This window comes from Streptomyces sp. NPDC017676 (assembly GCF_044329325.1).
Classification (GTDB): Bacteria; Actinomycetota; Actinomycetes; order Streptomycetales; family Streptomycetaceae; genus Streptomyces.
Genome location: NZ_JBIRJA010000001.1, coordinates 115344 through 224796 on the forward strand (window position 1 = coordinate 115344; position 109453 = coordinate 224796).

Sequence of the window (109453 nt, forward strand, 5' to 3'; positions counted from 1 at the left end):
TGGAGAAGGGCAAGGGCCCGGTCCCGAGCTGTTGATCCCCGGGCCGCCTACGACCGTTCGGCGTCCGCCGCCGCCTGCTCCACCAGCGGGATGATCCGTAGCGGGACGGGGTTCTCCATGACGATCGCCGTGGAGGCCCGGACGATGCCGTCGAAGCCGACGACCAGGTCGATCACCCGCTGCAGATCGGCGTTCGAGCGGGCCACCAGCCGGCACAGCATGTCCCCGCTGCCGGTGGTGGTCAGCAGCTCCAGCACCTCCGGCACGGTCGCCAGGTGCGCCCGTACGTCGGCGCCCTGGCCCTGCCTGATCTGGAGGGTGGCGAACGCGGTGACCGGGTAGCCCAGGGCCGCCGGGTCCACCTGCGGGCCGAAGCCGCGGATGACCCCGTTCGACTGGAGCCGGTCCAGGCGCGCCTGCACGGTCCCGCGCGCCACACCCAGCCGCCGGGACATCTCCAGCACCCCGATGCGCGGTTCCCGGGCCAGCAGCACGATGATGCGCCCGTCCAGATGATCGATCGCCACGGGACCCCCTGAGATGGTCATCCTGTACAGAAACACCGCCGGGGCGGTCATACCACTGGGCAGATTGCCCAGCGATGGCGCGAACTATTGCGCACCTTGCAGAGCAGAGCCACCCTTCCGCTATGACGCAGACCACAGACCTCACTCCCGACACGACCGCCCGGCAGGACGACCCCTTCCCGGTCAAGGGAATGGACGCGGTCGTCTTCGCCGTGGGCAACGCCAAGCAGGCGGCGCACTACTACTCCACCGCCTTCGGCATGCGGCTGGTCGCCTACTCCGGACCGGAGAACGGCAGCCGCGAGACCGCCAGTTACGTGCTGGAGAGCGGCTCCGCCCGCTTCGTCTTCACCTCCGTGATCAAGCCGAGCAGCACCTGGGGCCACTTCCTCGCCCAGCACGTGGCCGCACACGGCGACGGCGTCATCGACCTGGCCATCGAGGTCCCGGACGCGCGCGCCGCGTACGCGTACGCCGTCGAGCAGGGCGCGAAGAGCGTCGCCGAGCCGTACGAGCTGAAGGACGAGCACGGCACGGTCGTCCTCGCCGCCGTCGCCACCTACGGCGAGACCCGGCACACCCTGGTCGAGCGCACCGGCTACGACGGCCCCTACCTGCCCGGCTACACCGCCGCCCAGCCGATCGTCGAGCCGCCCGCCCACCGCGTCTTCCAGGCCATCGACCACTGCGTCGGCAACGTCGAACTCGGCCGGATGAACGAGTGGGTGGCCTTCTACAACAAGGTCATGGGCTTCACGAACATGAAGGAGTTCGTGGGCGACGACATCGCCACCGAGTACAGCGCGCTGATGTCGAAGGTGGTCGCGGACGGCACCCTCAAGGTCAAGTTCCCGATCAACGAGCCCGCCATCGCCAAGAAGAAGTCCCAGATCGACGAGTACCTGGAGTTCTACGGCGGCGCCGGCGTCCAGCACATCGCGCTCAACACCAACGACATCGTGCAGACCGTCCGCACCATGCGCGCGGCCGGCGTCGAGTTCCTCGACACCCCCGACTCCTACTACGACACCCTCGGCGAGTGGGTCGGCGACACCCGCGTACCCATCGAGACCCTGCGCGAGCTGAAGATCCTCGCCGACCGCGACGAGGACGGCTACCTGCTCCAGATCTTCACCAAGCCCGTCCAGGACCGCCCGACCGTGTTCTTCGAGCTCATCGAGCGGCACGGCTCCATGGGCTTCGGCAAGGGCAACTTCAAGGCGCTGTTCGAGGCGATCGAACGCGAGCAGGAGAAGCGGGGCAACCTGTAACGGCGCACGCTACTCGCTGGGCGGCGGCTCGTCGGGTACGTCGCCCAGCTCCCGCAGCGCCTCCCGCGCCATCGGCGCCTGCAGCGGCGAGAAGTACGGGTTGATGCGCAGCGCCTCCTCAAGATGCCGCCGCGCGGGGCCGTACCGCTCCAGTTCCGCCTCGATCACGCCCCGGTGGAACGCGTACAGCGCGCTGCGCACCCCGCCCCCCTTCGCCTTGTCCGTCGCGGTGGTCGCGTAGGTCAGCGCCTCCTCGTCCTCACCGGCCCGGTGCAGCGCCCAGCCCAGCGCGTCGGCCACCTCGATCCCCGGCTGCCGCTCCCACTCGTCCCGCAGCCGCTCCACGCCGTCCCACGGGTCCCCGTGGTCCGCCTCGAACCGCCCGATCAGCACCTCCTCGTCCACCCCGCCGGACACGGCCCGCCGTACCGCCGCCTTCATCCGCGTGTACTGCTCCTCGGCGACCCCGGGCTGCCCCAGCGACTCGTACAGCTCGCCCAGTTCCAGCAGATCCGCGGGGTCCGGCTGCTTCGCGACGACGGCCCGGTACGCGGCCAGTGCCTGCGCCGTGCGCCCCAGCGCGGCCAGCGTCCGCGCCCGCCCGGCCGCCGCCGCGCGCTGGTCGGGATCGAGCCGCAGCGCCGCCTCGAAGTGCCGCAGCGCGTCCGCGAGGTCCCCGCGCTCCCACGCGAGCTGTCCCAGCCCGGTCAGCCACGCGGCCTGCTCCGCCGGGGTGCGGGCGGCGGCCGCCGCGTCGGTCAGCTGGGCCACCGCGTCCTCGCGCCAGCCCCGGTCCCGGTACACCGCGGAGGCCCGCGCCATCACGGCCGGCCGCGCCGCCGCGTCGGTACGCAGCGCCAGCAGCTTGTCCAGGGCGGAGCGGGCCTTCTCGTAGTCGCCGAGCCCGGTGTACGCGTCGATCAGCGGCGGATACGCCTGCCACCGCTTCGGGTCCGCCTTCAGCGCCTGCTCGCCGTAGCTCTTGGCCGCCGGGAAGTCCCGGCGCGCGAGCGCCAGCGCGGCCAGGCCGTCCAGCGCCTCGGTGTTCCGGCCGCCCCGCACCTTCAACGACTCCCGCAGTGCCTGCTCGGCCTTCGGGTAGTCCGCCGCGTCACCCGCCCGCCGCCCCCGCTCCACGTACGCCGACCCCAGCACCGCCCACGCCCGGGCGTCCCGCGGCCGGGCCCGCACCGACTGCTCCTGCCGCCCGATGAGCGCCGTCAGCCCGGGCAGCGCGGCCGGCACGCCGTAGGTCACCGTCGTCAGCGCCGGCACCTGTGCCCGAGGCCGCGCCTGCGGACCGGCGGCGGGCGGCACGGCCGGCCCGTGCCGCCGCTCGTGCGGCAGCAGCATCAGCACCGTGCCCGCCACGACACCGCCCGCCAGCGAGGCGACCAGCACCCGCCGCAGCGCCCGCCGGCGCGGCGCCGGCGGCTCCGGGACCAGGGACGTACCCACGCACTGTCGGTTGTCCATGGCGCTCACTGTGCGTCAATATGACGAGCACATCCATGTGGCCCCGGAGCGGCGCGGGCGGGGTTCACACCGATGGCCGCGAGTGACACGCTGTGATCATGAGCCGTATCGAAGCACCCCGCGACGAGCACACCGGTAACCTCGCCGACCGGCTCCTGGCCGGCCTGCCGCCCGAGGCCGTCCTGACCGACTCCGACGTCACGGCCTCCTACGCCCACGACATGGCGAGCTTCTGCCCGGCGGGCAGTCCCGCCGTCGTCGTCCTCCCACGCACCGTCGAGCAGGTCCAGCACGTCATGCGCACGGCCACCGAGCTGCGCGTCCCCGTCGTCCCGCAGGGCGCCCGCACCGGCCTGTCCGGCGGCGCCAACGCCACCGAGGGCTGCATCGTGCTGTCCCTCACCAAGATGGACCGCATCCTGGAGATCAGCCCCGTCGACCGGATCGCCGTGGTCGAACCGGGCGTGGTCAACGCGACCCTGTCCCGCGCGGTCGAGGAACACGGCCTGTACTACCCGCCGGACCCCTCCAGCTGGGAGATGTGCACCATCGGCGGCAACATCGGCACGGCCTCCGGCGGCCTGTGCTGCGTCAAGTACGGCGTGACCGCCGAATACGTCCTCGGCCTGGACGTCGTCCTCGCCGACGGTCGTCTGATGTCCACCGGCCGGCGTACGGCGAAGGGCGTCGCGGGCTACGACCTCACCCGGCTCTTCGTCGGCTCCGAGGGCTCCCTCGGCATCGTCGTCCGGGCGGTGCTCGGGCTGAGGCCCAAGCCGCCCCGGCAGCTCGTGCTGGCCGCCGAGTTCGCCTCCGCGGCGGCCGCCTGCGACGCCATCTGCCGGATCATGGAGGGCGGTCACGTGCCGTCCCTCCTCGAACTGATGGACCGTACGACGGTCAAGGCGGTCAACGACCTCGCCCACATGGGGCTGCCCGAGACCACCGAGGCACTGCTGCTGGCCGCGTTCGACACCCCGGACCCGGCGGCGGACCTGGCCGCGGTCGGCGCCCTGTGCGAGGCCGCCGGCGCCACCCAGGTCGTCCCGGCCGAGGACGCGGCCGAGTCCGAGCTGCTGTTGCAGGCCCGGCGGCTCTCGCTGACCGCGCTGGAGGCGGTGAAGGGCACGACGATGATCGACGACGTGTGCGTGCCCCGCTCGCGGCTCGGCGCCATGCTGGAGGGCGTGGAGCGGATCGCCGCCGAGTACGACCTCACGATCGGGGTCTGCGCGCACGCCGGCGACGGCAACACGCACCCCACGGTCTGCTTCGACGCCCGCGACCCCGAGGAGTCCCGCCGGGCCCGCGAGTCCTTCGACGAGATCATGGCCCTCGGGCTGGAGCTGGGCGGCACCATCACCGGCGAACACGGCGTCGGCGTCCTGAAGAAGGAGTGGCTGGCCCGGGAGATCGGCCCGGTCGGGGTGGAGATGCAGCGGGCGGTGAAACAGGTCTTCGACCCGCTGGGCATCCTCAACCCGGGCAAGCTCTTCTGACGCCGGGCTCACTGGGCGAGCAGGTGGTCGAGCGCGTCGTCGATGCCGAGCCGCCCGCCCTCCGTGCCCGGCGGCACCGCACGCAGCGTCCGCTCCAGCCAGGCCGACACCTGCCGGACCGGCGCCTGAAGCAGCGCGTCGCCGTCCGGCGAACTCAGCGCCATCAGCACGGCACCGCGCCCGTCCGTCTTCGTCGGCCACACCCGCACGTCCCCGTGACCGCACGGCCGGAACACCCCCTCCACCAGCAGGTCGCGGGCGAACGTCCAGTCGACGGGGTGCGCCGAGTCGATGTGGAAGGTGATGTGGACGGCGTAGGGGTCGTCGGAGCGGTATGCGAGCCGGGCCGGCACCGGGACGCTCCGCTCCGGTGACAGGATGAGCCTCAGTTCCAGTTCGCGCTCCACCACGGTGTGCTGCATGACCTGCGTCTCCTCTCGCGTCGGGGCCGCCGGGAAGGGCCCGCACCGGGAGAGAGGGGGCAGGGGCCGGACCATTACGCGGGTTCGCAGAAATTCCTTTCGGAAGCCCCGCGGGGAGTGGGTCACGGCGTTGCCCGGAAAGGGGTGGGTCCGGCGGGACTGGCGGTGGGGGATGCCCGGGTCTGATAGATGTGGAGGCCCCCATCACACCCCCGAGCAGATACGGGACGACGGACATGAGCGCCCCAACCCCGGCCCCAGGCGACGACCGGCCCCGCGAGGGCTACTACCCGGACCCGTCCATCCCCGGTTACGTCCGGTACTGGAACGGCGCCTCCTGGGTGCCCGGCACGAGCCGCCCGGCGCCGAAGAACGGCGAACCGCTCACCCCGCCCGCCGGCGCCCGCCCGGCGTCCCCGTCCGTGGAGGAAACGGGTCCGCACTTCTTCGACGAGGACCCGCCGGACGGGGAGCAGCAGGGCGGCGCGGGTCAGCGGGACCGGCAGGGCGGTCAGCCCGCGCAACCCGTGCAGGGCGCGCAGGGCGCGCAGTGGGGCCGTCCGGGTGCGCCGGGACAGTCGGGCGCGCCGGGGCAGCCCGCTCAGCCCGGCCGGCCGGGTCAGCCCGGCGAACCCTGGGGTACCGACCCCCGGGTGCCGGCCGAAGCCTCCCCCGACCCCGACGGCCGCGCCACCAGCCGGACCGACGGCACCGCGACGATCCCGCCGACGGAGGACGACCCCCACGATCCCGGCACCTTCATCTTCCGCCGTCCGATCCCCGGCCCGGCGGCGGCCGACCGCGCCGACGACGGCACGATGACCTTCCGCCCGGTCCCGTCCGCCCCTCCGGCCCCGCAAGCCCCGTCCGGCCCCGACAGCGGCCCGGCCGGCTTCGGCGCGCAAGGCCCGGTCGGCGCGCCCGCGAACTCCGGCTTCGGCGCCGGAAAGGCCGCCGCGGCCCGCGCCGCCGCCGCACAGACACCCCCGGCGGCCCAGGCACCGCAGTCACCGTCGGTCCCGCAGCCGTCGCCGGGGGCGCAGGCACCGCGGTCACCGTCGGTCCCACAGCCGGCCCCCGCGCCCCAGCCTTCCCCCGCCGCCCCCGTGGCCCCGTCGCTGCCGCACCAGGCGGGTCCCGGCCATGCCGGTGCCCCCGTCACCCCGCTGACCAGCGGGCCCGGTGGCGGGCAGGCCTCCTGGGCGCAGCAGGTGCACCAGCTCGCCGGGGGCGGGGACGAGCAGCCCGTGGCGCCGTGGAAGCCTCCGGTGGAGGACCTCTTCCAGGCCGCCGCGCGCCGGCAGGCCGCCGCCCGCCCCGCCGGACTCGGCAAGCGGCTCGCCGCGCGGCTGATCGACCTGCTGGTCATCGGCGCCGTGACGGCCGCGGCGGCGGTCCCGCTCGGCATCCGGGCCGTGGACCACGTCCAGCAGAAGATCGACGCGGCCCGGCTCTCGGGCCGCGAGGTCACGGTCTGGCTGCTCGACGGCACGACCGGCACCAGCCTCGGCATCGTCCTCGCCGTCCTGTTCCTGGCCGGTGTCCTGTACGAGGTGCTGCCCACGGCCAAGTGGGGCCGCACCCTCGGCAAGAAGCTGTGCGGTCTTGAGGTCCGGGACATCGAGGCACACGAGCCCCCGGCGTTCGGCGCGGCACTGCGCCGCTGGCTGGTCCTGAGCGTGCCGGGCCTGCTGGTCGTCGGGATCGTGGGTGTGCTGTGGTGCCTGTTCGACCGGCCCTGGCGCCAGTGCTGGCACGACAAGGCGGCCCACACCTTCGTGGCCGGCTGACGCGCGTCCTCCGTCCGGCCGTCTGCCGGATGCGGAGCCGGGATCTTCGGGTTCCACTCGGGCCATGAGCAGCGAACCGCCCCCCGGCTCCGGAGAGCAGCCCCCCGAGGACGACCCCTTCAGGAAGCGGCCCCCGTCGGACCAGGGGCCGGGCTCGCCGTACGACGCCCCGTACGGCGGCGCCCAGCCCCCTCCCCCCGGCGGTGGCGGTCCTTACGGCGGTGGCCCCTACGGCGGCGGTCCGGGCGGCGGCCCCTACGGCCCCGGCGGCTACCCGGCCGACCCGCTGGCCGGCATGCCCCCGCTGGCCGACAGCGGAAAGCGGACGCTCGCGCGCATCATCGACATGATCCTGGTCGGCATCGTCGTGCTGCTGCTCACCTGGGCGTTCGGGGTGAGCGCGTACACGCTCGACAGTGAGCGCGCGGAGGTCGGCAGATCCCTCGCGCAGTCCTTCATCGCGGCCGTGCTCTACATCGCGTACGACACCTTCATGATGACCAGGTCGGGGCAGACCCTCGGCAAGAAGCTGCTCGGCCTGCGGGTGGCCAACCTGGAGAACGGCGCCACGCCCTCCGTGCAGACCATGCTGATCCGCTCCCTGGTGCTGTGGGTGCCGTTCGCCTTCTGCTGCGCCTGCATCTGGACGGCCGTCTCGGGTGGTTGGAGCTTCTTCGACAAGCCGTACAAACAGGGCCTGCACGACAAGGCGGCCAAGACGGTGGTGGTCAGCACCGGTTGAGCCGTCCGCCAGGGGTGCTCGCACGACAGTGGCGGTTCCGGGACGTCCGGAGCCGCCACTGTCGCAGCTCCGCGGCCCTGTGTCCCCGTCCGCTCACAGGGTCGTGGGGATACGTTCCTCCTCCGCGACGGGCTCGGCGGGCGCCCGCTCCGCGCGCGCCCCGGGGACGGGGACCGTCAGGGCGACCAGCAGGCCCAGCGCGAGTGCCGCGAGGGCGATGACGGCGACCCCGAGGCCCGAACTCGTCTGGGACAGCAGCAGCATGGCGAGCGTCGAGAAGATCACGGTGCAGGAACCGTAGGCGAGCTGTGCGGCGGTCGGACGAGGCATGGCAATCGTGTCCTCGGCAGTCTTCGGAAGTCGGGGGGTGCCACTCTGTTGGCCTGCATGCCCGAGCGGGACGCCCGGTAAGCGTGACCTAACCCACGGTACCGGTGCACAGGGGGCGCATGGAGTCACCCTCCGGCCAAACGGGCGTTCCCCTGCGCCCGTCGGCGGGGTGACACGCGTCCGTAAAGCGAACGTCACCTCCGCATAGTGCACTTGTCCTGCTCAAGTCAAGGTCTGTCTTTTCAGCTAAACCTCTAGTCAAATGTCGTCACTTGACTACACGCGTTGATCGTGCGCGCACGGATTCCTCCAAGACCCGGAACCCTCTGTCCGTGCGCGCGGCGCGGGGGAGGAACTCAAGTGACCAGCAGATCCTGGACGTTCAGAGCGGCCGCCATCGGTGTGACGCTCGCGGCGGCCTCCGCCACGTTCGCCACCTTCGCCGTCGCGGAGGCGAGCACCCAGGCCCAGAACGCCGCGGCCAACCGGCACGACCCGGCGCCGGTGAAGCAGCGCGCGCACGACCTGGACGGCCCCCTGAGCAAGACCCAGGAGGCGCAGCGCAAGGAGGCCCTGAACCAGCTCATATCGGGCAAGGCCACCGCGAAGGAGCGCAACGGCTCGAAGGTCGTCGAGCTCAAGAGCCGCAAGGGCCGCAGCAAGTACGTCGAACTGAGCCGCGAGAAGACCGACAAGATCTTCACGATCCTGGTGGAGTTCGGCGACAAGACCGACCCCAAGTTCGGGGGCACCCCGGGCCCGCTGCACAACAAGATCGCCGCGCCGGACCGCAAGAAGGACAACTCCACGGCCTGGCAGAAGGACTACGACCAGAAGCACTACCAGGACCTCTACTTCGGCACCGGCAAGAAGACCGAGTCGCTGAAGAAGTACTACGAGAAGCAGTCCTCGGGCCGCTACTCGGTCTCCGGTGAGGTCACCGACTGGGTCAAGGTCCCGTACAACGAGGCCCGTTACGGCAACAACGCCTGCGGCGACACCAACTGCCCGAGCGTGTGGAACGTCGTCAGCGACGGCCTGAACGCCTGGGTCGCCCAGCAGAAGAAGGCCGGCCGCACCGACGCCGACATCAAGGCGGACCTCGCCAAGTACGACCAGTGGGACCGCTACGACTTCGACGGCGACGGCAACTTCAACGAGCCGGACGGCTACGTCGACCACTTCCAGATCGTGCACGCCGGTGAGGACGAGTCCGCCGGCGGCGGCGCCGAGGGCGAGAACGCGATCTGGGCCCACCGCTGGTACGCCTTCGGCACCGACGCCGGCGCCACCGGCCCCGAGAACAACAAGCTCGGCGGCACGCAGGTCGGCGACACCGGGATCTGGGTCGGCGACTACACCATCCAGCCGGAGAACGGCGGCCTCGGCGTCTTCGCCCACGAGTACGGCCACGACCTCGGCCTGCCGGACGAGTACGACACCGCCGGCGGCGACAACTCCACCGGTTTCTGGACCCTGATGTCCTCCGGCTCCTGGCTCGGCACCGGCAAGGAGTCCATCGGTGACCTGCCGGGCGACATGAACGCCTGGGACAAGCTCCAGCTGGGCTGGCTGAACTACGACACCGCCAAGGCCGGCAAGCAGTCCACGCACAAGCTGGGCGTCGCCGAGTACAACACCTGGGACAAGCAGGCCCTCGTGGTGACCCTGCCGGACAAGGCGGTCACCACCACCATCACCGAGCCGGCGCAGGGCGCCACCCAGTGGTGGAGCGGCAGCGGCAACAACCTGAAGAACACGCTGACCCGTTCCGTGGACCTCACCGGCAAGTCCTCGGCGAGCCTCACCCTGGACGGCTGGTGGGCCACCGAGGCCGGCTACGACTACGTCTACACCGAGGTCTCGACCGACGGCGGCGCCAACTGGACCCCCTTGGACGGCACGGCCGACGGCCAGGCCCTGCCGAAGGACGCCAGCGGCAAGCCGGCGCTGAGCGGCTTCTCGCAGACGTACAAGAAGCTGGTGTTCCCGCTCGACGCCTACGCGGGCAAGAAGATCGACCTGCGCTTCCGCTACGCCACCGACGGCGGTGTCGCGGAGAACGGCTTCACGGCCGACGAGATCGCCGTGACCGCCGACGGCACCCCGCTGTTCTCGGACAACGCCGAGACCGCGGACGCCGGTTGGACCGCGGACGGCTTCTCCCGCATCGGCGCGTCCTTCACCAAGGACTACAAGCAGTACTACATCGCCGAGAACCGGCAGTACGTGTCGTACGACAAGACGCTGAAGACCGGCCCGTACAACTTCGGCTTCGCGTCGCGCCCGGACTGGGTGGAGCACTACCCGTACCAGAACGGCCTGCTGATCTGGAAGTGGGACACCTCCCAGGCGGACAACAACACGAACGCCGCGAGCGGCCACCCGGGCACCGGTCTGATCCTGCCGGTCGACTCGCACCCGAAGGCCCTGAAGTGGACCGACGGCACGCTGCTGCGCAACCGCATCCAGGCGTACGACTCGCCGTTCAGCCTCTACGCCACGGACGGCATCACGCTGCACAAGGCCGACGTCGCGCTGAAGATCAAGGGTTCGAAGGGTGTCCGGGTCTTCAACGACCACACCAGCACCTACTACGACCCGTCGAACCCGACGGGCGGGGTGAAGGTCACTGACACCAACACCAAGATCACGATCGTCAAGGAGGCCAAGGACGGCTCCACGATCCAGCTCAAGGTCGGCCCCGCGGTGAAGTAGTCCGCATCACCGCAGGTCAGAGGCGTATCGGCGGCAACCCCTTGGCGGGTTGCCGCCGGTCGTGTTTAGGTGCGTCCTGTGGACCGCTTATTGACACCGACCGGAACGGGGATGTGACCGCATGGCCGCTGGAGGCTTCTGCAAGCTGCCGAACGGCACGGTGGTGGTGGCGCTGAACCTGCCGTACGGCTCCGCCGGGGTGCGGGTTCTCGTGCACGCCCAGAACCGGGCCCGGGCCCTGACCAGGCTCCGGAACCTGGGCCTGCGGGCGATCTACCTCCGGGGGAACGCCGAGCCTCCGACGCCGGACGAGATCACGGCGGTCCTGCATCACCCCGACGGCCTGATATGGCGCACGGCCCCGGCCGACAACGGTGTCATGGTGAACGAGCTGTGGCACCCGATCCGGGCGCTGCTGCGCGGGCCGGCGCTGGTGCGGTGAGGGGAGCGGCGGTACGTCACCGGGTGCGGGTGCGGGGGCGTGGTGGCCGGTCGCGCGGTTCCCCGCGCCGCTGAGGCCGGCAGCGCCTGCCCTCGTTTCCGCCGCAGCGGCCGATCAGCCACGACGGCGGTCACCGGCGGTGCCGAACCGGCCGCAAGCCCTCCGGGCCGACGTTCCTAGCCGCTCACCACGGGCTTGCCGGTGAGTTCCACGCCCGCTTCCCGGAGCTCCTCCAGGGCCCGCTCGGTGGTCTCGCCCGCCACCCCGGCGGTCAGGTCCAGGAGGACCTGCGTGCGGAAGCCCTCTCGCGCGGCATCCAGGGCTGTGGCCCGTACGCAGTGGTCCGTGGCGATGCCGACCACGTCCACCTCGGTGATCTCCCGGGCGCGCAGCCAGTCGGCCAGGGGGACGCCGTTCTCGTCCGTGCCCTCGAAGCCGCTGTACGCGGCCGTGTAGGCACCCTTGTCGAAGACGGCGTCCACCGCGCCGGAGGCGACGGCCGGGGCGAAGTTCGGGTGGAAGCCCACCCCCTCCGTGCCCGCGACGCAGTGCGCGGGCCAGGAGCGGACGTAGTCGGGGTTGTCCGCGAAGTGGCCGCCGGGCGCGATGTGGTGGTCACGGGTGGCCACGACGTGCCGGTACCCGGTGCCCGCCGCCTGGCCGATCAGCTCGGTGATGGCGGCGGCCACGTCGGCACCGCCGGCCACCGCGAGGCTGCCCCCCTCGCAGAAGTCGTTCTGCACGTCTACGACGATCAAGGCGCGGCGCATGGTGGGTGTCCTTCGACTGAGAGTGAAGTAACTGAGCCTAGAGAATTCCGGGCTCCTGCGGGAGGGGGCGTCCAGGGGCGGACGGGGTCCCGCTCTGGCTACCCGAGCGCCCGTGGACGTACTCCGTCGGAATGACGGGTTCCCCCCTGGACAGCTGGACAGCGGAGAGCGGCAGATTCGCGCGGGCCGCGATGTGGCGGTCCCTGGTCACGTCCAGCGGCTCCCGGGCGACCACCTCGCCGCCCTTGACCAGCTGCACCAGGAGCTGCCGGTCGGCCAGTTCCGCCGGGACCGGCCCGGTGCCGACGACCTCGGCCTCCGCGACCCCCTCCGCGTCCAGCCGCCGTGCCGCCCACTTGCGGCCCCCGATGGACGTCTTGCCGCCGCTGGACTTCTTCGCGACCGGCAGCAGCGGGGCCTTCGGGTCGGCGGAGTCGGCGCGGGCGACCAGCTTGTAGACCATGGAGGAGGTCGGGTGCCCGGAGCCGGTCACCAGCTGGGTGCCGACGCCGTACGCGTCCACCGGCGCGGCGGCCAGCGAGGCGATGGCGTACTCGTCCAGGTCGGAGGTCACGATGATCTTCGTGCCGGTCGCGCCCAGCTCGTCCAGTTGCTGCCGCACCCGGTGGGCCACCAGCAGCAGGTCGCCGGAGTCGATGCGGACCGCGCCCAGCTCGGGGCCGGCCACCTCCACCGCCGTACGGACGGCCTCGGCGACGTCGTAGGTGTCCACCAGGAGGGTCGTGCCCCGGCCGAGGGTGTCGACCTGCGCCTGGAAGGCGTCGCGCTCGCGGTCGTGCAGCAGGGTGAAGGCGTGGGCGGAGGTGCCGACGGTCGGGATGCCGTAGCGGAAGCCGGCGGCCAGGTCGGAGGTGGTCGCGAAGCCGCCGACGTAGGCGGCGCGGGCGGCGGCCACCGCGGCCAGCTCGTGGGTGCGGCGGGCGCCCATCTCGATCAGCGGGCGGCCACCGGCGGCGGAGGCCATCCGGGAGGCGGCGGCGGCGATGGCGGAGTCGTGGTTGAGGATGGACAGGATCACGGTCTCCAGCAGGACGCACTCGGCGAAGCTGCCCTCGACGCGCATGATCGGGGAGCCGGGGAAGTACACCTCGCCCTCGGGGTAGCCCCAGATGTCCCCGCTGAAGCGGTAGTCGGCGAGCCACCGCAGGGTCTCCTCGTCGACGATGTCCCGCTCGCGCAGGAAGCCGAGGACACCGGCGTCGAAGCGGAAGTTCTCCACCGCGTCCAGGACGCGGCCGGTGCCGGCCACCACGCCGTAGCGGCGCCCGTTCGGCAGCCGCCGGGTGAAGACCTCGAACACGCTCCGCCGTTCGGCCGTACCGGCCTTCAGGGCGGCACGCAGCATCGTCAGCTCGTACTGGTCCGTGAAGAGCGCTGTCGAGGGAACGTCCACCGGCAGCCCAAGGTCCGCTGTGTTCATGACGAGGAATCGTACTCCCTTTTCGTCGGTGTGACGATTTATGGAGGCCGTGGCAGCATGGGCTGTGTGACGTCACCCGCGCCCGTAGAGATCGAACGCACCGAGTCGGCGGAGGAGGTCTTCGCCGTACCCGAGCCCGACGTCCCCTGGGTCACGATCGTCCACAACGACCCGGTCAACCTCATGAGCTATGTGACGTACGTCTTCCAGACGTACTTCGGCTACACCAAGGACAAGGCCACCAAGCTCATGCTCGACGTCCACCACAAGGGCCGGGCGGTCGTCTCCAGCGGGACCCGCGAGGAGATGGAACGCGACGTGCAGGCGATGCACGGCTACGGTCTGTGGGCCACCCTCCAGCAGGACCGGAAGTAAACGCACCCAGATGCCCGGACACTTCGAATCGCTCCCCGGCGGCGGCGCGGCCGTCGCCCTCGACGACGTCGAGATCTCCATCATCCGGTCGCTGGCCGTCCAGCTCCTGGAGCTCATCGGTCCCGGACCCGGCGCCGACGCCCCGGACGACCCGCTCGCCGAGCTGTTCGCGGAGGGGCCGAGCGAGCCACCCGCCGACCCGGTGCTGCGACGGCTCTTCCCGGACGCCTACAGCGACCCGGAGGAGATCCCCGCCTCGTCGGCCGAGGCCGAGGAGCGGCGGGCGCGCTCCGCCGAGTTCCGCCGCTTCACGGAGAACGACCTGCGCGCCGGCAAGCGGGAGAGTGCCCTCGGGGTGATCCGCAGCCTGGACGCGCTGGCCCCGGTCGACGAGGGCGGGGCGGTGCTCAAGCTGTCCCCGGAGGAGTCCCGGCAGTGGCTCGGCGCCCTCAACGATCTGCGGCTGGCGATCGGTTCCCGGCTGGAGATCACCGACGAGGACGACACCGACCTGCTCTACCGGCTCCCGGACGAGGACCCGCGCAAGCCGATGGTCATGGCGTACCTGTGGCTCGGCGGGCTCCAGGAGACCCTGGTGACGACCCTGATGCCGTAGTTCGTACGGATGTGTCCCTCGGAAGTGTTCGCTCAGAGGACGCTCAAATCCGGATAACGATCCCGTCACCTTTGTGGCCGGTTTTGCCGCATTCGGGCGTTCTTTGTCCGCTTTTACCTGTGTGATGCGCCACATCGCACCCCTGTGATCAGTATTGCGGCCGTGATAAATCTTCACGACCGCCCGGCCGACACCACCCACGTCCGGCCGGGTGCGCCACCGAGCCGACGACCGTCGGCCAGGCAGACAACTCCATCATCCGGGGGGATCGAGACCCGATCCGAGGCCGACGAAAGGCCCGGGTCGGCATGGAGAAAGGCGCACCACACATGACCTCTGAGAAGGTCACCACCGCCCCTGAGGAGGGGTACGAGCGCGGGCTCGGCAGCCGTCAGGTCCAGATGATCGCCATCGGCGGCGCCATCGGCGTCGGTCTGTTCCTCAAGGCAGGCGCGAACATCGAGAAGGCCGGCCCGAGCCTCATCCTCATGTACGCCCTCGCGGGCGTGATCATCTTCTTCATCATGCGGGCCCTGGGCGAACTGCTGCTCTACCGTCCCGTCTCGGGCTCGTTCGCGGACTACTCCCGCGAGTTCCTCGGCCCGTTCTTCGGCTACTTCACCGGCTGGACGTACTGGCTGATGTGGGTCGTCACCGGCATGGCCGAGCTGACGGCCGCCGCGATCTACATCAACTACTGGTTCCCGGCCATTCCGCAGTGGGTGACGGCGCTCGTCTTCCTGGTGGTCCTCTTCGGGGTCAACCTGATCTCCGTGAAGCTCTTCGGTGAGCTGGAGTTCTGGTTCTCCATGGTCAAGGTCACCGCCCTGATCGGCATGATCGTGATCGGTCTCGGCGTGCTCACCTTCGGCTTCAGCGCCGCCGGTGACACCGCGCACGTGTCCAACCTGTGGCAGTTCGACGGCTTCTTCCCCAAGGGCATCGGCTCCTCGCTGATGACCCTGCAGGGCGTGATGTTCGCCTACCTCGCCGTCGAGCTGGTCGGCGTCACCGCGGGCGAGTCCGAGAACCCGGAGAAGACCCTCCCCAAGGCCATCAACACGCTGCCCTGGCGCATCGGCCTGTTCTACGTCGGCGCCCTCACCGTCATCCTCTGTGTGGTGAAGTGGACCGAGTTCACGGAGGGCGTCAGCCCGTTCGTGAAGGCGTTCGCGATGATCGGCATCCCGGCCGGCGCGGGCATCGTCAACTTCGTGGTGCTCACGGCCGCCCTGTCGTCCTGCAACTCGGGCATGTACTCCACCGGCCGCATGCTGCGCACACTGGCCGACAACGGCGAGGCCCCCCGCGTCTTCAGCAGGCTGTCGGCGTCCAAGACCCCGGCCCTCGGCATCACCGTCTCGGTGCTGTTCATGGGCATCGGCGTCGTCCTGAACTACATCGTCCCGGAGAAGGCCTTCGGCTACGTCACCTCCGTCGCCACCGCGGCCGGCATCTGGACCTGGCTGATGATCCTGATCAGCCACGTCCTCTACCGCCGCGCGGTCGACGCGGGCCGGCTGCCCGCCAGCTCCTTCCCGGCGCCCGGCGGCGCGGTGTGCTCGTACATCGCCATCGCCTTCCTGCTCTTCGTCACCGGCCTGATCGCCTACGACGCCGACTCCCGCGTCTGCCTGTACGTGATGGCGGTCTGGGCGGTCGCCCTGGGCATCGGCTGGCTGGTCCTGAAGTCCCGCACGCCGTCCATCGCGGACCGCCGCGAGCCGGAGTTCGAGAAGGTGGGCTGACCCCCAAAAGGATCCTCGGGGGCTCTCGGGAGACCCCGGAAGACGCCGGAAGACCCCGGAAGACCTCCGGAAAAGGACGTCCGGTCGTCGGGAGCTCTCGTGGCGCTCCCGGTGGCCGCCGCTCAGGACGTCCGCCATGTGGGCCGTCCCGTACCACCCCTCGGTACGGGACGGCCCCTCTGCTTATCCTGACCCCCATGCTGACCATCACCCAGGAGCTCCACGACCAGATCGTCGCCCACGCGCGCGCGGACCACCCCGACGAGGCGTGCGGCGTGGTCGCCGGCCCGGTGGGGTCCGGCCGCCCCGAGCGTTTCATCCCGATGCTCAACGCGGCCCGCTCGCCCACCTTCTACGAGTTCGACTCCCAGGACCTGCTCAAGCTCTACCGCGAGCTGGACGACCGCGACGAGGAGCCGGTGATCATCTACCACTCCCACACCGCGACCGAGGCGTACCCGTCCCGGACCGACATCAGCTACGCCAACGAGCCCGGCGCGCACTACGTCCTGGTGTCCACCGCCGACACCGACGGCGCCGGAGAGTTCCAGTTCCGCTCCTTCCGCATCCTCGAAGGGGAGGTCACCGAGGAGGAGGTCAAGGTCGTCGAGGCGTACTGATCCCAGCACTCGGTCGGATTCCGTCCGCGATGTGGAATCACACTCCGGGATCCGGACCGGGAATCGATACGATGAGCCCATGGTTCTGAACGACGTGAGCGAGAAGGCGCCGGGCACGCTGCTCGTGGCGCGGCTGCACGTCGATCTGTGCAGGCTGAACAGCGCCATCTGTTGACGTTCCCCGCCGCCGTACGGCCGTGAGCCGCGGCGTGCCCCGCCGCGTGCCCACACCTTCCGACACTTCCTGACAGGAGCCCGCAACCATGGCCATCGAGGTCCGCATCCCCACCATCCTCCGCCAGTACACCGACGGTCAGAAGGCGGTGGAGGGCAACGGGAGCACCCTCGCCGAGCTGTTCGCCGACCTGGAGTCGCGGCACGCGGGCATCCGGGCCCGCATCGTGGACGGCGACCAGCTGCGCCGCTTCGTCAACGTGTACCTCAACGACGAGGACGTCCGCTTCCTGGACGGCATCGACACCAAGCTGTCCGACGGCGACAACGTCACGATCCTGCCGGCCGTCGCCGGCGGCATGCGCTGATCGGTCGCTGAGCAGCGATGCGCTACGACTCCCCGCTGGCCGCGGTGGGCAACACCCCCCTGGTGTGCCTGCCGCGGCTGTCGCCGGCCCCGGACGTGCGGATCTGGGCCAAGCTGGAGGACCGCAACCCCACCGGCTCGGTCAAGGACCGGCCCGCCCTGCACATGATCGAGCAGGCGGAGAAGGACGGCCGGCTGACCCCGGGCTGCACGATCCTCGAACCCACCTCCGGCAACACCGGCATCTCCCTCGCCATGGCGGCCAAGCTCAAGGGCTACCGGATGGTGTGCGTGATGCCGGAGAACACCTCGCAGGAGCGCCGGGACCTGCTCGGCATGTGGGGCGCCGAGATCATCTCCTCGCCGGCCGCCGGCGGCTCCAACACCGCCGTGCGCGTGGCCAAGGAACTGGCCGCCGAGCACCCCGACTGGGTGATGCTCTACCAGTACGGCAACCCGGACAACGCGGGCGCCCACTACGCCACGACCGGCCCCGAGATCCTCGCCGACCTGCCCTCGGTCACCCACTTCGTGGCGGGCCTCGGCACCACCGGCACCCTCATGGGCGTCGGCCGCTACCTGCGCGAGCACAAGCCGGGCGTCCAGATCGTCGCCGCCGAACCGCGCTACGACGACCTGGTCTACGGCCTGCGCAACCTCGACGAGGGCTTCGTCCCCGAGCTGTACGACGCGTCCGTCCTGACCACCCGGTTCTCCGTCGGCTCGGCCGACGCGGTCACCCGCACCCGTGAACTCCTCCAGCAGGAGGGCATCTTCGCGGGCGTCTCCACCGGCGCCGCCCTGCACGCGGCGATCGGCGTCGGCCGCAAGGCCGTCAAGGCGGGCGAGAGCGCCGACATCGTCTTCATCGTGGCCGACGGCGGCTGGAAGTACCTCTCCACCGGCGTCTACACGGCGGCCACCACGGAAGAGGCCATCGCGGCACTCCAGGGCCAGCTCTGGGCCTAGGTGTGCTGTCCCGGGACGTTGGTGACACGGGTGCTGGGTGTTCGAAGGGGTGGATCCGCGCGCGCCGGTGGTACGTCACATCCGTACCAGGACTCCGGCAGAGAGGCGGACCCCATGCGCCGTACGACGCTCCTCGCCCCCGCGGCGGCAGCGCTGCTCCTCGCGGGCTGCGGCTCCCAGCAGGACACCGGGAGCAGCGACAAGGTGTCGGCGCCGGCCCGCACGGGCACGCCGGCGCCCACCCGGTCCGCCGGCGGCTGCACCGGTCACGTGGAGCTGACGGCCGCCGATCACGGCCGTACCGTCTGCGTGACCGAGGGCGGCGAGGTCCGGCTGACGCTGGACGGGACCAGGGCCCGCCCCTGGCAGCCGGTCGCCGCGAGCGGTACGGCACTGCAGGCCGTCAACGCGGGCTTCGTACTCCAGCCGGGTGACGCCACGGCCGCGTACCGGGCGGTGGCCGCCGGCACGGTGAAGCTCACGTCGTCCCGCCCGCTGTGCGCCGAGCCGACCGCACCGGGCCAGGTCTCCTGCAAGGGCATCGAGGACTGGACGGTCACCGTGCGCGTGAGCTGAGGTGCTCCCTAACCCGCCAGGTGCCGTACCTGGTCCCACAGGACCGGGTCGACCACGCCCACCCGGCGGCGGAAGCCGTCCACCGGGACCTCGCGCAGCTCGTCGGTCTCCAGGAAACTGGGCCGCCCCTGGGTGTCGCCGACCGCGCCGGGCGGCAGCGGGATCACCCCGCAGCGCTCGTCGTGGTACTTGCTGGTGATCTTCGCGACGGTGGCCCGGTTGCCGCGCACGGCCAGCACCAGACAGGGCCGGTCCTTGGTCCCGGCCCGGTCCTCGTAGGGGACCTCCGCCCACCAGATGTCCCCGGGGGAGGGCCGTACCGCGTGCGCCGTCCGCGGGCCCGGCCGGCCCGGGGGCCGCAGCCGCCGTCCGCCGGGCCGGTGACCGCGGCCCCAGCCGTCGACGAGCGTGGCGACGAGCGCGAGCAGTACCACCGCCGCGAGCGCCAGCCACCAGGACGTGTCCATACGACGACGTTACCGGCGCGCGCCGGACCTCGCGCGCCCTCTTCCGATCCTTGTGCGCCCTGCGTCCAGCCGAACCGGTGACAGCACAGGTGAGTTCGCCCACAACGGCCCCTGGCGGAGGAGCGACCCGCGCTTTCGCGCCTTACGCTCGACGGACCGCACGACCCCCGACAGCCCCCGCCCCGCAAGGGGTTTACGTCCTGCCCACCGGATACCCGCCAACGGAGGTTTCTGTTTCATGAAGCTCACCGTCGTCGGCTGCTCGGGGTCGTTCCCGTCCGCGGAATCGGCCTGTTCGAGCTACCTCGTCGAGGCCGACGGCTTCCGGCTGCTCCTCGACATGGGCAACGGCGCCCTCGGCGAGCTGCAGCGCCACTGCGGTCTCTACGACCTCGACGCGATCTTCCTCAGCCATCTGCACGCCGATCACTGCATCGACATGCTCGGGTACTTCGTGGCGCGCTACTACCGCCACGACGGCGGCCGCTGCGAACCCATCCCGGTCTACGGCCCCGAGGGCACCGAGCACCGCCTGACCACCGCCTACGCGGACACCCCCTCCGCCTCCTCGATGAGCGAGGTCTTCGACTTCCACACGGTCAAGCCGTCCTCGTTCGAGATCGGCCCGTTCACCGTGCACACCGAGCGGGTCCGCCACCCCGTGGAGGCGTACGGCATCCGGATCGAGCACGGCGGCAGGTCCCTGACGTACTCCGGCGACACCGGCGTCACCCCGGCGCTGGACGAGCTGGCCCGGGACACCGATCTGTTCCTGTGCGAGGCCGCGTTCACGCACGGCAAGGAGAGCATCCCCGACCTGCACCTCAACGGCCGCGAGGCGGGGGAGACGGCGGCCCGCGCGGGCGTACGGCGGCTCGTCCTCACCCACATCCCGCCGTGGACCGACCCCGAGGTGAACCTGCGGGACGCGCGCGAGGTGTTCACCGGTCCGGTGCACCTGGCGGCGCCGCGACAGACGTACGAGATCTGAGGCCGCCGCGCGCAGACGAAAGGCCCCGGAACCGAAGAGGTTCCGGGGCCTTCGCGCCGTCTGGTTACTTGGCCTCCGCCTTCTGCAGTTCCGCGAGTTCCTCGTCCGACTCGCGGCCCGGGGTCGGCAGGTCGAACTTGGTGATCGCGAAGCGGAAGATCACGTAGTAGACCACCGCGAAGCACAGGCCGACCAGGACCAGGCCCCACGGATTGCTCGCGATGCCCAGGTTGAGGCCGAAGTCGACCGCGCCCGCCGAGAAGCCGAAGCCGTCCTTCATGCCCAGCGCCCAGGTCAGTGCCATCGAAACACCGGTGAGGACCGCGTGGATCGCGTACAGGACCGGCGCGATGAACATGAAGGTGAACTCGATGGGCTCGGTGACGCCGGTGACGAAGGACGTCAGGGCCAGCGAGAACATCATGCCGCCGACGACCTTGCGGCGCTCGGGCCGGGCGCAGTGGACGATCGCCAGGCACGCGGCCGGCAGGGCGAACATCATGATCGGGAAGAAGCCGGTCATGAACTGGCCCGCGTGCGGGTCGCCGGCCAGGAAGCGCGCGATGTCACCGCTCTTGCCGTGGTACTCGCCCGCCTGGAACCACGGGAACGAGTTGAGCAGGTGGTGCATGCCGATCGGGATCAGCGCACGGTTGGCGACACCGAAGATGCCCGCGCCGACCGCCCCCGACTTCACCAGCCACTCGCCGAAGTTGTGCAGGCCCGTGCCGAGGACCGGCCAGATGTAGCCGAAGACGATGCCGATGACGAGGCCCGCGAAGGCCGACAGGATCGGAACGAGCCGGCGGCCGCCGAAGAAGCCCGCCCAGTCGGGCAGCTTGGTGCGGTAGAAGCGCTGGTACAGCAGGGCCACGACGATGCCCATCACCACACCGCCGAGGACCTTGGCGTCCACCGGGGCGTTCTGCATGACGACCTTGCCGTCGACGACGGCCGCCACCTTCGGCAGGTTCTTGTCGGTGAACGTGGCGAGCACGTTCTTGAAGACCAGGTAGCCGACGACGGCGGCGAGGGCCGTGGAGCCGTCCGACTTCTTCGCGAAGCCGATCGCGATGCCGACGGCGAACAGCAGCGCCATGTTGTCGAGGATGGCGTTGCCGCCGGCCGCCATGAACGACGCTATCTTGGTCAGGAAGGCCGGGAAGGACGAGCGGCCCAGCATGTCGGTGTTGCCGAGGCGCACCAGGAGGGCGGCGGCGGGCAGCACGGCGACCGGCAGCATCAGGCTGCGGCCGATGCGCTGGAGCACAGCCATCGCTCCGGCGCCCTTCTTCTTCTCGGCCGCGGGTGCGGCGCTGGCCGTGGTCACAAGCTCCTCCATCGGGCAAGGCGCCGCCCGGGAACCATGGAAGGGGACGGCAGCGTCTCTGGTCTACACCACCTGTGGTGTAGACCTGTTGTAGCACGATGAAGGCGGCATAAGGAACCCGCGAATCCGCCACCGCGGCGCTACGCACGGTGCGCTCAGACCTTGGTGACGTCCTCCACGTCCTCCGCCGGTTCCCGCCCCGGCGTCCTCAGGTCGAAACGCGTGATCGCGACGCGGAACACCAGGTAGTACACGGCCGCGAAGCACAGGCCGATCGGGATGATCGCCCACGGTCTCGTCGCCAGGTTCCAGTTGATCACGTAGTCGATCAGGCCCGCCGAGAAGCTGAAACCGTCGTGCACGCCCAGCGCCCAGGTCACCGCCATCGACGCACCGGTCAGCACCGCGTGGACGGCGTACAGGCCGGGCGCGATGAAGAGGAACGAGTACTCCAGCGGCTCGGTGATGCCGGTCACGAACGAGGTGAGCGCGACCGACAGCATCAGGCCGCCGACCTCCTTGCGGCGCTCCGGCCGCGCGCAGTGCGTGATGGCCAGCGCCGCGGCCGGCAGCGCGAACATCATGATCGGGAAGAAGCCCGAGGTGAACTGGCCGGCGTCCGGGTCCCCCTGGAGGAACATGTTGATGTCGCCGTGCACCACGGTGCCGTCGGGCTTGGTGTAGCTGCCGAACTGGAACCAGATGGGCACGTTCAGGAACTGGTGCAGACCCACCACCAGCAGCGCCCGGTTCGCGACCCCGAAGACGCCCGCGCCCCACGAGCCGGCGTCCCGCAGCCACCCGCTGAAGCTCTCCAGCGCGTCGCCGACCGGAGGCCAGACGAACAGGCACACCACGGCGAACAGGATCGCGACGAAGGCCATGATGATCGGCACCAGCCGGCGCCCGTTGAAGAAGCCCAGCCAGTCCACCAGCCTCGTGCGGTGGTAACGGGCCCAGAAGAAGGCGGCCAGCAGGCCCATGACGATGCCGCCGAAGACGCCCGGGTTCTGGTAGGTGTACGCGGACACCGTGCCGTTCGCCGCCTGGCAGCCCGTGGCGACCACCTTCGCGCCCGCCGGGCAGGTCTGCGGGAACTGCCGCAGGACGCCGTAGTAGACGAGGAAGCCCGCCACCGCGGCGAGCGCCGTCGAACCGTCGGCCTTCTTCGCCATGCCGATCGCGACGCCCACGCAGAACAGCAGCGGCAGCCCCAGCTGGCCGTCCAGCAGCGCGCCGCCCGCCCCGCTCATCACCTTCGAGACGTCGGTCCAGCCCAGGCTGTCCGCGCCGAACACGTCCGGCTGCCCCAGCCGGTTCAGGATGCCCGCCGCCGGCAGCACCGCGATGGGCAACTGGAGACTGCGGCCCATCTTCTGCATGCTCTGGAACAGACGGTTCCAGCGGGCCCCGGCGCTGCTCGCCGTGCTCTCTGCACTCATGGGTTTGGCGACCTTCCCCACGGTGGTGTAGACCAGTCGGCGGACGGTTCCGCTGTCGTGATCGCCATCATTCGGCACGGACGGCAAGACCGCTCGCGAAGATGGGCCAACTGTGGGTTACTGCGACAAAGCGGTTCGGAGCAGGGAGAAGGAACATGGCCAGCAAGGCTGAGAAGATCGTCGCCGGGCTCGGTGGCATCGACAACATCGAGGAGATCGAGGGCTGCATCACCCGGCTGCGCACCGAGGTGTCCGACCCCGCTCTGGTCGACGAGGCCGCCCTGAAGGCCGCCGGCGCCCACGGCGTCGTCAAGATGGGCACGGCCATCCAGGTCGTCATCGGCACCGACGCCGACCCGATCGCCGCGGAGATCGAAGACATGATGTGAGCCCTGCCGGCTCACCCCGAAGGGGCTCTTCCCAACGCCGGAGGAGCCCCTTCCCCCTGTGCGGCTAGGCTCATCGCCATGTCTCGCATCGACGGCCGTACCCCCGAACAGCTCCGCCCCGTCACCATCGAACGCGGATGGAGCAAGCATGCCGAGGGCTCCGTCCTCATCTCCTTCGGCGACACCAAGGTCTTCTGCACCGCCTCCGTCACCGAGGGCGTCCCGCGCTGGCGCAAGGGCAGCGGCGAGGGCTGGGTCACCGCGGAGTACGCCATGCTGCCCCGCGCCACCAACACCCGCGGCGACCGCGAGTCCGTCAAGGGCAAGATCGGCGGCCGCACCCACGAGATCTCCCGGCTCATCGGCCGCTCCCTGCGCGCCGTCATCGACTACAAGGCGCTCGGCGAGAACACCATCGTCCTCGACTGCGACGTCCTCCAGGCCGACGGCGGCACGCGTACGGCCGCCATCACCGGCGCGTACGTCGCGCTCGCCGACGCCGTCGCCTGGGCCCAGGGCAAGAAACTGATCAAGGCCGGCCGGCAGCCGCTCACCGGCACCGTGAGCGCCGTCTCCGTGGGCATCGTCGGCGGGGTCCCGCTGCTCGACCTCTGCTACGAGGAGGACGTGCGCGCCGACACCGACATGAACGTCGTCTGCACCGGCGACGGCCGCTTCGTCGAGGTCCAGGGCACCGCCGAGGCCGCCCCGTTCGCCCGCGAGGAACTCGACGCCCTGCTCGACCTCGCCGTCACCGGCTGCCGGGAACTGGCCGTGATCCAGCAGGCGGCACTCGCGGCCACGCGCGCGTAAAGAAGTCCCCAAGGCCACGGGGCAACCCGGCGGACCCCAGCGGCGTCCCAGTGGATACGGGCGCACGGCTCACCAGCGTGCGCCCGGCCAGCCGTACCAGGGGAGGGACACCACCATGGCCGCCAGCCGACGCCGACTCACCGTTGTCGCCGCCGTAGCGACCGCCGCGCTCGCCGCCGGCCTCACGACCGGCTGCGACGCCGTGGACAAGGCGCTGGACTGCGTGCAGACCGCCGACGCCATCGCCGACAACGTCACCGACCTCCAGCAGGCCGTGGAGAACGCGGCGAACGACCCCTCCCAGGCCGACGAGTCACTCGACTCCATCGAGAAGAGCCTGCGCAAGATCGGCGACAAGACGGACAACACCGATGTCAACAAGGCCGTGGACGACCTGGAGAAGGCCGTCGGCAACGTGCGCACGGCCATCAGGAACGGGGACGAGACACCGGACGTCAGCCCGGTGACGGACGCGGCGGGGGAGCTGACCAAGGTCTGCACGTCGTAGCGGGCGCCGACGGGCCGCGGGCCGTGGGCCGCCCCGGGCCCGTCGTGACCGGTCGCGCGGTTCCCCGCGCGCCTTGAGTGCGCGCTCAGCGCGGCTTCTTCAAGCGCTTCCGCGCCCCGCGCGGGAGTCTGCGCTCCACCCCCACCCCGCCCCAGAACGCGAGCCCCCCGATGACCACACGGGGGGCGCCCGGCACGGGCGGGCCGTCGTCCCTCGGGTGTTCGAAGGCGCCCATCACACCGACGCCGCGTACGACGACCTCGACGCCGGGCGGCACGATCACCTGCACCCCACCCATGACCACCACGCAGTGGATCTCCACCTCACCGGCGGCGAAGTCCGCCTCGCGCAGGTCGAGCTCCCCGCCGCCCATGAAGGTGAAGCAGGAGAACCGCCTCGGCACCGTCCAGCGGCCCCTGCGCTCGAACCCCGACAGGATCGCCACCGCGCCCGTCGAGGAGCCCTCGGTGCCGGTGATCCGGCCCGCCCGACCGCCGTCCACCGCCGGGGCCTTGACGAAGGAGACGGGAAGGGCCGGCGCGACGCCGGGCACCGGCAGGTCGCGGGTCAGCGGCGCCAGCTCGCCGTACGTCCGCGCCCGGTAGGCCGCCCCCAGCCGCTCGTCGAACTCCTCCATGTCCAGCCGGCCCTCGGCCAGGGCGTCCCGCAGGATCTCGGCGACCCGGTCACGGTCGGCGTCGGACGCACGGAGGTCCGGGACTGCGTCGTCGCTCATGCCGGCAGCCTACGAGACCGCCTTCTCGGCGTACATCCTGGCGATGACGGCCTCGATGTCCGGCTCCCGCACCGACAGGTCCACCAGCGGGTACCGTGCCGCCAGATGCGCCACGACCGGCGCCGCCGACTGCCCCGCCGGGAACGCCAGCCACTGCCGGGGGCCCTCCACCCGCACCACCCGGGCCGACGGCACCTCGACCGGCGGCAGTTCCCGCTCCAGGTCCACCACCAGCGTCCGCTCGCTCTCGCCGGCCTCGTGCAGCCCCGCGAGCGGGCCGTCGTACACCAGCCGCCCGTGGTCGATCACCATCACCCGGGAACACAACTGCTCGATGTCCTGCAGATCGTGCGTGGTGAGCAGCACCGTCGTACCGCGCTCGGCGTTCACCTCCCGCAGGAACTCCCGCACCCTGGCCTTCGACACGACGTCCAGACCGATCGTCGGCTCGTCCAGGTACAGCACGTCCGGATCGTGCAGCAGCGCCGCCGCGATGTCCCCGCGCATCCGCTGGCCCAGGGACAGCTGCCGCACCGGTACGTCCAACAGGGCGCCAAGGTCCAGCAGTTCCACCAGCCGGTCCAGGTTCTCCCGGTAACGGGCGTCCGGGATGCGGTACATGCGGTGCGCCAGCCGGTAGGAGTCGATCAGCGGCAGGTCCCACCAGAGCGTGGTCCGCTGACCGAACACCACCCCGATCCGGTGCGCGAGCCGCGACCGCTCCCGCGCCGGATCGATGCCCGCCACCCGCAGCCGCCCGGCACTCGGCGTCAGGATCCCGGTCAGCATCTTGATCGTCGTCGACTTCCCGGCACCGTTCGGCCCGATGTACCCGACCATCTCGCCGCGCGCCACCGTGAACGAGAGCGCGTCCACCGCCCGCACCTCACGCCGCTCCCGGCGCAGGAACCCGGTCTTCCGGCGCACCTCGAAGACCTTCTCCACCTTCTCCAGTGCGATGAAGTCACTCACGTCAGCTCCCTGTGCTGCGGTACGAACGAAGTCCCGCCCGCCAGGCCAGCCCCGCGAGCGCGCCACAGACGACCGCCACCAGCGGCGGCGTGAACGCGGTCCAACCCGGCAGGCCCAGCGGATACGGCCGCCCCAGCACATAGGTCGCGGGCAGCCAGTTGACGAAGGCCAGCGGCAGCACGAAGGTCACCCCGCGCACCAGTTCCCTCGCGAACACGGTCGGCGGGTACTGCAGCAGCGTCGTACCGCCGTAGGTGAAGGCGTTCTGCACCTCCGAGGCGTCCTGCGCCACGAACTGGAACGCCGCGCCCGCCACGAACACCGCGCAGAAGATGCCGCAGCCGCTCACCACCATCACCGGCATCAGCAGCAGCCTGTCCGCCGTCCAGTCGATGTCCACCCGGGTCAGCGACCAGCCCAGCACCAGCGCCCCCTGCGTCACCCGGCCCAGCCGCCTCAGCGCGAACCGGTCGGCCGCCACCTGCGCCAGCACCGGCGCCGGCCGCACCAGCAGGGTGTCCAGCGTGCCGTCCCTGACCCGTCGGCCCAGCCGGTCCATCGACCCGATCACCAGGTCCGCCAGCCCGAAGGAGGTCGCGGACAGGCCGTACAGGAACGCCACTTCGGGCAGCGGATAGCCGCCCAGGGCGTCCACCCGGGAGAACATCAGCATGATCGCGACGAAGTCGAGGAAGGTCGCCGCGAAGTTCCCGAACGTGGTCATGGCGAAGGACGCCCGGTAGGCCATCGTGGAGCGCACCCACATCCCCGCGATCAGCCGGTACGCCCGCACCCCCTCGGCCAGCCGGTGGCCCGGGCCGGGGACCTGGCTCTCAGCCACCCTGCACCACCACCCGGCGCGTCGCCGCCGACTGCACCAGCCGCCCCGCCCCCAGCAGCGCCGCCGCCCACGCGGCCTGGAAGAGATAGGTGGGCAGCGGATCCGCGTGCCCCAGCAGAATGTCCGCCGGAGCCTGCAGCAGGGACGACCAGGGCAGGACCCGTACGACGTCACCGAGCGCGCCCGGGAACACGTTCAGCGGCAGCAGCATGCCCGAGCAGAAGAAGCCCAGCAGCCACGCCATCTGCACCACACCGGCGCCGTCCAGCAGCCAGAACGCGCTCAGCGCCACCAGGTAGCGGATGCCGAAGCCGACCAGCATGGCGAGGACGACGGCGACGAGGAACGCCGCCCAGGTGCCGGCGTCGGCCGGCAGGTACACCGGGAAGCACAGCGCGCCGAACACGAACGGCACCAGTCCCCGGCCCAGCAGCTGGAAGAACGCCCGGCCCAGATCCGCCGCCAGCCACCACAGCTGGAGATCGGCGGGCCGGTACAGGTCGATCGCCACGTCCCCCGTACGGATGCGTTCCATCAACTCGTCCTCCACGCCGCCGCCCCCGATGGCGAGAGTCGACAGGAACGCCTGCCCCAGCCAGACGTACGTCACGGCCTGCGCCTGGTCGTACCCGCCCAGATGCGGCCTCTCGTCCCACAAGGCGCGGTACGTGTAGACGAGGATGAGTCCGAAGACGGTGTTCGTGAACACCCCTGCCGCAGTGGCGGCCCGGTAGGTCGCGTACCGTCTGAATCCCCCTGTCGCCACGGCCGCGTACAACCGTCCCGCGCCCACGTGAGTCGACCTCCTCGGACCGCTCGACACCGAAGCGCAGGAGCCTAGTCCGGAGGCCCGGCGGCCGGCCACGCGATTTCCGGTCGAAGCGTGCCGGAATCCGGGAACGGAACGCCAGGTGCGAGAGTCTTCAAACAGGGGGAGCGCAGAAGCGTACGAGGCGTACGGGAACGTACGACGCGAAACAGGAGTCCGTGCACGACATGAGCGACGAGCCGCAGCCGCAGCAGCGGAACGAAGGCGTGGCACCGAAAAAGCCGCTGCCGGCTGAAGGGCCCGGAAACCCGGGACGCCGCGAACCGAGCAGCACACCACCGGATCCCACAGGGGGCACCAGGAGCGACACCAGCGCACACGCCGCAGCCGCGGGCAACCGCGACGGCGGTGAGCGCGCCGGGGGGCCCGGTCGGGGCGAGGGTGGTCAGCGTGCCGAGGGTGCCCCCAGGGGCGATGGTGACCTGCGTGCCGGCGGCGCCGGGAGCCGCGAGGGTGGTGCCGGGGGGCCCGATCGGGGCATCGGCGGTCAGCGTGCCGAGGGTGCCGCGAGGGGCAGCGCTGGTGAGCGTGCCGGGCGGGCCGACGTGGGCGAGGGCGCCGAGGGGTACCCGCGCGCCGGCCGGGCCGGGAGCGCGGCGAAGCCGCAGCGCGGTGAGCGGGGGACCGACGGCAGCCGTGGCGCCGGCGGTGGCCCGGAGGCTGAGCGTGGAGCGGGCCGGACGGCCGGGACGACCGGCAACGGCCCGGCGGACTCCCCGTCCCGGGCCGGCTCCGGCACGCCCGGATCGGCGTCCGGGAACCGCTCCGGCATGACGGGTGCGTCCTCCGAGGACGGCTCCCGCCCCGCGGACTCAGCCGAGCAGGGCCGGGACCGTACGACCTCCATCGCCCGCGCCCGCCAGGCGGCTCGCGCCCGCACGGAACAGACGGGTGCCGCGGGGGCCGGCGCAAGCGCGGCCTCCGGCGACGCACAGCCGCCCGGCCGTGGCCCGGTGTCCGGGAGCGCCCCGGCAACCGGTCGTGCTCCGGAGCCCGGTCGTGCGCCGGGGGCCGGCAGTGGCCCGGTGTCCGGGAGCGGCCCGGCCGTCGGTCGTGGTTCGCAGTCCGAGCGTCAGGGTTCCGGCGGCGGTTCGCGGTCCGGCCGTGGCCCGGCGTCCGGTGGGGCATCGGTGTCCGGCGGCGGGCCGGTGTCCGGCGGGGCTGCGCCGGCCGGCGTGGACTCGGCTGCCGGTGCCGGTGCCGGTGCCGGTGCCTCCGGTGCTGGTCGTGGGTCGCGTTCCGGTGCGGCCGGTGGCGGCGGGAAGCCGGGGGTGTCCGAGGCCCCGCTCGGTTCCGGGCAGGAGCCGCCGGCCGAGAGCACCCAGGTGCTCCGCCGTGTCACCCCGCCCCGAGAGCCGCGGTCCGGTGCCCGGCAGGAGGCCGACGCCGCCCCCGCGCCCGAGACCACGCAGGTGCTCCGGCGGGTCAACGCGCCCCGCTCCGGTGAGCCCGGCGGCGCCGGTGCCGCCGGTGAGTCGGACCCCACCCGCCGTACCCCTCGTCCCACCGTTCCCCGCCCCGCCGGGGAGAACCGCGCTGCCCAGACAGCCTCCGGCGCCGACCCGGCCGGTGCCTCCGCTACCTCCTCCCCGGCCGCCGCACGGGCCGCCCGCGCCGCCCGCGCGGCCGGCGCCGCCGCGTCAGCAACCGGTGCCGCAGCAGGTGCCGCCTCGATCGCCGCCGGCCCCTCCACCCCCGGCACCGGAGCCACCCCCGGCACCGGAGCCACCCCCGGCACCGGAGCCACCCCCGCTACCGAAGCCGCCACCACCGCCCTCCCCGCCACCGACGGTCAGACCGCCGGAGGCAAGGGCAAAGGCAAGGGCAAGAAGGGCAAGCGGCCCAAGCGGACCGGCTGGCGCCGGATCATCCCGACCTGGCGGATGGTGCTCGGCACCTTCTTCGTCGGCGTGCTGCTGCTCGTCGGGCTGTTCTTCGTCGGGTACTCCCTGGTGAAGATCCCCCCGGCCAACGCGTTCGCGACCAAGCAGAGCAACGTCTTCCTGTACGCCGACGGCTCACAGCTCGCCCGCGACGGCGAGGTCAACCGCGAGAACGTCACCCTCGCCCAGGTCTCCAAGGACGCCCAGCACGCCGTACTGGCCGCCGAGGACCGGGACTTCTACACCGAGTCCGCCGTCGACCCCAAGGCGATGCTCCGCGCCGGCTGGAACACCGCGACCGGCAAGGGCAAGCAGTCCGGCTCGACGATCACCCAGCAGTACGTGAAGAACTACTACCTGGCCCAGGAACAGACGGTCACCCGCAAGGCCAAGGAGTTCTTCATCGCGATCAAGCTCGACCAGAACAAGTCCAAGGACGAGATCCTGGAGGGCTACCTCAACACCAGCTACTTCGGCCGCAACGCCTACGGCATCCAGGCCGCCTCCCAGGCCTACTACGGCCGCGACGCCGCCGACCTCGACCCGGCCCGCGCCGCCTACCTCGCCGCGCTCGTCAACGCGCCCAGCGAGTACGACGTCGTCGCCCACCCGGAGAACCGCAAGGCGGCCGTCGCCCGCTGGAACTACGTCCTGGACGGCATGGTCACCAAGGGCTGGCTCAGCGAGTCCAAGCGCGCCGGCATGAAGTTCCCGATGCCGAAGGAACAGACGGTCTCCACCGGCATGTCCGGCCAGCGCGGCTACCTCGTGGAGGCGGTCAAGCAGTACCTCACCGCGAACAACATCATCGACTCCGACCACCTCACGGCCGGCGGCTACCGCATCACCACCACCATCCAGAAGGACCGGCAGGACGCCTTCGTCAAGGCGGTCGACGACCAGCTCATGTCCAAGCTGGACAAGAAGAACCGCAAGGCCGACACCTTCGTCCGGGCCGGCGGAGCCTCCGTCGACCCCAAGACCGGCAAGGTCGTCGCGATGTACGGCGGCATCGACTACGTGAAGCAGTACACCAACGGCGCCACCCGCGGTGACTTCCAGGTCGGCTCGACGTTCAAGCCGTTCGTCTTCACCTCCGCCGTGGAGAACGGTTCCACCACCCAGGACGGCCGCGCCATCACCCCGAACACGGTCTACGACGGCACCAACCAGCGCCCGGTCCAGGGCTGGAACGGCGGCGCCTACGCCCCCGAGAACGAGGACCAGAAGTCGTACGGCCCGATCACCGTCCGCAAGGCCACCGACCTGTCGGTGAACTCGGTGTACGCGCAGATGGCCGTCGACGTCGGCCCCGCCAAGGTCAAGCAGACCGCGGTCGACCTGGGCATCCCCTCCGACACCCCGGACCTCCAGCCGTACCCGTCCATCGCCCTCGGCACCGCCACCGCCAGCGTCCTGGACATGGCGGAGGCCTACGCCACGCTCGCCAACCACGGCAAGCACGGCACGTACACCCTCGTCGAGAAGATCACCAAGGACGGCACCGACGAGGTCAAGCTGCCCCAGCAGCCGGTCAAGCAGGCCGTCAGCCGCGAGGCCGCCGACACCACGACCTCGGTCCTGCAGAGCGTGGTCGAGAGCGGCACCGCCACGGCCGCCCAGGCCGCGGGCCGTCCGGCGGCCGGCAAGACCGGTACCGCCGAGAGCGACACCGCCGCCTGGTTCGCCGGCTACACCCCGGACCTGGCCACGGTGGTCTCCGTCATGGGCCAGGACCCGGTGACGGCCAAGCACCAGCCGCTGTACGGGGCGCTCGGCCAGCCGCGCATGAACGGTGGCGGCCCGCCCACCCAGATCTGGGCGCAGTACACGCGCGACGCGTTGCAGGGCAAGCCCGCGAGCAAGTTCGACCTGGAGCTCCAGCAGGGCGCCGACCAGGTCCAGGAGCCGCCCGCCACCAGCACGGCCCAGCCCGGCACCGACGGCGGCCAGAACGACGGCGGCACCACCGCCACGCCGACCACCGGCGGCGCGACCGCCACCCCGACGGCCGGCGGCACCACGGGCGGCGGCACCCCGACCGACGGCGGCACCGGCACCACGGGCGGCACCCCGACCGACGGCGGCACGACCACGGACGGCGGCGCCACCACCGGCGGGGACACGACCGGCGGAGGGGCGACCACCGGCGGCGGGACCACGGACGGCGGCGGCACGACCGACGGGGGCGCGACCACCGGCGGCGGAACCACCGGCGGCGGCACACCGGGCGGCGGCACCACCGGCTCGGACACGGGCCCGGGAGGGTTTCCGGGCACCTGACACCGCACCTGACGCCCCCACTGACGCCGCACCACCCGTGACGCCTCAGTGACCGCTGGTCGCCTTCAGCCCCACCACGGCGACCAGCAGCAGGCACACGAAGAAGATCCGGGCGGCGGTGACCGGCTCACCCAGCACCACCATGCCGAGCACCGCCGCACCGGCCGCGCCGATGCCCACCCACACGCCGTAGGCCGTACCGATGGGCAGGGACTTCGCGGCGTACGACAACAGGACCATGCTCGCGACGATGCCGGCGCCGGTGAACAGACTGGGGACGGGCCGGGTGAACCCCTCGCTGTACTTCATCCCGATCGACCAGCCCACTTCCAGCAGACCGGCGACGACGAGCAGAACCCAGGCCATGACAGCACCTCCGAGACACGGCGACTCTTCTTCGGGTCACTTCGGGTGCGTCGTCTTTGCCTTCGACCCGGTACGGCGCGTCTCGTCGGGCTCCTTCCGAACATAGCAAAAACACGGCAAAGAGGGCTGGTGACCATGGTCACCAGCCCTCTCGCTCTGTGTTCTCCAGGTACGGCCGGGGCTACAGATACAGCCCCGTGGAGTCCTCCGACCCCTCGAACCGGTCCGCGGCGACGGCGTGCAGGTCACGCTCGCGCATGAGGACGTACGCCACGCCCCGCACCTCGACCTCCGCCCGGTCCTCCGGGTCGAACAGGACACGGTCCCCGGGCTCCACCGTCCGTACGTTCTGCCCGACGGCGACGACCTCGGCCCAGGCCAGCCGCCGGCCGACCGCCGCGGTGGCGGGAATCAGAATGCCGCCCCCCGACCGCCGCTCGCCCTCACCGGTCTCCTGCCGCACGAGAACCCGGTCGTGCAGCATCCGGATGGGCAGCTTGTCGTGGTGGGGAGTGCTGTGCTCGTTTCTGTTGGCGCTCACGGCTCGAACCTACCTGTCCCGGTCAGTCCCTGCGCCGCCGGGCCCCGAGGGCGAGCAGCCCCACGACCCCCACGACGACGAGCGCGACGGGCACCACCCGCTCCAGGCGCGGCGCCCCCTGATCGTTCACGAACTGTGCCCGAACCTCGCTCACGACACGGTTGACCTGCACGTACGCCCGTCCGACCGTATGGTCGACATTGGCGATGACCTTGGCCTTCGCATCGCCGACGATGGTCTTCGGATGCACCCGCACCCCGATCTCGTCGAGCGTCTCGGCCAGCACTTCACGGCGGCGCTTGATGTCCGCCTCGATCTGCGCCGGGGTTCTGGTGTCCGACGTGTCCGCCACCGTACGGCCTCCGAAGTCTGCTGATGCTGTTCCGAACAGTTTGTCAGCTCTGCGCCGCGCCGCACCGCAAGGCCCCCCGGTTAGGCTGGCCCGATGAGCGAGCGACTCCAGCCGGGGGACGTGGCCCCCGCCTTCACCCTCCCCGACGCCGACGGCACCGAGGTGTCCCTCTCGGACCACAAGGGCCGCAAGGTCATCGTCTACTTCTACCCGGCCGCCCTGACCCCAGGCTGCACCAAGCAGGCCTGCGACTTCACGGACAACCTGGAGCTGCTGGCCGGCGCCGGATACGACGTCATCGGCATCTCCCCCGACAGCCCGGAGAAGCTGGCGAAGTTCCGCGAGAAGGAGTCCCTGAAGATCACCCTCCTCGCCGACCCGGACAAGAAGGTCACCGAGGCCTACGGCGCCTACGGCGAGAAGAAGAACTACGGCAAGACGTACCTGGGCGTCATCCGCTCCACGATCGTCGTGGACGAGGAGGGCAAGGTCGAACGGGCCCTCTACAACGTCCGCGCCACCGGCCACGTGGCGAAGATCATCAAAGACCTGGGCATCTGACCCGGGCACCGCATGAACGGCCCGCACCGGGAGCCCCGGCGCGGGCCGTTTCCGTGCCCCCGGGCGTGACTGTCCGATAGTCGGTTCGTTACTCCGTACGGACAGGGAACGCACGCCCGGAACGGAGGAGCTTGATGGGGGCCGGCGCATACACGAAGGAACGCCTGGAGACGGCCGCTCGCGGCGCGAGAACGCTGTCGGAGGCGTTGGAGAGGTTGGGGGTGGATCCGCGGAGTCCGAGTCGGCGGTACCTGCTCGGGCGGATGAAGAAGCTCGGAGTGGACGTCTCGCACTTCGAGCGGGAGGGGGTGAAGTGGACGAAGGATGTGCTTGAGGGAGCCGTGGCTGCCTCCACGAACATGTGCGAGGTGCTGCGCCACCTCGGCCTGGAGGTCGTCGGCGGCCATCACACGCACATCAGCCGCAGGATCAAGGCGTACGGGATCGACACCTCACACTTCCGGCCGCCGGCACAGCGCGGAAAACCCTGGCGCGTCAGGACGCCGGAGGCCCTGCTCGTCGAGCAACCGGTCGGCCAGACACGGCGCATTCCGAGCGACCGGCTCAGGTGGGCGATGAAGACCGTGGGCCTGCCGGAGCACTGCGCTCGCTGCGGTACCGGGCCGGAGTGGCGGGGCCGTCCGCTCCCGCTGGAGATCGATCACATCGACGGCGACTGGCGGAACAACCGGATCGAGAACCTGCGGTTCCTCTGCCCGAACTGTCACTCGGTCACGGACAATTACCGAGGGCGCGGCAAGGGCCGTTCCCGGAACGGCGCCGTATGAGCGGCGGGGCGCGGTACACGCGAGAGCGGTTGACCGAGGCCGCCCACTTCTCCGACTCCGGCGGACTGGGCAGCCCCGCTCCTGGCGAACTGCGTACGGCGGTGGCCGAGTCGATCTCTATTGCGCAGACGCTACGCCGTCTCGGGCGGCCGGATACCGGCACGCAGCGCGCGCTGCTGCGTCAGCGGGTCGCCGAAGAGGGCATCTCGACCGCGCACTTCCTGGGACAGGCGCACCAGCGTGGCAGGACTCGCGCGGACCGCGTCAGGCGTCCAGGGGACATCCTGGTCAGGCACGACGGTCGGCGCCGGACGCGAACCTACCTGCTGCGCCGCGCGCTCCGTGAGGTGGGCGTACCGGAGGAGTGCGCCGAGTGCGGCGTCGGACCGGAGTGGGGCAGGCATCCGATGACGCTGGAGGTCGACCACATCAACGGTGACTGGAGCGACGACCGGCGTGTGAACCTCCGGCTGCTCTGTCCCAACTGCCACGCGACGACGAGGACCTGGTGCCGAGGGGGCGCACGACGCGAGGCGCGGGACCGTACACTGAGCGAGGCAAAACGGCCTGCAAGCGAATAGTCCGTTTTGAGGCGGCCGTGGCGAAATGGGCGATACGCGCGGGTTTTAGGTGCCCGTGGGAGAAATCCCGTGTGGGTTCGAGTCCCACCGGCCGCACATGTGAGGGGCCGTCCACCCGGGCGGCCCCCCGGCCTTTCTCAGCCCAACAGCTCCCGCACCACCGGCACCAGCGCCCGGAACGCCTTCCCCCGGTGGCTGATCGCGTTCTTCTCCTCGGGGCTCAGCTCCGCGCACGTCCGCGACTCGCCGTCGGGCTGGAGGACCGGGTCGTAGCCGAAGCCGTTCGTGCCGGCGGGGGCGTGCCGCAGGGTGCCGCGCAGCTGTCCCTCCACCACCCGTTCCGTGCCGTCCGGCAGCGCGAGGGCCGCCGCGCAGGCGAAGTGGGCGCCGCGGTGTTCCTCGGCGATGTCCGAGAGCTGGGCCAGCAGCAGGTCGAGGTTGGCCTTGTCGTCGCCGTGGCGGCCGGCCCAGCGGGCGGAGAAGATGCCGGGGGCGCCGCCCAGGACGTCGACGCACAGGCCGGAGTCGTCGGCGACGGCGGGCATGCCGGTGGCCCGGGCGAGGGCGTGCGCCTTGAGCAGGGCGTTCTCGGCGAAGGTGACGCCGGTCTCCTTGACGTCGGGGACGTCGGGGAAGGCGTCGGCGCCGATGAGTTCGTGGGGGAGTCCGGCTTCGGCGAGGATCGCCCTCAGCTCGGTGATCTTTCCGGCGTTGCGGGTGGCGAGGATCAAGCGGGTCATGTCCGCCAGTATTCCTCGCTGCCCGGTCACAGCTCCGTCTGGCCCGCGCGCTTCAGGGTGCGCAGGTCGAAGACCTCGGCCATGGTGCGGTAGCCCAGGTCGCTGGGGTGGAGGTGGTCGCCGGAGTCGTATTCGGGGCGCAGCCGGCGCGGGTCGTAGGGGTCCCGGAGGGCCTTGTCGAAGTCGACGACCGCGTCGTACACGCCACCGGCCCGGATCCGGGCGTTGATCTGCCGGCGTACGGCTTCGCGGGCGGGGGTGTATCCGTGGTGGCCCTGGAACGGCATCAGGGTGGCGCCGACGACTTCCAGGCCGCGGGCGTGGGCCTGGCGGACGAGGGTGCGCAGGCCGGTGAGGACACGGTCGGGGTCGGCGAGCCGGGGGTTGCGCAGGATGTCGTTGATGCCGAGGTCGATGACGACGACCTTGACGTTGGGCCGGTCGAGCGCGTCGCGGCGGAAGCGGTCGAGGCCGCTCTGGTTCTCGGCGGGCCGGCCGAGGCCGTCGGCGAGGACCTGGTTGCCGCTGATGCCCTCGTTGACGACGCTGTAGCGGGGCAGTTGCCGTCCGCTGCGCAGGGCGTCGCGGAGGCGGCCGTCGAGGATGTCGGGCCAGCGGTGGTTGGCGCCGGTGGTGGAGGTGACGCCGTCGGTGAGGGAGTCGCCGAAGGCGACGACGGTGCCGGTGGCCTCGTTGCTGAGCACGTCGAGGGCGGTCACGTACCGCCAGTAGGGGGTCTGTCCGGTGTAGGGGGTGCCGGTGGTGTCCTCGGTGCGGTCGCCGGTGGCGAGGTAGGAGATCTGCCGGGCGCGCGGGTGGTAGGTGACGGGCCCGGAGGGGGTGGGGGAGTAGGTGGTGATCAGGACGTCGGCGCCGTGGGGGAGGGTGAGGTGTACGGGGTCGCTGACGGTCTGTGCGCCGGCGGGGATGACGACGCCGGGGGCGCCGTCGAAGGTGAGGCGCCGCATCGTTTCCGCGTCGGCGGCCGGGCTGCCGTCGCCCAGGGAGAGGGCGAGGGAGGCGTGGCTGATGGTGAGGGCGGACTGGCCGTACAGGTTGGACAGCGTGACGCGGGCGCTCGTACCGCCGGTGCTGGTGTGGACGACGTTGCGGACGGAGCGGCCCGCGAGGCCGGCGGTCTCGGTGCCGGGTTCGCCGCCGACGGGGGCGGTGGCCCAGGCGCCGACCCAGGTGCCGGTGGAGGCGGGGGCGGCGTGGGAGTCGGGGCGTGGGCGGTTGTCGGTGAGGGCGCCGCGCGGGGTGCCGTCGTCGGCGGCGACGGTGACGTATATGGCGGCGGACAGGGCCACGACCAGCGCGACGAGCGCGCTCAGGACGGCATAACCATGACGCTTGGTCACGCTTGTGTTGTTCTCCTCGACAGATGGGAGCCGGTGGCTCCGATCTTGCTCGCCCATGATGGGTCATGGGCCGGGGTGGCGTGACAGGACCCTGCCACTACGACCCTTCAGACAGACGCCGGGAACTCCTGTTTCGTTCCGGGAGTCGGTCAGGAAGGGACAATTGTGTGCGGGATCACCGAACGGGTGGAGCTGATGGAACCTACCGAGACGGGAACACCGGGGCGGGTCGCGTCGTACAAGACGATGACGGCGTTCACCCCGGCCGACGAGGAGCGCCGGCGCGGGGTGCGCCGGATGAAGGCGACGGCGACGGGCATGCTGCTGTTCGTCGCGGTGGTCTATGTGCTGGCGAAGACGGCCGGGAACGCGGGCGCCGGGGCGTGGACGGACTATGTGGCGGCGGCGGCCGAGGCGGGGATGGTCGGCGCGCTCGCCGACTGGTTCGCGGTCACGGCTCTCTTCCGGCACCCGCTGGGGCTGCCCATTCCGCACACCGCGATCATTCCCACGAAGAAGGATCAGCTGGGCGTCTCGCTGGGTGAGTTCGTCGGTGAGAACTTCCTCTCCGAGGAGGTGGTGCGGCAGCGGTTGCACGCGGTCGGCATCGGCAGCCGGCTGGGGGCCTGGCTGGCCGAGCCGGAGCACGCGGACCGGGTGACGGCGGAGCTGGCGACGGCGTTGCGGGGGGCGCTGACGGTGCTGCGGGACTCGGATGTGCAGGCGGTCGTCGGTGAGGCGATCACCCGGCGGGCCAACGCGCAGGAGATCGCGCCGGGCATCGGCAAGACGCTGGAGAGGATCGTCGCCGACGGTGGGCACCGCCGGGTGGTGGATCTGGTGGTGGCCCGGGCGCACGACTGGCTGGTGCTGCACCGGGACGATGTGATGGTGGCCGTGGAGGGGGGTGCGCCGGGGTGGACGCCGCGGTTCGTGGACCGGAAGGTGGGCGAGCGGGTCTACAAGGAGCTGCTGCGGTTCGTGACCGAGATGCGGGACATGCCCTCGCACCCGGCGCGTGGCGCGCTGGACCGTTTCCTCACCGACTTCGCCTCCGACCTGCAGTCCGACACGGACACCCGGGCGCGGGTGGAGCGGCTCAAGGGCGAGGTGCTGGGCCGGGGTGAGGTGCAGGACCTGATCGCGTCCGTGTGGACGGCCGTGCGGTCGATGATCGTGGCGGCGGCGGAGGACGAGCGCAGCGAGCTGCGGACGCGGGTGCGGGCGGCGCTGCTGTCGCTGGGCGTCCGGATGGCGACGGAGCAGAAGGTGCAGGACAAGGTCGACAGCTGGGTGGAGGGCGCCGCGGTGCACGTCGTGACGACGTACCGCACGGAGATCACCTCGCTGATCACGGACACGGTGGCGGGCTGGGACCCCGAGCACACCACCCGCAAGATCGAGGCGCACATCGGCCGGGACCTCCAGTTCATCCGCATCAACGGCACGGTGGTGGGCTCCCTGGCCGGGCTGCTGATCTACACCCTCTCGCGCTGGCTGGGGGCCTGACCGGACTGTTCCGCGCAGGCCAGGGCACCCGGTATCCCGTCCTTCGACGTGGAGGGAGCGCCCATGAGCACAGCCGAGGCCGGCACCGGCCGGACCCTCACCACCGACATCCCCGCCCGGCTCGACCGCCTGCCCTGGTCCCGCTGGCACTGGACGATCGTGATCGGTCTGGGAACCGTGTGGATCCTGGACGGCCTGGAGGTCACGGTCGTCGGCAACATCGCCAGCCGGCTGTCGGAGCCCGGCAGCGGCCTGGCGATCAGTTCCGGTCAGGTCACCGGCGTCGCCGCCGCGCTGTATGTGGCGGGTGCCTGCGCGGGCGCCCTGTTCTGGGGCCGGCTGACGGACCGGTTCGGCCGCAAGAACCTCTTCATGATCACGCTGGCGGTGTACCTGGCGGCGACGGCGCTCACGGCCGTGTCCTGGGAGGCCTGGTGGTTCTTCCTCTTCCGCTTCCTGACCGGCTTCGGCATCGGCGGTGAGTACGCGGCCATCAACTCCGCGATCGACGAGCTGATCCCGGCGGACTACCGCGGCCGGGTGGATCTGATCATCAACGGCAGCTTCTGGCTGGGCGCGGTCGGCGGTTCCCTGCTGTCGATCGTCGCGCTCGACACCGGCCTGCTGGCGAAGGACGTCGGCTGGCGCCTGACGTTCGCGCTCGGCACGGTCCTCGCGCTGGTCATCCTGCTCGTACGCCGGCACGTCCCGGAGAGTCCGCGGTGGCTGCTGATCCACGGCAGGGACCGGGAGGCGGAGGAGATCGTCTCCGGCATCGAACGCCGGGTCGAGGAGGAGCGGGGCGAGCGGCTGCCCGCGCCCGAGGGGGAGCTGGAGATCCACCAGCGCAAGAGCGTGTCCTTCATGGAGATCGCCCGTACGGTGTTCGGCCGCTACCGCAGGCGGGCGGTGCTCGGCTTCTCCCTCTTCATCGGCCAGGCGTTCCTGTACAACGCGATCACCTTCGGCTTCGGCGCGATCCTGACCAAGTTCTTCGACGTGCCCTCCGGCCACACCGGCTACTACTTCGCGGTGATCGCGGTCGGCAACTTCTGCGGCCCGCTGCTGCTGGGCAAGCTGTTCGACACGGTCGGCCGCCGCGTGATGATCTCCTCGACGTACCTGCTGTCGGGTCTGCTGCTGTTCGGCACGGCCTGGCTGTTCGACCGGGGTTCGCTGAGCGCGGGCACGCTGACGGCCTGCTGGTGCGCGGTGCTGTTCTTCGCCTCGGCGGGTGCCTCCAGCGCCTACCTCACGGTGTCGGAGATCTTCCCGATGGAGACGCGGGCGATGTCCATCGCGTTCTTCTACGCCCTCGGTACCGCGGCCGGCGGTATCAGCGGTCCGCTGCTGTTCGCCGACCTGACGGGTACGGGCCGGGTCGGCGACACCGTCCTCGCCTTCTGCATCGGCGCGGCGCTGATGTGCGCGGCCGGGCTGGTCGCCGCCTTCCTGGCGGTACGGGCCGAGCGTCGCTCCCTGGAGGACATCGCCCGCCCGCTGACGGCGGTGGCCGGCCGGGCCAAGGCGGCGGCCCGGGGCGCCCGGCCGTCCCGGGGGACGCCGGGTTCGCAGGGCCGGGGTGGTCCTTCGGCACCGTCGGCGGGGGGTTCGCAGGGCCGCGGTGGTCCCTCGGCGCCGCCGGCGGCGAGCAGGCCGTGACCGTCAGGCGCCGGTCGTGGAGCCCGGCCGGACGATCATCAGGACGGTCACGGCGGCCCACAGCAGGTTGAACAGCCCGGTGACCATGCCGAGCCGAGCGGCCCGCCCGGCCTCCGCCCTTCCTTCGAGGAGCGCGGACTGGGCGGGCAGCACCAGCGCCGCGAGGACGAGCGCCGCGAGGGCGGTGAGCACGATCGACACGATCAGCCATGCGCTGCCGAGCACGCCCATCTCGCTCGCGGTGGCGAACCCGAAGACGGGGACGACGACGCCGACGACGGCGTAGACGCGGCAGATGCGGTGCAGCACGTGGAGGGTGCCGGTGGCGTCGGGGCCGCCGTCGCCGTGGCTGTCGTCCGCGCCGGGCCGGGTGGTCAGGGCCCGGCGGGCGGCGGGCGGGAACATGCTGGCGGCGACGGCGACGGGACCGATGGCGAGGATCGCGGCGATGACGTGGACGGAGAGCAGGAACTTGGTCACGGGGGGACGGTAGGGGGCGCCGGGATCACACAGAAGTGGCGTGATTGCCAGTGCTCAACGGATTCCCGCCAGAGGGTTGGACCCGCGGGCCGACGGCTCCCTTCTCCCCTGCTGATCTCCGGTTGGCGCGGGCGGGTCGGTTGGCGTGCACCGGTCGGCGCGGGGTGGGCCGGTTGGCAGGGACCGGTCGGCGCGGGTGGCCGGAACCGGTGAGCACGGGTGGGCCAGTTGGCGGGAGCCGATCGACACGGGGTGGGCCGCTTGGCGCGAACCCGTCGTACGGCTACCTTCTTGCCATGCATACGGTGGCCGTACTGGCGCTGGACGGCGTCGTCCCGTTCGATCTCTCCGCCCCCATCGACACCTTCGGCTGGGCGCGGCTGCCCGACGGCCGGGAGCCGTACAGGGTGCGGGTCTGCTCGGTGCGGGAGGAGGTGAGCGCGGGTGCCTTCACGGTCCGGGCGCCGTACGGCCTGGAGGCGCTGGCGGAGGCCGACACGATCATCCTGCCGGGGGTGGCGCAGCCCCCGGAGACGCTGCCGCCCGGGGTCGCCGAGGCGCTGCGCGCGGCGGCGGCGAACGGCACGCGGATCGCGTCGATCTGCGTGGGCGCGTTCCTGTTCGCGGCGACGGGCCTGCTGGACGGCCTGCGCGCGACGACCCACTGGGTGGCAGCCGCGGACCTGGCCCGGCGGCACCCGGAGGTGACGGTCGACCCGAACGTCCTGTACGTCGACAACGGCCAGTTCCTGACGTCGGCGGGCGCCGCGGCCGCCCTGGACATGTGCCTGCACATGATCCGCAAGGACTTCGGCTCGGCGGTCGCCGCGCACGCGGCCCGGATGTCCGTGATGCCGCTGGAACGGGAGGGCGGCCAGGCCCAGTTCATCGTCCACGACCTGCCTCCGGCCCCGGCCGGCACCACCCTGGAGCCCCTGCTGGCCTGGCTGGAGGACCACTGCGACCAGGACATGACGCTGGCCGAGATCGCGGCGAAGGCCGGCATGAGCACCCGTACCCTCAACCGCCGCTTCCGGGAGCAGACCGGTACGACACCCCTCCAGTGGCTGCACCGGGCGCGGGTGCGCAGGGCCCAGTACCTGCTGGAGACCACCGCGTACCCGGTAGAGCGCATCGCCGACCAGACGGGCTTCGGCTCGCCGACGGCGTTCCGGGAGCGGTTCCGGAGGGTGGTGGGGACGAGCCCGCAGGCGTACCGGAGGGCGTTCCGGGCGGGGGAGAGGGTGTGACGTACCGGGGGTCGGGTCAGGCCTTGCGGTCGGCGACGGCCCAGGAGGCGAGGGCGACGGCGCCGGCGACGCCGAGGACGGACGGCCAGGCGCCGACCTTCTTGGCCAGGGGGTGGGAGCCGGCGAACGCGGCGACGTAGGCGGCGGTCAGCGCGCCCGCGGCCTTCCCGCCGGCCCGGGCCCGCCACTGCTGGGCCGCCGCGGCGCCGGCGACGGCCAGGACGGCCCCGCCGAGCTGTCGCTTCTTGGTCCAGCGGGCGACGCCGTAACCGCCGACGAGCCCGGTCGCGGCGACGACCGCGCTGGGAACTCGGGCCATGGTGGCCTCCTCGTGTCCGTTTCACTGCTGTTGGGGTCTGGCCCGAGGCTAACGCCGGCCCGAGGCGGACGCGCAGGTGGGTGGGCGAAGGGAAGGCGAAGGGACCGGAGCCGAACCGACTCGAACCCGCGCCGAACCTGAGTCGACGCTTGTCAAGTTTTCGGCGGAGAGTTATATAAGAAGCCGTAGGGCATCGCACCCCAGCCCCTGATGGAAGGAGTGACCCGTGATGCTCATGCGTACGGACCCGTTCCGGGACCTCGACCGGCTCACGCAGCAGCTCTTCGGCGCGAACCCCCGCCCGTCCGCGATGCCGATGGACGCCTACCGTTCCGGCGAAGAGTTCCTGGTCCACTTCGATCTCCCCGGCATCGACCCGGAGACGATCGAACTCGACGTCGAGCGCAACGTCCTCAACGTCCGCGCGGAGCGCCGCAGCCCCGCTCCGGAGGACGCGGAGATGCTGGTCGCCGAGCGGCCCACGGGTACGTTCACCCGCCAGCTCTTCCTGGGCGAGACCCTCGACACGGACCGCATCGACGCCTCGTACGACGCCGGCGTCCTGACCCTGCGCATCCCGGTGGCCGAACAGGCCAAGCCGCGCCGCATCCAGATCACCGGCGGGGGCGGCGACCGCAAGGAGATCAGCGGCTGAGGCCGCCGCACAGGCCGTGTGACGGACAGGGCGCGCTGCCGCTCGCGACGCGTGACAACCACGTGCCCCGCATGCCAGGCCGGCAGGCGGGGCACGAAAACGCACGGCACGCGCTACGCACGTGCAGTCCGGGCAACCCACGCAGTCGAAGCAGCCAAGCGTCACCCGCGGCCCACTGGCCCACGCGGCCCGAGCGGCTCACGCAGTCCAAGCGACCCCGTGCAGCCGACGCAGCCCAAGCGACCCCGTGGAGCCGACGCACCCCCAGCGGCCCATGCAGCCCAAGCAAGTCCACCCAGCCAATGCAGCCCAATCGGCCCATGCCGCACATTGGCCGAACTCCCGCCCATGTCCGCTGCATTACGGGGTACCGGGCTTCCGGTGCCCCGAAGCGTCCCGGAAGAGGAGCCAGCACGATGACCGTGACGACCCCGCAGCCCAGAACCACCATCCCCACCCCGTCCCTGCGCCCGCTCGCCAAGGACCGGACGGAGGACGCCGACTGGCTGGAGCTGATCGAGGCGGTGCGTGACGCGGGCCAGTACCCGACGAGGGTGGAGGCGGAACGCGTCACCCGCATCGTCCTGTCGGCCCTCGGCGGCCACGTCACCGGTGACGAGCGCGTGGCCCTGGCCCAGGCCCTCCCCCGGGAGGCAGGCCGAGTCATCGCCTCCCAGATCCCGGCGACCCACCCGCTGACGGCCCGCGAGTTCGTGGAGTCGGTGGCCACCCGCATAGAGGGCTCGACCCCGGCGACGGCCCGCTGGGACGTCAGCTCGGTCCTGAGCGTCCTGTCGACCCACGTCGGCGAGTCGCTGACCACCCGCGTCCTGGACCAACTCCCTCCGGGTTATGCCTTGCTGTTCGGGCGGGCGGATCTGGCGGGGTTGGCTTAACACGCGATGGGCGCCGCACACCCTGGGGCGGCGCCCGGGACACGCCCGGTCTACGAGCCACCGAACCGGCTCGGCGTCCATGCGAGTGGAATCAGGACTGGAGCTGTCAGTCCGACTTGAAATCTGCGACGGTCTTCTCTGCCATCCGGCGTGCAGGGCCGAGCCGTGATTCTCCGGGCGTGACCGTTCGACGCCCGCGCACCACCGTGTCCCGGCTCAGACGGGCACGAAGAGACCGCTCAGTATGGTCAAGGGCTTGATCACTCGCCGGGATCCGGAGGTCGACGGAGCGGGCACCGCGGCCCACGCTGGACGCGTTCAGCGGTCCAGCGGCTGCGGCCGAGCCAACGACGCCACGAAGAAGAGCCAAGCGTTGGCAGGAACGGCGATGACTGGCCCATTGGCGCACTTCGAGTCCCGGACACTGATGCCGTTGCTGACGTACGCACACTCAACGCACTCGGTCGTGTTGCCACCGCTGTACGACGACTTGAACCACCTGGGCTCGGTAGTGGGCTGAGTGCCGACGGACATTCACAGCTCCTTGAGGGCGCGATGGATCATGGCGGACGAGGACTCCATGTCCAACGCTTGTGCCTGAAGGTACTCGAACGCAAGTCTGTAACGGTCCAGTTCCTCGTCCTTCTCCAGGAAGAGCGAGCCGGCGTGGAGGTCTACGTACACCACATCAAGGGCCGGCTCGGGTCCGCCGATGATGACGAAGCTGCCCAGGGCCGCGGCGTGCGCTCCCTTGGCGAACGGCAGTATCTGGAGAGTGATGTGAGGTGACTCGTTCGCTTCGAGCAGTCGGCTGAGCTGCTCTTTCATGAGCTGAGGTGATCCGACGACGCGGCGGATGACCGACTCATCGAGGATCGCCCACAGCCGCGGCGGCTTCGGACGCATGAGGATCTCCTGCCGCTTCATGCGGATGTCAACCAGACGCTCGATCTCCTCATGGGTGAGGGGCACTTCGTTGGCCTTCTGAAGTGCGTTGCTATAGGCCCGCGTCTGGAGGAGGCCGGGTACGTAGACACACGAGAAGTGGCTCTCGCGGACTGCGTCGTCCTCAAGGGTGAGCAGCAGGTTCATGCTCTCGGGGATGGAATCCGCGAAGGAGTTCCACCAGCCCTGCTGCTTGGCGTCCTTCGCCAGACCAATGACAGCCGCTGTCTCGGCCTCGGTCGCTCCGTACTCACGGCACAGAGCTTCCACGACGATCCACCTGACTGGCCCTGCCTGAGTTTCGTACCGGCTGACCGTCGCCTTTGATACACCGACGAGCCGCCCGGCCTCCTCAAGCGTCAGTCCTTTGCGCGCACGCAACTTACGCAAGGTCGCGCCGAGCTGGCGTCGGCGAGTGGTGGTTCGTTCAGACATCCGGCTCCTTCGTCGTGCGCCGTGATGGCGGTTCCGAGATCTCCACAGGCTAGGTAGCGCTGGACCGGCCTCACCATCGGATTCACTCGATCGAGAGTCGTGAGAAGTTGCATGCCGAGAGTTCTCATATGCCATGCTCAACCGCAGACCGCTACGCAGTGCAGCCGTTCGGATACGGCGGGCGCGGGCACGTGCGTGGCCTGGGAGGGAGGGTGGTCATGCCCATCTCCGGAACGACCGACGGCCGGCTGCGCTGCGTCTTGCCCTTCAAGGCGGCGCCAGTTGAGGTACGCCTGCTGCGGAACGCAGCGGCGAGGCAGCTGACCAGGTGGGGAATGCCGACAGCTGTAGACGAGGCTGAAGTCGTCATCACTGAGCTGGCGACGAATGTTGTCAAGCACGTGGGGGACGGTACGGCGGCGGCACTGGTGCTGGAGTGGAGGAGTGGTCGGCTGCGGCTGGAGGTTCACGACAGGAGTCCTGTGCTTCCGACCGCCAGGAAGACGGGGTGCTACGACGAGTGCGGCCGGGGCCTGCATCTCGTCGCGGGCCTGACCGCCGACTGGGGCGTGATCCGTACCGCCGTCGGCAAGGCGGTGTGGTGCGAACTACCACTCAGCTTGGGAGCGGACCGCTGTCGGGTTGAGCACGCTGTCGGCGTACTGGAGGCATACCAAAGTGCCGGAGGCGTTCTGGAGCGGCATGGACGGAGCTGGGAGACGAGCCTTGAGGAGTCCGCGGTCGAGCTGATCGCCGGCCTTCTCCATTGGATCGCCGAACGTGGGCACGATCCCGACGACTTCCTTGACCGCGCCCAGACGTACTACGAGGCCGAAGCGGACGCGGCCTGACCGGCAGAGGCCGAGCGCCGGCACGCTAACCGAGCGCGGCTCGCAGTATGGCGCCGGCGTCGTCTGGTGCGCCTTCCTCGTGCAACTCCAGGGCTACCGCCATGACGTCCTCCCTTTCCTGGTCCCGGCCGTAGACGTGGATGAGGTCGTCGGCCAGCCGGTCCCTCTCGCGATATCTGAGTTCTGTCACCACCAGCGCGGTCTCAGCTGGGGTGAGCAGCTCTGTCGTGCTCTGCCGGAGCAGGGTGAGGGCGAGGTCTTCCCGGCCGGAGCTGTCCAGCTCCTCGGCCTGCGCCACCAGCTGCCGCGTCGCCGACATGTCTCTCGTGTTCAGCTGCCGGTCCCTTGGCCGACGGGGGACCGGCAGCTGAGCCCTGGAGCCCTGTGCCGCCGCCAGACGTTCCCGCAGGCCGGCTTCAATGGCGGCTCTTTCAGCTTCGGCGGCTCTTTCAGCTTCAGCCAGCGTGGTCTTCAAATCGGCCACCGTGACCTTCAAATCGGCCACCGCCGTCCGCAGCCTTGCCGCTTCTATCCTGGCGGACCGCAGCCGGGCGGCGAGCTGTTTCCGCTGCTGTCGACGGGCTTCCTGCTGCTGCTGGTGCGCTGCGCACGCCGGACAGGGGGCGTTCAGCTGCTGAATGAGCGAATCGATTCGGCCACCCATCTCCAGGCAGTGCTCGCAGCCTCGCTGCTCCCCTAGGGCGCTGGTGTGGAGACCTAGCAGGGCTTCAAGGCTGATACAGACGTCCTGATTGCTGGCGGCGGCGTCGGCGCAGGCCTCCTTGTGCAGACGCTCAAGGAAGTGCTGGGGGGGAATCCTGGCGTCGTTCAGGTAGCGCGACAGCTCATCAGCGGTGCATTCCAGCCGTTTTGCCGCCTCTGCCTGCTTGAGGGGCCTTCTACCTGTTTCTCTCAGGTCGTCCAACCGAAGCAGGCGACACAAGGCCCGCAAGGCCAAGCCGAGTTGGCGTTTCCTCGGGCGTACGCCGTCCTTGAACTCCTTGCCGGGGTCCAGCCAGCCGCCCCTGACCGGGCTGCGTCCAGCTGATGACATGCAATTACCCCTCCCTGGAATGCTCAGGTGCGGCCAGCGTCGCCACCCAAGCCCTGTCTGTGACTGGGCAATTGTGCCCCGATGCTGGCCCTTCTACGCCAGCCTTTCCTGCAGCCTTTCTGCGGGCTGGACTTGCTCATTGCGAGCAAGTCCAGCCCGCAGAAAATGCTCAGCCCGCGCAAGTCAGAAAGGGGCTGGACTTCCCCGCTGTTGTGGTGTCAGCTGGATCTGCCGCTGAGGAGCGGGGGAACGCGGAGACCATGTGCCGTGCACTGTGAGTCGCAGCTGCAGCACACTCCGAAATGAAAGATGTGCCAATGGCACGAGTTCGCGGAGGCGTTAATGGAAGAAATTCCGTCCTACCAGGACAAGAAGTTCGGAAGCATGGTCCGGGCAGCGCTGTGGCTGGTCTCCGTCGTGGGGGAGGGCAACATCTTCACCAAGGCCCAGCTGCGTGAGACGTTCCCGGACGTCGCCCAGATCGACCGCAGGCTGCGGGACCTTCGTGACCACGGCTGGCGGATCGACACGAATCGCGACGACCCCTCCCTGCTCCAGCAGGAGCAGCGGTTCGTGACCAGGGGAGCGGACGTCTGGATCCCCGGCAAGTCGAAGGCACCGAAGCACAAGAGCAGCCTGACCGCTGCTCAGCGCGCGAAGGTCCTCCAGGACGACAACCACCTGTGCCGGTCGTGTGGCATCGGTGCCGGCGAAGCGTACGAGGACGGCGGAATCGATCTCGCCAAGCTCAACGTCTCCCGGCGTAGGGTGCTCCAGTCTGACGGGACCGCTGACTACCAGCTCGTAACCGAGTGCAAGAAGTGTGGGACCGGCGGCGGGGCGGACCGCGAGGTTGACCTCGGCGCGCTGCTGGACCTCGTGGAGAACCTCTCGTCCGTGGAGCGGCGTCTCTTCATGAAGTGGATTGACGCCGACCAGCGTTCGTTCAGCCCGATCGAGAAGATCTGGGGCATCTACCGGACGCTGCCCCAGGAGTCGCGCGCCGCGGTGGCGCAGGCCATCGGTGACCAGGGCGACTGATCCGGGACCGGCAACGCAAGCTGACAGGACCGGCAACAGAGGCAACAGAAGGGACGGGGAAGGACATGGTGCGGGAGTTCCCGCCGCCGCCGCGCGCGGAGACGGTCAGTGAGCTGATCAGGAAGAGGCTGGAGGAGGTCAGGGCTGCCGGAGGCACCCGGGAGACCGTCACGGTCGACTGGAACGGACAGCAGATCCATGTCGACGTAATCGACCTGCCGTTGAACGACCTCTACCTCAACCCGGGTACGCACAGGATCCGTGCCCAGCGCAGCCACAGGCCGGACCAGGACCGGAACCTGGACAAGGACCCCTTCGGGGAGGCCGGCCAGGACTACCTGCGCAGCCTGCTCCAGGCCAAGCCTTCTGACCCGGATCTGCGGGATCCCGACTTCGATAAGCTGAAGGAGGATCTGGACAAGTTCGGCCAGAACGAACCGGGGCTGGTAACTCACCACGGGGTCCTGGTGAACGGCAACACGCGCGCCGTTGCCCTGCGGGAGCTGCGCAAGCCGTCGATGAGGGTGGGCGTACTGCCTTCGTCGTTCACGCAGGCGGACATCGACGCCGTGGAGCTGGCGCTCCAGCTCCGCCAGGATCAGCGGCGCGACTACTCGTACATCAACCGTCTGATCGCCATGGAAGAGCAGGCGGCGATGGGCCGGACGCCCGAGCAGATCGCCAAGGAGTTCCGGATCCGGACTGCGACGTACCACCAGGAGCGGTGGATCCTCAGCACGATCAAGGAGTTGAACGACCGCAGCGCGAGCGGCGGGGGAGTCGCGCTGCGGCTCGTCGACTGGGAGGGGGCGCAGGAACGTCTCAAGGAACTTCAGCGCCTGTACGCGAAGTTGGAGACCCTGGACCGGGATCAGGCTGAGATCGTGAAGGAGCGCCGTCTGGCCGCGATCCTGCTGAACTTCTCGAAGACGGACCTGCGTCACATCGACGAGGCGTTCCTGAAGGAGGGGTACCTGGAGGACGCGCTGCCGCCGGAGCTGGCTGACCACGGGACGGCCGCCCAGCCCGAGTCGGTGTCCATCCCCGGGCTTGACCTGGAGGTGCCGTCGACCACGTCGGCCGTATCGGCGGCCCGTGCGCTGAACGACCGTATCCTCCGGGCCGCAGCTACGGTCCGTGACACGACCGCGGGGCTGCCCGACAGCGAAAAGGCATCGGCCCAGGCCCTGCTCGACCAGGCCAAGGAAGCCTTCGACCAGGCCATCGAGAACGCTGGCCGTGACGCCCGGCTCCGTAAGCGGAAGCAGCTCGCGCCGGCCCGGCTGGCGGACGCGTGTGTCAACATCGACCAGTGCGTCATCGAGCTGGTTCAGGCACGCACCTCGAACAGCCTGGACGAGGAGGCCTTCGACGAGGCCGTACTCAAGCTTCGGGGCAGTCTTCGCAAGCTCGCCCAGCAGGCCGGGCGCGGTATCCCGAGCCCCGGTGACGGTGTCTCCTGGCTCCTCGCAGCCGCCACCGTGGAGGGCACCCAGTGACGGAAACGTCCCTGCACCTCGGGTTCGACGATTCGCGTACCCGCGTGGTCCTGCGGACCACTGAGCAGTACCGGCAGGACCTCGTCCAGCTGGCCGGCCGGTTCCGTACCGGCGGCCAGCTGGGCCCGCTCTCCGCCTCGGTGGCGCTGGACGAACTCCTGGTGAACCTGCCGGTTCTCAGCAGCTGGCCTGACCCGGCCGGTGTCGACTGGGCCCCGGAACTCCGGAACCTCGTCTCAGGAGTGGTCAAGGACTCCAGGCTGGTCGAAGAGCGGCTGGCCGGCTCCGCGGCGCCCCCGGAGGTCGCTGCCGGCGACGTGCTGAGCATGCTCGGAGACACTTGGAAGGAGGACCTCAATACCTTCCAGCGCCGGGATGTCGCCAAGCTGCTCTCACTGGGGCACGGAGCGAACTTCAGCGTGCCCGGCGCCGGCAAGACCCGAGTGGCGCTTGCGGTCTACGCAGCACAGCGGGCCAAGGGCGCCGCCAGCAGACTGTTGGTCGTCTGCCCGAAGTCGGCTTACGAGTCCTGGCGCTACGAGACCGCCGTCTGCTTCAACTACCCACTGCGCACCCATGTGCTCGACGGCTCTCTGGATGAGTGGGCCGAGGTGCTCATCGTCAACTATGAGCGGCTGGACCGCTCGCTCCCGCTCCTGGCGAACTGGCTCAAAGCCGCTCCCTCGATGATCATTCTTGATGAGGCCCACCGGATGAAGCTGGGCGCGCGAGGTACGTACGGTGCCGCCTGCATGGCGCTGGGCCCGCTCGCTGAACGCCGTCTCATCCTTACAGGGACGCCCGCTCCAAACGGTGCCAAGGACCTGGAGAACCTCATGGGCTTCGTATGGCCGGGCCACGGCCAGCGGACGGTCACCCGGGCGGTAGCGGGCGGAGACCTCGCCTACGCGAGCACGGTGCTGCGGCCGTTGTTCACCCGGACGACCAAGCAGGAACTCGGCCTGCCGCCGATGACACTGCGGATGCGCTACGTCGATATGCCGGCCCTGCACGCCGAGATCTACAGCTCTCTCGTGGGCGGCATGTCCAACGGCACCGCACGCGACGACCTCAGCGCGCTCGGCAAGACAGCGCTGCGTCTGCTGATGGCGGCGACCAGCCCGGCACTGCTGCTGGAAGGCGCCACCAAGCACGAGCCGCTCGCCTACCAGTTGCCTCCGCTGGAGATCCCGGCCGGAAGCTCCCTGTATTCGCTGATGCAGAACCTGCCGGACTACGAGCTGTCCCCCAAGTACAAGGAAGCGCTGGCGATCATCGCCGAGAACGCCGCGCAGGGCCGTAAGACCCTGGTATGGACGACTTTCGTGCGCAGCTTGACCACCCTGGCCCAGATGCTTCAGAAGTACAGTCCAGCTGTGGTGTACGGGGGCACGCCCGACCGGGAGGAGCAGTTGCGCCGCTTCCGTGAGGATCCCAGCTGCATGGTGCTGATCTCCAACCCGGCGACCCTCGGAGAGGGGATCAGCCTCCATCACGTGTGCCACGACGCGGTGTACGTGGACCGTGACTTCATGGCCGGCCGTTACCTGCAGAGCCTGGACCGAATCCATCGCCTCGGCCTTGCCCCTGGCACGGAAACACGGGTGACCGTGATCGCGGCACGCGGCACGATCGACGAAGTCGTTGAGGTGCGGCTGGACCAGAAGCTCGAATTTATGGGGAAGATCCTTGATGACCCTACGGTTCAGCAACTGGCTGACCTGGAGGAAGAGCCCTCCGTAGCGGCCGGACTGGCGCCCGGGGACATCGAGGCGCTGCTCCGGCACATCGGTGGTGCTTGAGGCGGATCCCGGCCTTACGCCCGCGCCGTGCCGATGGGTTCACCGGCACGGCGCCAAGCTGCGGGGCCTGAATGGCCCAGGACCCTTTGGGGCAGGAAGCTCGGCATGGCCGATCTGGTGACGAAGTGGGCGGCGCGGGTAGCGGAAACCGAACTCAGCGCTGTGCTCCCACGGCGGTGGGTGCATACGCAGGGAGTGACTGAGCGTGCGATTGGAATTCGGCAGCTTCTTGGCGAGGACGCCGGTCTGCTGACCGCTGCGGCCACGCTGCACGATGTCGGGTACGCACCTCGACTGGCCGTGACCGGGTTCCACCCGTTGGACGGGGCAAGGTTCCTTCGCGACGAGCACGGGGCCGATGACCGGCTGGTGCGGCTGGTCGCGAACCACTCCTTCGCCCTCTTGGAGGCGGAGGAGCGCGGACTGCGAGACGAGTTGGCGTCGGAGTTTCCGTTGCTGGACGATCCACTGCTGGTGGACGCTCTCGTGTACTGCGACATGACGACGACGCCCGACGGCGGCCGGACCAGTGTGCAGGAGCGGATAGCGGAGATCATCAGTCGCTACGGCGAGGACAGTGTGGTCGGCCGGTTCATCCGCCGTGCGGCGCCGCAGATCCTCTCTTCTGTGCGGAGGATCGAGGCGACGCTGGCGGCTCAGCCGAGGTAGGGATAGGTGCCGGCCAGGTAGTCCCCGATTTGCTGGCGCATGCTCGGGTGGATGTCGTACTGGTCGAGGTCGGCAGGCTGGACGAAGCGGACCCCGTCGGCCTCGTCGTTGATCGTGGGAGCTCCGCCGACGGGACGGCCGATGTACGTGTTCTCGTACTGCTGGCGGATCTCTCCATCGCTGTAAGCGACGATGTGGTTCGGGTTCGTGTAGACGCCGAGGAAACCGGTGATCTCGGCGATGATGCCGGTCTCCTCCAGGCACTCGCGTACCGCGCACTCTGCCGCGGTCTCACCGATGTCCTGCGCGCCTCCGGGAAGCGCCCACTGGCCGGTGTCGCGGCGGCGCTGGAGAAGGATGGCTCCGGTCTCATCGACGACGAGCAGGTTGCTCGCCGGGATGAGGGTGTTTGCCTTCGGGGCGGCCGGGTCGTTGTAGTACTCAGTCCTGCCCATGGGCAGCGGTCCTCTCGTGGTCGGGTGTCCACGACCGCGCGGCGGCCCAGACAGCATCGAAGCTTTGAGCGTAACTGTCGAACCACCCAGTGCCCTCGGCCCTCTTGAGGTGCAGTAGGGGGTTGGCGCTGGCCGGCTGCCCCCAGATGTGGGGGTTGACCAGCAGGTTGTCGTCGTAGCGGAACATGGACGTGTAGAGCGTGGTGTCGTGGAGGCGTACGGCACACCCAGCCTCGCCCAGCAGGGGCCGGTAGTACGTCAGTGATGCCCGGATCTTGGCGGCCAGGGTGTCGCCGATGCCCTCCTCGCGGCCTCGGATCGCGACTGCCTGACCGTCCGGGTCGCCGAAGCACAGGCGCACCCGGACCCCCTGGGCAGCGCGCTCGGAGAGCATCTTGGCTACGTGCGGATTGGACTGCGCGAAGAACGTGCCGGAGAAGACGAGGACACTGATCTCGTGCTGGGCCTCTCGCAGCAGCGAAAGCCAGACGTCCCTCGGCACGCTGGCCCGGTCCTGATACGTGCCGACCAGCTCGGTGCCTAACCCGTCACGAACTCGGCCGGACCGTCGAGGCGGCGCCGGCCAGAGGAAGGTCTCTTCCACGCGCAGGTGGCGGGCGACGCGGAAGCGATGCCGTGCGTGCGGAACACGCCCTCCTAGCCACCGGCTCACCGTCTTGGGGTCCACCTCGCAGACTTCCGCGAGTGATTCGGGTGAGACACCGCGCTGCGCGAGCACAGAGTGCAGTCGGTCGTTCACAGCAGCTATCGAAGCGGTCCATTGCATGATCGTGCAAGGACGTTATGGGACGTCGTCACGGAAGCAGCGCACCGAATCGGCTGCCTACCCTGGCGCCATGGAGCTCATCGTCCTGTGGGACATCGACCACACCCTCATCGAGAACGCGGGGGTCAGCAAGGAGATCTACGCTGCCGCCTTCTCATCACTTGCTGGACGTGAACCGTCGGGGCCGGCGCGCACCGAGGGGCGCACGGACCGGCTCATCATGCGCGACATGTTCCTTCGCGACGGACTGCCGGTGCCTGAGTGGCCCATCATTGAGGACGCTCTCGCGCGGGCTGGGCATGACCGCATGGCTGATCTGCGACTGCGGGGAACGGCTTTGCCAGGGGTTCACGAGGTGCTGAAGGTCGCTTCCGCGCGAAGTGGTTGGGTCTCATCTGTCCTGACAGGCAATATCGCCGCCAACGCGTACGTGAAGTTGTCCGCTTTCGGCCTCGACTCACTGTTGGATCTGCCCGTGGGCGCCTATGGCGCGGACGCCGAGCTCCGTCCCCAACTTGTCGCGGTCGCCCGCGAACGCATGCGGCAGCTCCGTGGCGTTCCGGCCGATGTGCCCGCCGTCCTGGTGGGAGACACCCCACGCGACGTGGAAGCCGCCCTGGCCACTGGTTCCGCGATCCTGGCGGTCGCCTCCGGTGTCCACAGTGCCGAGGAGCTGGCCGCTGTCGGCGCCCGCGGGATCTTGCCCGACCTGTCGGACACCAGGCGGGTTCTCGGCATCCTGGAGTCGTTCAAGGCCGCATGAAACGTCCCAGGACGTCCTTGGACCGTCCCCGAACGCGGTGACGAGGTCCCCCGGCAGACCGCCACCATCGGGGTTCCCAACAGGCAGTCAGCCGAAGGAGCCCAAGTGATCGGGGAAGTCACCGGGATCAGGAAGATCCGGATGCTGTACCTGCAGCTGCTGTACCGCTGCAACTTCACGTGCTTGCACTGCTTTCACGGCAAGCGGCTTCAGTACGGCGACACCTTCACCGCCGAGGAAGCCGTCAGCCTTCTCACCCTGATGCGGGACCAATACGGCACGGAAGCCGTCACCCTTCTCGGAGGGGAGCCGTTCGTCCACCGGGAGCTTCCGCAGGTTGTCCGGCACGCCAAGCAGGAACTGGGTCTGCGCGTCGAAATCTGCACCAACGGGTACCGGATCGAGCGCCGTCTGGCTGAGATCGCTCTACACCTGGATCTGCTCCGGGTCTCCCTGGAGGGTGTCGGTTCGACCAACGACGGCATCCGCAGGCGCGGCAGCTACCAGAGCGCCCTGGACTCGCTCAGCCTGGCACGGGACCTCGGTGTTCCGACGGGCGCGACCATGACCGTGACCTCTCGGAACATCGGCGAGGTACTGCCTCTCGCCAGCATCCTGGCGCAGTTGGGGGTCCAGCATCTGAAGCTCCACCATCTGCGGCCGGTCGGCAATGCCGCCAACCACCCCGAGCTGCTGGTCACGGACACGGCCGCCTACGGTCGTCTCCGCGAAGAGCTCGCGCTGACCAGGCTGCCGCTTGAAGTGATCGTCGACGAGGACCTATCCGCGCACGGCGCTCCGGAGGTCTGCGCTCCGTCCGTCGGGCTTCGTGAGATCGATCGGATCGAGGCCGACCCGCGCGGCGCGCTCACCATGTCCTGCAAGGCGGTCGGTAAGGACTCCCACGCGTTCTGGTACGAGAAGGCCGCGAACCGCATCGTCCACAGGCCCTCTGCCACCGACGAGCTCACGCTCCCGGTACCGGACGTGGTGTACGCCCGTGCCTGGTGAGCCGAGATTCGAGAGTCTGGAGGGCTTACGGGGCACTGGGAAGTCGACGATCGCTCCGATGCTCGCCGCTGCCCGTCAAGCCGTGCTTGTGCCCACCGTGCCTGCCTTCTACCAGCCCCTCAGGCGCGAGGTGGACAGGCGGACGAACGTCGAAGCCCGGATGTGCCTTTACCTCTCTGCACTGTTCACAGCAGCCGAAGAGATCCAGCGCCACCTCAGAAGAGGCGTTCCGGTTGTCGTGGAGAGCTATTTCGCCCGGTGCCTCACCAGCCACCGCGCCCTGGGCGCCCGGCTCGGCGTGACTCTGCCGGCCTGGCTGCCGACTCCCGTCACCTATTACCTCGTGTGCGCTGACGACGAACGCCGGCGCCGCCTCGCAGCCCGGGACAAGCCGATATCGCGATGGGACGCGCTGACGGAGGACGTCACGGACCAAGTGGCGGATACCTACGCCTCGTTCCCGATGCGACGCATCGACACCACGGGGCTCATCCCCGAAGAAGTCCTCCGCGTGATCACCTCCACCGATACGCAAGGAGCGCCCTCCCATGCAGACACAGAGCTTGTGGGAGCACACCCTCACCTTCTTCCCTCAGTTCCTCGCGACCCTGCGGGAACGTGTTGCTCCTGACTCCACCGTCGCGGTCGTCGGTGCGAGCGACGGCAAGTTCGTGCTGCCCCTGGCCGCCGCCGGGTACCGCGTACTGGCCATCGAACGCGACGCGCTCGCCGTACACGGAGGGGAAATCCGCCTCCCGGATGACAGCGAGGTGCACGCCATGGGATTGATCGACCGGCTGAAGCTGGAGGAACTCCATGCCCGTGTGCAGGTGATCGAAGAGGACTTCCTTACGAGGGAACCTCTGGACGTGCCGTGCGAGGCGGTCTGGACGAGCTGCTCGTGGCACTACAGTGCCAACCACCACCGCCCTCTCGCCGAGTTCGTCGACCGCATGCAGCGCCTGGTCCGCCCGGGCGGTGTGTTCGGTGCGGAGTTCATGATGCCCGTGGAAAAGCGCCATCACTTGGTGGAGCACTACACCTCTCCTGAGCGCCTGCACCGTCACTTCCTCGGGGACTGGGATGTGCTGCTCACGCTGCGCACGAACGAGTTCACCGAGCGGCCCCACATCGGCCAGCCGCACGACCACATCCATCGTATGGGCCTGCTTCTGGCGGCCCGTTCGTCCGTCCTCACCGACCGTTTTTGAGAGAAGGATCCATGAAGCACGAGTACGAGGCGAAGTTCCTGGCCGTCGACGTCGTCGGCCTGCAGGCCAAGCTGGCTGTCCTCGGTGCCGTCCAGGCGATTCCCCGCACCCTCCTCACCCGCAAGATCTTCGAGAACGACTCCCTCGACGGCGGGGCGTGGCTCCGTCTGCGGGACGAGGGCACCCGCTCGACGCTCACGCTCAAGCAGGTCACCGATGCCACGACGATCGACGGCACCAAGGAGATCGAGACCGAGGTCGCCGACCTGCACGCCATGGCCGACATCCTCCGCCGGGTGGGCCTCACCGAGGTTCGCTACCAGGAGAACTACCGCGAGGAGTGGCGTCTGGGGGAGGTTGCCTTCGACTTCGACACCTGGCCCGACCTCCCCACGTTCCTGGAGATCGAGGGGCCCGACGAGGCCTCCGTCCGGCAGGCCGCCGGTCTCCTGGGACTCGACTATTCCCAGGCCCGGTTCGGCAGCGTCGACGAGATCTACAAGAGTGAGGCCGGCCGCGACATCCTCGCGGAGCCCACCCTGCTGTTCTCCGACGGCGAGAAGCAGGAGAACGCTTCCGCGGTGGCCCAGGGCTCCTGATCGGGTAAGCGTCCGAACCATGCTGACGGAAATCGGCTTACAGCACAGGGTGATCCCCGGGATCGCAGAATTAGCCCGAGGCGGCCTACCCGCCCCAGCGGCCACGGACGACGACAACGAATGGGTCGACGGGTTCTGCTGGCTCTACTGCGGCCAGCGCTGGACACGCGTCCTGTGGATCGGCCCCGCGAGCGTCGCCGGCGCTCAGGCTCCCATGTACGCGTGCGGCCCCTGCATCCGCGAGCTCCAAGCACGCGTCTGGGAGTCGCCGCTCAGCAGGGACGAGTCGGCTCGCTCCAGCCAGCTGAACGAGGCCACCGCCGCGGGACCGCCCTCTGTCCGGCGTACTGGCAGGCACCGCGGCCAGAACAGATTCCTCCGCCGCGGTTGAGCCCCCGCCTTGGCCACGCAACAGCCTGCCGACCCCCGCGGCATGCTCCGTAGCCAGGGCGGGTTTGCGGCGAGGGACGGCAGGCGAGTGATGGGCATGCGCGACGTCGACCGCGATCACCTGACCGGGATGTATGTCCGGCGAACACCGTTCTGGCTCGGCAGGGCGCAGTTGATGAGGTCCCAGGGTGACGTGTCCGATCGCCTCATCCCACGCCCCTCAGGGGCGCAGCGCTGAGACAGTGCGAGACTCATGGGTATCGAGTGTTCAAGACCGAGCAAGTGATCATCGGTCTCTGGGACACTTGACCTCGGTTTTGAGTCAATCCTGGGAGAGAACACTATGAGCGCCAGCGGTCGTGAGCGTCCGCAGTTCACCCGGCCACTGACCTCGCTGGAGATCTGTGCCGGTGCGGGCGGGCAAGCCGTTGGACTGCATAACGCAGGGTTTGACCACCGTGCTCTCGTGGAGTGGGATCCGCATGCGGTGGCTACCCTTCGGGCGAACGTGGGCAGTTGGCCGGGTTGGGGCGAGGGGCGGGCCGATGAGCTCAAACCCATGGATGTGAAAGAATTCCTCAAGCCCGGGGAGAGCGCCGGTCCTGAGTTCAAGGAAGAGGGTTTGGACCTGCTGGCCGGAGGCGTTCCATGCCCGCCTTTCTCGCTAGCCGGGAAGCGTTTGGGGAAAGACGACGAGCGTGACTTGTTCCCGGACGCGCTGAGGATTATTGACAGACTCTTGCCTAAGGCAGTAATGATTGAAAACGTCCGAGGCATTCTGGAGCCTCCGGAGGTTTTTATCGACTACCGTCGAGACATTCTGCGCACCCTGCGCGATCTGGGATATTTGGTTCCCGAGATCAAGGAGAGTTGGTCCGCTGCAGAGCAGGACCGTGTCATGCGGAAGGTGTGGCGCCGGATTGATGCCAGTGATTACGGCGTGCCCCAGTTGCGGCCGCGGGCCATCCTGGTTGTGATCCATGAGAGTGCGGTTGAGGAGACTGGCGTTGAGTTTGTGTGGCCATCGCGACTCAAAGGCAAGCAGGCGACCGTAGTCGGGGAGCTTGCCGCGAGCATGGAAGCACGCTGCCGCATGTACTGGGATAAGAACGAGCGAGGGGAGCAGGCCAAGCCGGGAGAGCGTACTGGGGAAAACGTGTACCTGGACTGGTTGCGCAAGGCTGGGGAGGCTGCGGAACTGGGCCGAGGTGTCGCTCCGACCCTGGTGGGAGGCTCGAAGAAGCACGGCGGCGCGGATCTGGGACCGACGAGGGCTAAGCGGGCCTGGGCGCAGCTCGGTGTAGACGGGATGGGCGTGGCCAACGAGCCCGACAAATGCGATCCGGAGCGGGACCTTTTCCGTCCTGCTGGCCCTATGCTGACGGTAGAGCAGGCTGCGATTATCCAGGGCTTCCCGGCGGACTGGAAATTCCAGGGCCGGAAGACTGCCCAGTACCGGCAGGTCGGAAATGCTTTCCCCCCGCCTGTGGCAGAGGCGGTGGGGCGTGCCATCGCCGCAGTGCTCCGGCCTGAGTACCGGGATCAGCTTCTGCGTGATTACGAACTTGACACCAAGGGTGTTGATGCGGACGTGTCGCCGGCCGAACAGATGGTTCTGCCTGTGTCAGGCGCGCCTGTCGTCGCCGATCCGTCGGCGGCGCACGACCGCGGCGATCTTATCCGCGCAGGCGTCTGACGGCTCGTGCTCCCAGAAGCGGAGCACGAGCCACCCGGCATTCTTCAGGCGCTGGTCGGTGTCCCGGTCCCGCTCAACGTTGCGGAGGACCTTCTCCGACCAGTAGCCGGGATTGGTTTTCGGTGGGACATAGTGCTCGGGGCAGCCATGCCAATAGCAGCCGTCGATGAAGACCGCCACCTTCGCCGGACGGAAGACCATGTCCGCTGTCCGGCGAAGGTCTGGCAAGGGGCGTGCGGCGACGCGATAGCGCAGACCGCGTGCGTGAACCAACCGCCGGATCAGTGTTTCCGGCTTGGTGTCCCGGCTGCGGATCGCCTGCATGTTGCGACGACGCGCCGCGGATGAGGCCCAGGAGCCTGCGGGCGGGTTCCACGGAGGATCTTCGGACACGTTTGCCAGCCTAGCTCCCTGACGTCACAGTCCATGACACCCTGCGTAGGCCCCACCCGACCCACACCAACACCCCGCCCCCCGCCCAGGCGGCCAAGCCACCGCCCGTCCCCGTGCCGCCAGTGTCGTCGCGTACTGCGGCAGCAGCGTGGCGTCGCCCGGTGATGCGCCCTCCGACGCCGCGAACGCCTCGTACGACGGGACCGTGCCCGTGACGATGCCCAGGTTGGCCGTGCCGGAGGCGGACAGTTCGCGGAGGGAGGACTCTATGGTCGACAAGTGGTCGGTGTGGGAGGGGTACTCCGAGGAGAGGGTGGGGTACGCCGAGAGGAGCTCGGAGAGTTCCGGGGCCGGCCAGTGGAGGACCGCGACCGGGAACGGGCGGGAGAGGGCCTCGCGGTAGGCGCCCAGTTCGGCGCGGAGGCGGGAGATCTCCGCCGTCAGTTCCGCCGGGTTGTCCGAGCCCAGGGACCACACGCGCTTGGGGTCGTGGAGTTCGTCCAGGGAGACCGGGGACGTGTGCAGGGTGTCCGCGAGGGTGTCCCGGTCGTCGTGGGGCAGGCCCAGCATGCGGCGGACGCGGTGGCGGCCGTAGAGGAGGGGGTGGGTGGCGGGAGGGGGTTCCTCCGACGTGTCCGGCAGCAGGAGGTCCGCGGCCTCGCCGAACGTCTCCGCCGCCGCCTCCAGCTCGTCGTGGGACTCCAGGGCCTCCGCCACGATCACCCACGGGGCCGGGTCGCGGGGCGCCGTCGTGCGGATGCCCTCGATGATCGCCCTCGCCTCGGCCTCATGGCCGTACTCCCACAGGTTCGACGCCTTCAGGGCGCGGACCAGGGCGGGGTTGTCCAGCCCGTCGGCGGACGACAGCAGGCGGTCGTAGAGCGCGGTCGCCGCGGGGCGGTCACCGGACAGCTCCAAGTGGGCCGCCGCCCGCAGGAGGAGCGTCTCGGCGTCCTCGGGATACAGGCCGGCGGTCCGCTCCAGGCGTGCCGCTTCGGCGGTGTGGTCGACGTTCTCGGCAGGCGTGTCGGGGCGCATGGGGGACACCGTACTGCCGGGACGTGACAAAAGTGAGGCCGGAGGGCTGCCGGGGAGGAGGCCGCCCCGCCGGTACGTAGATATGGATATCTTCTGTCCCGGCATCTACGCACGGAGTCGGCATGCAGAAGACGGGAGTGCTGGCCGAGGACGACCGTCCGGCCGGCGTCGGGGAGGGGACGGACGCCCCCGCGCCACCCCGGTACTGGCCGGTCCTGCTCCTCGGGGCCGCCGTCGTCCCCGGCAGCGCGCTCTTCCTCCTCGGGCGCTGGGGCGACGCCCCGGCCGTACAGGCATGGCGGACCGTGTGCCTGGCCGTCACCGTGCAGGCCCTGCCCTTCCTGCTGCTCGGCACGGCCCTGTCCGGCGCGATCAACGCCTTCGTGCCGGAGGGGGTGTTCAACCGGATCCTGCCCCGGCGGCCCGCGCTCGCCGTACCCGTGGCCGGGATCGCGGGGGTCGTCCTGCCGGGGTGCGAGTGCGCCTCCGTGCCGGTCGCCGGCAGTCTCATCCGCCGCGGGGTCACCCCGGCCGCCGCCTTCGCCTTCCTGCTCTCCGCGCCCGCCGTCAACCCCGTCGTGCTCACCGCCACCGCCATCGCGTTCCCCGGGAACCCCGCCATGGTGCTCGCCCGGCTGCTCGCCTCCCTCGCCACCGCCGTCGTCATGGGGTGGCTGTGGCTCCGCTTCGGGCGGGCCGAGTGGCTGCGGCCCGCCGTACGGCACACCGGGCACCGGGAAGGAAACGGCCGGCTCGACGAGTTCCGGCGCGGGTTCCAGCACGACTTCCTGCACGCCGGCGGGTTCCTGGTGCTCGGCGCCATGGCCGCGGCCACCTTCGACGTCGCCGTCCCGCGCTCCGTGCTCGACACCTTCGCCACGGCGCCCTGGCTGTCCGTCCTCTTCCTGGCCGGGCTCGCCGTGCTGCTCGCGGTGTGCTCCGAGGCCGACGCCTTCCTGGCCGCCTCGCTGACCGGGTTCCCGCCGGTCGCGCGGCTGGCGTTCATGGTCGTCGGGCCCATGGTCGACCTGAAGCTCATCGCCCTCCAGGCGGGGACCTTCGGGCGGGCCTTCGCGGTACGGTTCTCCGCCGCGACCGTCGTCGTCGCCGTCCTGTGCAGCGCGCTGTTCGGAGGGGTGCTGCTGTGAGCCGGTCCGCGCGAGGGACTGGGGGAGGGGCGGTGAAACGGTCACTCCAGGCGGGGCTGCTCGTCCTGTGCGGGCTCGGGCTGCTGCACGTCTCCCTCCTCACCGACCTCTGCCTGCGGTACGTCAAGGAGGGCATGCGGCCCCTGCTCATCGCCTCCGGCGCCGTACTGCTCCTGCTCGGGATCGCGAGCGCCGTCCTCGACAGGGGAGCGGAGACCGGGGAGCACCACGGCCACTCCGGCGTTCCCCGCGTCTCCTGGCTGCTGCTCCTCCCCGCCCTCAGCCTGCTCTTCTACGCCCCGCCCGCCCTCGGCGCCTACACCGCGGCCCGGCAGCCGGCGAAGGCCGTAGTCCACGACAGCCCCTTCGATCCGTTGCCGCGCACCTCGCCCCTGCCCATGACGCTGTCCGACTTCACCAGCCGGGTGCGGCAGGACCGGGGGCAGGCCATCAAGGGGCGCACCGTCCGGATGACCGGGTTCGTCACCCCGGGGGACGGCGGAAGCTGGGACCTGACCCGGATCATCCTCAACTGCTGTGCCGCGGACGCCCAGTCGGTGAAGGTACGGGTCTACGGCGGGCCCGCCCTGCCCGCCGACACGTGGGTGACGGTCACCGGGACCTGGCACCCGGGCGGGACCCTGGGCACCGGCTCCGCGGCGGTCGCGCTGGACGCCCGCACGGTCACGAAGGTCCCCCGGCCGTCGAACGGTTACCAGGACGCCCTTCCCCTGGGATCCCTGGGGTCCCTGGGGTCCCTGGGGTCCCCGGAACGATGATTGCCTGCCCCGGTGGATTCCGTGACGCGGTGACACGGGTGTGCGCGGCGACGATCAACCGGTGTCGATGAGGCCGAGGTGAGCCGGGTGCGCCGGAGCGCACCTGCCCACCCTGGCTGACGCCCTTTGCGCCGGACCACGCCTCCTCGCGCCCGGCTCACGCAGCGTCAGTACGCTCACCGCGCCCGGCTCACGCCTGGTTACGCCCGCTCCCCCAGCGCCAGCACGCTCACCGCGCCCGTCACCGCCAGCCCCGCCGACACCAGCAGGGCGATGTTCGTGCCCCGGGCCAGGCTGCCGCCCGACGTGGCGATGGCGATGGTCAGGGCCACTCCGGCGCAGGAGCCGATGTAGCGGAAGGTCTGCTGGGCGCCGGAGCCCATCGCGGCCCGTTGCGGCGGCACCGAGTCGACGGCGAGCAGCGGCAGCGCGCCGTTGAGCAGGCCGCTGCCGACGCCGCCGATGATCAGGCCGGGCAGCAGCCGGGTCCAGGAGCCGGAGCCGACGGCGCCGAGCATCGTGACCATGGCGATCGTGTGCAGGGCGAAGCCCAGGGCGAGCTGGGTGCGGGCGGCGACGCGGCCTGCCAGGTGCTTGACCTGGAGGGCGACGACGAAGCTCAGGCCGGACCAGAGCAGGAACAGTCCGGCCGTGGCCAGCGGGGAGAGCCCGAGCGACTGCTGGAGCAGCGCCGGCAGGAAGCTGAACAGGCCGATCACGGCCAGGCCGGTGAACAGACCACCCGCCGAGGAGGCCAGGAAACGGGCGTGGCGCAGCAGTCCGAGGTCGATCATCGGGGTGGCGGTCCGGTGTTCCACCGCGACGAACACGGCGACCAGGACGACGGCCGCGGCGAACAGCAGCCCGACCGGCGCGCGCAGCCAGCCGTCCCGGCCCAGCGTCAGGGCCGCGACCAGGGCCACCAGCGCCAGACCGAAGGTGAGCGCGCCGAGGGCGTCCGGCCGGCCGCCGCGCGGGGCGCGTGACTCGGCCAGCGCCCGGGTGCCGAGCGCGGCCACGACGAGGGCGGCGGCGCCCAGCACGCCGTAGGCCACCCGCCAGGTCGGCAGCGCGCCCGCGAGCAGCGGGCCCGCGGCGATGCCGCCGCTGACGAAGGCGCCCCACACCCCGGTGGCGTGCAGCCGGCCGCGCGGGCTGGGGAAGGCGTGCACGATCAGGCCGAGGGCGCTGGCCAGCAGGGCCGCGCTGGCCGCGCCCTGGGCGACGCGGGCCAGGGTGAACTGCCAGGTCGACGTGGTGATGGCGCCGAGGGCGGTGGTGAGGCCGAGGGCCAGCGTGCCGGCGAGGAAGATCCGGCGGCGGCCGTAGTCGTCGGCGAGGCTGCCGGCCACCAGGAGCAGGGCGGCGAGGCCGAGGGGGGCGCCGTTGAGCAGCCAGGCCTGGGCGGACAGCGGGGTGTGCAGGGCGGCCGCGGTGTCCGGCAGCGTGACCATCGGGGCCGTGTACGTCATGAGGGCGACGGCGGTGGCCGCGCTGGTCAGGGCGAGCGTGGCGCGGGGGCGTGCGGGGGCGTCCCGGGGACTGGTCCGGCGCAGGGAGGCGGGGGAGGTGGCGGAGTCGAGCCGGGGCATGGCCTGTCCTGTCGTGAGGTCGTCGGGTCCGGTCGTCAGGTTCGGTCGTTGAACCGACCCCGTGTGCGCCACCGTAGCACTGTAGGTTCGTTCAATGAACCCACTCCCGGCCGGTGGTTACAGTGGAGGGCATGGCACTGGGCAAGGACTACGTGACGCAGGAGTGCTCGATCGCCCGCGCGCTGGAGGTCGTGGGCGAGCGGTGGACGCTGCTCGTCGTCCGCGACGCGATCTACGGCGTCCGGCGCTACAACGACTTCCTCGTCCACCTCGGCATCCCGCGCGCCGTCCTCTCGGCCCGGCTCCGCACGCTCACGGAGGAGGGGATCCTCGCGAAGCGCCGGTACCAGGAGAGCCCGCCCCGGGACGAGTACGTCCTCACCGAGCGCGGAGCCGCCCTGTGGCCCGTGTTGCGCGCCCTCGGCCACTGGGGGCGCGAGCACGTCGACGCGCACCGGCTGCGCTCCTTCCTGCACGCGGAGTGCGGCGGCGAGGTCGAGCCGTACGGACAGTGCGCGGCGTGCGGAACTCTCGTGCCGGTCGCGGACGTTGTCATGGTGCCGGGGCCGGAACTCGACTCCGCGCCGGCGGATCCGGTCAGCAGGGCGCTGCTGCGGCCCAAGCGGCTGCTGGAGCCCCTGGAGACCGAGTCGCCGCAACCGGCATACTGACGAGCGGTGCCCGCAAGACGAGCGGTGCGAAGGGGGGAGTGTTGATGTCCGGCCGTGTCGCCGCCGCGCGTCCCCTCGCCCTCCTGCTGCTCCTCGCCCAACTGATGCTGCTCCAGGCGGCGCTGCTCGGCACCGGCGGCCTCACCACCGCCGTCGCCCTCGCCGCGACCGCCACCGCGGCCGCCACGCTCGCCGCCTGCGCCCTGCTGGCCGCGCGCAGCGTGCCCGCTGTACCGCCCACGCGCGTCCGCACGGCGATACGCGACCGGGCCCGCCGTACGGCCTTCCTGCCCCAGCGCGATCCCGACGCGCCCGGCCGGCGGCGGTCCAGAGCTCCCGGACGCACCCGTCCGGCGACCGCCGCGTAGGGCACGTCCGCACACACGTCAGCGCGTGACCCCGCGCGGGTCGTCCTGCCGATCTCCCCACAGGACCGGCTGTCTCCGGTCCCTCATGACCCGTTGCTCCCGGCCCCTCATGACCGGCTGCTTCCGGTCGCTCCCGGCACGACGAGACCCCCGGAGGGCTCACCCATGTCCGTTTTCGCGCGCCTGGTCGAGCACCTGGCCGATCTGCTGGCCCCGCTCTTCCACGCCTCCGCGGCAGCCGCCGCGATCGTCCTGTTCACCGCGCTCGTACGGCTCCTCGTCCATCCGCTGTCCCGGGCCGCCGCCCGCGGCCGGCGCGCCCGCGCCGCGCTCCAGCCGAGAATCGCCGCACTGCGCGAGAAGCACGCCAAGGACCCGCAGCGGCTCCAGCGGGCGATCCTCGACCTGCACGCCGAGGAGAAGGTCTCACCGCTCTCCGGCTGCCTGCCCAGCCTGCTCCAACTGCCCGCGTTCTTCCTCCTCTACCACCTCTTCTCCAGCACCACGATCGGCGGCGAGACCAACGGCCTGCTCGGCCACCGGTTGTTCACGGCCCCGCTCGGCGGACACTGGACCGAAGCCCTGGCACACGGCGGGGCGTTCGGCCCGGCCGGACTGGTCTACCTCGGCCTCTTCGCCGTCGTCGCGGCCGTCGCCACCGTCAACTACCGGCGCGTCAGACGGACGATGGCCGAGCAGCCGGTACCGGCCGGCGCCGGCGGCGAACTGCCCGGACTCGGCGCGGTCAACCGGGCCGTACCGTTCCTGTCCTTCTTCACGCTCGTCACCGTGGCGGTCGTCCCGCTCGCCGCCGCGCTGTACGTCGTCACCAGTACGGCCTGGAGCGCGGCGGAACAGTCCCTGTTGTCCCGCTGAGCGGTCGAGGGTGCCCCTGTGTCCCTGGTTACGGTCCAGTACGTGAACAGGGTCTTGTGGACTGGACGTCGTGATTGGAGGATCGGCCAGTCCTCCGATGGCTGCACACATCGGCCGGGCGCCGCCGATCGAGGGAGATGGTGACCATGAAGCTGCTGCGAGTCGGTACGGCAGGGGCGGAGCGACCCGCACTGCTCGACACCGGCGGGACCCTGCGGGACCTGTCGGGCCTCGTGGACGACATCGACGGCGCGCTCCTCGCCGACGACACCGCGCTCGGCCGGATCCGGGCCGCGGCCGAGGCCGGTGAGCTGCCCGCGCTGGACGCCACCGGCCTGCGGATCGGGCCCCCGCTCGGCCGCATCGGCAAGATCGTGTGCATCGGGCTCAACTACCACGACCACGCCCGCGAGACGGGCGCCGAGCCGCCCGCCGAGCCGGTGGTCTTCATGAAGGCGCCGGACACGGTCGTCGGGCCGAACGACACGGTGCTGGTGCCGCGGGGCTCGACGAAGACCGACTGGGAGGTCGAACTCGCGGTCGTCATCGGCCGTACGGCCCGCTACCTGGACTCGGCCGAGGAGGCGCTCGCGCACGTCGCCGGGTACGCGGTCGCGCACGACGTCTCCGAGCGGGAGTTCCAGATCGAGCGGGGCGGGACCTGGGACAAGGGCAAGAACTGCGAGACCTTCAACCCGCTCGGGCCGTGGCTGGTGACGGCCGACGAGGTCCCGGACCCGCAGCGGCTGTCGCTGAAGCTGTGGGTGAACGGGGAGCTGAAGCAGGACGGTACGACGGCCGAGCAGATCTTCCCCGTCGGGGAGGTCGTGCGGTACCTCAGCCGGTTCATGACGCTGTACCCCGGCGACGTCATCAACACGGGGACGCCGGCGGGAGTGGCCATGGGCCGGCCCGAGCCCAAGCCGTATCTGCGGGGCGGGGACGTGGTGGAGCTGGAGATCGCGGGACTCGGGCGGCAGCGGCAGGAACTGAAGAACGCGTAGACGCTCCGCTGGGCTCGACTGGGCTGGGCTGGGGTTGGGGAGCTCGGGGGCCGGGGGTGGGGGAGCCCGGGGTGCCTGGGTCCCGCAGTCCGTGCCGGACAGCGGTGGCCTGGGCGGGGCGGAGACGCGTGCCGGGTCATGCGGGCGTCATGTCGGCGTGCGAGGGGGGCGTACGGGCGAGGCCGAGGGGTCTCCCGGACATGCGCGCGTGTGGACCGCCGCGCGCTTCGCGGGCCTGCACGGCGCGTGCCGGCCACGGCGGCGGAGCGATCCTGCGGCGGCGGGGGGCCGTGAATCCGTCGCCGGGCGCGGGTCGTTCGGGTCGTTCGGGTCGTTCGCCGAGCTCGGGGCGGTCGCGCCGCCACGGCGGGGCCGTGGGCTGTACGCGGGTTGGGCCTCGTGTCCCTGACGTCGGGGGTCGTGGTGGCGCGGTGGGGTCGTGGGGCGTACGCCGGTCGCGGCTCGTGCCCCTGACGTCGGCGGGGCCGTGAGGTCGTACGACGGACACGGCCCCGTGTGCCTGATGCCGGCCGGCTCAGGCCGTGGCGGGCGGTCGGCTCACGCCAGCAGTGAGGCGAGGGTGCGCCATTCCTTCCTCGGGAGGGAGTCGCCCGCGTCCGCCCGGACCACCTGGAGGGCCACGTGGTCCGCGCCCGCCTCGTGGAAGGCGGCGACGCGCTCACGGACGCGGGCCCCGTCGCCCCAGGCGAAGACCGCGTCGACGAGACGGTCGCTGCCGCCGTCGGCGATGTCGTCCTCGGTGAAGCCCAGGCGGAGGAAGTTGCCGGTGTAGTTGGGGAGCCGCAGGTAGCGGGCCAGGTAGGCGCGGGCCGTCTCCCGGGCGCGGGCCGGGTCGGTCTCCAGGACCACCTTCAACTCCGGTGCCAGCAGCGGCCCGTCGCCCAGGATCTCCCGGGCCTGCGCGGTGTGCTCGGGCGTGACCAGGTAGGGCACCGCCCCGGCCGAGCGGTCCCGGGACAGCCCCAGCATCTTCGGGCCCAGCGCGGCGAGCACACGGCGGCCGGCGGGTACGCCCGCCGCGTCCAGCTCGTCGAGGTAGCCGACCATGGCCGCGTACGGGCGGCGGTAGTTCTTCGCCAGCGCGCTGTGGCTCACGCCGAGGCCCAGCGCGAAGCGGCCCGGATGCGCGGCCTCCACCTCGGTGAAGCCGGCCGCCGTCGTCGCGGCGTCCTGCTGCCACACGCTCTGGATGCTGGTGCCGACGACGATCCGTCGCGTGGCGCCGATGAGCGGGGCCGCGTGGTCGACGGTGCTGCTGCCGCCCAGCCAGATGGCGCCGTATCCGAGTTCCTCCAGCTCGGCGGCGGCCTCGTCCAGTTCCCCGCGCCGGGACGGATCCTCCGAGCGCAGCTCTACGCTCCAGACGCCGTGGCGGCCGACGGTCTCCTTCAGTGAAGCGGTCATCGGATGTGAGCCCTCCGGTGGTGGTCCGCGCCGTGATCCCACGGCCTCTCTCCCTGCCAACCGGAGGGCGTCCCGGCCGGATTCCCGCCGTTCGCTCAGTCGGCCGAACGGCCCAGGAACTCCTCCAGCGCCTCCACCACGAACCGGTGGTCCTGGAGCTGGGGCAGCCCGGAGACGGTCACCGCGCCGATCACGCCCACGCCCTCGACCGTGATCGGGAAGGAGCCGCCGTGGGCCGCGTACACGTCCGGGTCGAGACGGGAGGAGTCCTCGAACGTCGTGCCCTTGGCGCGGAAGCGGGCGCCGACCAGGTAGGAGGCGGCGCCGTAGCGCTCCACCACCCGGCGCTTGCGGGCGATCCAGGCGTCGTTGTCCGGGGTGGAGCCCGGCAGCGCGGCGTGGAAGAGCTGCTGGCCGGCGCGGTGGATGTCGATGGCGACCGGCGCCTGGCGTTCCCGGGCGAGTTCGACCAGGAGGGAGCCGAGCGCCCAGGCGTCCTCGTGGGTGAACCGCCGGAAGACCAGCCGGCGTTCCTGGGCCTCCAGCTCCTCCAGGCTCGGGGTGAGCTCGGGCGTCGTCCTCGGGGTGATCTGCGGGTGCTGCATCAGAGGGTCACCGTCACCTTGTCGCGGGCGGACCTGCGGGCCGCTTCCAGTACGTCGAGCGCGGCGGCCGCCTCCAGGGCGGTCACCGGGTTGGGGCCGGCGCCGAGCAGCGCGGCGGCGACGGCGGCGTAGTAGGCGGGGTAGTCGCCGGGGAGGGTCGGTACGGGGGTGCCGCCGCCGGTCAGCGGGGACTCCCCGGAGCCGACACGGCCCCACAGGGACTCGTCCTCGGCACCCCAGTCGGCGGTGCTGCCGGGGCGGCTGCCCTCGCGCAGGGCCGCTTCCTGGGGGTCCAGGCCGTACTTGACGTAGCCCGCGCGGGAGCCCAGCACCCGGAAGCGGGGGCCGAGCTGGGCGGTCGTGGCCGAGACGTAGAGGTGGGAGCGGACGCCGCTCGCGTGGGTGAGCGCGATGAAGGTGTCGTCGTCGGCCTCGGCGCCGGGGCGGCGGATGTCCGACTCGGCGTAGACCTCGGTGACCGGGCCGAACAGAACCAGGGCCTGGTCGACGACGTGGCTGCCGAGGTCGTAGAGCAGACCTCCGATCTCTGCCGGGTCGCCGGACTCGCGCCAGCCGCCCTTGAGCTGGGGGCGCCAGCGCTCGAAGCGGGACTCGAAGCGGTAGGCGTCGCCCAGTTCACCGTCGGCGAGGAGCCGCCGGAGGGTCAGGAAGTCGTTGTCCCAGCGGCGGTTCTGGAAGACGGAGAGCAGCAGGCCGCGCTCCTCGGCGAGGGCGGCCAGCTCGCGGGCCTCGGCCGCGGTGCCGGCGACCGGCTTGTCCACGACCACCGGCAGGCCCGCCTTGAGGGCGGCGGTGGCCAGCGGGACGTGGGTCTTGTTCGGGGAGGCGACGACGATCAGGTCCAGGTCGTCCGCGCGGCCGAACAGCTCCTCGGCGGTGGCGGCGATCCGCACGTCCGGGAACTCGGCGCGGGCCTGCTGCTGCCGCTCCGGCTGGGAGGTGACCACGGTGTCCAGGGCGAGGCCCTCGATGGCGGCGATCAGCGGGGCGTGGAAGACGGAGCCGGCGAGGCCGTAGCCGATCAGACCGACGCGGAGGGGGGTAGCAGTCATGCCTCCACTTTGGCAACAGTGTTGCGGAAGTGCAAGCGGTGGGGACAATGGGGGTGTGAAGCGGGTGAGGACGGCGACGACGGCGGGGCCGGTGAACGGCGGGGTGGCGGGCGCGAACCTGGGGGCGCTGCGCAGTCACAACACCGCGGTGGTGCTGGGGCTGCTGCGGGACGCCGGGGCCGAGGGCATCAGCCGGCTGGAGCTGGCCGAGCGCACCGGGCTGACCCCGCAGGCCGTCAGCAAGATCACCGCGCGGCTGCGGGCGCGGGGGCTCGCGGCGGAGGCGGGGCGCCGGGCGTCGACCGGGGGCAAGCCGAGGACCGTACTGCGGCTGGTACCGGAGGCGGGCCACGCGGTCGGCGTCCACCTGGACCGCGACGAGCTCCGGGTGGTGCTGGTCGATCTGGACGGGGCCGTGGTGGGGGAGCGACGCGGGGAACTGGACCTGGGCGCGGGGGCTGAGGCCGTACTGGGGGCGGTGTGCGCGGCGGTTCGGGGGGTTGTCGGGGAACTGGGTGCGGGGACGGGTGTTGACGCGGGTGCCGGTGCTGGTGTCGGTGTTGACGTGGGTGCCGGTGCCGGTGTCGGTGTTGACGCGGGTGTCGGTCTCGGCGCGGGTGCCAGTGGCGGCGGGCTCGCCGGACCGGGCTCCTTGGTGGGCGTGGGGGTCGCGTTGCCGGGCCCCTTGGACCATGAGCGGGGGGTGTTGCACCGGGTCACCGGCTTTCCCGAGTGGGACGGATTTCCGCTGCGGGACGCACTCGCGGAACGGCTCGGGGTGCCGGTGGTGGTGGACAAGGACACCAACGCCGCGGCGCTCGGGCTGGCGGTCGGGGGTGAGGAGGGCGCGTCGGCCCGGTCCTTCGCCTATCTGCACCTCGGCACCGGGCTCGGGGCCGGGCTGGTGATCGACGGGAGCGTGCACCGCGGGGCGCGGACCGGGGCCGGGGAGTTCGGACACCAGGTGATCCAGCTCGACGGGCCGCTGTGCGAGTGCGGGAACCGGGGCTGTGTGGAGGCGCTGTGCCTCAAAGCCGCGGCACGGGGCGAGGTGGGCGAGGCGGCCCGGGTGCTGGGCGTGGCGGCCGGGAACCTGGTCGGGTTGCTGGACATCGACGTGGTGCTGCTGGGGGGCCGGACGGTCGCCGGCGCCCCTCAGACATACCTGAGCGGGGTCGGCGAAGTGCTCGGGGCCCGGGCCAGACGGGAGGGTACGGGCGAGGACGCGGTGCCGGTACGGGTTGCTCCGCGCGGGGAACGGATCGTGGCCGAGGGCGCCGCCCAACTGCTGCTGGCACCGCTGTTCGGACGGGGGGACGACTGACGGGGGTCTCTTCGCCGACGCGTGTCGATGTTCCTTGCTCGGTGCCGGCGCGGATCGGGTGCCCGGATGTGGGTGCGGGTGCGTATGGGTGCCCGGATGTGAGTGCCGGTGCGTATGGGGTGCTCGGGTGCGGGTGCCCGGGTGCGGATGCCCGGATGTAGGCGCCGGTGCGGCCCCCGGATCACCGCCCTCACCGACCACCGCCCTCACCGACCACCGCCCTCACCGACCACCGCCCTCACCGACCACCGCCCTCACCGACCACGCCCTCACCGACCACCGCCCCCACCGACAACCATCCCCACCCCTACGCCCACCCCACCGACCACCGCCCCCGCGCACCCTCACCCACCCAGCGCCCCCCGTGCTAACTTTTGGTAATCGCGGGGGGTCGATTTTCAGCCGGGGAAGGTGGGGCCAGGCTCCTTCCGCGGGCGAATCGCGAGCCCCGAGCGGTCTTGTGGCGAGGGCATTGGACGGGGACATGCTGTACGGGCGTGATGCGGAGCTGCGGCTGCTGTCGGACCACGTTGCCGCTGGCTTCGACGGGACGGGCGGTGCCCTGCTGCTCCGGGGAGAGGCCGGCATCGGGAAGACCACCCTGCTCGGCGCCGCCCGGGAAGCCGCTGTCGCACGTGGCGGCCGTACCCTGTCGGCGCTCGGCGTCCAGTCCGAGGCGTCGGTGCCCTTCGCCGGACTGCACCAGTTGCTGAAACCGGTCCTCGCCGACCACGCCCCGTCCCTGCTGGCCCGACAGCGGGACGCGCTGTTCGCGGCCTTCGGAATGTCCGACGGCGCCGCACCGGAGATGTTCTCCGTCGGACTGGCCTCGCTGGAACTGATCAGCAGCCTGGCCGAAGAGGCCCCCGTGGTGCTGCTGGTCGACGACGCCCAGTGGATCGACGGGCCGAGCAGCGAGGTCCTGGCCTTCGTCGCCAGGCGGCTGGAGGGCGAGCGGGTCGCCATGGTCGTGGCCGTGCGCGAGGGCCACGACACCGTGCTGAACGACGCCGGCCTGCCCGAGATGCAGCTGGAGAAGCTCGCCGGCGACGCGGCGGTGGCGCTCCTCGCGGCGCGGGCGCCGGAACTCGACCCCGCCCTGCGCCAGCGGCTGCTGGCCGAGGCCGCCGGCAATCCGCTGGCGCTGGTCGAGCTGCCGACGGCGCTGCACCGGGAGGGAACCGTCGCGCAGTCACCGCTGCCGTGGCTGCCCACCACCCGGCGCCTGGAGCGGTCGTTCCTCGCGCGCGCGTCCGCACTGCCGGAGGTGACCCGGGCCGCCCTGCTGATAGCGGCGGCCGACGACGAGGGTGATCTCGCCGAGATCCTCACGGCCGCCGAGATCCTGTCCGGCGCGGCCCTCTCGGTGAGCTCCCTGGAGCCCGCCGTGCACGCCGGGCTGATCGAGGTGCGCGGGCACGCGGTGCGCTTCCGGCACCCCCTGATCCGTTCCGCCGTCTACCACGCGGCCGCCCCGTCGAGACGCCTGGCGGGACACGCGGCCCTGGCGAAGGCCCTGGCGGGGCAGCACGAACGCCGGGCCTGGCATCGCGCGGCCGCCACCCCCGGCCCGGACGACGAGGTGGCGCTCGACCTGGAACAGGCCGCGTACAGAGCACTGCGGCGGGGCGCGCCGCGGGCCGCGGCGGAGGCACTGCGGCAGGCGGCGCTCCGCAGCCGTCCGCAGACACACCGAGGCCGCCTGCTGCTGCGGTCCGCGGAGATCAACTTCGAACTCGGCGAGGCGGACACGGCCCGCCGGCAACTCGCCGAGGCGAGGTCAGGGAAGCTCGCGGCGGAGGAGAGGCTGCGCCTGACTCTCTGGGCGGAGGCCCTCGACGAGGAGAGCTGGTTCCGGCCGGAGCGGGTGCGGGCCTTCGCCGACGTCGCGGACCGTCTGGCCGGTGCCGACCGCGACGGCGCGGCACTCGCCCTCAGAGCGCTGTGGCCGCTCTCCATGGGGTGCTGGTATGGCGACCCGGCCGAGGAGACCCGGGGGCTCGTCGTCAAGGCGGCCCGGCGCCTCCAGCAGGACGACAGCGAACCGATGGTCCTCTCCGTCGCCGCCTGCGCTGACCCGGTGGGGGAGGCGGCCTGGGTCATCGACCGGACGACCCGGCTCGCGCCGGGGGCCGTGGACGACCCCGCCGAGCAGCACGCCCTGGGAGCGTCGCTGACCGCCATATGGGCCTACGACCTCGCCTGGCCCTACCTGTGCGCGGCCGTCGACGGACTGCGCCAGCAGGGCCGCCTCGGACTGCTGGGCGAGGCCCTGGCGTCCCAGGCGTGGGCGGCGCTCCAGCTCGGCAAGCACCGGCTGGCGCGCACCGCGGCGGACGAGTCGCGGCGGCTGTCCCGGGACACCGGCCGCTCCCGCTGGGCGTGCGTCGCCGACCTGGCCCTCGCCACCCTGGCCAGCGAACGCGGCGAATCGGAGACCGCGACCGAACTCATCCGGACGACCGAGGCGGATCTGCTGTCACTGGGGCCACGGTCGATCCTCGGCTTCGCCCAGTTCGCCCGCGGGCGTCACGCGATGGTCAACAAGCAGTACGACGACGCGTACGAGCAACTGGCACGGGTGCTGGACCCGGCCGACACCACGTACCACCCCTTCGTGGGCTACCTGGGGATGGCGGACCTGATCGAGGCGGCGGTCCGCACCGGCCGCGGCGACGCGGCGGAACACCATTACGCACAGCTCAGCGCCCTGGCGGAGCGGACGACCGCGCCGTACCTGCGGGCCATGGCCACCTGCGTCCGTCCCCTGGTCGTCGCCGACGACCAGGCGGAGCCGCTGTACCGCCGCGCGCTCGACGACCGGCTGCTCGCCAACTGGCCGTTCCACCGCGCCCAGCTCCTGCTGGCCTACGGCCGGTGGCTGCGGCGCCAACGCCGCATCGTGGAGGCCCGCGGTCCGCTGCGGGCGGCCGTGGAGAGCTTCGACGCGCTGGGCGTCACGGTGATCGGGGAGGACGCGCGGTCCGAGCTGCGCGCGGCGGGCGAAGCGGTCGGCAGGCCGACGCCGTCCACCGTGGACAGCCTCACCCCGCAGGAACTGCAGATCGCCAGGATGGCGGCCACCGGGATGACCAATCGCGAGATCGGCACCCGGCTGTTCCTCTCGCACCGAACCGTCGGTCAGCACCTCTACCGGATCTTCCCGAAACTCGGCATCACCTCGCGCGGCCAGCTCCACCTGGCCGATCTCGGCGGGGACTAGCTCGTCCAGCGCTGTCCGGGGCGGTACCGCTGCGCCGGCCGGGCGGACTTCGCGGCCGGTGCCGGAGTGGCGCGGCCGGTACCCCCGCCCCACCCGGCATGGTCATGTGTTCATGCGACTGTGCACGTCCCTGTCCCTCTGCCTCACCGCAGCCGCCGCCGTCGTCGTGCCCGCCGCCGTCCCCGCGTCGGCGCATGCCGCGTCCGCCGGTACGGCCCCCTCGTGCGTCGCCGCCGACGCGCGGGCCTTCCCGCTGGCCACCCGGATCCGGGGCGGGCCCACGTCCTACGAGGCCGGCGGCGGATACGGCACCTGGTACATCGACCTCACCAACACCACCCGCGGAACCTGCGCCGGCATCCACCCGGTCGTGGTCCTCGTCGACGACAAGCGCGCCCTGCGGCCGGGGCAGCCCCAGCTGGACTTCTACGACGGCCCCCGGGCCCGGCCGGTGACCTTCGAGAGCACCGACGAACAGGAGCTGGTCGGGGTGCTGGACGGCGCCGGGTTCGGCGGGTTCACCGTGCCGCCCGGCCGGACCGTGAGCGTCCGGGTCCGGCTCGCTCTCACCTCGGACACCGCATCCGGCCAGGTCACCGCCAACGCGGCCGTCGTGCAGCGGCGGGGCCAGGACGGCGACTGGGTCGGGCAGTCCAACGCCTACCGCTTCGGGATCGGCGAGGAGGCAAAGGACATCCCGGAGGGCTCCCTGGAGGACGCCGAGGAGGCCGCGCAGCAGGACTCCCCGGCGTCTCCGGGGGCGTCCGCGGGGGCGCGGGCGACCGGCGGCGTCCGGGAGACCGCGGGCGTGCGGGAGAGCGCGGGCGCGCAGACGGCCGAGGGCCTGCCGACCGCGCCCACCGGCAGCGCACGCCAGGACGCCGAGGCACTGCCGGCCGCCCCCTCCGGCGGCAGCACATCGCCGGCCACTCCCGCCGGCTCCGCCGCGTCCAGCGCCTCCGGCAGCGACACCCCGGACGCCTCCCTGCCCCTCGCCCAGGACGAGGCGGCCGGAGAACGGGCACGCGAGCTGGCCCGCACCGGCCCGGGACTCGCCCACGGTCTGCTCACGGCCGTCGCCGCGCTGGTCGCCGTGGGCACGACCGCGCACCTGGTGGCCCGCGGCCGCCGCTGACGTGCCCCGCCCCCCTCGCGGAGGGCGGGGCCGTCCATACCGGGCGGGAGCTGTCACACCGACAGCACCCCTCGCGTCGTACGTCGAGGCCCCGGACGTCCGCCACCGGCGGCTGACCAGTGGGTACACCAGTGGTCACCAGGTGATCGACGGGGTCAGGACCGGCCGGTCCTGACTAGGCTGGGGCCGTCGGTACGCCGTGGTTCCGGCGCCCCGTTCCCCGACCGTACGTACGCCAGGAGACGCACAGCATGGCAGACCGCAAGCCCATAGAGTCATGGCTCACCGACATGGACGGCGTCCTGATCCACGAGGGCGTCCCGATCCCGGGAGCCGACGCCTTCCTGAAGAAGCTGCGCGAGTCCGGCCGGCCCTTCCTGGTGCTCACCAACAACTCCATCTACACCGCCCGTGACCTGCACGCCCGGCTGCGCCGGATGGGTCTGGACGTGCCGGTGGAGAACATCTGGACGTCGGCCCTCGCCACCGCCCAGTTCCTGAACGACCAGCGGCCCGGCGGCAGCGCCTACGTCATCGGCGAGGCCGGCCTCACCACCGCGCTGCACGACATCGGCTACATCCTCACCGACCACGATCCCGACTTCGTGATCCTCGGCGAGACCCGCACCTACTCCTTCGAGGCCCTGACCAAGGCCGTCCGGCTGATCAACGACGGCGCCCGGTTCATCGCGACCAATCCCGACAACGTCGGCCCGTCCACCGAGGGCGACCTGCCCGCCACCGGTTCGGTCGCCGCCCTGATCACCGCCGCGACCGGCAAGAAGCCGTACTTCGTCGGCAAGCCCAACCCGCTGATGATGCGGGCCGGGCTGAACGCGATCGGTGCCCACTCCGAGACCTCGGCGATGATCGGCGACCGGATGGACACCGACGTGCTAGCCGGCCTGGAGGCCGGGATGCGCACGTTCCTGGTGCTCAGCGGCGTGACGCAGCCGACCGACGTGGACCGCTACCCGTTCCGCCCGTCCGAGGTCGTCGACTCCATCGCGGACCTGGTGGACCTGGTCTGAGCCCGGCCGAAACCCGGCCTCACCCGTTCGGAGCAATCCGGCGCCTCCCGAGGATGCGGAGGCGCCCTGGGCGGGGGAGCCTCCTGATAACTGGAGGTTCACGATGGGCTCACTACGCCTCACGCTGTGTACAGGAATCCCCGCGGTCGCCCTCGCCGCCGTGGCCGCGGTCGCCCCGTCGGCCAGGGCGGCGGACGGCGACGCGGTCACCGTGGCCCCCGCGAGCCCGGCGCCGGGCGGCGACGTCACCCTGCGGGTCAGCGGCTGCTCCGGCGAGCAGGGCAGCGCGGCCTCGTCCGCCTTCGTCGCCGACGCCCGGCTGACCGGCGCCCAGGGCAGTCTGAGCGGCGAGACCCGCGTCCGGTCAGCCCTGGAGCCGGGCACCTACACCGTGAAGGTCACCTGCGCCGGCACCGTGCTCACCGGGAGCCTCACGGTCGCACGGCCGGGCGCCGCCGCCGGCCTGCCGGAAGAGCCCATCCGGCTGCCCGCCCGGTCCGCCTCGCCGATCGCCCCGGTTCCCGCGGGCGGCGGCGGAACCACCCACTTCGCCACGGTGGCCACCAGCGGCTCCGGACCCGACGCCGTCCAGGCGGCGACCGGGCTGGCGCTCGCCGGGATCGCCGCGGTCGCCGTCGGGCTGCGCGCCCGCCGGAGCCGCGGCCCCCGCTGAGCGCAGCCATGTCCGACGACCACGGGCGCATCACCAGCACCGGGCGGCTCGTCACCGGCCTGGCCTGGGCGCTGCTGCTGTTCGGGCTGTGGCTGTGGGGGCGCGGCGTGACCGACGTCCCGAGGGGCGCGGACGGCGCCGCCACGGGTGACGTCTTCGCCCCCGGCCGCGCCGCCGACCCCGCCCGGCTGCCGCGCGCGGCGAACCCCCTGGCAGACGCGGTGCCCCAGCGCGTCGACATCCCCCGGCTTGGCGTCCAGGCCCCGGTGGTGGCCCGCGGCCTGGACGCGCGGGGCGCGGTCGACCCGCCGCCCTACGACCAGCCGGGCGTGGTCGGCTGGTACGGCGCCGGTCCCAAGCCCGGCGCCGCGGGGGCGGCCCTGCTGGTCGGCCACGTCGACACCGAGACCCGGCCCGCCGTTTTTTACCGGCTCAGCACCGTCCAGCCCGGGGAGCGGGTCCGGGTGTTCCGCGCGGACGGCAAGGTCGCCGAGTTCACCGTCGACGACGTCCGCGTGCTGCCCCGGGACGGTTTCGACGCCCGGCTGGCCTACGGCCCCCGCAAGCCGGGCCGCGCCGAACTCCGCCTGATCACCTGCGGCGGCTCCTTCGACCGCGTCAGCCGCAGCTACACGGCGAACGTCGTGGTCTCGGCATACCTCACGGGAACGGCGGGCTGAGCGTCCGGAAGGTGGTCGCGGGGGCTGGGTGCCTGGAGTGGTGGCGGTTGGTGGGGCGGGTCGCGCGGGGAGGGCCGGTCGAGCGTCCGGGGCGGTGGTCGCCGGTGGGGCGGGTCGCGCGGGCAGGGCCGGCTGGGCGTCCGGAGTATGGCGGTTGGTGGGGCGGGTCGCGCGGGGAGGGCCGGTGGGGCGTCCGGAGTGGCGGTCACCAGCGGGTTGCGTGTCCGGGGCGCTGGTCACCAGCGGGGCGCGGCCAGCGGGGACAGCCGGCTGCGGATGTTGCCGAAGTGGTCCCTTATGGCCCGCTCCGCCCGCAGGGAGTCGCCGGAGCGCACCGCGTCCAGGATCTCCCGGTGCTGGCGGCAGGTGACCCGGGGGTCCTGCGGCACGTCCACCAGGTCCCGCTGCACCCGGTGGAAGGCGTCCCAGAACGCCTCCAGCACCTCGCCCAGCAGCACGTTGTCCAGTCCCCGGTAGAGGGTGGCGTGAAAGGCGCGGTCGGTCTCGCCGAGCCCGGTCCCCTCGGCGGCCTCCCGTTCCATGCGCTCCACGAGCGCGTCCAGTTCCACGAGGTCCGCCTCCGGCAGCCGCCCGGCCAGCCGGGACACCAGCCCGGTCTCGACGGCCTCGCGCAGCTCCAGCAACTGGAGCAGGGAGTCCTCGCCGCGGTAGTGGCCGGCGACGGTGCGGAAGGCCAGCCCCTCGATCATCGGCGCGAACGACATGGAGCCGACGTACGTCCCGAAGCCGTGCCGGATCTCCACGATGCCCATCGCCTGGAGCGCCTTCAGGGCCTCCCGCACGGAGTTCCGGCTCGCCCCGAGGAGCCTCATCAGCTCGGGCTCGGTGGGCAGCGGGGCGCCCGAGGGCAGCCGCTGGTCCACGATCAGTTTCTTGATCCGCTCCTGAAGGTCCCGGGCTGCCATGGCCAGAGGGTATCCGGCCATTCGGGCGGAGGGGATACGGCGGGAGCACGCGGCACAGGGCATGCGGAAGGCCCCCCGCTTCCGCGAGGGGCCTTCCGGTCGGTGCGCCGCCAGGGACTCGAACCCCGGACCCGCTGATTAAGAGTCAGCTGCTCTAACCAACTGAGCTAGCGGCGCCTGCTGACGGAGAAAACTCTACCGGACCTCCAGGGGTGCTTCCGACCACCGGGAGATGGCGGAGCGGCCGAGCGGGGAGTCCCGTACATCATTCGGACCGTCAAAATGCGCGTTCCGTACCCAGTTGGGAAACTGATCAACGTGCACACTCGCGGACAAACCACGCCCGAATGTGAGGCAGATCGCATGACCGCTCCGCTGTTCGAGGACATCGACCCCGCGAGCGACTGTGACTGTCCCGGCTGCGTCCACGGGCGCAGGCCGACCCCCCGCTCCCTGCTCACCCGCGGCCGTCCGGCGGCCGGCGGAGTCGTCGTCGTGGCCGCAGCGTCCGCCGCGCTCGGCACGGTCGCGCCCGCCGCCGCCCTCACCCCCGGCCACTCCCCGCACCGGCAGGCCCTGCCCGGCGACGGCGTACCCGACACCCCGCAGGGCGCCAGGGCCCCCCTGCACGGCCGGGCGGGCCGGCCCGCGGAGCCGGGCGCCGTCCCGACCCCCGCCACCACCCGGACCCAGATCATCAACCGGGCCAAGACCTGGGTGGCCGCCAAGGTGCCGTACAGCATGAACGACTTCTGGTCCGACGGCTACCGCCAGGACTGCTCGGGGTACGTCTCCATGGCCTGGGGACTGCCGAACAACGAGTGGACCGGCAGCCTCGGCCAGTTCGGCGTCAAGATCAAGAAGGAGGAGCTGCAACCCGGCGACATCCTGCTCTACCACAACCCCGACAACCCCGAGAAGGGCTCCCACGTCGTGATCTTCGGCGGCTGGACGGACCACACGCACACCTCTTACACGGTCTACGAGCAGACGCCCCCGCGCACCCGCAGCCAGACCACCCCCTACCCGTACTGGAACAACACCGACAAGTACGTCCCCTACCGCTACAAGGGCGTGACCAAGGCCGGGGCCGCCGCCCGCCCGGCGCCCGGCGGGAAGGCGGGGGCGGCCTATCCGGGTGCGGCCTACTTCGGCCCCGGCGCCGACAACGCGTACGTCACCCTGCTCGGCCAGATGCTGATCGCCCGGGGCGGAGCCTCCTACTACGCCAAGGGGCCGGGGCCGGTCTGGGGCGCGGCGGACCGGCGGGCCACCCAGGCGTTCCAGCGGGCCCAGGGCTGGTCCGGCGCGGACGCCGACGGGATCCCCGGCCGGCGCACCTGGGAGCTGCTGAGCACGGGCCGGGGCAAGGACATCGCGTCGCCGGCCGCCGGACCCGGCTCGCACGGGGTCCCCGGCTACCCGGGCCGGAACCACTTCCGGCCGGGCCAGAGCAACGACCACATCACCAGGCTCGGCGCCCAGCTGGTGAAGAAAGGGTTCGGCCGGTTCTACGCCCTCGGTCCGGGACCGCACTGGGGCGAGGCGGACCGGCGCGCCGTCGAGGCCTTCCAGCGGGCCCAGGGCTGGCGGGGCGGCGCGGCTGACGGCTACCCGGGGCCGGAGACGTGGCGCCGCCTGTTCGCCTGACCGGCCCGGCATCCCACCCCACCCCAACCCCCTGTTCATGACGCGTCTGGCGCGGAGGCTGGAGCACGCATGAGTACGACCACATCCCACACGCCGCCCGAGTCCGAGGGGCAGTCGGAGGGCACGGCCGCCGGCCCCGGCACCCGGCCGGTCCGCCTGATCCAGAACGAGGCCACCACCGAGATCCCCGTCCACCTGCTCTTCCGGGACGATCCCGACCCGGTGAAGGTGCCGCTGCGGCCGGCCGTGGTGGCCCGCCGGCAGGGCACCGGTGAGCAGCCCCGCCTCAGGCGCCCGGCGCCGGCGCGCGGACGGCCGCTGCCGGAGGTCGACCCGGAGCTGGCGGAGCGCCCGGCGCGGGTGCTGCCCGGGGCGGCCGGGGTGCTCGCCGGGGTCTGCGGGGTCACCGGCTGCCTGGCCACCACCTGGTGGGCGGGGCTGCTCCCGCCGCTCGCCGCGCGGGCGCTGGGCCTGCCGGCGGATCCGGGCGGCGGTCTCGGCCCCGTGCAGTGGGCCGCGTACGCCGGGGCCGGGCTGCTCGGGGCGTTCGGCTTCGGCGGGCTGGCCCGGGGGCGGACCGGGCGGGCCTGGGTGCTGGGGCTGTTCGGGCGGTACCGGGGGACGGTCCGGCGCACCGGGCTGCTGTGGGTGAACCCGCTGGTGCCGCGCCGCCGGGTGGACGTGCGGCTGCGGCACTGGCGCAGCGAGGCGATGCCGGCCGCGGATCCCGACGGGCTGGCGCTGCGGGTGGTGGTGCTGGTGGTGTGGCGGGTGCGGGACACCGCGCGGGCCCTGCTCGCCATCGACGACCACGAGACGTATCTGCGGGAGTGCGTGGAGGCGGCGCTGGCCCGGGTGCCGGTGGAGCCGGCGGGCGGGACGCGGGGCGGGGCGACGGCGGCCGGGGCCGCGCTGACCCGGCTGGTGGCGGCGGAGACCGGTCCGGTCGGCGTGGAGGTGTTCTCGGTGCGGCCGGTCCGGGTGGAGTACGCCCCCGAGGTGGCCGGGGCGGTGCACCGGCGCCGGATCGCCGCGCTGGACGCCCGGCAGCGGGCCAGCATGCTCAGCTCGGTGGTGGACTCGGTGGAGGACACGGTGACCCGGCTGACCATGCGCGGTCTGGTCGAACTGGACGACTACGAGCGCAAGGTGCTGGTCCGTGACCTGACGGTGGCGTTCTGCTCGGGGCGCGGGGAGCCGGTGTAGGGCGGGAGCGGTGGGCCGGTGCGGCGCGGGCGCGCGGCCGGTCTGCGATTGGTATGGACATGTTCAACTGGCGGCAATAATCTGAGGCTTGGTCTAGACCTGATCTGCACGGCTCACCGAACTCCCCACGTTCTCCAGGAGCGGCAGCATGCGCACCAAGACCAAGTTGTCCGCGGTCGTGCTGGGCGCGGTGACCGCCGGAGCGTTCGCGCTCTCCACCGGCGGCGCCAGCGGGCACGGCTACACCGACCTCCCCATCAGCAGGCAGAAGCTCTGCCAGAACGGCACCGTGGCGAACTGCGGCCAGATCCAGTGGGAGCCGCAGAGCGTCGAGGGCCCCAAGGGCTTCCCGGCCGGCGGTCCCGCCGACGGTCAGCTCTGCAACGCGGGCCTGAGCCAGTTCGCCCAGCTCAGCGCCCCCAAGACACCGTCCGGTGCCGCCTGGCCCACCACCAAGGTGACGGGCGGCCAGTCGTACACGTTCCGCTGGCAGTTCACCGCCATGCACGCCACGACGGACTTCAAGTACTACGTCACCAAGCCGGGCTGGAACCAGGACCACAACCTCTCCCGCTCGGACCTCAACCTCACCCCGTTCCTGACGGTGCCCTACAACGGCCAGCGCCCGCCGGCCACCCTCAGCCACAGCGGCACCCTGCCGACCGGCCTGAGCGGACACCACGTCATCCTCGCGGTGTGGACGATCGCCGACACGGGCAACGCGTTCTACGCCTGCTCGGACGTCACCTTCTGATCACCCTTCGGGTGAGGTCCGCGTGCGCCGGGCCGGTGCTCCGGCGCCGGCGCACGCGAGTCCGGGAACCGCACACGGGGGTGACAGGCGCCATGGACGCCTTGTTCCACATCAGCATGGCGGGGCTCCTCGCCGTCCTCGCCCGGGGCGTCGTGGCGACAGCGCTCCGCACGCGGCAGCGGCTCGCGGCCTGGCGGAGCGGGTTCACCGCGCAGGCCCGGGTGGTGCGCGCCTGGGCGACCGCCCAGGTCGTCGACAACGCCGCCCGGCGGGTGCGGTGGCACGAGTACGACTTCACCGCCCAGGACGGCCGTGCGGTGCGCTTCAAGGAGAGCGGCGGCCCGGCCGGCCGCGGCGTGGGCGACCAGGTCCTCGTCCACTACGCCCCGGGGCGGCGCGACAAGGCCACCGCCGCCGAGCCGCGGCCCGGCAGGGACCTGACGGTCGCCGTCGTCTGGGTGGCGGTGCTCGCCGGCTGCGCGGTCTTCGTCGCGCACGAGTGGATCACATTGTCCCAGTTCTGATACTGAGCTTCCCTTGAGGCGGCCCGCCCCGCGCGCCGGGTACGTTCCTCGCACGTCGGCCGAGCGGGGACGGCGTACCTGACCTCGGGGGATCTCATGGAGCTCTTCATCTACGCCGTGCCCAGTCTCATGCTCGCGGGCTTCGCCTTCGCCGCGTACCTGCTCGTCCGCCGTGCCCGGCGGCTCCGCAGGACGTGGACGCACGGGCTGACCGCCGAGGCGCGCTGCCTGCGGATGTTCACGACGACCAGCGGGGGCGGCGGCGACACCTCCGTGCACACGACCGTGCACCACGTCTACGAGTTCACCACCCGCGAGGGCCGCACCGTCCGCTTCGAGGAGGAGAACGGCCCCGCGACCGTCCTGGAGGGCGACTTCGTGACCGTGCGCTACCTCCCGGAGCTTCCCCAGCGGGCCACCGCGCTGCCGCCGACACCCGGCAGGCTCGCCGTCGGCACCGGCTTCGGGCTGGTCCTCCTCGGCGTCGCCGGCTCCTTCTGCGTCGGCTTCATGGTCCTCGCCCACGTGATCTTCGCCGAGTCGAACGGCCTGCTGCCGTAGACCAAGGGGAAGACGCCGAAGGCCCCCCGCTTCCGCGAGGGGCCTTCGATCACGTGCGCCGCCAGGGACTCGAACCCCGGACCCGCTGATTAAGAGTCAGCTGCTCTAACCAACTGAGCTAGCGGCGCATGACTCCCGCCTGCCTCGGGTTTTCGTTCCCGCGGCCGGCGACAGAGAAAATACTACCTGGTCCCGAGGGGTGCTCGTGACCATCCACGGGCCGCTCAGATCGTCAGCGACAGGACCACCGGAGCCGCGTTCCGGTTCAGCGTCTCCGCCGCCCGCTTCAGCCGGTGCGCGTGCTCCAGCGGGAGCGAGACGGCCAGGCAGCCGACCGTGGAGCCCGCGGTGAGCGGTACGGCCGCGCAGACCGTGCCGACCGCGTACTCCTGGAGATCGAGCACCGGCACCGTCGGCGGCTGCGACTCCAGCCGGGACAGCAGCAGCTTGTCGCTCGTGATGGTGCGCGAGGTGAGGCGGGCCATCTTGTGCCGGGAGAGATGATCGCGGCGGGCGTTGTGGTCCAGCTGGGTCAGCAGACTCTTGCCGACGGCGGTCGCGTGGGCGGAGTAGCGGAAGTCGACCCACTCGTTGACCGCCGGGGCGGCCGGCCCGGCGGCGTACTGGGTGACCCGGACCTCGCCGTCCAGGTACCGGCTGAGGTAGACGGCCGCGCCGACCGAGTCGCGCAGCCGGTCCAGGGTGAGCTGGAGCTTCTCGCGCAGGGCCCGCTCCCGGTCGTGCGCCGAGGTGATCCGGCGCAGGGTGTCACCGGTGACGTACGCCCCGTCGGCGATCTGCTCGACGTACCCCTCGCGGCGCAGCATGCGCAGCAGGGCGGTGAGCCGCTCGGTGCCGAGGCCGGTGCGGCGGGCCAGCTCGGTGTCGGTGGCACCGGCGGGGTGCCGGGCCACGGTCTCCAGCACGCGCAGCGCGTCCTGTGCGGAGTGGTACGGGGCGGTCGGCTCGATCCTCATGTCGGTCCCCCTCGGCCACGACCCGGGTCGGCGGATCGTGTCCACGATAGCCGTCAAAGCGGCACGGGGGAGAGGGGGTTGCGAGATTGCTCTCCGTGGGCCCGTGCCGCCAACCGGGGCGAAAACCCGCTGGCATATGCCACGGTCATTCACCAGCGGGTGGACCTCGGCTCTTCCGCCGTGGCCCCCGCGCACACCCGACCGCGCCTCACAGCACCGCGCTGACGAATTCCCGGGTGCGCTCCCGCTCCGGGTCGCCGAAGATCTTCTCCGGCGGCCCGGCCTCGATGACCCGGCCCGCGTCGAACATCAGGACCTGGTCGGAGATGTCCCGGGCGAAACCCATCTCGTGCGTCACGCACAGCATCGTGATGTCCGTGCTGCGCGCGATGTCCCGGAGCAGGTCCAGCACGCCCGCGACCAGCTCCGGGTCGAGCGCGGAGGTCACCTCGTCCAGCAGCAGCACCTGGGGCCGCATCGCCAGCGCCCGGGCGATCGCCACCCGCTGCTGCTGCCCGCCGGACAGCCGGGTCGGCTTCGCGTCGCACTTGTCGGCCAGGCCCACCAGGTCCAGCAGCTCCCGGGCCCGCGCCTCGGCCTCGTCCCGCGACAGGCCGAGCACCCGCACGGGCGCCTCGGTGAGGTTGCGCAGCACCGACATGTTCGGGAACAGATTGAACTGCTGGAACACCATCCCGATCTTCTTGCGGACCTCCCGGACCTGCTTCTCCGGCGCCGGGAACAGCCGCTGCCCGTCCACGGTGATCGTGCCCTCGTCCGGCTTCGCGAGGGTCATCAGCAGTCTGAGGATCGTGGTCTTGCCGGAGCCGGACGGGCCGATCAGGGTGACGTGCCGGCCCGCGTCCACGGACAGGTCGAGGCCGTCGAGGACGGTGTTGTCCCCGAACCGCTTGGTCACGCCCTCCAGACGGATCAGCTCGGTCGGCAGGGTGCCGGTCACGGCCGGCTGCTTGCGGGTCTCAACGGACAAGGCGTCGCTCCAGGGTGCGCAGACAAAGGGAGGCCAGGTAGGAGACGACGATGAAGGCGATCCCGATCACCGTCAGGGGCTCGGTGAACTGGAAGTGCTGCTGGGAGACGAGCCGCGCCCGGCCCAGCATCTCCAGCACGCCGATGGTCATCAGCATCGGCGTGTCCTTCAGCATCGCGATGACGTAGTTGCCGAGCGGCGGCACCACCCGGCGGACGGCCTGCGGCAGGATCACCGCCGTCCAGGTCCGCCGCACCGGCAGGCTGAGTGCCGTCGCGGCCTCCCACTGGCCCGCCGGCACCGCCTCGATGCCGGCCCGGTAGACCTGCATCGTGTACGTCGAGTAGTGCAGCCCGAGCCCGAGGACCCCGGTGGTCAGCGGGGACAGGGTCACACCCGCCTCGGGCAGCACGTAGAACAGGAAGAACAGCTGCACCAGCAGCGGGGTGTCCCGCACGAACTCCGTGAAGACCCCCACCGGCCAGCGCACCCACCGGGTCGGCGTCCGCAGCAGCAGCGTCCACACCAGGCCCAGCGCGAACGAGATCAGCGACCCCAGGGCCAGCGCCTCCAGGGTGACGACCAGACCCTTCCAGAAGTACGGCAGGAAGTCGGCGACCGCTCCCCAGTCCCAGGTCATCGGGCCACCTCCGCCTTCAGCCGGCGCTCAAGACCCCGCATCCCACGGGTGAGCAGGAACGCGATCACGAAGTAGATCAGCAGCAGGTACCCGTAGATCTGGCCGCTCTGCTGGAGGGCGAGGCGGACCAGGTTGCCGCTGAACGCCAGGTCGCCCATGCCCGTGATGGACACCAGCGCGGTGCCCTTGAGCAGTTCGACCAGCAGGTTGGAGAAGGACGGGATCATCTCCGGCACCGCCTGCGGCAGCAGGATCAGCCGCAGCCGCTGCCAGGGTGAGAAGCCGAGCGCGATCCCGCCCTCCCGCTGGGCCGGGTCCACCGCCGCGAGGGCGCCGCGCACGATCTCCGAGCCGTACGCGCCGTAGGTGAGGCCCAGCGCGAGCGTGCCGGCCCACATCGGTACGAGCTGCCAGCCGAAGGCGACCGGCAGCACGAAGAACACCCAGAAGATCATCACCAGCGCCGACGTGCCGCGGAACACCTCGGTGTACAGCGCCGCGACGAAGCGGACGAGCCGTGACCGGTGGGTGCGGGCGGCACCGGCGACGAACGACACCGCGGCGGCGAGCAGCGCGCTGTACACCAGCAACTGGAGCGTGGTGTACGTGCCCCGGAGGACGAGTTCCCAGAGTCCCGCAGTCATCAGCCGCACAACTCCTTCGCGGTCAGGGTCGTCATCTCGGCCTTGGTGAAGCCGAAGGGCCGCACGATCCGGTACAGCTCACCGCTGCGGCGCAGCTTGTGCAGCTCGGCGTTGAAGGCGTCGCGCAGCCGGGTCTCGGCCGGCCGGAACGCGAACGCGCCGCCGTCCGCCTTCGGCTTGCCGTCGACGAGCGCGACGAACGGCTCGGTCGACTCGGCCTTGGCGGAGCCCCGGGCGACGAGCCGGGCGGTGACCGCCGTGGCCGCGAACAGGTCGACCCGCCCCGACTCCACGGCGTTCAGTCCGGCGACCTGGTCCGGCACGATGACGAGGTCGTTCTCCTTGAAGCCCGCCTCCACCGCGTGCTGGATCTGCGCGTACCCGGTGCCGGTGGCCACCTTGGCGTGTCTGCGCAGCGCGTCCGCGTAGGTGCGCAGGCCCAGCGGGTTGCCCTTGCGGACGATGAAGGCGTCCGGCATCTGGTAGTCGGGGTCCGCGAAGATCACCTGCTCGCAGCGGTCCGGGGTGACGTACATGCCCGCCGCGACCACGTCGAACTGCTGCGACTTCAGTCCGGGGATCAGCGAGCCGAACTCCGTCGGCACCGGCTGCACCCGGTCCACGCCGAGCCGTTTGAAGACCGCCTTCGCCAGCTCCGGCGCCTCCCCGGTCAGCTCGCCGTTCTTGTCGATGTAGCCGAACGGGACCTCCCCGGCGATACCGAGCCGTACGACCCCCTGCGCGCGCAGCCGTTCCAGCAGATCTCCGCCGTTCTTCCCGGACGCCGACGCCACCCGGGTGCAGCCCGCCGCGCCCAGCGCGCCGAACGCGGCGAGACCCGCGAGCACCGAGCGCCGGGTGTGTCTGGGTTCCGGCCGGATCATGTGTACGTCGTTGCCAAGTGGTGGAGCCATGGCGGCGCGGCTACCCAAGCGCAAACGGGCTATGCACCCTGGTTCTCACGCCCCGCGCCGACGCGGGATCCCGTCCTCTTCCTGCCCTTCACCTCCACGGAACCCCCACCGGACCCTCGGCACTGTGCTCAGTTCCCGGCGGGCGTGACCGTCCCGGGCAGGGGCAGGCCGGCCTCGTACAACGTGTGCGCGGCCCGCAGCACCAGGTCGTCCCGGTGCCGGGCGGCGACGAGTTGCATGCCCACCGGCAGCCCCTCCCCGTCCACCCCCACCGGCACGGTCGCCGCCGGCTGCTGGGTCAGATTGAACGGGTAGGTGAACGGGGTCCAGCCCGTCCAGCGCCGGAACACCGAACCCCTCGGCACCTCCCGCCCCGCCTCGAACGCCGTCAGCGGCAGCGTCGGCGTCACCAGCAGGTCGTACCGCTCGTGGAAGAGACCCATCCGCCGGCCGAGGGCCGTCCGGACGTCGACCGCGGCCAGGTACTCCAGCGCGCTCATCCGGGCGCCCCGGGCGCAGATCTCCCGCAGACCCGGGTCCAGCGACTGCCGGCGGCGCGGGGAGAAGTTCTGGGTCAGCCGGGCCGCGCCGCTGAACCACAGGGTGTGGAAGGCGTCCACCGGGTCGGTGAAGTCCGGGTCGGCCTCCTCCACGTACGCCCCCAGGTCCGCGAGCGCGGCCACCGCCCGCCGTACCGCCGCGGCGACCGCCGGGCGGACCGGCACCTGCCCGCCCAGCGACGGCGAGTACGCCACCCGCAGCCCCCGCACACCGCCCCGCAGCGCCTGGGTGAACGAGCCCGGTGCGGGCGGCAGCGCCGACCAGTCGCGCGGGTCGGGCGCGCCGATCACATCGAGCAGCAGGGCCGCGTCGGCCGCGTCCCGGGTCATCGGCCCGGTGTGCGACAGCGTGCCGAACGCGCTCGCCGGATACAGCGGCACCCTGCCGTACGTCGGCTTCAGCCCGAAGATCCCGCAGAACGCGGCCGGGATACGGATGCTTCCGCCGCCGTCCGTGCCCAGCGACAGCGGGCCCGCGCCGAGCGCGACGGCCGCCGCGCTGCCGCCGCTGGAACCGCCCGCGGTGCGCGTGGGGTCGTACGGATTGCGGGTGATCCCGGTCAGCGGGGAGTCGGTGACGCCCTTCCAGCCGTACTCGGGCGTGGTCGTCTTGCCGAGGAACACCGCGCCGTGCTCGCGCAGCCGGGCCACCGGGGGCGCGTCCTCGTCCCAGCTCCCCTGCTCCGAGACGGTCCTGGAGCCGCGCAGTGTGGGGTGGCCGCGCAGCAGCAGGACGTCCTTCACCGTCACCGGCACCCCGTCGACCAGCCCGGCCGGCTCCCCGCGCCGCCAGCGCGCCTCCGACTCCCGGGCCCGGGCGAGCGCGTCCTCCTCGGTGAGCCGCACGAACGCGTTCACCTCCGGCCCGCTGCGCCGCGCCCGCTGGAGCGCCTCCTCGGTCACCTCCACCGGGCTGAACTCGCCCTTGCGGTAGCCGTCGAGGAGCTGGACGGCGGTCAGGTCGGTGAGCTGCATGCACCCTCCAGGGGCAGGTGACAGGGCTTCAGTGACCGGGCACGTAACCACGCGTCTTGTCGACCACGTTCGGCAGGGATCTGCCCGCCGCCCACCGCTCGTACAACTCCACGAACTGCGCGCCCAGTTCGTCCCGCCAGCCGACCGTGTCGCCACTCATGTGCGGGGACACGATCAGCCCCGGCAGCTCCCACAACGGGCTGTCCCCGGGCAGCGGTTCGGCGGCGAACACGTCGAGGGCCGCGCCCGCGATCCAGCGCCGGACCAGCGCCCGGGCGAGGGCCTCCTCGTCGACCAGGGCGCCCCGGCCGACGTTGACGAAGAACGCCGAGGGCTGCATCACGCCGAACCGGTGCGCGTCGAACATGCGGTACGTCTGCTCGGTCAGCGGCGCCGCCGCGATCACCCAGTCCGCGCGGGAGATCAGCCGGTCCAGGTCGTCCGGGCCGTGCACGCCGGTCCGCGGCACCCGCCCGACCAGCGCCGTCGTCACCCCCAGGGCCTTCAGCGTCCGGACGATCGCCCGGCCGATCGGACCCGAGCCGACCACGCACGCGCGCGTGCCCGCCACCCGCCGGGTCTCCCGGTGCCGCCAGACCCGCTCCCGCTGGTGCTCCAGGGTGCGCGGCAGATCCTTGGCGGCCGCCAGCACCAGGGCCGCCACGTACTCGGCGATCGGCTGGTCGAAGATCCCGCGCGCGTTCGTCACCACCGTGTCCGACGCCGCCAGCTCCGGGCACATCAGATGGTCCACGCCCGCGCTCGCGGTGTGCACCCAGCGCGGCCGGGGCCCGTCGCCGGGCCACGCCCGCCGCACCGCGTGCGAGGTGAAGTCCCACACCAGCAGCACGTCCGCGCCGGGCAGCCGCTCGGCCAGGTGCGCCGCGTCCGTGCGCTCGATCCGGGCACGGCCGGTGAGGCGGCCCAGCCGGGGCGGCGGATCGGCGTCGAGGACCAGAACGGTGGGGACGGTCGGCGTCATGCGGGGCGGCTCCCGGCGTCTGACATGCGCGGATGGTGCGCGGATTGACACGCTCGCACCCGAACCCACCTTCGTCAACACGGGCGTACTCACGATCCGTCACCCCCTCGTCTCCCAGCGTGAGGCCGCTGATCCGGCCGGCCGGGGCACCGCGAGGGCTGCGCCGCGCCGATTGGGTACCCGGATCGTGGGGCCCTGTCAGGCGCTGCTGGACGCGGCTGCCCGCGCGTGACCCGTACTGCACGAAGAGACGCAGGAAGGCTGGACATGACCGCACTCGGATTCCTCTACCCGGGCCACTTCGCCGAGGACGACTATCCACGCATCGAGCAGCTCCTGGGCAGCGACATCCGGGTGGACCTGGTCCACACCGACGTCGGCGAGGACGCGCACCGGGTGGACGCGCTGCGCGAGATGGGCTCCGCCGACCGGCTGGCCCAGGGCATGGAGGGGCTGCGGCTGTCCGGCGTCGAGGCGGTCGTGTGGGCCTGTACCAGCGGCAGCTTCGTGCACGGCTGGGAGGGCGCCCAGGAGCAGGTGCGCAACCTGGCCCGGGTGGCCGGGATGCCGGCCTCGTCGACGTCGTTCGCCTTCGTGCACGCGACCCGGGAGATCGGCGTACGACGGGTCGCCGTCGGCGCGACCTACCCCGAGGACGTCACCGCGCTGTTCACGGAGTTCCTGCGGGCCGGCGGCCTGGAGGTGACCGGCGCGCGGTCCTCGGGGGTCGTCACGGCGGCGGAGGTCGGCACCTGGGGGGAGGAGGACGTGCTGACGCTGGCCCGCGCGGCGGACGCCGCCGACGCGGAGGCCGTCCTGCTGCCGGACACGGCCCTGCACACGGCCGCGCACCTCTCCCTCCTGGAGAAGGCCCTGTCCAAGCCGGTGCTCACCGCCAACCAGGTCACGGTCTGGGAGGGCCTGAGGCTCGCGGACCGCCGGGTGAACGCACCGACCCTGGGCACCTTGTTCACCCGGCAGCCGTTGGTGCAGGTGTAACCCAGGGCTCCTCCTCCGGACGGGGCGCGCTCGGGCGGCCGCGGGGACCTCTTGCGCCGGCGCGGGACAATGGACGGTGGCCCACCTGAAGGCGGCGCCCACCGAACCGTACGAGGAGGAGACAAGACATGGCGGAGCCCACGCCGCGTCGTAACGAACCGCGGCTACGCCCCGCGCCCCTGCTCTTCGAGCCCGCGGAGGCGGCCGCCGACCCCGAGCACTTCTTCGCCCTGGAGTCGATCGACGACCCGCGGGCGCTGCTGGCCCGGGCGACGGAGCTGACCCAGGCGTTCCGCGCGGCCGCCGACCGGGCCGTGGAGTTCCAGGCCATCGCGGCCGCCCAGCTCGCCGACCCGCGCCGGTTCGACCGGCTGACCCCGGCGGACATCGCCGAACGGGCGGAGTGGACGGAGGACTACGCGAAGAAGATGGTCGAGTTCGGGCGGGACCTGATGCGCGGGGAGGGCGAGGGGCGGACCACCGCAGACCCCCTGTAGCACCCGCACGGCATATGCCAGGCGGGCAAGATACTCCTCCCCGGCCGCCGCTGTCCCGGTTTTCCGCAACCCAGAAGAACGGAACGCTCACGCGCTGTACATCTGGGTGTCATGACCAGCGCCCCGAACGTCACCCGTGTCAGCGCCGACGGCGTCGCCTGGCTCGCCTCGGCGGGAACGTACCCCCGGAGCACCCTCGCCCTGTGGGAGGAGCGCCCGGACGCCCCGGTCGTCCTGCCCTGCGGCACCGTCTTCGACGTGGTGAGCGCCCCCACGGTCTTCGGCCGCCGCATGCTGGACCGGCTCTGGGACGAGGGCGCGGGCTCGGGGCCGGTCGCGGTGTTCCGGGGGCGGACGCTGCTGTTCGCCGCCCCGGGGACGGCCCAGCGGCTGCCCTCGCTGCTGGACTGGGAGGAGTGGGGGTCCCGGCGGGCCCGCGCGGTGCCTCCGCTGCTGTGCCACGGCACCGGTGACGCCATCACCGTACCGTCCCTGACCTGCGACGACGCCAGCGGGGCCGCCCGCTGGCTGGTCGCCCCGGACGCCCGGCACCCCTGGCTGCCGGGGCCCGAGGTGCTGCTCTGGGCGGCCGTGCGGGCGGCCCGGCCGGCCGTGCGGATATCGATTTTTCCTCCCGCCGACCAGGATGCTAAGGTCTACGACGTCAGCAGGCGCCGCTAGCTCAGTTGGTTAGAGCAGCTGACTCTTAATCAGCGGGTCCGGGGTTCGAGTCCCTGGCGGCGCACGCGAAGGAAACGGCGGGTCCGGTTCGAAAGAATCAGGCCCGCCGTTTTCGTACACGAACCGCCGGTCCCGCGCGCCCCCCGTCCAGCCGCCGGTCCCGCGGCGCCGCCCTCCAGCCGCAAGGTCAGTCGCCTCAGTCACCGACCCCCGGCGTGATCTTCACCGTCCACGCCCCGGATGCCGTCCGGTCCTCCGCCTCCACCTTCACGCCCTCCCCGGGGACCGTGAAGCTCTCCCCGAGGGAGACCGGCGCGTCGGCGAGGGGGGCGTAGACCGAGTTCTCCCAGCAGGCCTCGGTGCGCGGGTGGGCGTCCACCACCTGGATCGGGCCGTCACCGGACTCGGCGGCGCCGCGCACCCGGTAGACCAGGATGCCCTGCCGGCAGGACGCCCGGTCGTTGCCGGCCGCGTCGCGCGCCTCGAAGGCGAGGGCGCTCTCCGGACCGGTGCGCACCACGGCCAGCTTGACGCCGTGACCGAGGCCGAAGCCGGGGGTGTCGCCCGCCCCCGGCACCGGCACGCCGGGCGCGGCCGCGAGGGGCTCCAGGGTGAGGCGGGTCGGCGTGGTGCCGCGCACGCACACCACCTGGCGCGGATCCAGCCAGCCGAGCCGCCACTTGTGCCAGGCGAACAGGTCGGGCGCCAGCCCGAACTGGCTGCCCATCAGGTCCCAGTCGCCCACATAGGTGTCCCAGTCGCCCTTGCCGTCGACCGGGCGGTGGTAGAGGTCGGGCAGGTCGAAGACATGGCCGGTCTCGTGGGCGAGGACCAGCCGGTCCGGCGGATGGTGCTCGAACACGGTGACGACCCGCCGGACAGCGGTGCCGTCGATGCGCAGGGGTGTTTCCAGGTTGACGACCTTCGTGGCGTCCGAGTCGACGCCGGGGGCGTCCGGGTCGGCGACGAAGTACACGACCGGGTAGCGCGAGAAGTCGACCTCCTTGTCGGCCACGGCGAACGCGTCGCGCAGATAGGCGGCCCGGTCCTCCGCGTCCCAGTCCCGCCGCATGGCGTACGAGGTCGACGGGTGCGGCATGCGCAGCCAGTGCTTCAGCGGGTGCGGGCGCAGGGTGAACCTGCCGTAGGACGCCTGTGCGTAGAAGCGGCTGGTGGCCGGGAAGTGGTCGGCGGTCAGTTCGGCGGGGGTGGTGCGCGGGGTGGCGTCCGGGAAGGAGAGGAAGATCAGCACGGCGTCCAGCGTGCCGATGGGGCGGGTGTAGCGGGGGTTCCAGCTGTCGACGCCCTCCGAGTGGTGGGCCTCGGTGCGGTGCAGGGCGCAGGGCGCGGGCGAGAAGGGCTCGGCGGCCGACGGGCCGCCGAGGATCGAGGTCGCGGCGAGCGCCGACATCGTGGTGCACACGGCGGCGGTGCTGCGCAGCTTGGGCACGGACATGACCTCCGGATACGGTTCGGGACCCGCACCCAGATTGCTGGCAATCGATGTGTTTTGCCCTGTTTGCCTGCACCAGAAGGGTGAGCGCGCCCCCATTGCGCCCCGGCGCGCCCCGGCGCTCGACATCCCCGAAACACTCACGGAACGTCACAACTGGTCGGGGGCCTGTAGAACCCGTCCAGGTGCGGGCAGAAACGATCTGTCAGAACCTGTGCTCGGTCCGGGACACTGGACACTGGCTGGAAGGGCCCGGAGCCAGCCTCTATGATCGGCACACTTTCCGGCACGGACAGGCACGGACACAGATCGAGTGCACTGCGGGAGCGAGCGGTGAGCGGAACGTCCGAAGGGCCGACGCCCGCGGCAGACCTCGACCGGTCAGCCGTCACAGACAGTCACTACACCACCTACCACCGTGTCTTCGAGGTCGCCCCGCTCGCCATGGCGGTCGTGGCCCCCGAGGGACTCGTCGTCAGCGCCAACACCGCCCTCGGTGACCTGCTCGGCGCCGACCCCGGCACCCTCGTCGGGCAGGTCGCCGCCGACCTGGTGGACCTGGCCGCGGACGCCCGCAGCCGGCACGCCTACCGCGAGGTGCTGCGCGGCCGGCAGGCCCGCCTGCGCTGCACCCGCAGGCTGAAGCACCCCGAGGGGCACTCGCTGTGGGTGCAGGTCACCGTCGCCCCGCTGACCGGTGAACCCGGCGTCCTGCTGTCGGTCGCCGACATCAGCTCGCGGCGCGAACTCCAGGCCCGGCTGAGGCACTTGCAGATGCACGACCCGGTGACCCGGCTGCCCAACCGCACGCTGTTCTTCGAGCGCCTGACGGCCGCGCTGGAGGCGGAGTCGTACGAGGAGAGCGGTACCGGCCGGATCGGCCTGTGCTATCTGGACGTCGACGGCTTCAAGGCGGTCAACGACACCCTCGGCCACCGCGTCGGCGACCGGCTCCTCGCGGCCGTCGCCGAACGCCTGACCCGGGTCGCCGACGAGACGGGGTACGCCCGCGCCGCCACCCCCCTCGTGGCCCGGCTCGGCGGCGACGAGTTCGCCCTGCTGGTGGAGGACTCCACCGGCACCGAACAGCTCGCCGACCTCGCCGAGTCCGCGCTGAAGGCACTGGAGGAACCCTTCGACCTGGCGGGTCAGCGGCTGTCGTTGACCGCGTCCATCGGCGTCGTCGAGCGGCACGCGGCCGGCACGACGGCCACCGGGCTGATGCAGGCGGCCGATACGACCCTGTACTGGGCCAAGGCGGACGGCAAGGGACGCTGGACCCTGTTCGACCCCGAGCGCAACGCCCACCGGATGACCCGTCAGGCCCTGTCCTCCACCCTGCGGCCCGCGATCGAACGCGAGGAATTCGCCCTCGAATACCAGCCGTTGGTGGCCATGGAGGACGGCCGGCTCAACGGCGTCGAGGCCCTGATCCGCTGGCACCACCCGCAGTTCGGCACCCTGACGCCGAATCGGTTCATCGGACTGGCCGAGGAGGACGGCTCGATCGTGCAGCTCGGCCGCTGGGCGCTGCACACCGCCTGCCGACAGGCCCGCCGCTGGCAGCTGGACCACCCCGGCGAACCGCCCATCTTCGTCAGCGTCAACGTCGCCGTACGGCAGGTGTGGGACTCGGACCTGGTCGCCGACGTGGCGGAGATCCTCGCCGAGACCGGACTCGCCCCGCAGCTGCTCCAACTGGAGCTGACCGAGTCGGCGGTCATGGGCTCGGCCGGACGCCCGCTCCAGGCCCTTCAGGCCCTCAGCGACATGGGCGTGCGCATCGCCATCGACGACTTCGGCACCGGCTACTCGAACCTCGCCTATCTGAGCCGGCTGCCGGTCTCCACGCTGAAGCTGGACGGCTCCTTCGTGCGGGGCTTCCAGTACGACGGCGACAAGAAGGCGGTCGCCCCCAACCCGGCCGACGAGGTCATCGTGGAGGCGATGATCCAGCTCGCCCACCGGCTCGGTCTGACGGTCACCGCGGAGTGCGTGGAGACCTCCGCCCAGGCCACCCGGCTGCGCCGGATCGGCTGCGACACCGGGCAGGGCTGGCTGTACTCCCGCCCGGTGCCGCCGGATCGTATCTCCGAGCTGCTGGGGGCGCAGGCCTACGCGGTCGGCAATCCGTAGGCGTCCGCGATCAGTTCGTAGGAGCGCAGGCGGAGTTCACCGCGGTGCGCGTGCGAGGTGATCATCAGCTCGTCGGCGCCGGTGCGCTTGTGCAGGTCGTCCAGTCCGGCGCGGACCTCGTCGGCCGTGCCGTGCACGATGTTGGCCGTCCAGGAGGCGACGAACTCCTCCTCCATCGGGCTGAACTCGTGCCGCTCGGCCTCCTCCGGGTCGGGGAACAGACCGGGGCGGCCGGTGCGCAGCCGGACCATGTTCAGCGCCATCGCCCGGCTCTGCCGGCGGGCCTCCCGCTCGTCGTCCGTGGCGAGGGCGGAGACGCCGATGAGGGCGTAGGGCTCGGAGAGGACGGCGGAGGGGCGGAAGGACTCCCGGTACAGCTCCAGCGCCGGGATGGTGTTCTGCGCGGAGAAGTGGTGCGCGAAGGCGAACGGCAGACCGAGCAGGCCGGCCAGGCGGGCGCTGAAGCCGGAGGAGCCGAGCAGCCAGACCGGCGGCCGGTGCGGCGACTGGACCCCGCCGGGGGTGCTGCCCTGGACGGGTCCCGGGATCGCGTGGATGCGGCGGTACGGGTGTCCGTCCGGGAAGTCGTCGTCCAGGAACCGGGTCAGCTCCGCGAGCTGCTGCGGGAAGTCGTCGGCGCCCTCGTTGAGGGTGTCGGTGCGGCGCAGGGCCGCGGCCGTCGCCCCGTCCGTGCCCGGCGCCCGGCCGAGGCCCAGGTCGACCCGGCCCGGGGCCAGCGCCTCCAGCGTGCCGAACTGCTCGGCGATCACCAGCGGGGCGTGGTTGGGCAGCATGACGCCGCCCGAGCCGAGCCGGATGCGGTCGGTGTGGGCGGCGAGGTGGGCGAGGATCACGGCGGGGGAGGAGGAGGCCACGCCGGGCATGGAGTGGTGCTCGGCGACCCAGTACCGGTGGAAGCCGCGGGACTCCGTGAACCGGGCGAGCGCGACGCTGGTGCGCAGGGCGTCGGTGGCGGTAGTGCCCGCGCCGACGGTCACCAGGTCCAGTACGGAGAGGGGGGCTGGGGCGGTGCCGAGCGTCCTGCCCCGGATCTCGTCTGCCTCGTCTGCCGACACGATGCGGGCCTCCTGATTTCGAGCGTGAACTGTCCTCGACGCATAACAGGAGAGAGTCCCCGCTTATTCCCGCCGATCGCTACGGCCGCGCGGGAAGCACCGGAGCGTCGGTCAGGGGCGCCAGGTCACCCGGTGTTCTCTGAGGTGGGAGAGGACCGCGTGGTTCGCCTCCCAGCCGTCCGGGAACTTCACCAGTGTTCCCAGCTGGACCGGTTCCGTGGACGGGTAGTCGTCCAGCAGGTCGGTCACCCCGGCGCGGCAGATCATGATGCAGGCGTGGCGGTGGCGGGAGGCCAGGACGCACAGGCGGCCGGTCTCCAGGTGGAAGGCGGTGGCGTCGGGGCGGCCGGAGAGCGGGTGCAGGACGACCGTGACGTCGTACTCGCGGCCCTGGAGACGGTTCGCCGTGTCGACGGTCACCTCCGGGACGCCGAGGTCGGCGAGGGCCGCGCGGATCGCCGCCGCCTGGTCGCGGTGGGCCGTGCCCACGGCGATGCGGTCGGCCGTCAGGGGGGTGGGTTCCGGTGCGCGCTCCGACACGGCCGCGCCACCCCGGTCCAGCAGCCGGCGGACCACCGTCGCCACCGCCCGGACCGCCTCCGGATCCGTGCGCGGGGTGTGCCGGGCGGGCAGCTCCAGCAGGCCCCAGCCGGACTCCGCGGCCTCGTCGATCACCCGGTCGGGGCCGGAGCCGTCGGAGGGGACCGCGAAGGTCAGACGGCGATCCCCGTGGGACGTGCCGCTGCGGAACGGGGTGTAGGGGTAGAACGCGGTCGAGACCAGGGGCGCCGCCGAGGCCGGCAGGCGCCAGGAGACCGGCAGACGGTGCTGGGGGAGCTCCGGGTTGTGGGCCAGGAGGGTGGTGACCGCCGACGCCGAGGGGTCGTACGACAGGCCCGCCCACTGCTCGCTGCCGACGATGGAGAAGGGGTCGAGCTGACCCGGGTCGCCCACGAACAGCGCCCGTTCGAACAGCCCGGCCACGGCGAGCAGGGAGTCGGAGCGCATCTGGTACGCCTCGTCCACGATCGCGTGCCGCCAGGGCTCGTCCACCTTCACGTGCGCCCACTTGGCGGCCGTGGAGAGCACCACCGGCAGGCCGGTGAGGTCGGCCGCCTTCGCCGAGGTGCGGACCTGCGGCAAGGCGTCCAGCGCGGAGTCGTACGCGTCGGCGTCGCTGCTGTGCAGACGGCCGACGGGCAGCTCCGGGTCCTTCTCGGCCAGGCGCAGGACCAGGTCGTCCACCTGGGCGTTCGTCTGGGCCACGATCATCAGCGGGCGCCCGGCACCGGCGAGTTCGAGGGCCGCGCGGACCACCAGCGTCGACTTGCCGGCGCCCGGCGGGGAGTCCACCACCACGCCCCGCTCGGCGCCGTGCAGCGTGTCGTGGAGGATCGCGTCGGTGGCACGGCCGGCCGCGGCTCCGGGGTCGAAGTCGACGGTCGTCACAGCACGTCCTCCTCGGTCACGGTGTCGGGGGCCTCCGGTGCCGGCTCGCCCGGCGGGCCGCCGTGCGTCCACGGGGTCTCCTCCGGGTCGGGCAGCTTCGCGCCGCCGCGCTGCTCGTGCTCGAACAGGGTGAAGCAGACCCGGTCGCCCTTCTCCGGCACCGAGCCGGGCTCCGGCTCCTTCCCACGGCCCATCTTGTCCAGGACCCGCAAGACCAGCACACCGTCGGCCTCCTGACCGACGAACTCCGCCGACTGCGGCTTGCCGCCCAGCGAGCGGTACACCTTCCCCCGCTCCGCCAGATGCGGCCGGTCGTCCGTGCGGACCGTCACCAGCGGGCGCGGGCTCGGCCGCTTGCCCTCGCTGTACGCCATCACGACGTCGGTCACCTCGCCCGCGAACGCCTCCCCGGCCAGCCGTCGCCCCGCCATCACCAGCGGGTCGTCCAGCGCCTCCTGCGCCTCCAGCCGGGCCTGCTCACGCTCGCGCGTGGCCAGTTTGTTCGCCGCCGTCACCGCGTCGTCCCGGCGCGGCTGCGGGGGCTCACCGGCCAGCACCCGGTCCCGGTGCCCGGTGAACGACCAGCGGTCCCGGGTCCAGCGCCCCTCCACGTGCGCGCCCTCCGGCAGCGCCCGCAGCAGGTCCAGGCCCCGCCACACCGCGTCCCAGGTGGGCCGGGTACGGCTCTCGACCAGGTCGCGGACCTCCCGCTCGGCCCGGCTGAGCGCGGCCAGCCGGTCGTCGGCCTCCAGCGGGTCCTCGGCGGCGGCCAGCGCCGTCCGCGCGCGGTCGTAGCGCTCGATCGCCGGGGCCAGCAGCTTGTTGTCGAACGCCGGGTCCGTGGCGGGGCCGGCCGGCGGGCACAGCAACTGGCCGTCGGCGTCCCTGGCGAGTTCCGCCCGGCGGGCCGCCTCGGCGCCGGTCAGGCCCTCCGGGGGGTCGATCCAGGCCAGCAGCGCGCCCAAGTGCTCGTCCTCCAGGCCCGACTGGCCGGTCGCCCAGTGCCGGGACAGCACATCGGTCAGGGCGAGCAGCAGCGAGGAGCCCGGGACCCGGGCCCGCTCGCCGTAGTGGGTGAGCCAGCGGCCGAGCAGCGGCACCCGGGGCGGCGCCGGATAGGGCGCGTCCGGGTCCTGCTCGGCGGTGCGCCGGAACCGCATCGAGCGGCCCAGCAGCCGTACGAAGTCCAGGCCCGTGCGGCTCGGCACGATCAGCTGGGGCGCGTCCGCGCACAGCTCGGCCGCCACCTTGACCCGCTTGCCGGTCTCCGGGTCGGTCTCCGTGCGCTCGGCCGCCTCCACCGAGTCGGCGTAGGCGTCGATGTAGGGCAGGACGACGTCGGCCAGGTCGGCGAGGAACGTGAAGCGCAGATCGCGGTCGCGGGGCTGCGGTACGACCAGCAGCCGGGGCGCGTCCCGGTCGGTGCCGACCAGCGCGCCGAGCGGGGCGCCCGTCTCACCGGCCGTGGTGAGCGGCACGAACACCAGCGGGTGGTCGGACAGGTGCCGGTGCCGGACGGTCGCCGCGGGCTGCGCCCGGCCCGTGCCGACGGCTTCCAGCCGGGCGAGGGTGGTGATCAGGGACACGGGACCGCCTCCCGGGCCTGCCGGGCCTCCGCCAGGGCCTCCGCGCGCAGGGCCGCCGCCCGGCGCAGCGCGGCCACCGCCGGGTCGTCCGGGTCGCCGCTCTCACCGTGGGCCGCCGCCAGGACCTCCTCGACCGTGGCCAGCCCGCCCAGCTCGGCCCGCAGCGGCCGGCCGAGCCGGGTGACCGCGCCGGCCGCGCGGGCCCGCTCCCGGCAGTGGAAGGCCAGCTCGCAGGCGGACAGGCATTCGGGCGCGTACGTCGCCGGAACCGCCTCCACGGCCGCCGTCAGCTCCTCGGCGGGCCGGTCGGGCGCGAAGCACGTGCCCTCGGGCAGGGCGTCGGCGATCTCCTCGACGCGGGTGAGCCGGGCCAGCTGGCGGGCGGTGACGGCGCGCTGCTTGCGGACGTCCACGGCGGAGCCCGCGGGCAGGTTGGAGAAGTCCTTGGGGCACACCAGCAGCACCTGGTGGCGCACCCGCGGCCCCGGAGCGCTCTGCGGGGCGTGCTCCTCCGGCTCCCTCTGCGGGGCGTGCTCCTCCGGCTCCGCGCCGAGACGCTTCGCGACCTCCTCCAGGGCGAGCACGTACACCGCCGCCTGGCGGGCCGCCGCGCCCACCTTGGCCGGGTCCGCGGCGCCGTCCACCATCGGGAAGGACTTGATCTCCACCACCGACCAACTGCCGTCCGGGTGCACCACGACCGCGTCCGGCTCCAGGAAGGCGAGCGAACCGGCCACGTCCAGGGCGAGCATCGGATGGTCCAGGAGCGTCCAGCCGCCGGCCCGCGTGGCCTCGCGCAGCGCCAGCGCCGTACGGGCCGTGCGTCCCTCGGGGCCGTGCGCGGTCAGGTCGGGTACGGCCGCCGTGGCGGGCGGTTCGGCGCCGGGGTCGAGCCGGGCGTGCGCCAGCCGCAGCAGCTCGGCGCCGCCGTCCGCCTTGACCCGGGCCTCGAACGCGTTGCCCCGGGTCAGCGCGAACTGCGACTGCCCGAAACCGGACGGCGCTCCCAGCGCGCCGGCCAGCTTGGCCTTGTCCACCCCGGCGCCGTCCAGGATCGCCCGCCGGGAGCAGCCCGGGTTCGCGGCGAGCGCCGCGAGGGCGCGGGCGTCCAGGGCCTTGGCCGGTACGTCGGGACCGCGCAGCTCAGCGAGCCGGTGCCGGAGCCCCTTCGCCCGCGTCGCTGGGGGAGGCGTCCGGTCCGGCCGCGGGGTCGAGCCGCGACTCGCGCTGCCGTGGAATTCGCTCACCCGCCGAAGTCTGGCATCCGGCACTGACAATCGGGGAACCCGTGCCGCCCGTGACCGGTGCGGTACGACGGGACAGCCCGCTTCGCACGAGGTCCGCGGCCCGCAGCACCAGCGGTGCCAGCAGCAGGCCGACGCCCATCACGGCGACGCCCGCGACCGCGTCCAGGAAGTAGTGGTTGGCGGTGCCCATGACCACCAGCGCGGTCACCAGCGGGTAGACGACACCGAGGACCTTGGTCAGGCGCGTGCCGCCGTACCGCCACAGCATCACGCCGCACCACAGCGCCCAGCCCACGTGCAGGCTCGGCATCGCCGCGTACTGGTTGGTCATGCCGCCCATGCCGCGCGGTGCGCTCGCCTCGCCGCCCCACCAGCCGTACGCGCTGTACTGCGCCATCGTGTCCACGAAGCCGTGGCCGGCGGAGAGCAGGCGGGGCGGGCAGGTCGGCAGCAGGGTGAAGCCGATCAGACCGATGAACGTGGACGTCATCAGCCAGGTGCGGGCCGCCCGGTAGTGCGCGGCACGCGCGCGGAACAGCCAGACCAGGATCACGGGCGTGACCAGGTAGTGCAGCGAGGCGTACCAGAAGTCGGCCGGCACCCCGAGCCAGGGCTCACGGGTGAACAGCCGGTTCAGCGGGTGCTCGGCGTTCAGACGCAGGGCCTTCTCGACGCGCAGGATCGCCAGGCCGTGGTCGACGGCGCTGGTGACGTCACCGCGCGCGAGGAGCCGGCCGGCCGAGTAGCAGCCGTAGACCAGCAGGATCAGCGGCAGCTCGGTCCACCAGCGCAGCCGGGGTCGCGGGGCCACCTCGGTGCCCGGTGTCTCGGTCTGCGGCATCCGATCGCCCTCCCCCTTCTGCTGTGCGGCTGCGCCCCGGCGGGCGACCGTGCCACTTTACGGTGTCCCTACTCCGCCCAGGACGGGCGCTCGGATCACGCCCGGTGCGCGTCAGCCCTCGAAGACGCGGAGATCGCCCGGCGGGTTGCCTGGGAGCGGGGTGCGCGATGATGGAGGGACCGCACCCACCCGTCGTGCGTCCCCCTGTCGTACATCCGCTTGTTCCTTCGGAGAGACCCCATGGCACCGCGCATTCTCCTTGCCCGGCACGGACAGACGGCGTGGTCGCTGTCCGGCAAGCACACCGGCAGGACCGATGTGCCGCTGCTGGAGGAGGGCCGGCGCGGGGCCAAGCTGCTCGGCGAGCGGCTGCACCGCGCCCCGCTGGACGGACTGGCGGACGCGGAGGTGCGGACCAGCCCGCTGTCACGCGCGCGGGACACGTGCGAGCTGGCCGGCTTCGGGGACCGGGCCACGGTGTGGGACACGCTGATGGAGTGGGACTACGGCGCGTACGAGGGCATGACCCCGGCCGAGATCCAGGCCGTGCGGCCCGGCTGGCTGATCTGGCGGGACGGGGTCCCGGAGGGCGAGACCCTCGCCGACGTCACCGCGCGCGCGGACGAGGTGGTGTCCTGGGCCCGTTCGGCCGACCGTGACGTCCTGGTCTTCGCCCACGGGCACGTCCTGCGGTCGATCGGGGCGCGCTGGCTGGGGCTGCCGCTGGACTTCGCGGCCCGGATACGGCTGAACCCCACGTCGCTGTCGGTCCTGGGCTGGGCCTACGGGGAGCCGGCGATCGAGAGCTGGAACGACACGGGGCACCTGACGGGCTGAGAGGGTGCCCGCGCCCCGCCGGGGCGCGCGGCCGGAGCGTGTGCGGCTCCGCCGCGGGGGGCGCGAGCGGCTACGGCGGACCCGCGGGCCGGCGACCACCGGACGCCCCACGCCGCACGGGAGAACCCCTACACCCGCCGGGGAACGGACGCGTGGCGGTCCAGGAACTCCGACACCCCCGACGCCCGCCGGTGCGGCAGCAGCACCCGCGCCGTCCCGGCCAGCATCGTCTGGATCCGGGAGGACTGGACCTGGTCCAGCAGCGCCAGCACCCGCAACCCGGCCTCCGCCGCCTCGTCGGGACGCCCCTCGCGGGCGAGGTCGTCGGCCAGCTCCGCGGTGTACAGCGCGATGTTGCGCGTGAAGTGGGGGTCCTGCAGACGCGCCGCCCGCCGCGCGTGCCGGGACGCCCGCCGCCAGTCGCCCAGCGTGGACCAGCACTGCGCCTCCAACCCCTCCAGCTCGGCCTCTCCGTAGAAGCTCATCCACTCGGGGTCGGCGTCCGAGGGGCCCCGCTCGAACAGCGCGTGCGCCCGGGCCAGCGCCTGCGCGCAGCCGGTGCGGTCGGCGAGCCCCGCCCAGCCGCCCGCCTCGCGCAGGGCCAGCAGGGACATCAGCCGGTCGGAGCCGAGCGGCTGTGCGGCGCGCTGCGCGGCCTGCGCGGCCCGTACCGCCTCCCGGGGGCGCCCGGCGTCCCGGGCCAGGAACGCGGTGTTGCAGAAGGCGTGTGCCTCCAGCGCCGGATCGCCGGTCATACGAGCGGTGGCCAGTGCCTCCGCGTAGTGCGAGCGGGCGTCGTCGAAGCGGCCGGAGTCATGGGCCAGCCAGCCGACGGAGATGGCGAGTTCACCGGCGCCCGCGTGCAGCCGGTCGGCGGTGGTCTGCCGGGTCGCGCCGGCGTCGAGCAGCTCGTAGGCCGCGCGCAGCGGGGCCGCCGCGCGCCGGTAGAGGCCGTCCGCGCCGTGCCGGTCGTCGAGCAGCCGGATGCGGCGGACGGCCTCCTCCAGCGCCGCCGCCTCGGAGGTGCCGGCGCGCCGCAGCGGCCGTTCCGCCGCCGTGGCGCCGGTGGTGAGCCCCAGCGGGGCCAGCGTGGCGGCGGCCATGGTGGCGCCTCCGCCAGTCATGAATGCGCGACGCAGCACGTCGCTCTCCTCGTGGTTCAGGGGGTCTTTCGCAAACGGTTCGTGCGGTTCGTACAGTCGGTGCGGTGCAAGCGGCCCCCGTCCCCGAGGGGCCCGGGTGCCGCCGGGCCCGCCGGTCTCACGGGACTCATACGGTTCCACGGCCCCGCGGGACTCACCGGGCACCCGCTCCGCGGGGGGCGTGTCCGCCGCCGTGCGCGCCGCGCGTCCGCGGACGGACGAGCGGGGCGCGAAGCCGAGGTCGGTGAGCGTGCGGCCGGGAAACATGTGCAGGAACACCCGTTCGTACGCGTAGTTGGGGCAGCGGATCTCGCCCGCCTCGACCCGTCCGATGTAGCGCGCGTCACAGCTCACCCGCTCACCGATCTCGCGCGCGGCCCGCCGTACCAGCGCCGCGAACTCCGCCGGTGAGCGCCGGCCGCGCAGCTGCCGGAAGGCGAGGTTCGGCCGTGGTGGCCGTTCGGGCTGTGACGAGGTCACGGTTGACGACGCCATGGCCGGGTCCTCTCGTGCGAACCGTCGAACCACGCCGGGACCCGGGCGGTTCCGGGACGAGTTGCCCGTGTGACGCCCTGGTTCCGGCGGGCATGAACGTACCCGCTGTGAAGGACCCGCCACGCGGTGTTTGGCTACAAACCGGATATCTCATGCACGATCTGCCATGAAGTGCCATTCTTTGCGGCGCACTTGTGCCGTTGCCGTTGACGCGCTGACGCGTTGGACTCCATGGACCGCAACAGGGCTGTGTGGTGGAGGCCGGCATGGAGACCAGCCAGAGCAACGATCCTTGTACGTCGCCGTCGTCGTCCGTGTGCGCGGGGGGTGACGCGAGATGCGACCTCGTGACGGTACCGACCCGGCAGGGGCTGGAGGCGGTCGACATCCTGCGGCGGGGCGCGGCGGACGCGGTCGGGCCCGTGCTGCACGACGACGGCTGCGGCACCCTCGGCTTCCTGGTGCCGGCCGGTACGGCCGCCGGCTGGGACGTGCCGGGCAGTACCTGCACCGAGACCGACGGACGCGGGCTGCGGCTGGACCCCGGGCCGCCGGTGGAGGGTTCCGACTGGCTGCTGCCGCCCGGCGAGGCGGACCTCGCCACCGACCCGGTGGTCCTGCGCCGGGCCCTGGGCGAGGCGGCCCGCCTGATCGAGGCGGCCGACAACTGCCGGTGACGCGCCTGCCCCCCGCGGCTGCGAGAATGGGGGGATGGGCAGGTCGAGGAACACACGGCGCGGCTCGGCCGCCGCGGCCGCGGTCGAGGAGCCGGTCGACGGTGGGCTCGCGCAGCTCCTGCCCGACCCGGACCGCGCCCGGGCCTGGACGCTGCTGATCGACGGCGCGCCCCAGTCGCACGTCGACCTGGACGACCCGGCGTACCTGTCCTTCGAGTACCAGCGCCGCCTCGGCCATGTCATCGACCTCGCCGCCCCGCCCGGCAAGCCCGTGCACGCCGTGCACCTCGGCGGCGGCGCGCTCACCCTCGCCCGGTACGTCGCCGCGACCCGGCCCCGCTCCACCCAGCAGGTCGTGGAGCGGGACGAGAGCCTGGTGCGACTCGTCCGCCGGGAGCTGCCGCTGGACCCGGGCGCGCGCATCCGGGTACGGGCCACCGACGCCCGCGCGGGGCTCGCCAAGGTGCCGGACGGCTGGGCCGACCTGGTCGTCGCCGACGTCTTCAGCGGCGCCCGCACCCCCGCCCACCTCACCTCCACCGAGTTCCTGGACGAGGTCCGGCGCGCCCTGAAGCCCTCCGGCGTCTACGCGGCCAACCTCGCCGACGGCCCGCCGCTCGCGCACCTGCGCGGCCAGATCGCCACGGCCGCCGCCCGGTTCGGCCACCTCGGGCTGATCGCCGACGCGGCCGTGCTGCGCGGCAAGCGCTTCGGCAACGCGGTCCTGGTCGCCTCCGACCTCCCGCTGCCGCTCGCCGAACTCACCCGCCGCGCCGCCTCCGACGCGCACCCCGGCCGGGTCGAACACGGCAGACAGCTCACCGACTTCACCGGTGGCGCCGTGCCCGTGACGGACGAGGCCGCGGTGGCCTCACCGGCCCCGCCGGCCTCGGTGTTCCGGTAGACCCCGCCGGCGGCACCGCGGGTGTCGTCCGCACGCCCTGCCCGCCGTCAGGCGGGTCAGTACGTGCCCACCTCGACCCGCGGTGGCCCGTCGTGCCAGGTGCAGAACACCGACACCCGGTCCGCGCCGCGACTGAACTCCACCCGGATCCAGCTCTCCGTCTTCCACACCTGTATCGACCAGCCCGTCCCCGGGGTCGCCGACACCAGCGCGGCGTCGGCGGGCCGCAGGTCGAACACCGCCCGGCCACCGTCGGTGTCGTAGGACCTGACCCGGCCGGACGCGGGGGCGGAGGCGGTGGGGGACGGGGACGGCGTGCGGGCCGGCGTGTGCGCGGGCGCCGGCGTCGCCGTCGGCCGGACGGTCCGCTCGCGCGACGGGGCCGGTGACGGAGAGGGCGTCCGGGACGGGGACTTCGCGTCCCGGGGGCCCGCGACGGCGGCCGTGACCGGAAGCGCGCGCGGCGGGTCGTACGCCGTTCCCGTCATCACCGTGTGGACACCCCACCACGACAGCGTGACCGCCGCTCCTGTCGCGAGCAGCCACGCCAGTACGTGTACGAGTCCTCTGCGCATCGCGGGCCATACTGCCCCAGGGACACCGCCGTACGCACATGCCCCGAGTTGTCCACAGGCGCCCGCCCGGTGTTGTCCGCATGGCGTACGGTGCGGCGCATGGCAAGTGTGCTCGTGGTCGAGGACGACCAGTTCGTACGCTCGGCGCTCATCCGGCATCTGACCGACGCCGCACACACCGTGCGCAGCGTCGGTACGGCACTGGAGGCGCTGCGCGAGGTCGCCCATTTCCGCTTCGACCTCGTCATCCTGGACCTCGGACTGCCCGACCTGGACGGCTCCGAGGCCCTGAAGATGCTGCGCGGCCTCACCGACGTGCCCGTCATCATCGCCACCGCCCGGGACGACGAGACGGAGATCGTCCGGCTGCTGAACGCCGGGGCGGACGACTATCTGACCAAGCCGTTCTCGGTCGAACACCTCTCCGCGCGGATCGCCGCCGTGCTGCGCCGCGCCCGTCCCGGCGGCGGGGAGGCCCCGCCCTCGTCCGTGCTGCGCGTCGGCGGCCTGACCGTCGACCCGCTGCGCCGCCAGGCCGAGTTGGACGGGACCCGGCTCGACCTCACCCGCCGCGAGTTCGACCTGCTGGCCTTCCTGGCCGGGCGGCCGGGCGTCGTCGTCCCGCGCAGGGAACTCCTCGCCGAGGTCTGGCAGCAGTCCTACGGCGACGACCAGACCATCGACGTCCATCTGTCCTGGCTGCGCCGCAAACTGGGGGAGACGGCCGCCCGGCCGCGCTACCTGCACACGCTGCGGGGCGTCGGTGTGAAGCTCGAACCACCCTCCGACGGACAGGACGCCCCGGCCGGGCAGGCCCCGCGATGAGATGGGCTCTGGTCAAGGTCTGCCTGGCGGTCACCACGATGGTCGTGGTCGCCTTCGCCGTGCCGCTCGGCCTGGTCGTCAAGGAGATGGCCCGCGACCGCGCGTTCCAGGGCGCCGAGCGGGAGGCCGCGGCGGTCGCGCCCGCGCTGTCCATCACCACCGACCGGGACCAGCTGGAGCGGGTGGTCGCCTCGGCCGGCGCCGACTCGGGGATGGCGGTCCACCTGCCCGCCGACGGCGGCCGGGCCGCGCTCGACCTCGGCCGGCAGCGCGCCGCGGGACGCGACATCGAAGCCGTACGACGACTCGGCCGCGCCTCCACCACCACCGTGCCCGGCGGCTCCACCCTGCTCCAGCCGGTCGCGCTCGGCTCCGGCGCGATAGCCGTGGTCGAGGTGTACGTCCCGGAGTCCGAGGTGACCAACGGCGTCGGCACGGCCTGGGCGGTGCTCGCGGCCGTCGGCCTCGCGCTGATCGTCGGATCGGTCGCGGTCGCCGACCGGCTCGGCGTGCGCATGGTGCGGCCCGCGCGGCGGCTCGTCGAGGGCGCGCACGAGCTGGGCGAGGGCAAGCTGGGCGCCCGGGTGCCGGAGGACGGCCCGACCGAACTCCGGCTGGCGGCCGTCGCGTTCAACTCCATGGCCGACCAGGTGGTCCAGCTCCTCGCCAACGAACGGGAGCTGGCCGCCGACCTCTCGCACCGGCTGCGCACCCCGCTCACCGTCCTCCGGCTGAACGCGGCCTCCCTCGGCGCCGGACCCGCCGCCGAGCAGACCCGGGCCGCCGTCGCCCAGCTGGAGCGCGAGGTCGACACCATCATCCGGACGGCCCGCGAGGCCAAGCCGCAGACGGCCGCCGCCGGACCCGGCGCGGGCTGTGACGTGGCCGAAGTGGTCCGCGAACGCATGGAGTTCTGGTCCGCGCTGGCCGAGGACGAGGGCCGCAAGTGGCGGGTGGCCGGCGTCGACCAGCCGGTACGCGTACCTGTGGCCCGCACCGACCTGGCCGCCGCGCTCGACGCCCTGCTGGGAAACGTCTTCCGGCACACGGCGGAGGGCACCGCCT

At 71.8% G+C, this 109453-nt stretch carries 112 protein-coding genes, 4 tRNA genes and 1 riboswitch (2 of these 117 only partly in view); of the genes, 67 read left to right on the forward strand and 49 right to left on the reverse strand.

All coding sequences use genetic code 11. The annotated features are described in order from the left end of the window. Positions 1 to 35 carry the final stretch of a S16 family serine protease gene (locus ACH4LD_RS00450; protein WP_398053034.1) on the forward strand. The gene continues 757 nt to the left of window position 1, outside the view, so 35 of the gene's 792 nt are visible here — the last part of the coding sequence; its start codon lies off the left edge, out of view; its stop codon occupies positions 33 to 35. Positions 36 to 47: 12 nt separating this feature from the next. On the opposite strand, the gene ACH4LD_RS00455 is transcribed toward ACH4LD_RS00450, so the two are convergent. After that, complete coding sequence (locus ACH4LD_RS00455) at positions 48 to 527, reverse strand: Lrp/AsnC family transcriptional regulator (protein ID WP_103810120.1); 480 nt, start codon at positions 525 to 527, stop codon at positions 48 to 50. A gap of 122 nt (positions 528 to 649) precedes the next feature. Between ACH4LD_RS00455 and hppD the strand changes: the two genes are divergently transcribed. Beyond that, positions 650 to 1798: a 4-hydroxyphenylpyruvate dioxygenase gene (gene hppD / locus ACH4LD_RS00460; protein ID WP_398053035.1), complete on the forward strand. Its 1149-nt coding sequence runs from the start codon at positions 650 to 652 to the stop codon at positions 1796 to 1798. Positions 1799 to 1807: 9 nt separating this feature from the next. Here hppD and ACH4LD_RS00465 read toward each other — a convergent pair whose 3' ends face one another. Continuing rightward, on the reverse strand, positions 1808 to 3274 hold the full coding sequence (locus ACH4LD_RS00465) for a tetratricopeptide repeat protein (protein WP_398053036.1): 1467 nt from the start codon (positions 3272 to 3274) through the stop codon (positions 1808 to 1810). 92 nt (positions 3275 to 3366) lie between these two features. On the opposite strand from ACH4LD_RS00465, the gene ACH4LD_RS00470 reads away from it, so the two are divergent. Further along, the gene (locus ACH4LD_RS00470) at positions 3367 to 4773 is read left to right on the forward strand and encodes an FAD-binding oxidoreductase (RefSeq protein ID WP_398053037.1); all 1407 of its coding nucleotides are present in this window, start codon (positions 3367 to 3369) and stop codon (positions 4771 to 4773) included. An 8-nt stretch (positions 4774 to 4781) separates the two neighbouring features. Here ACH4LD_RS00470 and ACH4LD_RS00475 read toward each other — a convergent pair whose 3' ends face one another. Continuing rightward, positions 4782 to 5195 carry an SsgA family sporulation/cell division regulator gene (locus tag ACH4LD_RS00475; RefSeq protein WP_398053038.1) on the reverse strand — a complete coding sequence of 138 codons (414 nt, stop codon included), beginning with the start codon at positions 5193 to 5195 and terminating at the stop codon, positions 4782 to 4784. Between the two features lie 236 nt (positions 5196 to 5431). Between ACH4LD_RS00475 and ACH4LD_RS00480 the strand changes: the two genes are divergently transcribed. Both ACH4LD_RS00480 and ACH4LD_RS00485 read left to right on the forward strand, forming a co-directional pair. Next, a complete protein-coding gene (locus tag ACH4LD_RS00480; protein WP_398053039.1) occupies positions 5432 to 6985 on the forward strand; it encodes an RDD family protein in 1554 nt (517 codons plus the stop codon). A gap of 64 nt (positions 6986 to 7049) precedes the next feature. Beyond that, a complete protein-coding gene (locus ACH4LD_RS00485) occupies positions 7050 to 7727 on the forward strand; it encodes an RDD family protein (RefSeq protein WP_398053040.1) in 678 nt (225 codons plus the stop codon). Positions 7728 to 7820: 93 nt separating this feature from the next. On the opposite strand, the gene ACH4LD_RS00490 is transcribed toward ACH4LD_RS00485, so the two are convergent. Continuing rightward, positions 7821 to 8057, reverse strand: a complete 237-nt coding sequence (locus tag ACH4LD_RS00490; protein WP_132786024.1) for a hypothetical protein — start codon at positions 8055 to 8057, stop codon at positions 7821 to 7823. Positions 8058 to 8417: 360 nt separating this feature from the next. On the opposite strand from ACH4LD_RS00490, the gene ACH4LD_RS00495 reads away from it, so the two are divergent. Both ACH4LD_RS00495 and ACH4LD_RS00500 read left to right on the forward strand, forming a co-directional pair. Next, positions 8418 to 10775, forward strand: coding sequence for an immune inhibitor A domain-containing protein (locus ACH4LD_RS00495; RefSeq protein ID WP_398053041.1), 2358 nt, complete (start codon positions 8418 to 8420; stop codon positions 10773 to 10775). 121 nt (positions 10776 to 10896) lie between these two features. Then, entirely contained in the window at positions 10897 to 11217 is a 321-nt protein-coding gene (locus ACH4LD_RS00500; protein WP_132786026.1) for a hypothetical protein, read from the forward strand. Between the two features lie 176 nt (positions 11218 to 11393). Here ACH4LD_RS00500 and ACH4LD_RS00505 read toward each other — a convergent pair whose 3' ends face one another. Both ACH4LD_RS00505 and ACH4LD_RS00510 read right to left on the reverse strand, forming a co-directional pair. Continuing rightward, positions 11394 to 11987 carry an isochorismatase family protein gene (locus tag ACH4LD_RS00505; RefSeq protein ID WP_398053042.1) on the reverse strand — a complete coding sequence of 198 codons (594 nt, stop codon included), beginning with the start codon at positions 11985 to 11987 and terminating at the stop codon, positions 11394 to 11396. 37 nt (positions 11988 to 12024) lie between these two features. After that, entirely contained in the window at positions 12025 to 13428 is a 1404-nt protein-coding gene (locus ACH4LD_RS00510; protein ID WP_132786027.1) for a nicotinate phosphoribosyltransferase, read from the reverse strand. Positions 13429 to 13485: 57 nt separating this feature from the next. Between ACH4LD_RS00510 and clpS the strand changes: the two genes are divergently transcribed. From clpS to ACH4LD_RS00550, 8 genes are all read left to right on the forward strand, one after another. Then, positions 13486 to 13803 carry an ATP-dependent Clp protease adapter ClpS gene (gene clpS / locus ACH4LD_RS00515; protein WP_171155799.1) on the forward strand — a complete coding sequence of 106 codons (318 nt, stop codon included), beginning with the start codon at positions 13486 to 13488 and terminating at the stop codon, positions 13801 to 13803. Positions 13804 to 13813: 10 nt separating this feature from the next. Beyond that, positions 13814 to 14419, forward strand: a complete 606-nt coding sequence (locus tag ACH4LD_RS00520; protein ID WP_398053043.1) for a DUF2017 domain-containing protein — start codon at positions 13814 to 13816, stop codon at positions 14417 to 14419. A 329-nt stretch (positions 14420 to 14748) separates the two neighbouring features. After that, on the forward strand, positions 14749 to 16167 hold the full coding sequence (locus tag ACH4LD_RS00525) for an amino acid permease (RefSeq protein WP_398053044.1): 1419 nt from the start codon (positions 14749 to 14751) through the stop codon (positions 16165 to 16167). A 197-nt stretch (positions 16168 to 16364) separates the two neighbouring features. Next, entirely contained in the window at positions 16365 to 16787 is a 423-nt protein-coding gene (locus ACH4LD_RS00530; protein ID WP_103810133.1) for a Mov34/MPN/PAD-1 family protein, read from the forward strand. Positions 16788 to 16866: 79 nt separating this feature from the next. Then, a complete protein-coding gene (locus ACH4LD_RS00535; protein WP_309550412.1) occupies positions 16867 to 16962 on the forward strand; it encodes a putative leader peptide in 96 nt (31 codons plus the stop codon). 88 nt (positions 16963 to 17050) lie between these two features. Continuing rightward, positions 17051 to 17329, forward strand: a complete 279-nt coding sequence (locus tag ACH4LD_RS00540; protein ID WP_103810134.1) for a MoaD/ThiS family protein — start codon at positions 17051 to 17053, stop codon at positions 17327 to 17329. A 17-nt stretch (positions 17330 to 17346) separates the two neighbouring features. Further along, positions 17347 to 18297, forward strand: coding sequence for a PLP-dependent cysteine synthase family protein (locus ACH4LD_RS00545; protein ID WP_398053045.1), 951 nt, complete (start codon positions 17347 to 17349; stop codon positions 18295 to 18297). A gap of 114 nt (positions 18298 to 18411) precedes the next feature. Continuing rightward, positions 18412 to 18873 carry a hypothetical protein gene (locus ACH4LD_RS00550; protein ID WP_398053046.1) on the forward strand — a complete coding sequence of 154 codons (462 nt, stop codon included), beginning with the start codon at positions 18412 to 18414 and terminating at the stop codon, positions 18871 to 18873. Between the two features lie 8 nt (positions 18874 to 18881). Here ACH4LD_RS00550 and ACH4LD_RS00555 read toward each other — a convergent pair whose 3' ends face one another. After that, positions 18882 to 19340: a type II toxin-antitoxin system PemK/MazF family toxin gene (locus ACH4LD_RS00555; protein WP_103810137.1), complete on the reverse strand. Its 459-nt coding sequence runs from the start codon at positions 19338 to 19340 to the stop codon at positions 18882 to 18884. Positions 19341 to 19578: 238 nt separating this feature from the next. Between ACH4LD_RS00555 and ACH4LD_RS00560 the strand changes: the two genes are divergently transcribed. Then, on the forward strand, positions 19579 to 20331 hold the full coding sequence (locus ACH4LD_RS00560) for an MBL fold metallo-hydrolase (RefSeq protein WP_398053047.1): 753 nt from the start codon (positions 19579 to 19581) through the stop codon (positions 20329 to 20331). A 64-nt stretch (positions 20332 to 20395) separates the two neighbouring features. On the opposite strand, the gene ACH4LD_RS00565 is transcribed toward ACH4LD_RS00560, so the two are convergent. Further along, complete coding sequence (locus ACH4LD_RS00565; RefSeq protein ID WP_398053048.1) at positions 20396 to 21661, reverse strand: PTS transporter subunit EIIC; 1266 nt, start codon at positions 21659 to 21661, stop codon at positions 20396 to 20398. Positions 21662 to 21816: 155 nt separating this feature from the next. Beyond that, positions 21817 to 23103 (reverse strand): PTS transporter subunit EIIC, encoded by a 1287-nt coding sequence (locus ACH4LD_RS00570; RefSeq protein ID WP_398053049.1) that lies wholly within the window; start codon positions 23101 to 23103, stop codon positions 21817 to 21819. A gap of 155 nt (positions 23104 to 23258) precedes the next feature. On the opposite strand from ACH4LD_RS00570, the gene ACH4LD_RS00575 reads away from it, so the two are divergent. From ACH4LD_RS00575 to ACH4LD_RS00585, 3 genes are all read left to right on the forward strand, one after another. Next, entirely contained in the window at positions 23259 to 23492 is a 234-nt protein-coding gene (locus tag ACH4LD_RS00575; protein WP_014672981.1) for a glucose PTS transporter subunit EIIB, read from the forward strand. 78 nt (positions 23493 to 23570) lie between these two features. Beyond that, positions 23571 to 24305, forward strand: coding sequence for a ribonuclease PH (gene rph, locus ACH4LD_RS00580; RefSeq protein ID WP_398053050.1), 735 nt, complete (start codon positions 23571 to 23573; stop codon positions 24303 to 24305). A gap of 115 nt (positions 24306 to 24420) precedes the next feature. After that, on the forward strand, positions 24421 to 24813 hold the full coding sequence (locus tag ACH4LD_RS00585; protein ID WP_014672979.1) for a hypothetical protein: 393 nt from the start codon (positions 24421 to 24423) through the stop codon (positions 24811 to 24813). A gap of 85 nt (positions 24814 to 24898) precedes the next feature. Here the strand turns inward: ACH4LD_RS00585 and ACH4LD_RS00590 are convergent, their stop codons facing one another. From ACH4LD_RS00590 to ACH4LD_RS00605, 4 genes are read right to left on the reverse strand one after another with little or no spacing between them, the layout of a single operon-like run. Then, positions 24899 to 25549, reverse strand: coding sequence for a DUF1707 domain-containing protein (locus tag ACH4LD_RS00590; protein ID WP_398053051.1), 651 nt, complete (start codon positions 25547 to 25549; stop codon positions 24899 to 24901). A 9-nt stretch (positions 25550 to 25558) separates the two neighbouring features. Continuing rightward, positions 25559 to 26521, reverse strand: coding sequence for an ATP-binding cassette domain-containing protein (locus tag ACH4LD_RS00595; RefSeq protein ID WP_103810143.1), 963 nt, complete (start codon positions 26519 to 26521; stop codon positions 25559 to 25561). Position 26522: 1 nt separating this feature from the next. Next, complete coding sequence (locus tag ACH4LD_RS00600; protein ID WP_398053052.1) at positions 26523 to 27362, reverse strand: ABC transporter permease; 840 nt, start codon at positions 27360 to 27362, stop codon at positions 26523 to 26525. Continuing rightward, a complete protein-coding gene (locus ACH4LD_RS00605; protein WP_132786035.1) occupies positions 27355 to 28155 on the reverse strand; it encodes an ABC-2 family transporter protein in 801 nt (266 codons plus the stop codon). Before ACH4LD_RS00605 ends, ACH4LD_RS00600 begins: the two co-directional genes overlap by 8 nt. A 1361-nt stretch (positions 28156 to 29516) precedes the next feature. On the opposite strand from ACH4LD_RS00605, the gene ACH4LD_RS00610 reads away from it, so the two are divergent. Then, positions 29517 to 32357 carry a transglycosylase domain-containing protein gene (locus tag ACH4LD_RS00610; RefSeq protein WP_398053591.1) on the forward strand — a complete coding sequence of 947 codons (2841 nt, stop codon included), beginning with the start codon at positions 29517 to 29519 and terminating at the stop codon, positions 32355 to 32357. Between the two features lie 45 nt (positions 32358 to 32402). Here ACH4LD_RS00610 and ACH4LD_RS00615 read toward each other — a convergent pair whose 3' ends face one another. The 3 genes from ACH4LD_RS00615 to ACH4LD_RS00625 form a co-directional block, all read right to left on the reverse strand. Next, positions 32403 to 32723, reverse strand: coding sequence for a multidrug efflux SMR transporter (locus ACH4LD_RS00615; protein ID WP_103810145.1), 321 nt, complete (start codon positions 32721 to 32723; stop codon positions 32403 to 32405). A gap of 44 nt (positions 32724 to 32767) precedes the next feature. Then, positions 32768 to 32838: riboswitch (guanidine-III (ykkC-III) riboswitch) on the reverse strand. Between the two features lie 66 nt (positions 32839 to 32904). Next, entirely contained in the window at positions 32905 to 33264 is a 360-nt protein-coding gene (locus tag ACH4LD_RS00620; protein ID WP_014672972.1) for a co-chaperone GroES, read from the reverse strand. Positions 33265 to 33286: 22 nt separating this feature from the next. Continuing rightward, positions 33287 to 33616, reverse strand: a complete 330-nt coding sequence (locus ACH4LD_RS00625; protein WP_132786037.1) for a DUF3618 domain-containing protein — start codon at positions 33614 to 33616, stop codon at positions 33287 to 33289. A gap of 93 nt (positions 33617 to 33709) precedes the next feature. Between ACH4LD_RS00625 and bcp the strand changes: the two genes are divergently transcribed. The 4 genes from bcp (at position 33710) to ACH4LD_RS00645 (ending at position 35642) form a co-directional block, all read left to right on the forward strand. Next, complete coding sequence (bcp, locus tag ACH4LD_RS00630) at positions 33710 to 34177, forward strand: thioredoxin-dependent thiol peroxidase (protein ID WP_103810147.1); 468 nt, start codon at positions 33710 to 33712, stop codon at positions 34175 to 34177. Between the two features lie 134 nt (positions 34178 to 34311). Further along, the gene (locus tag ACH4LD_RS00635; protein ID WP_398053053.1) at positions 34312 to 34965 is read left to right on the forward strand and encodes an HNH endonuclease signature motif containing protein; all 654 of its coding nucleotides are present in this window, start codon (positions 34312 to 34314) and stop codon (positions 34963 to 34965) included. Further along, entirely contained in the window at positions 34962 to 35546 is a 585-nt protein-coding gene (locus ACH4LD_RS00640) for an HNH endonuclease (protein ID WP_398053054.1), read from the forward strand. Before ACH4LD_RS00635 ends, ACH4LD_RS00640 begins: the two co-directional genes overlap by 4 nt. An 11-nt stretch (positions 35547 to 35557) precedes the next feature. After that, positions 35558 to 35642: transfer RNA gene (locus ACH4LD_RS00645), tRNA-Leu, on the forward strand. 41 nt (positions 35643 to 35683) lie between these two features. Here ACH4LD_RS00645 and rdgB read toward each other — a convergent pair. Further along, on the reverse strand, positions 35684 to 36286 hold the full coding sequence (gene rdgB, locus ACH4LD_RS00650) for an RdgB/HAM1 family non-canonical purine NTP pyrophosphatase (protein ID WP_398053055.1): 603 nt from the start codon (positions 36284 to 36286) through the stop codon (positions 35684 to 35686). Positions 36287 to 36312: 26 nt separating this feature from the next. After that, positions 36313 to 37647: an SGNH/GDSL hydrolase family protein gene (locus tag ACH4LD_RS00655; RefSeq protein ID WP_398053056.1), complete on the reverse strand. Its 1335-nt coding sequence runs from the start codon at positions 37645 to 37647 to the stop codon at positions 36313 to 36315. Positions 37648 to 37842: 195 nt separating this feature from the next. Between ACH4LD_RS00655 and ACH4LD_RS00660 the strand changes: the two genes are divergently transcribed. Further along, entirely contained in the window at positions 37843 to 39156 is a 1314-nt protein-coding gene (locus ACH4LD_RS00660) for a DUF445 domain-containing protein (RefSeq protein WP_398053057.1), read from the forward strand. Positions 39157 to 39219: 63 nt separating this feature from the next. Next, positions 39220 to 40818, forward strand: coding sequence for an MFS transporter (locus ACH4LD_RS00665; RefSeq protein WP_398053058.1), 1599 nt, complete (start codon positions 39220 to 39222; stop codon positions 40816 to 40818). A 3-nt stretch (positions 40819 to 40821) separates the two neighbouring features. Here ACH4LD_RS00665 and ACH4LD_RS00670 read toward each other — a convergent pair whose 3' ends face one another. Then, positions 40822 to 41298, reverse strand: coding sequence for a hypothetical protein (locus tag ACH4LD_RS00670; RefSeq protein ID WP_398053059.1), 477 nt, complete (start codon positions 41296 to 41298; stop codon positions 40822 to 40824). 296 nt (positions 41299 to 41594) lie between these two features. On the opposite strand from ACH4LD_RS00670, the gene ACH4LD_RS00675 reads away from it, so the two are divergent. Then, positions 41595 to 42548 carry a GlxA family transcriptional regulator gene (locus ACH4LD_RS00675; RefSeq protein WP_398053060.1) on the forward strand — a complete coding sequence of 318 codons (954 nt, stop codon included), beginning with the start codon at positions 41595 to 41597 and terminating at the stop codon, positions 42546 to 42548. A gap of 16 nt (positions 42549 to 42564) precedes the next feature. On the opposite strand, the gene ACH4LD_RS00680 is transcribed toward ACH4LD_RS00675, so the two are convergent. Beyond that, positions 42565 to 42867, reverse strand: a complete 303-nt coding sequence (locus tag ACH4LD_RS00680; protein ID WP_132786046.1) for a hypothetical protein — start codon at positions 42865 to 42867, stop codon at positions 42565 to 42567. Between the two features lie 229 nt (positions 42868 to 43096). Between ACH4LD_RS00680 and ACH4LD_RS00685 the strand changes: the two genes are divergently transcribed. After that, entirely contained in the window at positions 43097 to 43522 is a 426-nt protein-coding gene (locus ACH4LD_RS00685) for an Hsp20/alpha crystallin family protein (RefSeq protein ID WP_207928404.1), read from the forward strand. A 416-nt stretch (positions 43523 to 43938) separates the two neighbouring features. Continuing rightward, complete coding sequence (locus tag ACH4LD_RS00690) at positions 43939 to 44418, forward strand: DUF2267 domain-containing protein (RefSeq protein ID WP_398053061.1); 480 nt, start codon at positions 43939 to 43941, stop codon at positions 44416 to 44418. A gap of 318 nt (positions 44419 to 44736) precedes the next feature. Here ACH4LD_RS00690 and ACH4LD_RS00695 read toward each other — a convergent pair whose 3' ends face one another. Together ACH4LD_RS00695 and ACH4LD_RS00700 are read right to left on the reverse strand one after the other, a co-directional pair. After that, complete coding sequence (locus ACH4LD_RS00695; protein WP_398053062.1) at positions 44737 to 44952, reverse strand: DUF397 domain-containing protein; 216 nt, start codon at positions 44950 to 44952, stop codon at positions 44737 to 44739. Next, positions 44953 to 45798, reverse strand: a complete 846-nt coding sequence (locus ACH4LD_RS00700) for a helix-turn-helix domain-containing protein (RefSeq protein ID WP_398053063.1) — start codon at positions 45796 to 45798, stop codon at positions 44953 to 44955. It abuts the gene before it with no gap. Positions 45799 to 46016: 218 nt separating this feature from the next. Here ACH4LD_RS00700 and ACH4LD_RS00705 point away from each other — a divergent pair, with 218 nt between their 5' ends. Continuing rightward, complete coding sequence (locus ACH4LD_RS00705; RefSeq protein WP_398053064.1) at positions 46017 to 46649, forward strand: ATP-binding protein; 633 nt, start codon at positions 46017 to 46019, stop codon at positions 46647 to 46649. Positions 46650 to 46674: 25 nt separating this feature from the next. Here the strand turns inward: ACH4LD_RS00705 and ACH4LD_RS00710 are convergent, their stop codons facing one another. Next, the gene (locus ACH4LD_RS00710) at positions 46675 to 47703 is read right to left on the reverse strand and encodes a helix-turn-helix domain-containing protein (protein WP_398053065.1); all 1029 of its coding nucleotides are present in this window, start codon (positions 47701 to 47703) and stop codon (positions 46675 to 46677) included. A 342-nt stretch (positions 47704 to 48045) separates the two neighbouring features. Here ACH4LD_RS00710 and ACH4LD_RS00715 point away from each other — a divergent pair, with 342 nt between their 5' ends. From ACH4LD_RS00715 to ACH4LD_RS00730, 4 genes are all read left to right on the forward strand, one after another. Continuing rightward, entirely contained in the window at positions 48046 to 48744 is a 699-nt protein-coding gene (locus tag ACH4LD_RS00715) for a hypothetical protein (protein WP_398053066.1), read from the forward strand. 65 nt (positions 48745 to 48809) lie between these two features. Continuing rightward, the gene (locus tag ACH4LD_RS00720) at positions 48810 to 50243 is read left to right on the forward strand and encodes a hypothetical protein (protein WP_398053067.1); all 1434 of its coding nucleotides are present in this window, start codon (positions 48810 to 48812) and stop codon (positions 50241 to 50243) included. Then, positions 50240 to 52045, forward strand: a complete 1806-nt coding sequence (locus tag ACH4LD_RS00725) for a DEAD/DEAH box helicase (RefSeq protein WP_398053068.1) — start codon at positions 50240 to 50242, stop codon at positions 52043 to 52045. The genes ACH4LD_RS00720 and ACH4LD_RS00725 overlap by 4 nt, the downstream gene beginning before the upstream one ends. Before the next feature lie 105 nt (positions 52046 to 52150). After that, positions 52151 to 52714, forward strand: a complete 564-nt coding sequence (locus ACH4LD_RS00730) for an HD domain-containing protein (protein WP_398053069.1) — start codon at positions 52151 to 52153, stop codon at positions 52712 to 52714. On the opposite strand, the gene ACH4LD_RS00735 is transcribed toward ACH4LD_RS00730, so the two are convergent. After that, positions 52702 to 53169, reverse strand: coding sequence for an NUDIX hydrolase (locus ACH4LD_RS00735; protein WP_058080688.1), 468 nt, complete (start codon positions 53167 to 53169; stop codon positions 52702 to 52704). The two genes, ACH4LD_RS00730 and ACH4LD_RS00735, sit on opposite strands and share 13 nt — an antisense overlap. Further along, positions 53156 to 53929, reverse strand: coding sequence for an XRE family transcriptional regulator (locus ACH4LD_RS00740; RefSeq protein ID WP_398053070.1), 774 nt, complete (start codon positions 53927 to 53929; stop codon positions 53156 to 53158). Before ACH4LD_RS00740 ends, ACH4LD_RS00735 begins: the two co-directional genes overlap by 14 nt. Before the next feature lie 97 nt (positions 53930 to 54026). Between ACH4LD_RS00740 and ACH4LD_RS00745 the strand changes: the two genes are divergently transcribed. From ACH4LD_RS00745 to ACH4LD_RS00770, 6 genes are all read left to right on the forward strand, one after another. Further along, on the forward strand, positions 54027 to 54719 hold the full coding sequence (locus tag ACH4LD_RS00745; protein ID WP_398053071.1) for an HAD family hydrolase: 693 nt from the start codon (positions 54027 to 54029) through the stop codon (positions 54717 to 54719). A gap of 105 nt (positions 54720 to 54824) precedes the next feature. Next, positions 54825 to 55730, forward strand: coding sequence for a radical SAM protein (locus tag ACH4LD_RS00750; protein WP_398053072.1), 906 nt, complete (start codon positions 54825 to 54827; stop codon positions 55728 to 55730). 58 nt (positions 55731 to 55788) lie between these two features. Further along, the gene (locus ACH4LD_RS00755; RefSeq protein WP_398053073.1) at positions 55789 to 56361 is read left to right on the forward strand and encodes a hypothetical protein; all 573 of its coding nucleotides are present in this window, start codon (positions 55789 to 55791) and stop codon (positions 56359 to 56361) included. Next, positions 56279 to 56941, forward strand: coding sequence for an SAM-dependent methyltransferase (locus ACH4LD_RS00760; protein ID WP_398053074.1), 663 nt, complete (start codon positions 56279 to 56281; stop codon positions 56939 to 56941). The genes ACH4LD_RS00755 and ACH4LD_RS00760 overlap by 83 nt, the downstream gene beginning before the upstream one ends. Positions 56942 to 56952: 11 nt before the next feature. Beyond that, positions 56953 to 57540, forward strand: a complete 588-nt coding sequence (locus ACH4LD_RS00765) for a class IV adenylate cyclase (protein ID WP_398053075.1) — start codon at positions 56953 to 56955, stop codon at positions 57538 to 57540. 733 nt (positions 57541 to 58273) lie between these two features. Next, entirely contained in the window at positions 58274 to 59626 is a 1353-nt protein-coding gene (locus tag ACH4LD_RS00770) for a DNA cytosine methyltransferase (protein ID WP_398053076.1), read from the forward strand. On the opposite strand, the gene ACH4LD_RS00775 is transcribed toward ACH4LD_RS00770, so the two are convergent. Both ACH4LD_RS00775 and ACH4LD_RS00780 read right to left on the reverse strand, forming a co-directional pair. Continuing rightward, positions 59555 to 60019 carry a very short patch repair endonuclease gene (locus ACH4LD_RS00775; protein WP_398053077.1) on the reverse strand — a complete coding sequence of 155 codons (465 nt, stop codon included), beginning with the start codon at positions 60017 to 60019 and terminating at the stop codon, positions 59555 to 59557. The two genes, ACH4LD_RS00770 and ACH4LD_RS00775, sit on opposite strands and share 72 nt — an antisense overlap. Positions 60020 to 60043: 24 nt before the next feature. Then, positions 60044 to 61057 (reverse strand): hypothetical protein, encoded by a 1014-nt coding sequence (locus ACH4LD_RS00780; RefSeq protein ID WP_398053078.1) that lies wholly within the window; start codon positions 61055 to 61057, stop codon positions 60044 to 60046. Between the two features lie 122 nt (positions 61058 to 61179). On the opposite strand from ACH4LD_RS00780, the gene ACH4LD_RS00785 reads away from it, so the two are divergent. Both ACH4LD_RS00785 and ACH4LD_RS00790 read left to right on the forward strand, forming a co-directional pair. Then, on the forward strand, positions 61180 to 62205 hold the full coding sequence (locus tag ACH4LD_RS00785) for a permease (protein WP_398053079.1): 1026 nt from the start codon (positions 61180 to 61182) through the stop codon (positions 62203 to 62205). 32 nt (positions 62206 to 62237) lie between these two features. Continuing rightward, positions 62238 to 62984, forward strand: a complete 747-nt coding sequence (locus ACH4LD_RS00790) for a TIGR03943 family putative permease subunit (RefSeq protein ID WP_398053080.1) — start codon at positions 62238 to 62240, stop codon at positions 62982 to 62984. 200 nt (positions 62985 to 63184) lie between these two features. Here the strand turns inward: ACH4LD_RS00790 and ACH4LD_RS00795 are convergent, their stop codons facing one another. Further along, complete coding sequence (locus tag ACH4LD_RS00795; RefSeq protein WP_398053081.1) at positions 63185 to 64576, reverse strand: MFS transporter; 1392 nt, start codon at positions 64574 to 64576, stop codon at positions 63185 to 63187. 122 nt (positions 64577 to 64698) lie between these two features. Here ACH4LD_RS00795 and ACH4LD_RS00800 point away from each other — a divergent pair, with 122 nt between their 5' ends. The 4 genes from ACH4LD_RS00800 to ACH4LD_RS00815 all read left to right on the forward strand — a co-directional run bounded on the left by ACH4LD_RS00800 (position 64699) and on the right by ACH4LD_RS00815 (position 67495). Continuing rightward, entirely contained in the window at positions 64699 to 65247 is a 549-nt protein-coding gene (locus tag ACH4LD_RS00800; protein WP_398053592.1) for a winged helix-turn-helix transcriptional regulator, read from the forward strand. A 44-nt stretch (positions 65248 to 65291) separates the two neighbouring features. Next, complete coding sequence (locus ACH4LD_RS00805) at positions 65292 to 65615, forward strand: DUF6412 domain-containing protein (RefSeq protein WP_398053082.1); 324 nt, start codon at positions 65292 to 65294, stop codon at positions 65613 to 65615. Positions 65616 to 65780: 165 nt separating this feature from the next. Then, the gene (gene yidC, locus ACH4LD_RS00810) at positions 65781 to 66491 is read left to right on the forward strand and encodes a membrane protein insertase YidC (protein WP_398053083.1); all 711 of its coding nucleotides are present in this window, start codon (positions 65781 to 65783) and stop codon (positions 66489 to 66491) included. Between the two features lie 146 nt (positions 66492 to 66637). Beyond that, a complete protein-coding gene (locus tag ACH4LD_RS00815) occupies positions 66638 to 67495 on the forward strand; it encodes a fumarylacetoacetate hydrolase family protein (protein WP_398053084.1) in 858 nt (285 codons plus the stop codon). A 558-nt stretch (positions 67496 to 68053) separates the two neighbouring features. Here the strand turns inward: ACH4LD_RS00815 and ACH4LD_RS00820 are convergent. The 3 genes from ACH4LD_RS00820 to ACH4LD_RS00830 form a co-directional block, all read right to left on the reverse strand. Further along, positions 68054 to 68920 carry an LLM class F420-dependent oxidoreductase gene (locus ACH4LD_RS00820; protein ID WP_398053085.1) on the reverse strand — a complete coding sequence of 289 codons (867 nt, stop codon included), beginning with the start codon at positions 68918 to 68920 and terminating at the stop codon, positions 68054 to 68056. A 95-nt stretch (positions 68921 to 69015) separates the two neighbouring features. Next, complete coding sequence (locus ACH4LD_RS00825; protein ID WP_132786064.1) at positions 69016 to 69525, reverse strand: heme-degrading domain-containing protein; 510 nt, start codon at positions 69523 to 69525, stop codon at positions 69016 to 69018. Continuing rightward, positions 69525 to 70598: a Gfo/Idh/MocA family oxidoreductase gene (locus ACH4LD_RS00830; RefSeq protein ID WP_398053086.1), complete on the reverse strand. Its 1074-nt coding sequence runs from the start codon at positions 70596 to 70598 to the stop codon at positions 69525 to 69527. The genes ACH4LD_RS00825 and ACH4LD_RS00830 overlap by 1 nt, the downstream gene beginning before the upstream one ends. 55 nt (positions 70599 to 70653) lie before the next feature. Here ACH4LD_RS00830 and ACH4LD_RS00835 point away from each other — a divergent pair, with 55 nt between their 5' ends. From ACH4LD_RS00835 to ACH4LD_RS00860, 6 genes are all read left to right on the forward strand, one after another. After that, complete coding sequence (locus ACH4LD_RS00835) at positions 70654 to 71922, forward strand: ROK family protein (protein WP_398053087.1); 1269 nt, start codon at positions 70654 to 70656, stop codon at positions 71920 to 71922. A 484-nt stretch (positions 71923 to 72406) separates the two neighbouring features. Then, positions 72407 to 75145 carry an AAA family ATPase gene (locus tag ACH4LD_RS00840; RefSeq protein WP_398053088.1) on the forward strand — a complete coding sequence of 913 codons (2739 nt, stop codon included), beginning with the start codon at positions 72407 to 72409 and terminating at the stop codon, positions 75143 to 75145. Positions 75146 to 75257: 112 nt separating this feature from the next. Next, a complete protein-coding gene (locus ACH4LD_RS00845; RefSeq protein ID WP_398053089.1) occupies positions 75258 to 76280 on the forward strand; it encodes a hypothetical protein in 1023 nt (340 codons plus the stop codon). A gap of 251 nt (positions 76281 to 76531) precedes the next feature. Beyond that, positions 76532 to 77311 (forward strand): HAD-IIA family hydrolase, encoded by a 780-nt coding sequence (locus tag ACH4LD_RS00850; protein ID WP_171155887.1) that lies wholly within the window; start codon positions 76532 to 76534, stop codon positions 77309 to 77311. A gap of 103 nt (positions 77312 to 77414) precedes the next feature. Further along, positions 77415 to 77984, forward strand: a complete 570-nt coding sequence (locus ACH4LD_RS00855; protein ID WP_398053090.1) for a hypothetical protein — start codon at positions 77415 to 77417, stop codon at positions 77982 to 77984. Between the two features lie 8 nt (positions 77985 to 77992). Continuing rightward, a complete protein-coding gene (locus tag ACH4LD_RS00860; RefSeq protein WP_398053091.1) occupies positions 77993 to 78664 on the forward strand; it encodes a class F sortase in 672 nt (223 codons plus the stop codon). 236 nt (positions 78665 to 78900) lie between these two features. Here the strand turns inward: ACH4LD_RS00860 and ACH4LD_RS00865 are convergent, their stop codons facing one another. Further along, on the reverse strand, positions 78901 to 79590 hold the full coding sequence (locus ACH4LD_RS00865) for a FadR/GntR family transcriptional regulator (protein ID WP_398053092.1): 690 nt from the start codon (positions 79588 to 79590) through the stop codon (positions 78901 to 78903). A 103-nt stretch (positions 79591 to 79693) separates the two neighbouring features. Beyond that, positions 79694 to 79767, reverse strand: a tRNA-Lys gene (locus tag ACH4LD_RS00870). Positions 79768 to 79953: 186 nt separating this feature from the next. Here ACH4LD_RS00870 and ACH4LD_RS00875 point away from each other — a divergent pair. From ACH4LD_RS00875 to ACH4LD_RS00895, 5 genes are all read left to right on the forward strand, one after another. Then, complete coding sequence (locus tag ACH4LD_RS00875; protein WP_398053093.1) at positions 79954 to 81240, forward strand: peptidoglycan-binding protein; 1287 nt, start codon at positions 79954 to 79956, stop codon at positions 81238 to 81240. A 69-nt stretch (positions 81241 to 81309) separates the two neighbouring features. Further along, positions 81310 to 82446 (forward strand): SPFH domain-containing protein, encoded by a 1137-nt coding sequence (locus ACH4LD_RS00880; protein ID WP_398053094.1) that lies wholly within the window; start codon positions 81310 to 81312, stop codon positions 82444 to 82446. A 148-nt stretch (positions 82447 to 82594) separates the two neighbouring features. Beyond that, positions 82595 to 83200, forward strand: coding sequence for a lytic polysaccharide monooxygenase (locus tag ACH4LD_RS00885; RefSeq protein ID WP_398053095.1), 606 nt, complete (start codon positions 82595 to 82597; stop codon positions 83198 to 83200). Positions 83201 to 83292: 92 nt separating this feature from the next. After that, positions 83293 to 83724 (forward strand): DUF3592 domain-containing protein, encoded by a 432-nt coding sequence (locus tag ACH4LD_RS00890; RefSeq protein ID WP_398053096.1) that lies wholly within the window; start codon positions 83293 to 83295, stop codon positions 83722 to 83724. A gap of 96 nt (positions 83725 to 83820) precedes the next feature. Beyond that, positions 83821 to 84285, forward strand: a complete 465-nt coding sequence (locus tag ACH4LD_RS00895) for a DUF3592 domain-containing protein (RefSeq protein WP_398053097.1) — start codon at positions 83821 to 83823, stop codon at positions 84283 to 84285. Between the two features lie 54 nt (positions 84286 to 84339). On the opposite strand, the gene ACH4LD_RS00900 is transcribed toward ACH4LD_RS00895, so the two are convergent. The 8 genes from ACH4LD_RS00900 to ACH4LD_RS00935 form a co-directional block, all read right to left on the reverse strand. Further along, positions 84340 to 84413: transfer RNA gene (locus ACH4LD_RS00900), tRNA-Lys, on the reverse strand. Between the two features lie 96 nt (positions 84414 to 84509). Beyond that, complete coding sequence (locus tag ACH4LD_RS00905; RefSeq protein ID WP_103810181.1) at positions 84510 to 85262, reverse strand: IclR family transcriptional regulator; 753 nt, start codon at positions 85260 to 85262, stop codon at positions 84510 to 84512. Positions 85263 to 85470: 208 nt separating this feature from the next. Beyond that, entirely contained in the window at positions 85471 to 86253 is a 783-nt protein-coding gene (gene ehuA / locus ACH4LD_RS00910; protein WP_103810182.1) for an ectoine/hydroxyectoine ABC transporter ATP-binding protein EhuA, read from the reverse strand. Then, the gene (ehuD, locus tag ACH4LD_RS00915; RefSeq protein WP_398053098.1) at positions 86243 to 86893 is read right to left on the reverse strand and encodes an ectoine/hydroxyectoine ABC transporter permease subunit EhuD; all 651 of its coding nucleotides are present in this window, start codon (positions 86891 to 86893) and stop codon (positions 86243 to 86245) included. Before ehuD ends, ehuA begins: the two co-directional genes overlap by 11 nt. Further along, entirely contained in the window at positions 86890 to 87537 is a 648-nt protein-coding gene (ehuC, locus tag ACH4LD_RS00920) for an ectoine/hydroxyectoine ABC transporter permease subunit EhuC (RefSeq protein WP_132786076.1), read from the reverse strand. Before ehuC ends, ehuD begins: the two co-directional genes overlap by 4 nt. Further along, the gene (ehuB, locus tag ACH4LD_RS00925; protein WP_398053099.1) at positions 87537 to 88451 is read right to left on the reverse strand and encodes an ectoine/hydroxyectoine ABC transporter substrate-binding protein EhuB; all 915 of its coding nucleotides are present in this window, start codon (positions 88449 to 88451) and stop codon (positions 87537 to 87539) included. Before ehuB ends, ehuC begins: the two co-directional genes overlap by 1 nt. A 128-nt stretch (positions 88452 to 88579) precedes the next feature. After that, entirely contained in the window at positions 88580 to 89986 is a 1407-nt protein-coding gene (locus ACH4LD_RS00930; protein ID WP_398053100.1) for an amidase, read from the reverse strand. Between the two features lie 28 nt (positions 89987 to 90014). After that, complete coding sequence (locus tag ACH4LD_RS00935; RefSeq protein ID WP_398053101.1) at positions 90015 to 90968, reverse strand: D-2-hydroxyacid dehydrogenase; 954 nt, start codon at positions 90966 to 90968, stop codon at positions 90015 to 90017. Between the two features lie 267 nt (positions 90969 to 91235). Here ACH4LD_RS00935 and ACH4LD_RS00940 point away from each other — a divergent pair, with 267 nt between their 5' ends. The 4 genes from ACH4LD_RS00940 (at position 91236) to ACH4LD_RS00955 (ending at position 93209) form a co-directional block, all read left to right on the forward strand. Continuing rightward, positions 91236 to 91967: a decarboxylase gene (locus ACH4LD_RS00940; RefSeq protein WP_398053102.1), complete on the forward strand. Its 732-nt coding sequence runs from the start codon at positions 91236 to 91238 to the stop codon at positions 91965 to 91967. A gap of 128 nt (positions 91968 to 92095) precedes the next feature. Beyond that, on the forward strand, positions 92096 to 92464 hold the full coding sequence (locus ACH4LD_RS00945; protein ID WP_103810187.1) for a hypothetical protein: 369 nt from the start codon (positions 92096 to 92098) through the stop codon (positions 92462 to 92464). A 111-nt stretch (positions 92465 to 92575) separates the two neighbouring features. Then, positions 92576 to 93145, forward strand: a complete 570-nt coding sequence (locus tag ACH4LD_RS00950; protein WP_398053103.1) for a bifunctional DNA primase/polymerase — start codon at positions 92576 to 92578, stop codon at positions 93143 to 93145. Then, a tRNA-Lys gene (locus ACH4LD_RS00955) sits at positions 93136 to 93209 on the forward strand. The genes ACH4LD_RS00950 and ACH4LD_RS00955 overlap by 10 nt, the downstream gene beginning before the upstream one ends. Before the next feature lie 132 nt (positions 93210 to 93341). On the opposite strand, the gene ACH4LD_RS00960 is transcribed toward ACH4LD_RS00955, so the two are convergent. Continuing rightward, positions 93342 to 94601, reverse strand: coding sequence for a M6 family metalloprotease domain-containing protein (locus ACH4LD_RS00960; RefSeq protein WP_398053104.1), 1260 nt, complete (start codon positions 94599 to 94601; stop codon positions 93342 to 93344). 330 nt (positions 94602 to 94931) lie between these two features. On the opposite strand from ACH4LD_RS00960, the gene ACH4LD_RS00965 reads away from it, so the two are divergent. Further along, a complete protein-coding gene (locus ACH4LD_RS00965) occupies positions 94932 to 96734 on the forward strand; it encodes a putative bifunctional diguanylate cyclase/phosphodiesterase (RefSeq protein WP_398053105.1) in 1803 nt (600 codons plus the stop codon). Here ACH4LD_RS00965 and ACH4LD_RS00970 read toward each other — a convergent pair. The 5 genes from ACH4LD_RS00970 to ACH4LD_RS00990 form a co-directional block, all read right to left on the reverse strand. Beyond that, positions 96713 to 97810 (reverse strand): LLM class flavin-dependent oxidoreductase, encoded by a 1098-nt coding sequence (locus ACH4LD_RS00970; protein WP_398053106.1) that lies wholly within the window; start codon positions 97808 to 97810, stop codon positions 96713 to 96715. The genes ACH4LD_RS00965 and ACH4LD_RS00970 overlap by 22 nt on opposite strands. 111 nt (positions 97811 to 97921) lie before the next feature. Continuing rightward, the gene (locus ACH4LD_RS00975; protein WP_398053107.1) at positions 97922 to 99259 is read right to left on the reverse strand and encodes an AAA domain-containing protein; all 1338 of its coding nucleotides are present in this window, start codon (positions 99257 to 99259) and stop codon (positions 97922 to 97924) included. Then, a complete protein-coding gene (locus tag ACH4LD_RS00980; RefSeq protein ID WP_398053108.1) occupies positions 99256 to 100845 on the reverse strand; it encodes a hypothetical protein in 1590 nt (529 codons plus the stop codon). The genes ACH4LD_RS00975 and ACH4LD_RS00980 overlap by 4 nt, the downstream gene beginning before the upstream one ends. Then, entirely contained in the window at positions 100836 to 101987 is a 1152-nt protein-coding gene (locus ACH4LD_RS00985; RefSeq protein ID WP_398053593.1) for a hypothetical protein, read from the reverse strand. The genes ACH4LD_RS00980 and ACH4LD_RS00985 overlap by 10 nt, the downstream gene beginning before the upstream one ends. Before the next feature lies 1 nt (position 101988). Then, the gene (locus ACH4LD_RS00990) at positions 101989 to 102933 is read right to left on the reverse strand and encodes a phosphatase PAP2 family protein (RefSeq protein ID WP_398053109.1); all 945 of its coding nucleotides are present in this window, start codon (positions 102931 to 102933) and stop codon (positions 101989 to 101991) included. 240 nt (positions 102934 to 103173) lie between these two features. Between ACH4LD_RS00990 and ACH4LD_RS00995 the strand changes: the two genes are divergently transcribed. Further along, complete coding sequence (locus ACH4LD_RS00995) at positions 103174 to 103770, forward strand: histidine phosphatase family protein (RefSeq protein WP_132786088.1); 597 nt, start codon at positions 103174 to 103176, stop codon at positions 103768 to 103770. A 128-nt stretch (positions 103771 to 103898) separates the two neighbouring features. On the opposite strand, the gene ACH4LD_RS01000 is transcribed toward ACH4LD_RS00995, so the two are convergent. Then, the gene (locus ACH4LD_RS01000; RefSeq protein ID WP_132786089.1) at positions 103899 to 105407 is read right to left on the reverse strand and encodes a hypothetical protein; all 1509 of its coding nucleotides are present in this window, start codon (positions 105405 to 105407) and stop codon (positions 103899 to 103901) included. Positions 105408 to 105673: 266 nt separating this feature from the next. Between ACH4LD_RS01000 and ACH4LD_RS01005 the strand changes: the two genes are divergently transcribed. Then, the gene (locus tag ACH4LD_RS01005) at positions 105674 to 106084 is read left to right on the forward strand and encodes a hypothetical protein (RefSeq protein WP_132786090.1); all 411 of its coding nucleotides are present in this window, start codon (positions 105674 to 105676) and stop codon (positions 106082 to 106084) included. A gap of 34 nt (positions 106085 to 106118) precedes the next feature. Then, complete coding sequence (locus ACH4LD_RS01010; protein WP_398053110.1) at positions 106119 to 106988, forward strand: spermidine synthase; 870 nt, start codon at positions 106119 to 106121, stop codon at positions 106986 to 106988. Between the two features lie 56 nt (positions 106989 to 107044). On the opposite strand, the gene ACH4LD_RS01015 is transcribed toward ACH4LD_RS01010, so the two are convergent. Continuing rightward, positions 107045 to 107563 (reverse strand): hypothetical protein, encoded by a 519-nt coding sequence (locus tag ACH4LD_RS01015; protein ID WP_398053111.1) that lies wholly within the window; start codon positions 107561 to 107563, stop codon positions 107045 to 107047. 99 nt (positions 107564 to 107662) lie between these two features. On the opposite strand from ACH4LD_RS01015, the gene ACH4LD_RS01020 reads away from it, so the two are divergent. Beyond that, positions 107663 to 108388: a response regulator transcription factor gene (locus ACH4LD_RS01020; protein WP_132786093.1), complete on the forward strand. Its 726-nt coding sequence runs from the start codon at positions 107663 to 107665 to the stop codon at positions 108386 to 108388. Further along, on the forward strand, positions 108385 to 109453 hold the 5' portion of the coding sequence (locus ACH4LD_RS01025) for a sensor histidine kinase (protein ID WP_398053112.1). It continues 335 nt past the right edge of the window; only the first 1069 of its 1404 coding nucleotides appear in the window; it begins with the start codon at positions 108385 to 108387; its stop codon lies beyond the right edge, outside the window. Before ACH4LD_RS01020 ends, ACH4LD_RS01025 begins: the two co-directional genes overlap by 4 nt.

Excerpts from the sequence above, each read along its gene's own strand:
- hppD (WP_398053035.1), top strand. The coding sequence starts at position 650 with ATGACGCAGACCACAGACCTCACTCCCGACACGACCGCCCGGCAGGAC.
- ACH4LD_RS00465 (WP_398053036.1), bottom strand. The coding sequence starts at position 3,274 with ATGGACAACCGACAGTGCGTGGGTACGTCCCTGGTCCCGGAGCCGCCG.
- ACH4LD_RS00475 (WP_398053038.1), bottom strand. The coding sequence starts at position 5,195 with ATGCAGCACACCGTGGTGGAGCGCGAACTGGAACTGAGGCTCATCCTG.
- ACH4LD_RS00480 (WP_398053039.1), top strand. The coding sequence starts at position 5,432 with ATGAGCGCCCCAACCCCGGCCCCAGGCGACGACCGGCCCCGCGAGGGC.
- ACH4LD_RS00485 (WP_398053040.1), top strand. The coding sequence starts at position 7,050 with ATGAGCAGCGAACCGCCCCCCGGCTCCGGAGAGCAGCCCCCCGAGGAC.
- ACH4LD_RS00490 (WP_132786024.1), bottom strand. The coding sequence starts at position 8,057 with ATGCCTCGTCCGACCGCCGCACAGCTCGCCTACGGTTCCTGCACCGTG.
- ACH4LD_RS00500 (WP_132786026.1), top strand. The coding sequence starts at position 10,897 with ATGGCCGCTGGAGGCTTCTGCAAGCTGCCGAACGGCACGGTGGTGGTG.
- ACH4LD_RS00505 (WP_398053042.1), bottom strand. The coding sequence starts at position 11,987 with ATGCGCCGCGCCTTGATCGTCGTAGACGTGCAGAACGACTTCTGCGAG.
- ACH4LD_RS00510 (WP_132786027.1), bottom strand. The coding sequence starts at position 13,428 with ATGAACACAGCGGACCTTGGGCTGCCGGTGGACGTTCCCTCGACAGCG.
- clpS (WP_171155799.1), top strand. The coding sequence starts at position 13,486 with ATGGGCTGTGTGACGTCACCCGCGCCCGTAGAGATCGAACGCACCGAG.
- ACH4LD_RS00520 (WP_398053043.1), top strand. The coding sequence starts at position 13,814 with ATGCCCGGACACTTCGAATCGCTCCCCGGCGGCGGCGCGGCCGTCGCC.
- ACH4LD_RS00525 (WP_398053044.1), top strand. The coding sequence starts at position 14,749 with ATGACCTCTGAGAAGGTCACCACCGCCCCTGAGGAGGGGTACGAGCGC.
- ACH4LD_RS00530 (WP_103810133.1), top strand. The coding sequence starts at position 16,365 with ATGCTGACCATCACCCAGGAGCTCCACGACCAGATCGTCGCCCACGCG.
- ACH4LD_RS00535 (WP_309550412.1), top strand. The coding sequence starts at position 16,867 with ATGGTTCTGAACGACGTGAGCGAGAAGGCGCCGGGCACGCTGCTCGTG.
- ACH4LD_RS00540 (WP_103810134.1), top strand. The coding sequence starts at position 17,051 with ATGGCCATCGAGGTCCGCATCCCCACCATCCTCCGCCAGTACACCGAC.
- ACH4LD_RS00545 (WP_398053045.1), top strand. The coding sequence starts at position 17,347 with ATGCGCTACGACTCCCCGCTGGCCGCGGTGGGCAACACCCCCCTGGTG.
- ACH4LD_RS00550 (WP_398053046.1), top strand. The coding sequence starts at position 18,412 with ATGCGCCGTACGACGCTCCTCGCCCCCGCGGCGGCAGCGCTGCTCCTC.
- ACH4LD_RS00555 (WP_103810137.1), bottom strand. The coding sequence starts at position 19,340 with ATGGACACGTCCTGGTGGCTGGCGCTCGCGGCGGTGGTACTGCTCGCG.
- ACH4LD_RS00560 (WP_398053047.1), top strand. The coding sequence starts at position 19,579 with ATGAAGCTCACCGTCGTCGGCTGCTCGGGGTCGTTCCCGTCCGCGGAA.
- ACH4LD_RS00570 (WP_398053049.1), bottom strand. The coding sequence starts at position 23,103 with ATGAGTGCAGAGAGCACGGCGAGCAGCGCCGGGGCCCGCTGGAACCGT.
- ACH4LD_RS00575 (WP_014672981.1), top strand. The coding sequence starts at position 23,259 with ATGGCCAGCAAGGCTGAGAAGATCGTCGCCGGGCTCGGTGGCATCGAC.
- rph (WP_398053050.1), top strand. The coding sequence starts at position 23,571 with ATGTCTCGCATCGACGGCCGTACCCCCGAACAGCTCCGCCCCGTCACC.
- ACH4LD_RS00585 (WP_014672979.1), top strand. The coding sequence starts at position 24,421 with ATGGCCGCCAGCCGACGCCGACTCACCGTTGTCGCCGCCGTAGCGACC.
- ACH4LD_RS00590 (WP_398053051.1), bottom strand. The coding sequence starts at position 25,549 with ATGAGCGACGACGCAGTCCCGGACCTCCGTGCGTCCGACGCCGACCGT.
- ACH4LD_RS00615 (WP_103810145.1), bottom strand. The coding sequence starts at position 32,723 with ATGGCCTGGGTTCTGCTCGTCGTCGCCGGTCTGCTGGAAGTGGGCTGG.
- bcp (WP_103810147.1), top strand. The coding sequence starts at position 33,710 with ATGAGCGAGCGACTCCAGCCGGGGGACGTGGCCCCCGCCTTCACCCTC.
- ACH4LD_RS00635 (WP_398053053.1), top strand. The coding sequence starts at position 34,312 with ATGGGGGCCGGCGCATACACGAAGGAACGCCTGGAGACGGCCGCTCGC.
- ACH4LD_RS00640 (WP_398053054.1), top strand. The coding sequence starts at position 34,962 with ATGAGCGGCGGGGCGCGGTACACGCGAGAGCGGTTGACCGAGGCCGCC.
- rdgB (WP_398053055.1), bottom strand. The coding sequence starts at position 36,286 with ATGACCCGCTTGATCCTCGCCACCCGCAACGCCGGAAAGATCACCGAG.
- ACH4LD_RS00660 (WP_398053057.1), top strand. The coding sequence starts at position 37,843 with ATGGAACCTACCGAGACGGGAACACCGGGGCGGGTCGCGTCGTACAAG.
- ACH4LD_RS00665 (WP_398053058.1), top strand. The coding sequence starts at position 39,220 with ATGAGCACAGCCGAGGCCGGCACCGGCCGGACCCTCACCACCGACATC.
- ACH4LD_RS00675 (WP_398053060.1), top strand. The coding sequence starts at position 41,595 with ATGCATACGGTGGCCGTACTGGCGCTGGACGGCGTCGTCCCGTTCGAT.
- ACH4LD_RS00680 (WP_132786046.1), bottom strand. The coding sequence starts at position 42,867 with ATGGCCCGAGTTCCCAGCGCGGTCGTCGCCGCGACCGGGCTCGTCGGC.
- ACH4LD_RS00685 (WP_207928404.1), top strand. The coding sequence starts at position 43,097 with ATGCTCATGCGTACGGACCCGTTCCGGGACCTCGACCGGCTCACGCAG.
- ACH4LD_RS00690 (WP_398053061.1), top strand. The coding sequence starts at position 43,939 with ATGACCGTGACGACCCCGCAGCCCAGAACCACCATCCCCACCCCGTCC.
- ACH4LD_RS00695 (WP_398053062.1), bottom strand. The coding sequence starts at position 44,952 with ATGTCCGTCGGCACTCAGCCCACTACCGAGCCCAGGTGGTTCAAGTCG.
- ACH4LD_RS00700 (WP_398053063.1), bottom strand. The coding sequence starts at position 45,798 with ATGTCTGAACGAACCACCACTCGCCGACGCCAGCTCGGCGCGACCTTG.
- ACH4LD_RS00705 (WP_398053064.1), top strand. The coding sequence starts at position 46,017 with ATGCCCATCTCCGGAACGACCGACGGCCGGCTGCGCTGCGTCTTGCCC.
- ACH4LD_RS00710 (WP_398053065.1), bottom strand. The coding sequence starts at position 47,703 with ATGTCATCAGCTGGACGCAGCCCGGTCAGGGGCGGCTGGCTGGACCCC.
- ACH4LD_RS00715 (WP_398053066.1), top strand. The coding sequence starts at position 48,046 with ATGGAAGAAATTCCGTCCTACCAGGACAAGAAGTTCGGAAGCATGGTC.
- ACH4LD_RS00720 (WP_398053067.1), top strand. The coding sequence starts at position 48,810 with ATGGTGCGGGAGTTCCCGCCGCCGCCGCGCGCGGAGACGGTCAGTGAG.
- ACH4LD_RS00730 (WP_398053069.1), top strand. The coding sequence starts at position 52,151 with ATGGCCGATCTGGTGACGAAGTGGGCGGCGCGGGTAGCGGAAACCGAA.
- ACH4LD_RS00735 (WP_058080688.1), bottom strand. The coding sequence starts at position 53,169 with ATGGGCAGGACTGAGTACTACAACGACCCGGCCGCCCCGAAGGCAAAC.
- ACH4LD_RS00745 (WP_398053071.1), top strand. The coding sequence starts at position 54,027 with ATGGAGCTCATCGTCCTGTGGGACATCGACCACACCCTCATCGAGAAC.
- ACH4LD_RS00755 (WP_398053073.1), top strand. The coding sequence starts at position 55,789 with ATGCTCGCCGCTGCCCGTCAAGCCGTGCTTGTGCCCACCGTGCCTGCC.
- ACH4LD_RS00760 (WP_398053074.1), top strand. The coding sequence starts at position 56,279 with ATGCAGACACAGAGCTTGTGGGAGCACACCCTCACCTTCTTCCCTCAG.
- ACH4LD_RS00765 (WP_398053075.1), top strand. The coding sequence starts at position 56,953 with ATGAAGCACGAGTACGAGGCGAAGTTCCTGGCCGTCGACGTCGTCGGC.
- ACH4LD_RS00770 (WP_398053076.1), top strand. The coding sequence starts at position 58,274 with ATGAGCGCCAGCGGTCGTGAGCGTCCGCAGTTCACCCGGCCACTGACC.
- ACH4LD_RS00780 (WP_398053078.1), bottom strand. The coding sequence starts at position 61,057 with ATGCGCCCCGACACGCCTGCCGAGAACGTCGACCACACCGCCGAAGCG.
- ACH4LD_RS00785 (WP_398053079.1), top strand. The coding sequence starts at position 61,180 with ATGCAGAAGACGGGAGTGCTGGCCGAGGACGACCGTCCGGCCGGCGTC.
- ACH4LD_RS00795 (WP_398053081.1), bottom strand. The coding sequence starts at position 64,576 with ATGCCCCGGCTCGACTCCGCCACCTCCCCCGCCTCCCTGCGCCGGACC.
- ACH4LD_RS00805 (WP_398053082.1), top strand. The coding sequence starts at position 65,292 with ATGTCCGGCCGTGTCGCCGCCGCGCGTCCCCTCGCCCTCCTGCTGCTC.
- yidC (WP_398053083.1), top strand. The coding sequence starts at position 65,781 with ATGTCCGTTTTCGCGCGCCTGGTCGAGCACCTGGCCGATCTGCTGGCC.
- ACH4LD_RS00815 (WP_398053084.1), top strand. The coding sequence starts at position 66,638 with ATGAAGCTGCTGCGAGTCGGTACGGCAGGGGCGGAGCGACCCGCACTG.
- ACH4LD_RS00820 (WP_398053085.1), bottom strand. The coding sequence starts at position 68,920 with ATGACCGCTTCACTGAAGGAGACCGTCGGCCGCCACGGCGTCTGGAGC.
- ACH4LD_RS00825 (WP_132786064.1), bottom strand. The coding sequence starts at position 69,525 with ATGCAGCACCCGCAGATCACCCCGAGGACGACGCCCGAGCTCACCCCG.
- ACH4LD_RS00830 (WP_398053086.1), bottom strand. The coding sequence starts at position 70,598 with ATGACTGCTACCCCCCTCCGCGTCGGTCTGATCGGCTACGGCCTCGCC.
- ACH4LD_RS00840 (WP_398053088.1), top strand. The coding sequence starts at position 72,407 with ATGCTGTACGGGCGTGATGCGGAGCTGCGGCTGCTGTCGGACCACGTT.
- ACH4LD_RS00845 (WP_398053089.1), top strand. The coding sequence starts at position 75,258 with ATGCGACTGTGCACGTCCCTGTCCCTCTGCCTCACCGCAGCCGCCGCC.
- ACH4LD_RS00850 (WP_171155887.1), top strand. The coding sequence starts at position 76,532 with ATGGCAGACCGCAAGCCCATAGAGTCATGGCTCACCGACATGGACGGC.
- ACH4LD_RS00855 (WP_398053090.1), top strand. The coding sequence starts at position 77,415 with ATGGGCTCACTACGCCTCACGCTGTGTACAGGAATCCCCGCGGTCGCC.
- ACH4LD_RS00860 (WP_398053091.1), top strand. The coding sequence starts at position 77,993 with ATGTCCGACGACCACGGGCGCATCACCAGCACCGGGCGGCTCGTCACC.
- ACH4LD_RS00865 (WP_398053092.1), bottom strand. The coding sequence starts at position 79,590 with ATGGCAGCCCGGGACCTTCAGGAGCGGATCAAGAAACTGATCGTGGAC.
- ACH4LD_RS00875 (WP_398053093.1), top strand. The coding sequence starts at position 79,954 with ATGACCGCTCCGCTGTTCGAGGACATCGACCCCGCGAGCGACTGTGAC.
- ACH4LD_RS00880 (WP_398053094.1), top strand. The coding sequence starts at position 81,310 with ATGAGTACGACCACATCCCACACGCCGCCCGAGTCCGAGGGGCAGTCG.
- ACH4LD_RS00885 (WP_398053095.1), top strand. The coding sequence starts at position 82,595 with ATGCGCACCAAGACCAAGTTGTCCGCGGTCGTGCTGGGCGCGGTGACC.
- ACH4LD_RS00890 (WP_398053096.1), top strand. The coding sequence starts at position 83,293 with ATGGACGCCTTGTTCCACATCAGCATGGCGGGGCTCCTCGCCGTCCTC.
- ACH4LD_RS00895 (WP_398053097.1), top strand. The coding sequence starts at position 83,821 with ATGGAGCTCTTCATCTACGCCGTGCCCAGTCTCATGCTCGCGGGCTTC.
- ACH4LD_RS00905 (WP_103810181.1), bottom strand. The coding sequence starts at position 85,262 with ATGAGGATCGAGCCGACCGCCCCGTACCACTCCGCACAGGACGCGCTG.
- ehuD (WP_398053098.1), bottom strand. The coding sequence starts at position 86,893 with ATGACCTGGGACTGGGGAGCGGTCGCCGACTTCCTGCCGTACTTCTGG.
- ehuC (WP_132786076.1), bottom strand. The coding sequence starts at position 87,537 with ATGACTGCGGGACTCTGGGAACTCGTCCTCCGGGGCACGTACACCACG.
- ehuB (WP_398053099.1), bottom strand. The coding sequence starts at position 88,451 with ATGGCTCCACCACTTGGCAACGACGTACACATGATCCGGCCGGAACCC.
- ACH4LD_RS00930 (WP_398053100.1), bottom strand. The coding sequence starts at position 89,986 with ATGCAGCTCACCGACCTGACCGCCGTCCAGCTCCTCGACGGCTACCGC.
- ACH4LD_RS00935 (WP_398053101.1), bottom strand. The coding sequence starts at position 90,968 with ATGACGCCGACCGTCCCCACCGTTCTGGTCCTCGACGCCGATCCGCCG.
- ACH4LD_RS00940 (WP_398053102.1), top strand. The coding sequence starts at position 91,236 with ATGACCGCACTCGGATTCCTCTACCCGGGCCACTTCGCCGAGGACGAC.
- ACH4LD_RS00945 (WP_103810187.1), top strand. The coding sequence starts at position 92,096 with ATGGCGGAGCCCACGCCGCGTCGTAACGAACCGCGGCTACGCCCCGCG.
- ACH4LD_RS00950 (WP_398053103.1), top strand. The coding sequence starts at position 92,576 with ATGACCAGCGCCCCGAACGTCACCCGTGTCAGCGCCGACGGCGTCGCC.
- ACH4LD_RS00960 (WP_398053104.1), bottom strand. The coding sequence starts at position 94,601 with ATGTCCGTGCCCAAGCTGCGCAGCACCGCCGCCGTGTGCACCACGATG.
- ACH4LD_RS00990 (WP_398053109.1), bottom strand. The coding sequence starts at position 102,933 with ATGCCGCAGACCGAGACACCGGGCACCGAGGTGGCCCCGCGACCCCGG.
- ACH4LD_RS00995 (WP_132786088.1), top strand. The coding sequence starts at position 103,174 with ATGGCACCGCGCATTCTCCTTGCCCGGCACGGACAGACGGCGTGGTCG.
- ACH4LD_RS01000 (WP_132786089.1), bottom strand. The coding sequence starts at position 105,407 with ATGGCGTCGTCAACCGTGACCTCGTCACAGCCCGAACGGCCACCACGG.
- ACH4LD_RS01005 (WP_132786090.1), top strand. The coding sequence starts at position 105,674 with ATGGAGACCAGCCAGAGCAACGATCCTTGTACGTCGCCGTCGTCGTCC.
- ACH4LD_RS01010 (WP_398053110.1), top strand. The coding sequence starts at position 106,119 with ATGGGCAGGTCGAGGAACACACGGCGCGGCTCGGCCGCCGCGGCCGCG.
- ACH4LD_RS01015 (WP_398053111.1), bottom strand. The coding sequence starts at position 107,563 with ATGCGCAGAGGACTCGTACACGTACTGGCGTGGCTGCTCGCGACAGGA.
- ACH4LD_RS01020 (WP_132786093.1), top strand. The coding sequence starts at position 107,663 with ATGGCAAGTGTGCTCGTGGTCGAGGACGACCAGTTCGTACGCTCGGCG.